Here is a 112,082-nt window from a genome sequence, read left to right as displayed (position 1 = left end):
TTCCGTGCCCGGCGCCTGCGGGGTCGAGCGCCTGCAGATCCGCCTGCCAGGGCTCGGGCATCAGCGGGTCGAGGAGGGCGATCGCGCCGGACAGCAGCTGCGGCTCGCCCATGTCGCGCAGCATGGCCACGGCGTCGAGGATGGCGCGGGCGACATCGGCTTCGCCGCGCGCCTGGCGGATGGCCTCCACGGCGGCGACCAGCCGGGAATCGCTGTGCAGCCCCAGCAGGTCGACGGCATGGGTCTTCGCCGAGATGATCGAGCGCGGCGCGACGTCCTTCGGCAGCGGCGAAGCGCGCGAGCTGCCGGAGAGCACCGCGATGTCGTCCGCGTGCGGCGCGGTGGCCGGCGCCACGGTATCGGCGCGTGGCCGCGCCTGGCGGATCAGCGAGGCGCCGCGCAGCAGGTGGCCCAGGCGTTCGCCGATCAGTTCGGCGCGCGGTGGCGGTGCTTCGGGTTCGGGTGCCGGGCGGGCGCGGGCGAGGTAGTCCTGGTCGACGAGGCCCTGCACGATGGGCAGGATGTCGGTGCCGAGCACTGCGGCGATGTCGGCCAGGCTGCGGCGGCCGTCGGCGAGGATCAGGATGCGTCGCTCGGCCGCACCCAGGCCCGAGGCCCGCGTGCTGGCCAGCACCCCGCGTGCCTTCTCCGTCTTCTCCAGCCGGACGTCTTCCGGTTGCATCTGCTCGATCCGCATGGCTGCCGCCAGTCCATTGTGGCCAAGTCGCGGCGCACGCTCTGCGCCAACGGTCACGTCCGGCACGCGGATGCGGCCGGTCCATCGCCGTCATCGCGTCGGTCGCGCTGGCGGGGGCGGGATGGTAGCGCAAGGCGCGCGCCAGCGCCTGCCTGGCCGGGTGGCCAGGCGGCAGCGGGCCATGGCGATCAGGCAGCAGCCGAGGCCGTCGAGGCGGGATTGTGGACCGCCAGCACGGGCTTTCCGGTCAGCTCGGACTGCAGCGCGCGCAACGCCGGCAGCCACGGCTCGGGCAGCACTTCGTCGAGCCGGGCGAGGATGCGCGTCGCCATGCTGGCGGAGACCAGCGGCATCAGGTGGCGCACGCCGTCCAGCAGCGCGACCACGGTGGCGGTCTCGTCCTGTGCGCACTGGATCTCGGTGCGGCATTCGGCGATGCGCAGGTCGCGCTGCATCTGCAGCAGGTCCATCACATACATCTTCGACGCCGCCAGCGAACGGCGCGTGGTGGCGGAGGCTGCGGGTGCCGTTGCGGATGCCGTTGCAGTCGTCGACGGCTCTGCCGGCAGGGCCGCTGCGGGTGTCGCCATGGCGGGCTGCGCCGGCGTTGCGACGGCCTCGTCGCTCGCTGGACGCAGGCGCGACGCGGCTTCGCGCAGGCGCTGCCCAAGTCCACTTGCGCCGCTTGCACCGCCTGCGCCGCGCGCGCCCTGTGCATCGGCGGTGGCGAGATAGCCGGCGCGCATCAGCGCATCGATGTCGCCGAGGATGTCGTTGCCGAGCATCGCCATCAGATCGTTGATGCTGCGCCTGCCGTCGGTGAGGATCAGGATGCGGCGATGGTGCAGCGAGAGGTCGCCGGATCGGGTGTCGGACAGCGCGGCGCGCGCCCGTTCTGTCTTGTGCAGGAGCATGGTCGTGGCCGATGGGGAAGGCCGATGGGGGAGGCCGGTGCGCGCAATCTAGCGGCGCGCGATGAAATCGCCGTGACATTCGCCTGCGTACGCGCGCGGGCGACAGCGCCTCCCGCCTGTCATAGAATCGGGCTTGATCTGCACGACGGAGACACGCGATGGGCATGGCGATCGGCTGGTGCGTGCTGGCCCTGCTGCTGCTGGCGCTGGGCGGCGATTCGGTGCTGAAGGGCGCCTCCGGGCTGTCGCGGCGCTTCGGTCTGTCGCCGTTCGCGACCGGCCTGCTGCTGGTGGGCTTCGGCACCTCGATTCCGGAACTCGCGGTCAACCTGCGCGCGTTCGTCGTCGGCAGCCAGAGCCTCGCGCTCGGCAACGCCATCGGCAGCAACATCGTGAATTTCGGGCTCACCCTCGGCGTGGCCGCGATCGCCGCGCCGTTGCTGGTGCGCTGGCGCGCGCTCGCGCCGCTGCTGCTGTGCCTGGTCGCGGCCACCATCGCGCTCGCCGCGTTCGGTTACGACGGCGTGCTGACCCGTGGCGAGGGCCTGCTGTTCGTGGCCGCGTTCGTCGCGGTACTGGCCTGGGCCTGGATGCGCGGACGTCGCGAACCCGCGGAGCTGCACACGGAAATCCCCGACTACCTGCGTACCGGCGACGACCTGGGCCTCAACCTGCTGCGTTTCGCGCTCGGCGGCACCTTGTTGTTCTTCGGCGCGAAGTGGCTGGTCGCGCATGCGCCGATCGTCGGTGCGGGGCTGGGCTTCACGCCGCTGCTCACCGGCCTCATCGTGATCGCCATCGCCACTGCGCTGCCCGAAGCGGTCGCTGCGGTGGTCGCGGCGCGACGCGGCCAGGGCGACATCGTGGTCGGCCACGTGATCGGTTCCAGCCTGTTCAACCTGCTGATCGTGGTCGGCGGCATGGCCGCGCTGCGACCGCTGCCGATTCCCGCGTCCTTCATCGGCTTCGAGCTGCCGGCGGCGCTGGCGGTGTCGCTGCTGCTGTATCCGATGCTGCGCAAGGACCTGCAGATCAGTCGTGCCGAAGGCTGGGTGCTGACCCTGGCGTTCGTGCTCTGGGTCGTGTTCGAAATCGTGTTGACGCGCTGACGCGCGGGAGGTTCATCGCATCATGTCCAACAGCGGGAAAGAGTCCGTCATCATCCGCGTCTTGCCCGGGCGCGCTGCGCGCGCGTTGCAGGATTTCTTCCAGATGGAGGCCGCGGGCGGCATCCTGCTGATCATCGCGGCGGTGCTGGCGATGGTGCTGGCCAATTCGCCGCTGTCGAGCTGGTACGACGCCTTCCGCGACCTGCCCGTGCAGGTGCGCGTCGGCGAACTGAACCTGGCCAAGCCGCTGCTGCTGTGGATCAACGACGGCCTGATGGCGATCTTCTTCCTGCTGGTGGCGCTGGAGATCAAGCGCGAGGTGCTGAGCGGACAATTGTCGAGTCGCGCGCAGCTGATCCAGCCGCTGGTCTGCGCTGCGGCCGGCGTGATCGTGCCGGGCGCGATCTACGCCTGGGTGAACATGGGCGACGCCGAGTCCATGCGCGGCTGGGCGATCCCGACTGCCACCGACATCGCTTTCGCGCTGGGTGTGCTGTCGCTGCTCGGCTCCCGCGTGCCGCTGGCGATGAAGCTGCTGCTGTCGACGATCGCGGTGATCGACGACCTGATCGCGATCATCATCATCGCGGTGTTCTACACCAGCGAACTGTCGACGAGCGCGCTGACCGGCGCTTTCGTCGTGCTGGGCGTGATGATCGCGATGAACCGCATGCGCGTCCGCGCGCTGACGCCCTACCTCGTGCTGGGCGCGGTGATGTGGGTGTTCGTGCTGAAGTCGGGCGTGCACGCCACGCTGGCTGGCGTCGCCACCGGCCTGCTGATCCCGCACGTCGACAAGGAGAATCAGGTCGACGACGAAGTCGAATACTCGCCGCTGGAGTGGCTGGAGCACGCCCTGCACAAGTGGGTCGCCTACGCGATCCTGCCGCTTTTCGCCTTCGTCAACGCAGGGCTGGCGCTGGGCGGCATGTCGGCATCCGACCTGCTGGCGCCGGTGCCGCTGGGCATCGCCCTGGGCCTGGTGCTGGGCAAGCCGATCGGCATCGTCGGCGCGGCCGTGCTCGCCCATGTCACCGGCATCGCGCGCTTCGGCGAAGGCATGAATTTCAAGGCCGTGCTCGGCCTCGGCATGCTCTGCGGTATCGGCTTCACGATGAGCCTGTTCATCGCGTCGCTGGCGTTCAAGGCGCATCCGGAGATGGCCGAAGCCAGCGTGCTCGGCGTGCTCTGCGCGTCGGTGGTGTCGGCCGTGCTCGGTTACCTGTGGCTGCGTGCCACCTTGCCCGCGAAGCGCGACGGCGAGGCGTCCGCCCAGGCATGACGCAGACGGCTGCGCGCGACGTCGCATGAAGACCGCGCTGGTGTTCGGCGCGAGCGGGCAGATCGGCATGCCGCTGCTCGATCGCCTGCGCGATGACGGCTGGCGCGTGCATGCCGTCTCGCGCGATCCGCGCGCGGAGCAACCGGGGCTCATCTGGTGGCCGGGCGAACTGCCGGACTTCGGCTTGCCTGCGCAGCAGGCGGACGTGATCTTCAGCTGCGGCCCGCTGGATCTGTTCGCGCAGTGGTACGCGCGCAGCGGCATCGATGCGTCGCGCGTGATCGCCTTCGGCTCCACCAGCATCGAGGTCAAGCGCGGATCGGCCGATGCCGAGGAGCGCGATCTCGTCGCCCGCCTGCGCGAGGCCGAGCGCACGCTGTTCGAATCCGCCGCCGCACGCGGCGCCGCCGTCACCGTGCTGCGTCCCACCCTCGTCTACGGCAGCGCGCGCGACCGCAACCTCAGCCGGATCGCGCAGGTCGCGCAGCGCTTCGGTCGCATCGTGCTGCCGCGCGACGCGACCGGCCTGCGCCAGCCGGTGCATGCGCACGACCTCGCCGACGCCGCGTTCCGCTGCATCGACACCGAGGCGACCTTCGGCCGCACCTACGCGCTGCCCGGCGGCGAGACGCTGTCCTATCGCGACATGGTCGCGCGCGTGCTCGGCGCGCTGCAGCCGTCCCCGCGCCTGCACGAAGTGCCATCGCCGGTCTTCAACCTCGTGCTCGCGCTGGCCCATGCGGCGGGCTTCGCGCTGGATTTCAACGAAGCTGCCGTCGCGCGCATGCGCAGCGACCTGGTGTTCGATCCCGGCGACGCGCAGCGCGATTTCGGCTACGCGCCGCGCAACTTCCATCCGGTCGCCTCGATGTTCCCCTCGCCGGAGTGATGCGCAGCCGATTCAGGCCTTGCCGAGCGCCTTGGCCTTCGCGCGCAGCGCGATGGCGAGCACGCCGCCGAGCACCATCGCACCGCCGATCCACAGGTTCGCGCCGGGGCGATCGCCCCAGACGAGGATGCCCAGCGCCACCGCGAACACCGGGGTGAGCAGCAGGTAGGGCATCACCTGCGCCACCGGATGGCGCTGGACGAGCTTGAAGAACAGCGTGTGCCCGATCAGCGAGGCGAACACGGCCGAATACAGCGCCGAGCCCCAGCTCGACCAGTGCGCGTCGCGCAGCGCGGCGAAGCCGCCCGGTTCGATCGCCGCGCTGATCGCCAGCAGCGGCACGATGCCGATCACCGCTGTCCAGCCCTGCAGGCTGACGCCGTCGATGCCGCTGAGCCCGCGCATCAGCACCGTGCCCAGCGCGATCAGGAAGGCCGAGAACAGCATCATCGCCAGCGAGGCCGGGTGGTCCAGCACCAGCGGATCGAAGCCAAGCACCAGCACGCCGGCGAAGCTCAGCGCGATCGCCGAGCCGGTGCGCCAGGCGAAGCGCTCGCCGAGGATCGCCCAGGCCAGCAGCACCGACATCGGGATGTAGCTCTGCATCACGATGGCCGGCGAGGACAGGTCGCCCGCCATGCGCAGCGCCCACAGACTGGTGCCGAAATGCAGCGCGCCGTTGAGCAGCGCGACCGCGATCAGTCGCGGCCACTGCGCGCGCGGCGGCGGTTTGAGGAAGGAGACCAGCAACAGCGCGAGCATCGTCATGCGCAGCGCGCTGAACAGGAACGGCGGGATTTCCTGCAATGCGTGCGCCGAGGTCAGGAAGTTGCCCGCCCAGACGATGCAGACGACGAGCGCGAGCATGAAGTCGCGCCCGCCGAAACGCGATTCGCTCATCGGCTGCCGCCGGACGGCTTGCGCGACCGCATCAGAATTTCAGGCCGAATGCGCGGAAGCTCTTGCCGAGAATCCAGGCCGGGCCGATCAGCAGATACACGAGGTCGGTGAGGAAGCTCGGCTTCTTGCCTTCGATCTTGTGGCCGATGAACTGCGCGATCCAGGCCAGCACGAACACCGCGATCGCGACCTTCAGCAGCATCGCGCCGCCGATCTCGCCGTACAGCCAGCGGTTGAACCACGCCATCGCGATGAATACCGCCAGCATGCCGAAGCCCAGTGGACGCGATGCGCGGTAGTAGAAGCTCCATGCCGCGAACATTGCCAGCGCGCACCAGAAGCCCGCCTGGAACCACGTGCCAGGCACCGGGATGCACCACAGCAGCGCGGTCACCGTCCACAGGATCAGCGGCACCGCGACGTAGTGGATCTTCTGGTTCACCGGATTCTGGTGGTCCGCGGAATAGCTCGCGAACCAGCGGTCGATGGGGCGGGTGAAGGCTTGCGGATCGGCGGTGGTGTTCATGCGGGTCTCTTCGTCGATGACCGGGATGCTGCGGAGGAGTCGAGCGCTGCCTCGATCTTACTCCGGCCAGCGCTCCGGGCGCGGCTGCCGGGGTAGCGGGTCGCCCCAACCGTGATGAAGTGGGAGGTGGATGAGGATCCTGCCGGGGACATCACCGAGGATTTCTGGCCCGGCTATATCGAGACAGGACTTCATCTTTCGGAGGTGGTGTCTTGCATCCGGCCGTGCTCTGCGAGCAAGCACAGCGCTTCGCTCCTCATGTCTTCATCGGATCGGTTGCCGGCGTACTCGTTGATATGGATGTCTTCATTGAGGCACATGAAGTCGATATAGGCTGCGTCATCCAGCGAGTCATCGTTGCAGAGTGTCATTGCAGTACGGATGGCGGATGGTGTCGAAATCCGGCTGGCCGCCAATTCCAGGGCAATATGACCAAGAAGCAGCCGCGTGGCGGCGAGCAGGTGCCCGCGTTCGCCTGCGATGCTCAGCGCGTTGTAGAGCGCGTTCCTGTTCGCAGCAGTCGCAATCTCGATGATCTGAATGGGGGGTGTGTCACGTTCGCGGATGATCTCGTAGGCCCACTCCTTGACGAAGTGCTCGTCGAAGAGGCCGAGTCTGAAGCCGAGGTCGTGATAGGTCGCTGCCGTCGCATCATCGATTCCGACGGGGAGTGGTGCTGCAGGAGCTGTCTTCGCGGCCTGCATGCGGGGCCGGGCGGACAGTCTGCTGATCGTGAAGGCGACGGCTTGCCCGATACCGCTGCCCGTCGCTTCGAAGTCGTCATCTTCGATCCTGATCTGCCGGCAATCGACCGTGACAGGCGAGAGCGAGCAGATGATGCCGAAGGCGCGATAGGACCAGCCTTCGATTCGTTCGAGACCGCGCTTCCGATCGGGATTGCCGTCCAGGATCTCATTGTTGGATTCGTGCTCGTCCAGCATCGGGATGAACTCGATGTCCAGCACGTCACCGCATTCGGCTGGACTGAATTCGTCCATGACATGCAGCACGGTGCCGTTGATTTCGATTCTGGCTTCGAGATATTCGCCCTCGGTCGAGATCAGCCGTGCGCGCATTGAGGTGACTCAATCCATCGAATCAATCAACGGAAATCCCCGCCAGCCGCTGCAATGCCTCGGCGTACTTGGCGCGGGTGCGTTCGATCACGTCGGCGGGCAGGGCGGGGCCGGGGGCGGTCTTGTTCCAGTCCAGCGTTTCCAGGTAGTCGCGGACGAACTGCTTGTCGTAGCTCGGCGGGCTGATGCCGATTTCATACTCGTCGGCGGGCCAGTAGCGCGACGAATCCGGGGTCAGCATCTCGTCCATCACGTACAGGCGGCCGTCGGCGTCGGTGCCGAACTCGAACTTGGTGTCTGCCAGCAGGATGCCGCGTTCGGCGGCGTAGTCGGCGGCGTAGCGATAGATGCGCAGCGTCGCGTCGCGGACCTGCTCGGCGAGGTCGGCGCCGACGGTCTTCACCATCGTGTCGAAATCGATGTTCTCGTCGTGGTCGCCCACGGCGGCCTTGGTCGAGGGCGTGAAGATCGGTTCGGCCAGCTGTTCGGCCTGGCGCAGGCCGTCGGGCAGGGTGATGCCGCTGACCCGGCCGGTGCGCTGGTAGTCCTTCCAGCCGCTGCCGATCAGGTAGCCACGGGCGATGGCCTCCACCGGCACCGGCTTGAGCTTCTTCGTCACCACCGCGCGCTTCGCGTAAAGCGCGGCGTCGACGCCGGCCGGCAGGACCCGGGCGACATCGATCCCGGTCAGGTGGTTGCGCAGGATGTGCGCGGTCTTGTCGAACCAGAAGTTGCTGATCTGGCAAAGCATTTCGCCCTTGCCCGGGATCGGGTCGGGCAGCACCACGTCGAAGGCGCTCAGGCGGTCGGTGGCGACCATCAGCATCAGCGGGCCGTGTTCGCGCGCCTCGGCCGGGAGCAGCTCGGGCGGGAGGTCGAAGACGTCGCGGACCTTGCCGCGATGGCGCAGGGTGAGGCCGGGCAGGTCGGATTGGAGCAGGGTCGTCGCCACGCGCAGTCCTGGGGGAAGCGTTCGGGCCGCCTAGTGTAAGCCCCCCGGTGCGCCGATGAAGGGGCCTGTGTTGTCCGGAGCGGTAAACTGCCGCCCATGACACGTGGATATGGACATTTCATCGGCTTCCTCGGCGACTGGGTGCGCTTCGCACGGCGCGACGACCTTGCCTACCGCACGCTCGGCCTGTCCGAGGCGGCCGAGGACATCGAGATCGAGCAGGCCTACGTTCGCCTGATGGCCCAGTACCAGCCCGAACGGCTCGCCGGCCTCGCCGGGTCGATCCGGCGGCGGGCCCAGCGCAAGGCCGTCCAGATCGACACCGCCTATGCCCGGATCCGCGCCATGCGCAAGCGGGCTGCATCGGCGGTGTCGTCGCAGTCCGCCGTGGCGAGGTCGGACGACCGGGCCCTGCCTGTGGCGCTGGTCTGGCTGGCATTGGCGCTGATCGCCGTGGTGATCCTCGCGTGGTTCGGCCCGATGCGCGACCTGTGGACACCGGCGCAGGCGCCATTGCCTGCTCCGCAGCCGAACGCGCAAACCGCCGCGTTGCCGGGCACGCCGGCTTCCCCGGCCATCGCCGCGCCGCCTGCGCCCGCCACCGCGCCACCGGCGGCGGTGGCCGAGGCGCCGGTGCGGGTCGAGCAGATGCTGGTCCTGATGCCGAGCGAGCCGCCACCTGCGCAGGCCGTGTCCCCGGCGCCCCAGCCGGCACCGGCCCTGACCGGCGAGGCCGCGCTGGTCGAAGCCCTCCGCGTCGGCCAACTGCGTCCCGCCTCCGGCAGCGACATCTCGCGCTGGGCCATGCGCTGGTCCGAGGTCAACGGTCGTGGCCTGCCAGCAAGCTTCCGGGAGCGCACCGGGTTCATGTCGTCGTACGTGATCCAGAAGGACTTCACGATCCCCGACGGCCTCAACGGCGCGCATGCGGTGATCTTCCTGCTCGACACCCACGTGCCCCATCCGCGCGGCAGTCCCGGCCATTCGGTGATCCTGGACATGTCCACGGGCGCCTGCATGGGCGTGACCTGCCGGATGTTCCTGGACTGAGCCGACCGGGCATCCGGCCCCGCGCTACACTCCCGCCATGAACAAGCGCTGGTACGGAAAAGTCTTCGGTTTCATCGCGGGTTGGCTGCTCACCCGGCATCCCGCCGGCGCCGTGCTCGGCCTGCTGCTCGGCCACGCCTTCGACGCCGACTGGTTCCGCAGCAAGCGCGAAACCCCCTACCGGGTGCTCGGCCTCGCCGAGGACGCCACCGACGCCGAGGTCGACCAGGCCTACCGCCGCCTGATCAGCCAGTACCACCCCGACAAACTCTCCGGCGTCGCCGAGGAACTCCGCCGCCAGGCCGAAGACAAGGCCAGCGAGATCAACGCCGCCTACGACCGGATCAAGACGCTGCGCAAGCGGGGTTGAGCCGCATCCCGCCCTTGTAGAGCGGAGCGAAGCTCCGCTGCACCGCGTCCGCAGCCCATATTCCCCGCGCCGCGTTGCCGTCTCCGATGCGCGTCGTCCGCTGCATGGAGACGGAGTGCGCAGGGCCTCCTCGCGTCCGTTTTCGACCGCCCCCGGCTTCGGCATACTGAGCCGACACAGGGGAGGTGTGGCTTGGTGAAGCGAGCATTGCGGATCTTGCACGTGTCAGACCTGCACATGGGGCAGGAGCGGGGCGCCAGTCGCTGGCGCATGCGTGATGTGCTCGGCGATGCCTGGCGCGAGAATCTCGACGACATCGCCCGGGATGGCCCGGTCGACCTGGTCTGCTTCACCGGCGATCTCGCCTTTTCTGGCCAGTCGGGGCAATACCTCGAAGCCGGGCAGGCCATCGAGCACATCCTTCAACGTCTCGGCCTCGACAAGTCGCGCTTCTTCTGCGTGCCGGGCAATCACGACATCGACCGCAATGCTGAAGCGGATGCGTGGCGCCAACTGCGCGATGCGAACGATGTCCGCCCCGAGGATTTCGATCCATGGATCGCAGGAGGGCGGGCGCCACGCGGTTGCGACGACCGTTGGCGCGACGCGGTGCTCGCACGACGCAGCGCTTACGACGACTGGTTGACGGCATTCGGACTGGATCGTCTGCATCCCCGTCATCATCGGCACGGCCGTCTCGGCTATCGCGTGACCTTCCGTCCGGGTGAGATCGGCAATCACGCCCCGCTGCATATCGTCGGCTTCGACAGTGCATGGTTATCCGGGGCTGGCGACGAGCGCGAGCAGGACAACGCCAATCTCCGCCTCACGCGCGAACAGGTCGGCTGTCTTCTGAGCGATGACAACGGCGATCCGCTGCAAGGGCATGCCATCGGCCTGGTGCATCACCCGTTTTCCTGCCTGATCGAAAGCGAAAGTCAGGCCCTGCCGCCCCTGATGAGCCGGCTCGGCCTCGGCTTGCTGATGCACGGGCATCTGCACGATCTGCGTATGTCGCGCTGGTCCGATCCCGACCACGGTCTGCACGTTTCCAGCGCGGGCAGTCAGTACCAGCGCAACGATGTCCCCAACACGATCCATCTGCTCGATGTGGAACTGCCCGCGCAGGCGCCACTGCGGCCGGTCAAGCTCTGGGTGCGTACCTGGGACGGTGATGGCGGCCATTGGTACAACGACAACAAGCGCTATCGGAAGATGGTGGATGGTCGCTTGCACCTGATGGCCAGCACGTCTGCCCCCTACACCCCCACCCCCGGCAAATTCATCGGCCGCACCACCGAACTCGATGCTCTCTGCGCCGCGATGCTGCCCGCCGCGCAGGGCGCGAGTGCGGTGCCCACGCTGATCTGCTGTGCCATCGACGGCATGCCCGGCGTGGGCAAGACCCGGCTAGCGGAGGAGTTCATTGCCGAGCATTGGCTGAAGGCGTATCCGCCGCCGTTGGACACGCCGGTCGGCGACTGCGTGCTGCGTCTGGTGCTGGCCGCAGGTGAAGACGCCGCGCAGGCGCGTAGCGCCGATACGCTGCTGCGCGATCTCGGCGACCGCCTGCGCCTGCAGGGCAGCCTCGACGACATCAAACGCGACCTGCCCGCCGCCCTGCGCCACGGGCCCGGCGGCCATCCGCGCCTGGTGCTGATCGAAAACGTCGACAGCGAAGCCCAGGCCGATCAGGTCGTCGCCCTGGTCCATCGCCTGCCCGACTGCCCGGTGCTGGTCACCGCACGCGTGCGCAAGTTTGGCGGGCTGGCCTGGAAGCGGGTCGAGGTGGAGCCGATGCGGCTGCAGGACGCCATCGACCTGCTGCGCAACGAGGCCGCAGCTGCGGGCGACGATGCCTGCATCCCCACCATCGCCCAGGCGCAGCGGCTCGCCGAAACCCTGGGCCGCCTGCCGCTGGCCCTGCATATCGCCGCCAGCCATCTGGGGCTGGGCAAGACGCCGGACGAATTCCTGGCCGAGCTGCGCGGCACCGGCCTGGACCTGGCCCCCGCGCAGCAGGGCGATCACGGCCTGCAGGTGGATCGTGCCCGCGCCATCCTGCGCAGCTCTTTCGATCTGTCCTGGCGAACCTGGTGCCAGGGCGCAGGTGCGCAGCCCGAATGGCAGCAGGCCCTGATCGCCCTGGCCCACGGCCCGGCCGCCGACGTGGGCGAATCGCTCGGCGCCGCCATCACCGCGTTGCCGCCAACTGCGTATGGCCCCTGTGTCATCGCCGCTGGCCGGCTCAGCCTCCTTGAATGGGAGTGGGCAGGCGCAGCCGAGTCGCGCGAACGCCGGGTGCGCCTGCATGCCCTGATCGCCGAATTCCTGCGCAGGATGCCGGTGCCGGAGGCCGCGACGGTGATGGCGCGGATCGGCGACTGGTTTGCGCCGCGGGTCTCCGATCATGATCCTGAAACGATGGGTAGTGCGCGCCGTGAGGTGCAGTTGGAGCCCGCAGGGCTGCTGCATTGGCTCGCGGTGACCCGCCTCGACGAGAAGACGCTCAGCATCGTCGCCGCCGTCAAATTTGCGATTGCGAACGGCCCGTACGGTGCGTGGCTGGCCTGCTTCAAAGCAGCCATCCCGCACGCGGGTGAGACTCAGCGTGGCCTGGATCTGGCCTGGGCCATTTCGATGCTCGCGCACCAATCTGGTGACCCGGAGCTGGCCATCAACAGCGCTCGGGCCAACGCCGATCTCGCCAAACGGCTTGGAGACGATTATGAGTACGCCGCCGCCCAAGGCCAAATGGCGAACATCCTGCAGGCACGCGGCGAACTGGAAGAGGCCTTGCGCATCCGTCGAGATGAACAGATGCCGGTGTACGAGCGTCTGGGCAATGCGCGCGCGCGCGCGATAACCCAGGGCCAGATCGCAGACATCCTGCAGGCACGTGGGGAGTTGGAGGAAGCCTTGCGTATCCGTCGTGAAGAAGTGATGCCGGTGTATGAACGCTTGGGCGAGTTGCGTGAACGTGCGATCGCGCAGGGCAAGATTGCGGACATCCTGCAGGCGCGCGGTGAACTGGAGGAGGCCTTGCGCATCCATCGCGAAGAAGCGCTGCCGGTGTTCGAGCGCCAAGGCGATACGCGTTCGTGCGCCATCACGCAGGGGCAGATCGCTGACATCCTCCAGGCACGCGGTGAGCTCGCGGAGGCCTTGCTGATCCGTCGCGAGGAACTGCTGCCTGTATTCGAGCGCTTGGGCGATGTACGTTCGCGTGCGATCACGCAGGGCAAGATCGCGGACATTCTTGACGAATACGGGGATCGAGAAGAAGCCATACGGATCTATCGGGAGGAAGTGCTGCCCGCGTATGAACGCCTCGGCGTTGTCCACATGCTGCTGGTGGATCGCACTAATCTTGCGATCAAGCTGCTCAAGCGAGGCCAAGCTGAGGATGGCCCCGAAATCCTCACGCTGCTGCACCAAGCCCTGCACGATGCCGAACGCCTGCGTCTGCCCGAGGCTGCGACGATCCGTGGCTACATCGCTAAGATCTTCGGCCCTGATGCTTCATCCCCGTCCGATTGAAGCTGGGTCCCAGCCTGCGCCGGGACGACGGGTTGTTGAGGTCGCCGGACGGTGGTGGCTGCGGGGCGAGTGGCGTGGGTCCGAGGCGCGGATGCTCTGCGTGGGTGGGCTTGGCCGGCCTGCGGGTGTTGAGCATCAAGCCCGAGTGTTGGGCGTGATGAGTCTTTCCTTTTTTAGAATCAATGGATTGCGTTGTTTTTGAAATAGCATGTTTCATGCTCTGGCGGAGGCAGGGTTAAAACAAGAGCTCGGGCCTAAAGGCCCTCCTACAGGGGGGGCGGGCAGAGCGTCAGGCCGGCGGGCGGGCGATAATGACTGCCTCGGGGCGACGCTCTTCGGCCCCTCCGCGTTGTCTTCCTGCCCCTTTCGTCCTCTTGCGGTCCGCCTCCATGCAACCCACCGTCATCGCCCCGTCCATCCTCTCCGCCAATTTCGCCAAGCTCGGGGAGGAGGTCGACAACGTCCTCGCCGCGGGGGCGGACTGGGTGCATTTCGACGTGATGGACAACCATTACGTGCCCAACCTCACCATCGGTCCGCTGGTCTGCGAGGCGCTGCGCAAGCATGGCGTGACCGCGCCGATCGACGTGCATCTGATGGTGGAGCCGGTGGACCGCATCGTCCCGGACTTCGCCAAGGCCGGTGCTTCGCTGATCAGCTTCCATCCCGAGGCCAGCCGCCACGTGCATCGCACGATCCAGCTGATCAAGGCCAGCGGCTGCCAGGCCGGCCTGGTGCTGAATCCGGCGACGCCGGTGGAGGTACTGGACTACGTGCTCGAAGAACTCGACCTGGTGCTGCTGATGTCGGTGAACCCCGGCTTCGGCGGGCAGGGCTTCATTCCCTCCGCGCTGGACAAGCTGCGCGTGGTGCGCCAGCGCATCGACGCGGTGACCGCGCGCACCGGCAAGGCGATCCGCCTGGAAATCGATGGCGGCGTGAAGGTCGACAACATCGCGGAGATCGCGAAGGCTGGCGCGGACACCTTCGTCGCCGGCTCGGCGATCTTCGGCCAGCCGGACTACCCGGCCATCGTCTCGGCGATGAAGGCGGCCGTGGCGGCGGTGCGCTGAGCATGCATCTCGGCCTCGTCCTCAACGGCAAGGCCGTCGCGGACGAGGCGCTGCGCCAGGCCGTCACGGACCTGCGCGCCGAAGGCATCGCGGTGGACGTGCGCGTGACCTGGGAAGCCGGGGATGCCGCGCGCTGCGTCGACGAACTGATCGCGCTCGGTGCGACCACGCTGGTCGCGGCCGGCGGCGACGGCACGCTGGGCGAAGTGGCGTCCGCGCTGGCGGCCCTGTCGCACGGGGCGGATGCGCTGCCTTCCCTGGCCGTCGTGCCGCTGGGGACCGCCAACGATTTCGCTGCCGCCGCCGGCGTGCCCGAGGACGTCGGTGCGGCCCTGGCCCTGTGCCGGGGCAGGCCGGTCGCGATCGACCTGCTGCGCATCGAGGCCGATGGCGAGACGCATCACTGCATCAACCTCGCCAGCGGCGGCTTCGGCACGTCGATCACCCGCGACACCGGGGAAGGCCTCAAGAAGACGTTCGGTGGCCTCGCCTACGTGCTGCAGGGCCTGACCAGCCTCGGCCGGATCGAACCGCTGCGCGCACGTTTCGAGGGGCTTGGCCTTGCCGGCGCGGCCTTCGACTGGGAAGGCGACTTCATCGCGCTGGGCATCGGCAACGGCCGGCAGGCCGGCGGCGGACAGCCGCTGTGTCCCGACGCCCGCATCGACGACGGTCTGCTCGACCTGACCCTCGTGCCGCCGCTGGAGGGCGAAGTCGCGGCCACGCTGGGCACGCTGATCGCCGAGGGCCGGGAAGCCGCGCTCGACCAGACCTCGGTGCGCGCGCGGCTGACGCGTTTGCGGATCGTGGCGGAACAGCCGCTGGTGCTGAATCTCGACGGCGAACCGTTGGAAGCGACGCGGTTCGGGATCGTGTGCGAGCCGGAACGGCTGCGCATGCATTTGCCGGCGGGGTGTCCGCTGCTTTCAGGAGCGTGATGCGGTAATTGAAGTTGTGCTGGTGCTCAGCCCCCTTTGCAAAGGGGGCGGCGGTCGCGCAGCGTCCGCGGGGGATTTGCGGGCCGATTGCTGTCGACCACGCATTCGCTGTGATTCTTGCGTTCGACAAATCCCCCCGCCACGCGCTGCGTGTCGGCCCCTTTTGCAAAGGGGGCATCGTGCCGGGGCGCCTGCATGGCCGCGCGTCGCGACTTGCGTCGCTCCCACACGAATGGGCATGTCGACATCATGACGATCGGTCATATCCACCGAACCGGTGCCTGCGCGCCGGCAAGAGAAAGGGCGACGCCTTTCGGCGCCGCCCCGGTGAGGTTGGAAGCAATCCCGCTTCCGTCAGTCGTCCCTGCGATGGACTCCCATGATCCGGGCGAACCGTGACAGCCTGATGACCACGGCGGCGCACGGGTGCGATGCGCGGCGCGAGCCGCTAGCATGGGCGGCCATGAACGACACCCCCTCCCCCTGCCTGGCGGCCACGAAGGCCCACTGGAACGCGAACCGGCGATGGCGGCGCCCCGCCTGATCCATCGTCTCCGCTTTCCGCCCCGATCGTTCCCAAGGACTTCCGCGTGATTTCGTTCGAACAATTCCAGCAGCATGCCGCCGACGGCCATACCCTCATCCCCGTCGTGCGCGAGGTGCTGTCCGACCTCGATACGCCGCTGTCGGTCTATCTCAAGCTCGCCGACGGCCACAACACCTATCTCTTCGAATCGGTCGAGGGCGGCGAACGCTTCGGTCGCTACTCGATCATCGGCCTGCCCGCGCACCGGGTGTACGCCTTCGCCGGGCACACGCTGTTCGTCAGCGAACTGGGCGAACTGGTCGACAGCCGCGTGGTCGACGACCCGCTGGAAGAAGTCGAACGCCTGCGCAGCGCGCAGAAGATCCCGCGCCTGCCGGGCCTGCCGGGGTTCACCGGCGGCCTGGTCGGCTGGTTCGGTTTCGAGTGCATCGAATACATCGAACCGCGCCTGCGCGGCGGCGGCAAGCCCGACGAACTGGGCACGCCGGACATCCTGCTGATGGACAGCCGCGACGTGGCGGTGTTCGACAACCTCAAGGGTCGCCTGTACCTGATCGTGCACGCCGACCCGCGCGAACCGCAGGCCTGGGCGCGCGCGAACCGCCGTCTCGACGAACTCACCCATCGCCTGCGCCAGGGCGGCCCGGGCTATCCGGAGCCGCGCCACAGCATGCGCTTGAACGAAGGCGATTTCGTTTCCGGCTTCACCCGCCAGGGCTTCATCGCGGCGGTGGAGAAGTCGAAGGAATACATCCGCTCCGGCGACATCTTCCAGGTCGTGCTGAGCCAGCGCCTCACCGTGCCGTTCAATGCGCGTCCGGTCGATGTGTACCGCGCGCTGCGTGCGCTCAATCCGTCGCCGTACATGTATTTCCTCGATGTCGGCGGCACGCAGGTGGTCGGTTCGTCGCCGGAGATCCTGGTCCGTCTCGAAGAGGGCAGCGTCACCGTGCGTCCGATCGCCGGCACGCGCCCGCGCGGGAAGACGCACGAGGAGGATGTCGCGCTGGAAGCCGAACTGCTGGCCGATCCGAAGGAACGCGCCGAGCACGTGATGCTGATCGACCTCGGTCGCAACGACGTGGGCCGCGTCAGCGAACCGGGCACCGTCGAAGTGGGCGACCGCTTCGTGATCGAACGCTACAGCCACGTCATGCACATCGTCAGCGAAGTGACGGGCAAGCTGAAGGATGGCCTGAGCTATGCCGACGTGCTGCGCGCGACCTTCCCGGCCGGCACGGTCAGCGGTGCGCCGAAGATTCGCGCGCTGGAAGTGATCCGCGAGCTGGAACCGATCAAGCGCAATGTCTACGCCGGCAGCATCGGCTACATCAGCTGGCACGGCGACGCCGACACCGCCATCGCGATCCGCACTGCGGTCATCCAGGACGGCAAGCTGCACGTGCAGGCCGGTGCCGGCATCGTCTACGACTCCGATCCGCAGAAGGAATGGGAAGAGACGATGAACAAGGGGCGCGCGCTGTTCCGCGCGGTGGAGCAGGCGGCGCAGGGCTTGTAAACGTCCGGCTTCCGAAGAAAGCAAACGCCCCGCATCGCTGCGGGGCGTTTGCTTTGGTGCGGATGACGCAAGGGCTTACATGCCGACCGCGCGCTGCTGCTGCGGCTGTTCCTGGCGGGGTGCCGCGCCTTGCTGGAGCTGGCCAAGGTCGCTCAGCGACTTGTCGGCGGGGGCATCCTTGGCCTGCGCCTGGTCGACCGTCGAGCGCCTGGCGTGATCCTGTGCCGGATCGCCCTGGTAGGCGATCAGGTTGCCGTTGCTGCCGCGCACCACGCCGCTGATCTCGGTGATGCCGTCCTTCTGCGCCTGCAGCGCCATCGCGGCGGCGACGTTGCGCAGTTCGGTGCCCTGCGGCGCGCCATCGAGCTTCTGCAGGGCGGTGGCGGCCTGGGTGTAGAGCGCGGGTTCCGCGCCGCCGACGCCCTGTTCGATGGGCTTCTTCGGTGCGGTGATGTCGGTGTAGGTCAGGGTGCTGGTGAGGACCGACTTGCTCAGGCCGAGCTTGCCCAGGTCCACCTGCACCTCGGCGCCGGTGTAGGCCTTGTCGGCCTTCTTGTGCTGCGCGGTGTAGTGGTCCTCGTAGGCCTTCACATTGGCCAGCGCGCCGTCGCCGTAGTAGTTCGGGTAGTTCTGGTTGCCGTTGGTGCCCAGCGAGCCCTTGCTCAGCGGCTTGTCGAAGTAGTAGCCGCCCATCGCCTTCACGTTGGCCGCGTCCAGCGGGAGCTGCATGTCCTTGTCGACCGTGAGTCCGGCTTTCATCGCGTAGGTGAATTTCGGCGCAGTGCCGGTGCGATCTATGAAGTCCTGCATGCGACCGGGATTGGCGTCGTACATCTCCTGCAGCGTCGGTGCCGAACCCTTGTCCTTGGCGAGCTTGGACGACAGCGCGTTCCAGCCGCTGAGATGCGCCTGCGCTTCGTTCTCGCGGTAATGCTGGATGTAGCCTTCGACCGCTGCGGTGTGGTCGTGCTTGCCGCCCTTGACCTTGGCGACGTCGTCGAGCGACTTCGTGAACGTGGCGAGCGCGACCTTCTCCGCCGGATTGTTCAGGCCGTGCCGCGTCTCGTGGCCGAGCACGAACACCACTTCGTTCGCGGCGGCCTTGTCGGTAGCGGCCTTGTTCAACTTGGAGACCGGGATCTCCATGGTCGTGCCGGAGTACTGGCCACCGGCATTCGTGCCCGGAGGCAGGCCCTTGAATTCGGTCAGCTCACCCTTGGAGACCGCGTCCTCGAGCTGCTGCTTGAGGACCGGCGAGGAGGCGATCAGCTCGCGCAGGACCTTGCCGGGATCATCGGTGCTGGTCTTGTTGGCTTTCTGGAAGGTGTCGACCAGCGCTTCGAGCTGCTCGGCCGGCGTCTTTTTCTGCATGTGTTCGGGAGCGACGGACATGGTCGGCACCTCAGGCGTTGATGACGATCATGGACACGCAGGCGTGCTCCGCTTTCGCGTCGCTCTCGCCGCGCACGTGCACCTGCAGCGACACGTCGCCGCGCTGGTACTCCCAGAATTCCACCTGGCCGTAGCGGCCGCGGTTGGGGGCGCCGGTGTAGCCGGCGGACGCCAGCGCCTGTTCGCAGTCCGCGAGGCCCAGCGGCGCGATCGGCGCCATGTCGGCGTTCGCGCCCGCGCTGAGGTCGTCGAGCGAAAACACCAGGCGATGCGGCCGGCTGCCGTCCAGCTCGGTCAGCGAGACCAGGTTGTAGGCCCAGTCCTGCGACAGCTGTCCGCCGAAGCCGTACTGCTGCGGGTTGGCGTCGTTGAATTCGACCTTCATGCCGGTGACTCGCTCGATATGTGCGGCGTCGACCTGCTCGGGGCCGTGGATGCTGTCGATCAGCTGGAGGACGCGGCGGCCGATCTCGGCGGCGGTCGCGGGGGCGTGGGATGGCGTGTTCATGGCGTTTCCGTGCGGGTGGGGCGGGGTTCCCTGCCGGCGGTGGCGGTCGAACGCATCGGGCATTCGAGGTCCATTCGCATGCAGTCGGGGGATGAACGGCGGGCAGAGGGTCTGGCCGTACCGTGGTGAAGCGAACGCGAGCCGTGGCCGCGAGCGGCCAGCCGGCGGCCGGCGCTCAGAACAGCAGGTTGGCCACCAGCACGACGATGCCGGTGTAGATCAGGCTCAGCGGGCCCCCGACCTTCCACAGTTCCTTCGCGCTGTAGCCGGCGGGACCGGTGATCATCGACATCACCGGGTTGGAGGCGGTCATGAAGTTGTTCGAGGCCGACAGCGCGACGATCAGCGCGAACGCGGTCGGGTCGCTGCCGGCAGCCAAGGCCAGGTTGATCGCGATCGGCACCATCACGATCGTCGCGCCGACATGGCTGATCACCAGCGAGAAGGCCGTGGTGAGCAGGCCGACCGCGATCTCCAGCAGCCAGGTCGGCGTGCCTTCGGGCAGGCGGTCGAGGGTGTGCGCGGCCACCCAGGCGGCGGCACCGCTGGAATCCATCGCCCAGCCCAGCGGGATGAGGCAGGCCATCAGGAACACGGTCTTCCAGTTGATGGCGGCATAGGCCTCGTCCATCTTCAGCACGCCGGTGATCAGCATGCCGGCGACGCCGGTCATCAGCGCCACCGAGGCCGGGATGCGCGAGGACAGCGCGATCAGCATGGTGATCGCGAAGATGGTCATCGCGATCTTGAACTTGTGCGGGCGCTGTTCGGCCTTCGGGAAATCGGTCACCGGCACGAAATCGCGGTTGCCGGACGCCTGCGCGAGGTCGGTCCAGATGCTGTGCAGCACCAGCAGGTCGCCGGCACGCAGCGGCACTTCGCGGACTTCCTCGCGCAGCACCTGCTTGTCGCGGTTGATCGCGAGCAGGCGCAGGTTGTACTGCTTGCGCAGTTTCAGTTGCGTCGCGGTCTTGCCGATCCAGGTCGAGGTCGGCGGGATCACCGCCTCGGAAATGCCCGCGCGCGCCGGGTTGAACAGGTCGGCGAACTCGCGCAGCCGCGCGCTCATGCGCAGGAAGCGGTTCTGCGCGAAGTCGGCGATCTCCTGGCGCGGGCCCATGACGCCGAGCACGCTGCCCACCCAGATGCGCGCGTCGCCCGGCGGGGTCAGGCGCGATTCGTTGCCGGTCTTCAGCGCCAGGGTCAGCGGCGCGTCGTGCAGCGCCTCGGCCTCGCGCATCGACATGCCCACCAGCGGGCTGTCGGCGGTGACCGTCAGCTCGTACACGTCGCCTTCGATGCCGTAGGCGCTGGCGAAATAGCTCTGCGTGCGCGCCGGGGTGACGACGGTGTCGGCATCGTTCTCGTGCAGGCGCTGGCCACCGTAGAAATGGAAGTACGCCAGTCCCGCGAGCAGCAGCGCGAGGCCGATCGGCAGCGGCGCGAACATCGGCAGCGGCTTGAGCGTGGTCAGGCCCGAGGGCAGGTTGGCGTTGGCCGAGACCAGCAGGTCGTTGAGCAGGATCAGCGGCGAGTTGCCGACCATGGTCAGGCCGCCGCCCATCACGATCGCGACTGCGATCGGCAGCAGCAGCCGCGACAGCGGCATGCCGGTGCGCGATGACAGGCGCGAGGCCACCGGCAGGTACAGCGCCATCACCGACGGGTTCTGCATCACCGCCGAGTTCAGGCCGGAGATCGCCGAGGTGTAGAGGATCAGCCGCTTCTCGACGCCATCGGCGCGGCGCAGCAGCCACACCGCGAGACGGTTCAGCGCGCCGGTGCGGTCCAGGCCGGCGCCGAGGATCATGGTCGCGATCACGCTGATGACCGCGTTGCCCGAGAAGCCGTTGAACAGGTCTTCCGGCGCCACCAGCCCGGTCAGGCCCAGCAGCACCAGGACCACCAGCGCGACCACGTCGGCGCGCAGGCGCTCGAACAGGAACAGCACCATCGTCAGCACCGTCAGCCCGAGGACGAGCTGCATGTCGCTGGTGAGGGTGAGCTGGTTCTCCATGTGCGGCGATCAGGTTCCGGTCGGCGATGGCGTGGCGGTCGTTTCGTCGGCCGACGGGCGTCGGCGCAAGCGGCCCAGCAGCCAGGCGCAGGCCGCGCCGGCGACGAATCCGGCCAGGGCATGGGCCCAGACCTCGCTGTCGAATTGCTCGGCGTTGCGCACCAGCGCCATCCAGGCGACCGACAGGACGGCGCCCAGTCCGCCGATGCCCAGCCACGCGGCGGGGCTGCGCAGGCGGTGTCGCAGCCAGCCGGCGCAGGCGCCGGTCAGCGCGGCCGGAATCAGGCCCAGCGGGTAGGCGAACAGCAGCGAGATGAAGAACAGCACGACCAGCCCGCCGGCGATCTCGAGGGGCGGCTTGTCCATGCCGCCCTGGGTGGCCACGAGCGTCGTCAGCGTGACCGCCGCGCCGATGACCGGGCCCACGGCCGCGAAGACGAATGCACCCAGTGCGATGTCCAGCGCCCTGCGTCTGCCTGTCGCGGGAGGATTCAAGGTCGGCTCCTGGCGCTCATCGGTGGGGCGGGTCGCAGTGCGGGCGCGGCAGGGGCGCGAGGCGTGGCCGTGCGGACACGCGGTTCGCTGCCGTCTGCCTGGCGGCGGTCGCGATCACCCCGCGGCCTCCGTGTCGTCGGTCTTCACGTACAGCAGGTCCCACACGCCATGGCCGAGCTTCTGGCCGCGGGTCTCGAAATGCGTCTGCGGCCGCCACTCGGGTCGCGGCACCGCGCCGCGCGGGCCGGCGACGTTGCGCAGGCCGGGCGTCGCGTCGAGTACGTCCCACATGTGCTCCGCGTAGGCTTCCCAGTCGGTTGCCAGGTGCAGGCGGCCGCCGACGCGCAGCTTGCGCGCCAGCAGCGCGGCGAACTCGGGCTGTACGAGGCGGCGCTTGTTGTGGCGCTTCTTGTGCCACGGGTCGGGGAAATAGATGCGGATCTCGTCGAGCCTGCCGTCGGCGACTTCGCGCTCAAGCACTTCGACGGCATCGTGGCGATAGACGCGGACGTGGTCGCTGCCGTCGTCGCGCAAGGCGTTCAGCAGGCGGCCGACGCCCGGCGCATGCACTTCCAGACCGACGTAGTTGCGCGTCGGATCCTGCTTCGCGGCGAAGCGCAGCGCCTCGCCGTTGCCGAAGCCGATCTCGAACACCAGCGGCGCGGCGCGACCGAAGGCCGCATCGTAGTCGCGCACCGTGCCGGCGTAGTCCAGGCCGAAGCGCGGCCACAGTTCGTCGAACGCCCGCTGCTGCGCGGGGCTAAAGCGCCCCTGGCGCAGCACGAAACTGCGGATCTTGCGCTGGCCGGGTTCGACGGTGAACGGCTGGTCGTGGGCGTGATCGTTCGACATCGTGGTCAGCCGCCGCTCTTGCGGGGTTTCCGCGCCGTCTTTGCGGTCTTTTCGGCCAGCGCCAGCAGGCCGAGCAGGGCCTCGTTCACGGCATCGGCATCCGGAAAGGCCTTCGCGACGCGGTCATCGAGCAGCACGAGATTCGACCCCTTCTTGTAGCGAGGCAGATACTTGCCGCGCACGCTCTTGCCAAGGTCCTCGCGTCGGTATTCGGCTCGCATGCTGTCATTCATCCGATCAACCCATCCACCGGCGACGAGGCCGAGGCGAAGCGCTTGCGCGGGATGCGACCGGCGAGGAAGGCGTGGCGGCCGGCCTCGATCGCGAGCTTCATCGCCAGGGCCATGCGCACCGGGTCCTTCGCGCCGGCAATCGCGGTGTTCATCAGCACGCCGTCGCAGCCCAGCTCCATCGCGATGGCCGCATCTGACGCGGTGCCGACGCCGGCGTCGACCAGGATCGGCACCTTCGCGTTCTCGATGATTTCCATCAGGTTGTAGCGGTTCTGGATGCCCAGTCCCGAGCCGATCGGCGCGGCCAGCGGCATCACCGCGCAGCAGCCGATCTCCTCCAGTCGCTTGGCCAGGATCGGGTCGTCGCTGGTGTAGACCATCACGTCGAAGCCGTCGGCGACCAGCTGCTCGGCAGCCTTCAGCGTCTGCACCACGTCCGGGAACAGCGTGCGCTGGTCGCCCAGCACTTCGAGCTTGGTCAGGTTGTGGCCGTCGAGCAGTTCGCGGGCGAGCCGGCAGGTGCGCACGGCGTCCTCGGCGGTGTAGCAGCCGGCGGTGTTCGGCAGGATGGTGTAGCGGTCCGGCGGCAGCACGTCGAGCAGGTTCGGCTCGCCCGGGTTCTGGCCGATGTTCGTGCGGCGGATGGCGACGGTGACGATCTCGGCGCCGGCGGCCTCGGTGGCGCGGCGGGTCTCGTCGAGGTCCCGGAACTTGCCGGTGCCGGTGAGCAGGCGCGAGTGGTAGGTCTTGCCGGCGATGACGAAGCTGTCGTCGGCCGGCATCGGTGCGGAAGAGGAGGGCGAGGTCATCGCCGGATTATCGCCCAATTCACCGCCCGATTCCGCGCGCGGACGCCGCCCGGTGCAGGGCCGCATCCGCACGGGGCGGGTTCACGCGCGCTGGCTGGCCGTACCCGGGCGTGTCGTGTTGGCGTGCGCGGCGGATTCGAGCCACGCGATCAGGCGGTCGCCGTGCACCATGTCCTGGGCGATCGACACATACGTGCGCCGCGCGCGGCCGCCGGTGTCCTGCCATTCGATCCAGTGCGACAGCCCCATCGCCGGGATCAGCAACTGCATCGGGATCGAGGCACGGGCCGTGCCGGTGATGGCTGCACGCGGGATGCGTGCCTGTCCGAACAGGCCGTCGATCTGCAGGGCTTCGGCATCGACCCGGGCGCGGAAGCGTGCGGCGCGCAGCGCGCCGACGATCAGGCGGAGGTTGAGCAGCAGCAGTCCGATCGTCGCCGCCGGCGCCCACGTCGCGAACAGGCCGACGCCGGCCAGCCCGGCGACCAGCAAGGCGGCACTCAATCCGAATAGCACCGCCAGCCCCCACGACAGCGTGATGCTGGTGGGCGCGAAATGCACCAGGAAGCTGCCGGGCCTGGGGACATCCTTCGCCGACGGTTCTGCGCGCTTGAAGACATAGGCCACCAGATAGCCCATCGGGACGCCGAAAAACCCCGCATGCGCCGCGAATGCGCCCGCGAGCGGCAACCACTCCGCCGCAGCCAGCCCGGTGCGCAGCAGCGAGAGCAGCAGCATCAGCGTGGCGTAGCCCAGCCCCATGCCCAGCATCATGCGGTGGAAGATCGCCAGCCGGCCGGCGCGCTGTTCGCGGGCGATCGCCTCGATCGGCCCCAGTCCTGCGATGGCTTCGTCCACGGCGGTCGCCTCGTCGCGACCGGCATCACGGGCATGGTCGCGGGCTTCCAGCAGGAAATCGCGCGCCTCCATCACCGTCTGCCGACGCACCGCAGCGGCCCCGACCAATGCGGCATCCAGGGCGACGAGGTGGGCATCGATGCGGGCATCGCCCGTGGCGAGATCGGTCGGAAAGCCGGGCGTCGGGAAGCGGAACGAGAGCGTCATGGTCTTGCGCCTTTGTCAGTCGAGGATGGTCCGGTGAAGCAGCGCCGCGACCCGCCGCCATTCGGCGACGCGGCGGGCGAGGAAGGCCTTGCCGTCGGGCGTGAGGCGGTAGTACTTGCGCGGGCTGCCGCGCTCGCCCGGTTCGTGATGCGAGGCGAGCAGGCCGTTGCGCTCCAGCCGGTGCAGCAACGGATAGAGCGTGGCTTCCTTGACCATGCCCGAGTCCGTGCCGAGCACGTGGTCGAGCCGTTCGCGGATGCCGAACCCGTAGTTCGGGCCGTCCTGCAGCACGTGCATCACCAGGGTGTCCAGCAGGCCCTTGAGGATCTGTTCGTCAGTCGTGTCGTTAGCCATATGCCGATTACTTTATGACGAAAGGTAAATGTCGTCAAGCAAGCTCTCGGCCTGATGCCGTGCCGGAACCGCATGGGTATGGCCCTTGTAGAGCGGAGCGCAGCTCCGCTTCATCACTCTGGAGGCGGCATAGGGTGCGCCTCGGCGCACCGGCTTTTCAGCGGTAATGCCATTCGAGTGGCGCGCCGGGGCCGCGGCGCCGTCTAGGGTGTTCGCCGTGCAGCAGCGCTGCGCTCCGCTCTGCAAGAGCGGGTCAGTCGATGCCATGCATGGCGCGACGGTATGGGCTTCGGATCGTCCGGCCCGGCCAGTCCGGCCCCGCGCAGCGCGCGGTGCGTTCGTCGAAGGCGCGAGGCAGTGCCTCGCAAGCGCCTTCGTCTCACCCATGGCCGGGCGTTCGGTCTCGCAGCCGATGGCGATAGGCCATCGTCGTGCTTCTGCAGTTGTCGGTGCCATCCATGGCGCAGGGCATCAGGCTCCGGATGGCCCGTGGCGCGCTCCCGGCGCGCCCGTTCGGTTCGCCTCGAGATGCCGTGGGGCATCTCGAAAGCGGCTTACCTCACCCACCTCCCAGCGCGTGGACGATCTCGACCACGTCGCCGTCGGCGAGCTGGTGGCCGGCGTGGCGCCCGCGCGGGATGATCTCGCCGTTCACCTCCACGGCGACCCGGCGTTCGGCCAGGCCCTGGGCGGCGAGCAGTTCGGTGACGGTGCAGGATGCGGGCAGGGCGAGCGGTTCGCCGTTCAGTCGGATGTTCATGGCAGCATTGTCGCGCGCGGGCGCGGCGGCTGCCCAGCGATCCCGGGCATCATGGCCTTCCTGCACTTGAGTCGCCGATGCCTTTCTGAAACGATTCCGTCACCATCCGGGGCCGTATTGGCCCTCATTCCAACTAGAACGACCCATACCGGGAGAGGGATTCATGTCCAACCAACGCGCGGCCAAGCGGCCCATCCGCAGCCTGCTCGCCACTGCCGTGCTCGCCGCCACCGCGGCTGCGGCCACGCCGGCTTTCGCCGCCGGCCCGTACACGCAGACCGTGTTCTTCGGCGACAGCCTGACCGACGCCGGCTTCTTCCGTCCGCTGCTGCCGTTGAGCGTGCGCCCGGTGACCGGCCAGTTCACCACCAATCCCGGCCAGGTCTGGGCGCAGTACCTCGCCGAGTTCTACGGCACCCGCGCCGATGCCAACGGCAACGGCCAGACCGGCACCAACTACGCCGCCGGTGGCGCCCGCGTCGGTGTGAACAGCACCGGTGCTCTCGGCCCGATCCCCTCGCTCGCCACCCAGGTCAACAACTACCTCACCGCCAACGGCGGCCGCGCCGACAGCCGCGCGCTGTACACCGTCTGGGGCGGCGCGAACGACCTGTTCGCCGTCACCAACGGCGGCGCCGATCCGAATGTCGTCATCCCGGCGGCCGTGACTGCGCAGATCGGCCTGGTCGGCCAGCTGCAGAACGCCGGCGCGCGCTACATCCTCGTGCCGACCATCCCTGACCTCGGTGCCTCCCCGGCCTTCCGCGCTCTCGGCCCGGCGGCCCAGGCCTCCGGCACCGCGCTGACCACCACCTATAACAACGCCCTGTTCGGCGGCCTGTCCAGCGCCGGCCTGCGCGTGATCCCGATCGACACCTTCAACCTGCTGCGCGAGATCATCGCCTCGCCGGCGGCCTACGGCTTCGCCAACGTCACCGGCACCGCCTGCCAGCCGCAGATCACCGCCAACTCGCTGACCTGCAACCCGACCAGCTACGTCAGCCCGGACGCGGCCAGCTCCTACCTGTTCGCCGATGGCGTGCATCCGACCAGCCGCACCCATGAAATCCTTGCGCAGTACGTGGTCTCGGTGCTGGAAGCCCCGCGCCAGATCGCCGTGCTGCCGCACGCCGAAGCCGTGGTCGGCCGCGCCCGTGCAGAACGCGTCGCCGGCCACCTCGCCGGCAAGCCCGAAGGCGACGGCATGCGCTGGTGGCTCGACACCCGTGGCGACTTCCAGCGCTACAAGGGCGGCGATGCAGACGAAGGCCTGCTGTACGACGGCGTCGGCCCGGCCCTCACCGGCGGCGTCGACTGGACGAGCGGCAACTTCGTCTACGGCGCCTTCGCCGGCGTCGGCCGCAACGCCCAGACCTGGGGCCAGCGCCGCGGCGACTTCGACCACATCGACGCTACCCTCGGCGGCTTCGCCGGCTGGTACGGCGAGCGCGCCTGGGTCAACGCCCAGCTGAGCTACACCCACATCAGCTACGACGTCGACCGCGAAGTCTGGCTCGGCCCGTCCAAGCGCAGCCACACCGGCTCGCCGGACGGCAGCAACATCACCTTCGGCGTGCAGGCCGGCTTCCAGTTCAAGGGCGAAGCCCTGACCCACGGCCCGGTCATCGGCGTGCTGGCCCAGCAGATCGATGTCGACGGCTACGCCGAGAACGACGCCGCGCTGTCCACCTCGCTCGCCTACCCGGACCAGGAATACGACTCGCTGCTGGTCAGCGCCGGCTGGCAGGCCACGTACCGCATCAACGATCACCTGAAGCCGTACGCCCGCCTGACCTGGGACCACGAGACCGAAGAGCAGCCGAAGGAAGCCTTCGCCCGCGCCCAGTCCATCGCCGGCTCGCTGCCCTACGCCGTCCCGGGCCTGGAGTTCGACGACAGCTACGCGACCCTGCAGCTCGGCGCCCGCACCGAACTGTTCGGCCTGGACGCCGACATCGGCATGACCGCCACCACCTCGCAGGGCCGCGGCAACGACGCCACCCTGTACGCCACCTTCGGCAAGAAGTTCTGACCGACGCCCGCGCCGCCCTTCGCGCGCCACACGGTTTGCGAAGGGCGCCGCAGCGGCTAAACTGCACGCCATCGCGGGTGTAGTTCAATGGTAGAACTGCAGCTTCCCAAGCTGCTAACGTGGGTTCGATTCCCATCACCCGCTCCAGATGCACACGACAACGGCGCCCTCTTCGGAGGGCGCCGTTGTCGTGTGTGATGCAGGGATGCAGGTCTCCTCCGCATCAGTGCAAGCGCGCGCCCGGCATCCAGCGGGCATGGGCGCATGGGCACGAAAGGCGCGCGTCCGCTCCCGTCCCCTTGGTCCGGATGTCATCCCGTGGTGCGGAATGTGATGCGGTCGGCGTCGCGCCACCCGTGCCTTTCGTGGCCCTCGGGAGTCGTGCGCAGGAACCGATGTTGCCCGGCAGTGCTGCCACTGCGCAGGAACTGTCATCATTCCCGCAGCAAGCTGCGGCCGTCGCCGCAGCGGATCCCGTGCATGAAATTCGCCATCCTCTCCCGCAACGCCAAGCTGTACTCGACCTGTCGACTGGTGGAGGCCGCGCGCGACCGTGGGCACAGCGCGCGCGTGCTCGATCCGCTGCGCTGCTACATGCGCATCGCGTCGGACGGGTTCGACATGCACTACAAGGGGCGGTCGATCTCGGGCTACGACGCGGTGCTGCCGCGCATCGGGGCCTCGATCACGCGTTACGGCACGGCGGTGCTGCACCAGTTCGAGCTGATGGGCAGCTACACGCCGAACCGGGCCGATGCGATCGCCCGGGCGCGCGACAAGCTGCGCGCGCACCAGTTGCTGGCGGCGCAGGGCATCGGCATGCCGGCGACCGTGTTCGGCGACAACCCCGACGACACCATCGACCTGCTGTCGATGCTGGGGCCGCCGCCGCACGTGGTGAAGCTCAACGAGAGTTCGCAGGGCGCGGGGGTGATCCTGACCGAGAAGCCGTCGGCCTCGCGCAGCGTGGTCGAGACCCTGCGCGGGCTGTACGCCAACTTCCTGGTGCAGGAGTTCATCGCCGAGGCCGAGGGCGCGGACCTGCGCTGCTTCGTGGTCGGCGACGAAGTGGTCGCGGGCATGCGCCGGCAGGCGCCGAAGGGCGATTTCCGTTCGAACCTGCATCGGGGCGGCACCGCCGAACCGGTCGAGCCCAGCGAGGACGAATGCCGGGTGGCGATCCGCGCCGCGAAGGTGCTCGGACTCGGCGTGGCCGGCGTGGACCTGATCCGCGCCCACCGGGGACCGCTGGTGCTGGAGGTCAACGCCTCGCCCGGGCTCGAGGGGATCGAGGCGGCCACTGGGGTCGACATTGCCGGCAAGATCGTCGAATTGCTTGTGAACGGCGCCAAATAGTCGGGAAAAGCCCAGGTGCCCGCCCGGTGATGAGCGACGCTGTCGCTGGCGTCCGGTCGCCTGTCACGGGGCTTTAACAGGGCTTTAATCGAACCGGGCGTAGCGTGTGCGGGCCGATGTCTGTCCATCCCGCCATCCTCGTCAGGTGCCAGATGCAGAACCGGTAATCGGGGTAACAACCGAATGTTCGGCCCGGCGGTGCACATCGCCGGGCCGCTTTTTTCCTGTGCCGCCCGCGAGGTTTCGATGCATCGCGGGCGGCGCGAACGCTGTGCCAGAATGCGGTCAGGGTCGTCGCCGCGCCGCTCGATGTCGCGCGGCCACATCCCGTCGCCATGGAACCGATCGCGATGCGGCCGGTCTGAGCACAACTCCGGAGGATTCCAACGCCCATGCGCATTCTCGTGATCGAAGACAACCAGGACATCGCCGCCAACCTCGGTGACTACCTGGAGGACCGTGGCCACACCATCGATTTCGCCGCGGACGGCATCACCGGCCTCCACCTCGCGGTGGTCCACGACTTCGACGCGATCGTGCTGGACCTGAACCTGCCGGGCATGGATGGCCTGGAGGTCTGCCGCAAGCTGCGCGGCGAGGCCCGCAAGCAGACCCCGGTGCTGATGCTCACCGCACGCGACAGCCTGGACAACAAGATCGCCGGTTTCGATTCCGGCGCCGACGACTACCTCATCAAGCCCTTCGCGCTGCAGGAGGTGGAAGTCCGCCTCAACGCGCTGGCGCGGCGCGGCAAGGGCACGCAGTCGCGGGAGCTGAGCGTCGGCGACCTCGAATACAACCTCGACACCCTCGAAGTGCGCCGCCAGGGCAAGCTGCTGCAGCTCAACCCGACCGCGCTGAAGATCCTGCAGGCGCTGATGGAAGCCTCGCCGGCGGTGGTCACCCGGCAGGAGCTGGAAACGCGCGTGTGGGGCGAGGAGCTGCCGGATTCCGACAGCCTGCGCGTGCACATCCACGGCCTGCGCGCCGTGGTCGACAAGCCGTTCGGCGCGCCGCTGATCCAGACCCGCCACGGCATCGGCTACCGCATCGCCGTTCCCGATGCCGGCAGCTGATCGACCCGCGCCGCGTCGCGCGCGCCCCACCTACCGCCGGCGGCTGCGCAGCCGCATCATCCTGTCCTTCCTGCTGCTGGGGTTCGGGCTCACCAGCCTGTTCGCCTTCGCCACGCAATGGACCCGCAACCGGGTCGAGAACGCGCTGGTCGAAGATGTGATGAACCAGAACATCAACGAATTCGCGCGGCGTTATTACGCCGACCCGGATCGCAGCCCGGACGTGCCCGTCGAGCAGATCCGCGCCTACGCGTTCAGCGCGGACAAGTTCGACCGCGTGCGTCAGGAGTATCCGGAGTGGTCGGTGCTGGGCGATGGCATCCACCGCCTCAGCGGACAGAATTCCGACGGCAGCCCGTTCTCGTACAAGCTCGCGGTGCGCAAGACGCCGGACGCGTGGTTCTTCCTCGCCTACGACATGACCCGCGCCAGCCGCGGCGAGGCGCAGTTCAATCGCGCGATCTTCGGTTCCGTGATCCTGTTCACCGCGTTCTCGCTGCTGGTCGGCTGGTGGGCCGCATCGCGGGTCATGAGCCCGGTCACCGAACTGGCGCGTCGCCTGCGCCGCTCCGGGCGCAGCAGCGAGCCCGAGGCCTTGGCGTCGCACTTCGCCGAGGACGAAGTCGGCGAGCTGGCGAAGGCGCTGGACGACTACGCCGAGCGCCTGACCGACGTGGTCAAGCGCGACCGCGAATTCAACGCCGATGTCAGCCATGAACTGCGCACGCCGCTGGCGGTGATCCGCGGCGCGGCGGAACTGCTGCTCGCCAAGTCGGATCTCGACGACAAGACGCGCACGCGCCTGCAGCGCATCCAGCGCGCCGAGCAGCAGTGCACCGACCTGATCGGCGCGCTGCTGCTGCTGTCGCGCAACGAACGCGGCCATGGTGCGGCGGATGTCGGCAAGCTTGCCGAACAGCTGCTCGATGCGCATCGCGGTCAGCTGATGGGCAAGCCGCTGGTGTTGCGCGTGGACGACACGCAGGGCCCGGTGATCGTCGATGCCCCCGACGCTGCGGTGACGGTGGCGCTGAGCAACCTGATCGGCAACGCGGTGAAATACACGCTGCAGGGCGACGTGGTCGTGCGCCTGCGTGCACGCGCCGTCGACGTGATCGACAGTGGCCCAGGACTCAGCGCCGAGGACGCCGCGCGCCTGTTCGAACGCGGCTATCGCGGCAGCCATGCCGAGCACACCCAGGGCGGCGGCATCGGCCTGTCGATCGTGCGTCGCCTCTGCGCGCTCTACGGCTGGCGCGTGCGCGTGGTGCCCGGCGAGGAGAGGGGCGTGGTGGCGACGCTGGAATTCGGTGGCTGATATCGGTCGGGCGGTATCAAACAATGTGCCGGCCGACTTGTACCCCAAGCCCGGAAACGCTCAGAAGGGCTTGAGTTCCATTGTCAGCTCGGCGAGAGGCACGCCCGCCGGATGGGCGATATCCACTCCACCGAAACCACCGCGCACGAGGATCACATCGCGAAGATAGTCGAGGAAATCCATATCCCGACCTTCATGCATCAAGCGAAAGTCGAATGTGCCTTGTGGCAGCGCGACCGAGTACGGCATGCCGCCGCTGACGTTATCCTTGTGCAGGTCGTCTGGTGACAGTGCGAAATGGAAACATCCATCGTCTTCGCGTTCGGCGTACTCCGCCTCTTCGAGCAGCGCCTCGACCGGATAGACGACCAGCGGGTCCAGCATGCCCGGGAAGTCGGGGTGTTTGCCGGTGAATGCGACGTCACCCACGGTGCGCCAGAAACATTCCAGCGTGATCGGCAGCGGGCCGAATCGTGCCGCAAGACGATCGATCATGCCGGCATTCTGTGAATCGAACGGAGTGATGGGCGGTTGAGGACCACCATCGTCTTCGTCATCGCAATAGACGGAAAAGAGATAGCCCCGACGGCTCAGGCGATCGGCGATCAGGCGGCAGTTGTGCGCGACACGCGACATGGCTGCCTCTGCGATACCCCATGCTTCCGCGCGCAAGACTTCGGAGCATGGGGCGAGTCGAGACAACTCGCGCGTGACCTGCACATGTTCACCGGCGAGGTAGCGCGCGAGATAGTTCGTCATGGGCGATGTCTTACACCCGCTCCAGCCACCCGTACTTGTCCGGGGTCTTGCCGTTGAACAGTCCGAAGAACAGGTCCTGCAGGCGGCGGGTGACGGGGCCGGGCTTGCCGGTGCCGACCTGGCGGGCGTCGACCGAGCGGATCGGGGTCAGTTCGGCGGCGGTGCCGCACATGAACAGCTCGTCGCAGAGGTAGAGGTATTCGCGCGGCAGGTCGCGTTCGATCACCTCGATGCCGTTGTCGCGGGCGAGGGTGATGATCGTGTTGCGGGTCAGGCCGTTGAGCAGCGCGGCGCTGACCGGGGTGGTGTGCAGCGCGCCGTCGAAGACGAGGAACAGGTTCTCGCCCGCGCCTTCGCTGAGCAGGCCGGTCGAGGCGAGGGCGATGCCTTCGCCGAAGCCGAGGCGACGCGCTTCGCGCGCGACCAGCTGGCCGGAGAGGTAGTTGCCGCCGGCCTTGGCGCCGGCCGGGATGGTGTTCGGGGCGAAGCGCTGCCAGCTGGAGACGCAGGCGTCGATGCCGGCTTCCAGCACTTCGGCGCCGAGGTACTGGCCCATCTTCCAGGTCGCGACGGCGACGTCGGTCGGTGTGTCGGCGGAGAGGCCGAAGCCGCCGAGGCCGCGATAGGCGACCGGGCGCAGGTAGTCGGTGGTGAAGTCGTTGGCCTTGATGACCTCGCGGCAGGCGGCGTTGAGCTCGTCCAGGCCGTAGGGCATGGCCATGTCGTAGATCTTCGCCGAGGCGAACAGGCGCTTGTTGTGGTCGTTGAGGCGGAAGATCACCGGGCCGTCGGGGGTGTCGTAGCAGCGGATGCCTTCGAACACCGACGAGCCGTAGTGCAGCGCGTGCGACATGACGTGGGTGGTGGCTTCGGCCCAGGGCTTGATCTTGCCGTTGTGCCAGATCCATTGGGGGTATTGCTGCGCCATGTCGGTGTCCGCGGGTCGAGGGAAAGCGCAATTTTAGGCCAATGGCCGCCCGGCACACAGTGCGCCGCCGGTCCGGATCACGGAAACGGGGCCTTGCGGCCCCGTTTCGTATACCGCGGATGCTGCGTCCGGGATCAGCGGAACGCGGCGACCGTGGCCACGCGCTCGTTGAGCTGGCGCGTGTTGTTGCTGGTGGCGGCGGTGCCCATGGCCTGGCCGTTGTAGGTCTTCGCCGGGTTGGACCAGTAGTTGATGCGCGGGCAGCCACCGGCGTTGGTGCAGTTGTAGGCCATGATCGTGCGCCAGGCATTCGTCGGCGAACGGTAGCCGTGCGCATAGGCGACCGGCGTCGTCGACGGATCGGTGGCGGGATCGTGGCGCGCGCCGAAGTTGTGGCCGATCTCGTGCGCGAACGAGTAATAGCCGGTCATGCACGAGGCCGCGGTCACGCTGAATGCGGTCGCCGCGGTCGAGTTGAGGTAGCCGAGGCCGCAGTACTGGGTGTTGGTGGTGATCAGCACGGCTACGTCGGCGGCGATGTTGTTGCGCGTGGTGTGGTAGCTGTCGAGATAGCCGTCGGTCGTGCCGCGGAAGCGGCTGAGGTCGGTGTCGAACGTGGAGTTGACGTAGTTCGCGGTGTACACGCCGGCGAGCTGGAAGCTCATGTTCGCGCCGCTGTTGGCGAAGCTCTGGTTGCTTTCGGAAATCGCCAGGTTGGCCTTGGTCGTGGTGTTGCCCACGGCGGTCGCGGCGGCGGTGCTGAAGACGACCATCACGCGCACGGTGACCGGCGCGAGGGCGGTGGCGCGCGTCGTCGCGGCCTTCACCTGCGGATGTTCGGCGAGCGATGCGCGCCACATGTCGGTGTAGGCGGCAGGATGGTCGGCCGGCATGCGCGATTCGTCGATGCGCGCGATCACGTGGCCGCCGCCCTTCGCCAGCGGCTGCAGCGTGTAGAGCTGGCCGTTGGCGCGGATGGTGCCGGACATCTGGTTGCCTTGGCGCACGATCATCACCGAATTGTTCGGGTCGTCGGCGATTTCGCCGGTGGCCTTGTAGCGCAGCGTGTCGACGAGGCCGAAGCGCTTGCCCAGCGTGCCGTACCACACCTGCGTGCCGTCCGGATTGCGGCGGCTGTACTGCCTGAACGCCGTGCCCAGGTCGCCCAGGCCCAGCGGCAGTACGTCGGTCTGGTCGCCGATCAGGCTGGCGTCGGCCTGCACCACGCGCAGCGAGGTGGTGGCGCGATTGCTCGACAGCGCGCGGTAACCGGCGTCGCCGGCGACGTTCGCCGACCTGGCCGAGAGCGTCGTCGAGGAAAACAGCGGATTGCGCGCGGCCTGCGTGGCGGCGGCGCCCAGGCCGAGCGCGACGATGCCTGCGATGCCGACGAAGAGGATGGAACGTTTCATGCGTTGCGTCTCCCTGCAACCAGGAACTGCGGCGTCCGAGCCGTGATGCGATGGGCAGTTCCAGGTGCTCGATCCGTGATGAGGATGGCCCGTACGCCTTGCCCGTGACGATCCTGCGCGCGCAGGCGCAGGCCCGCAAGCACCGTTCGTCAGGTGGTGCGCCGTGTCCTGTGTCGTGCTTTTTCAGCGTATCCGCGCGAGAAAAAACGTCGCCGCAACGCGAAGACGGGGCCATGAGGCCCCGTCTTCGTGATCGATGCACTCGCGCGTCGGCGAGGCATCGTGCCGTCTCAGCGGAATGCGGCGATGGTCGCGGCCGTGGTGTTGAGCACGCGCTGGTTGTGCGCACGCGTGGTGCTGCCCATGGCCTGGCCGCCGTAGGTCTTGGCGGGGTTGGACCAGTAGTTGATGCGCGGGCAGCTCGACGTGCAGTTGTAGGCCATGATCGTGCGCCAGGCATTCGTCGGCGAACGGTAGCCGTGACCATAGGCGTACGGCGTCAGCGAGCCGTCGGTGGCGATGTCGTGGCGTGCGGACTGCAGGTGGCCGATTTCGTGGCCGAACGAGTAGTAGCCCGTGGCGCAGCTCCAGTGCACCGCCGCGAACGCGGTCGATGCCGACGAACCGATACCCGAGGCCAGGCCGCAGGACGAGCTGTTGTTGATGACCAGCACGCCGACGTCGGCAGCGGTGCTGTTGCGGGTGGTGTGGATCGAATCCATGTAGCCGTCGGTCGTGCCGCGGAAGCGCGACAGGTCGGTGCTGAAGCTGCCGGATTCGGTGTACGTCACGCGCACCGAGGAGGCCAGCTGGACGCTGATGTCGACGCCGCTGTTCGCATAACCCTGGTTGGTCTCGGCGATGGCGAGATTGATCAGGCCGGTGATGTCGCCGCTGGCGGTGGCGGCCGATGGCGTGTAGGCAACGAGCACGCGGATCGTGCTGGCGGCGATGCTGGCGCGGCCGTTGGTCTTCAGCGCATTGCCCATCTCGATGCGCGGCAGGCCGGCATACGCGGCCGGGTGGTCGGCCGGCATCTTCGCCTCGTTGACGCGCACGATGGCATGGCCGCCGGAACGCAGCGGGCGCAGGCTGTAGAGCTGGCCCTTCGAGCGGATCGTGCCGGTCAGCTTGTCGCCGTTGCGCACGATCATCACCGAATTGTTCGGGTCATCGGCGATTTCGCCGGTGGCCTTGTGGCGCAGCGCGTCGGCCAGGCCGAAGCCCTTGCCCAGCGTGCCGTACCACACCTCGGTGCCGTCGGGATTGCGCTTGCTGTACTGGCGATACGCGGTGCCCATGTCGCCCAGGCCGAGCGGCAGGCGCTCGGCGTTCGCGTTGATCATGCCGGCATCGGCGCGCACGATCTGCAGCGATTCGGTGGCGCGGTTGTCGGACAGCGCGCGGTAGCTGACATCGCCGGTGATGCCGGCGGCGGCCTTCGATGCGGTGAACAGCGGGGTGCGTGCGGCCTGGGTCGCGGTTGCGGCAAGGCCAAGCAGCGCCACCGCGCCGAGCGCGGTGAACAGAATGGAACGCTTCATCGGTCGATCTCTCCCTGATCTCCGGCACCGCGGCGCCCAGGCCGAAGGGTGCGATACCGAAGCGAATGGTGGTGTTGTGGAATGCCGGCCCGGACCCCTTGCCCGGCGGCATGGTTTTCACGCCCGTGAGGCCGGTGCAAGCTGCAGCGCAGCATCGCGGCCGGCGCCGCGATCACTGTCTCAGAACGTGATCCACCAGCAGTCGAAATGGCGCTGGAGCCGCAGGTCGGTGCGCGACGGCGTCGCGCTGTTGCGCAGGGTCTGCTGCAGGCGCAGGCCGTAGGGCGCGCGACGCACGGGGCCTGGCGGCGGGGGCGCATCGGTGCCGACGGTCTCGGCGGCCGTGGCGGGCGTCGCAGGCGCTGCGGGCAGCGCTGCGTTCGATTCGGGCGATGGCGCCGCGATGGGTGGGACGTCCTCCACCGGCGCACTGGCGCGCAGCGGTGCGATGTCGACCAGCGGTCGGTCGACGATGGCCTGCAGGCGGTCGTAGACCTTGGCGCCGCTGGCATCGTCGTGGCCGACCCAGTGATAGACCGCGCCGAGACGGTTCGCGTCGCGGTTGTCGATCGCGGCCGAGATCTCGTGGACCAGGTCCTGGAGCGTGCGCGCGCAGGCCATGCGCCGCGTGGACAGGGTGGCGCCGGTCGGCGAGCGCAGGCTGCGCGATTGCGCGCCGATCTCGTCGCAGCGCCGGTCGGTATAGACGGTGTCGCCGTTGGGCGCCACGCAGCGGTTGAGCTTGGGTGTCTGTGCGTTCGTGGACGGAACAGGCAGGAGGGACGCGGCGGACAGCAGGCACGCGGCGAAGGACAGGCGAAGGACGGCAGGCATGTCCGGCACGTTAATCGCTCGTCGATGAACGCTGCCGCGTCAGCCGGGCGCGAGCAGCGTGAACGGCCACCACGGCAGGTTGCGCAGCAACATGTAGCCAGGCAGCAGCACCAGCCAGAACTTCGGCTCGCCCATCAGCCGCATCAGCGGCGCGAGCGCGCGCGGGCGCCAGCCCCAGTACCAGGCCAGCATCGCCGGCGACAGCAGCAGCAACAGCACCATCAGCGGGTTCATCGAGAACGCGCGCGGCAGGTCGAAGTGGGCCAGCGCGTGCAGGGCGCGGGTCATCCCGCAGCCGATGCACCAGCCGCCGGTCAGCGCGTGGAACGGGCATTGCGGGAACAGGCCGCTGTTGGCGACCGGGTCGAAGACGCGCAGCAGCAGCACGCCGGCGACGCCCGCGACCGCGAGCGCCGTCGCCTGCGCGACGACCACCTTCGTCGAGGGCGTCGTGGCGTGTGCCTGCATCGATCAGCCGCCCTGGTTGCGCTGGGCTTCCTGGATGCCCTGTTCGATCGCTTCGCGGAAGCCGTCCATGCCGAGCGTGGAAATGTTGAAGATCGCGTAGCCGATGCCGATGATCGCGCAGGCGGTGGTGATCCAGCACAGGATCTTGGCCGTGTTCGAGGCCTGGCGTGCGCCATCGAGGTCGCCCGCGTTCAACTTCGAGTTCACCTTGGCGGCGAACACGATCGCGGCGATGCCGGTGAACAGGCCCGGGATGCCGCAGCACAGGCAGAAGCTGAAGATCGTGGACACGATGGCCCATGCGAGGTGGTTCGGGATCTTGCCGGGCGCGCTATACGCGTTCATGCGGACTCTCCGTGATGAGGATGGTGGGCGCCCGGAGGCGGATGTTCAGCCTGCATTGTGCCGAATCCGCGGCGCAGCGCAAACGCTTGCGTACGGATCGGCCATCGATGGTGGCGCGGGACGGGCGCTCAGGCCGCGTCGCCGCGCAGCGCGCGGACGCGGGCTTCGAGCGCGGCGGCGCTGGCCTCGCGCCCGGGCACGGGTTCGCCGGCGACCACCTGGATGTGCGCGCGGAAGCGGCGCGGCACGCGCATGCGGGCGAGGCGTCCGTCGCGCTTGCTCCACATGCTCGTCCACATGTTGCGCAGTGCCATCGGCACCACCGGCACCGGGCGGCGTTCGAGGATCTTTTCCACGCCGCCCTTGAACGGGGCGATCTGGCCGTCCTTGGTCAGCGCGCCTTCGGGGAAGATGCAGACGATCTCGCCTTCGGCCAGCGCGGCGTCGACCGCATCGAAGGCCTTGCGCATGATTTCCGGGTCTTCCTTCGCTCCGGCGATCGGGATGGCCTTGCCGGTGCGGAAGATCCAGCGCATCACCGGGATGTTGAAGATCCTGTAGTACATGACGAAGCGCACCGGACGCGGAATGCTCGCCGAGAGGATCAGCGCGTCCATGTAGGTGACGTGGTTGCACACGATCAGCGCCGGGCCTTCGTCGGGCACGTGCTTCTCGATGCCGTGCAGCTCCAGCCGGTACAGCGCCCGCACCAGCACCCAGCTGAGGAAGCGCATCAGGAATTCCGGCACGATCGTGAAGATCCAGATCGCGACCAGGGTGTTGGCGATCGCCAGGCACAGGAACAGCTGCGGGATGCTCAAGCCGGGCATCGGCACCACGGTGTCGCCGACCTTGAACGATTCCATCTGCAGGGCGATGCCGGCGATCGCGGCGAGCACGATGAACATCGCGTTCTGGATGTTCACCGCCGAGATGACGCGCGAGATCTCCTGCTTCGGCGTGCGACTCTGGATCAGCGCGAACAGCGGCACGATGAAGATGCCGGCGAACAGGCCGATGCCGGTGAAGTCGATCATGATCCGCAGGCTGCCCGGCGCGCGCACGAATTCCGCGAGCGTCAGTCCGGTGGCGACGGCCGCGTCGGGCCGCGCGAAGTACAGGTCGAGCAGGAACGCGCTCATGCCGAACGCGCCCAGCGGGACCAGGCCGATCTCGACCGTGCGCGCCGACAGCTTCTCGCACAGCAGCGAGCCGATGCCGGTGCCGATCGAGAACAGCGCCAGCGGCAGCAGGTACAGCGATGCCGTGCCGCCGAGGTTGACCTGTGCGTAGGTCAGCATCTGCGCGGTCAGCATGGTCCCGAAGAACCAGAACCAGGACACGCCGAGCATCGAGTTGCGCACCGCCGGCTGCTTCTTCGCCAGCGCCATCACCCGGCGCGATTCGGGGATCGGATTGATGTTGACCTTGAGGTCGGGCATGCCCGCGTCCACCGGCGGGATCATCCGGCTGACGAGGTTGCCGGCGATCGCGAGCAGCACGATTGCGGTTGCGGCGGTTTCCGGGCCGTGGCTGCCGGCCAGTTCGAAGATCAGGCCGCCTGCGAACATGCCGATGAGGATCGAGATCGAGGTGCCCATCTCGACCAGGCCATTGCCGCCGGTCAGCTCCTCGGGCTTGAGCACCGAGGGCAGGATCGAATATTTCACCGGCCCGAACAGCGCCGACTGCAGTCCGGTGCCGAACAGCGCGACGAGGAGCAGCGGCATGTTCTGCAGCAGGAAGCCCACCGCCGCCACCGACATGATCACGATCTCCATCGTGGTGGTGATGCGGATCAGCCGCGACTTCTCCAGCTTCTCGGCGATCTGCCCGGCGGTGGCGGAGAACAGGAAGAACGGCAGGATGAACAGCGCCGGCGCGAGGTTGGTGTACAGCGACTGCTGGCTGGCCGACAGCCCGATCGACGCGAGCAGGCCGATGATGGCCTGGCGGTAGACGTTGTCGTTGAAGGCGCCCAGCGACTGGACCACGAAGAACGGCAGGAACCGGCGTTGCCGCAGCAGTTCGAACTGGTTGTACGCCATGCGCGCCCCGGGGCTTTTCGTCGACCGCCGCAGCCTAGCAGACGCCGATGCGGGCTGTCAGAGCGGTGCCGTCATGGGCGCAGGCTCAACCTGCAGGTGCCGGCGATACCGGGCCGCTTGCCGGGGGCGGTGCGACGCTCGGCACGCTCAGGCTGCGGGTATCGGCCAGCGCTTCGAGCAGCGCGCTCAACGGCACGCCGTGGCGCTTGCACGACCAGAACAGCGGTGTCTGCAGCTTGACCCGGCGCCACAGCCGATGGTCGCGCTGCTGGGCAGGCAGGGTGTTGGTGCGGCGTCGCCACAGCCGCAGTGCGCGCTCGCCGCCGTCGTCCTGCCCCGTACCGCCGGGCCGGTCCGCCATGAATTCGATGAGGAAGACATGCGTCGCGGTCCGGGCCAACGCATCGACGCGCCCACGCCCGTCCATGCCCAGCGCGAGCAGGGTGTCGCGATGGCGGCAGGCTTGGCGTCGCGGATCGAGCAGGCAGTGGCTGTCGATGCGCGGGTCGAGTTCCGCCGCTTCGATGAAGCCGCGTCGCAGGCCGTTGTCGTCCTCGTTCCATCCAGCGCGCGTGTGGATCGATTTGTGCACCGGCAGCGAGCGGCTGGCGCGCAGCAGGCGACGCGGCAAGGCCGTCAGGCGCTCGGGCGTCTGCAGCGCCGCGATGTCCGCGCACATCGGTGGCAGGATGATTTCGAAGCGGGCGGCATCCGGTCGCAGCGTTGTCGCAACGACATCGCCGATCGGCGGCACGGCCTCGGGCGGGCGCGGATCCAGCGCCGCCAGGCCGAGATGGCGCCACGGTGCATACAGGTGCAGCGCGTCGCGATGTTCGACCACCGTGAGCACGTCCAGCAGGGTGTCCGGCGGTTGGCCGAAGGCCGCGCGTTCGCGATTGCCCGCACGCAGCCGCGCCAGCTCCGGTTCCGGCCACAGCGCCGGCATGCCCAGGGCCTGCGCGGGTGCGCGTTCCCCGGCGCCGGGCACCCGGCTGCGCAGGATCACCAGCACGCAGACGCGTGGATCGGGTGGCGGGCAGGACGTCGAGGCCGACAGGAAGCCCATGTCGATGCGCGTGCGATCCGGCCCTGCGCCGGCATCCACGCCCATGCCTCGCAGGCGTGACCGGGCTGCGCGCAGCAGGTCCGGGCTATCGCAGAGCACGCGCATGCGTGGTGTCCGGTCGGGATCGATCGATGCGAAGCCGGCGGTCCGCTGCGAGAGCGCGCGCAGGCCCAGGCGCAGCTGTGCGCTGTGATCGCGACGCAGCATCGGACGCGCGCCGCGCCGCCCGACGGGGTCCGGCGCTGCTGCATGGCGCAGCGGCAGGTGCGATGCGGCGCAGGCGAGCACCGGCAGTTTCGCGACGCCGTAGCGGATCGCGCGCGCATGGCCGAAGTCGGCGATGCAGGCGCCGTGGCGTGCGTCCTCGGCATCGGAGTGCGCCTGCGCGTTGTCCAGCCAGGCCACGCGCAGGCTCGGCGGTGCCTGCAGCGGCACCGCGCCGGTGCCGGTGAACACGGGCGCGGGCAGCCCGCAGGCCAGGCGCGGGCCGCGCCCGGCGACCAGCCTCGCGGTGGCCCCCGTCGCGTCTTCGGCCAGCACGCGCAGGGCGTCGCCTGCGCAGGCCTGCATCAACAGCCAGAACCGGAACGGCGCGCGCAACGCCGGAGGCAGGAACAGGCGCATCCGCCGCAGCACGCTCGTGTCGCCGACCGTGCGCAGCCCGGCCACGGCGACCGGGCCGAGCAGGGCGTCTTCCCAGTGCTGGCGGTGCGCCGCCGGCACCAGCACCGAGAACCGGTCGCTGAAGCGCGGGTCCTCACGACCGGCGGCGCGTGCAGCCATGTGGTTCGCCCACTGCCAGACCAGCAGGGCCTGCAGCACCCAGCGCTGGCCGCAGGCCGGCGCGCTGCGCAGGCTCAGGCGCATGTCGCGCGGCGTCGCGGGCGCTGCGGCGGGCGATGCCATGGGCGCCGGGTCGGCCATGCCCGCCAGCTGCGACAGGCGCTGCGGATCGCACTCCCCGAACACCTCGTGCGCGAGCACGACATGCAGGATCGCTTCGCGCTGCCCGGGGTGGAAGTTGTCCTCGCGCGTGCGCGAGATCGCGCTGGCGAACCACCAGCGCAACAGGGCGGCGGTGGTCGGCGTCAGGCGGTCGGCCAGGGTGGTGCCTGCGCGGGCCTGGCGATGCCCGTGCGGCTGTTCGAGTTCGGCCAGCAGGGCCTTCGCGCGATAGCCGAGCACGGCCTGCAGCTGCGATGCGTGCGAGTCGCCCAGGGGCGAACAGCGCGTCGGCGCGGCTTGCGTGCCACCCCGTGTCGCATCCCGCATCGCCGGCGACGGGGTGCCCGATCCGCCGCGCCCGTTGTCGGCCCGTCCCGTCCTGCCCATGCGCCCGCGTCCATGCCCGCCTGCCATCGCTTGCTCTCCATGCTCGATGTGGGCCTGCACCGTAACAAAAAGTTTGATACTGTACAAATCATAAATTTCCAATGCCGGCGTGCACCGGCCTAACGTCAGGTGATGAGGAATGAACAAGTCGCGTTCAGCGAACGGCTGCGCGCTGCCCTGCAACGGGCGGGCCTCGGGGAGAGTCCCGTCGAACTGGTGCGACTGCTGGCCCGATTCGGCGGGGAGCCGGTCTCGCAGCAAGCCGTCTCCGGCTGGCTGAAGGGGCGCGCGATGCCAAGGCAGGCCAATCTGAGGGCGCTGGCGAAGATGCTGTCGATGGAGCCGCAGCAGCTCCAGTACGGCGACGACGCCAGGCGCGTGCGTGAGGGCAAGGGCGAATGGCGGCTGGATCCGCGCGATCAGCTGGCGATCGAGGCGTTCCTGCAGTTGCCGACCGCGCAGCGCAAGCTGCTGCGGCACCTGATCGACGAATTCGTGAAATCGGCGGCGAACGGGCGCAAGCCATGAGTGCAGGGCAGCGGTGATCGCGACTGCACGGCGGAGTATGGTCGTCTGCGCGTGTCCTGCGGTGTCGTCGCCGTGATCTGGACATGCATCACGACTGCGACCCTGATCCATCTGACAGGTTGTGAAACCTGCGTGAATGCGTGGCAGCAGTCTGTTGTCTCGAAACATGGATTGTCTGTGATCGACAACAGCGATTTTCACATCGGGCGTGGCGCCGGCCTAACGTCGCGCCATGAAAACCGAACAAGACGCTTTCAGCGAACGACTGCGCGCAGGCCTGCGCCAGGCCGGCATGAGCGAAAGTCCCGCCGAACTGGTCCGGCTGCTCGCCCGCTTCGGCGGCGAGCCCGTGTCCCAGCAGGCGGTGTCCGGCTGGCTCAACGGCCGCGCGATGCCGCGCCAGGCCAACCTGCGCGCCCTGGCGCGCATGCTGTCGATCGAACCGCAGCAGCTGCAGTTCGGCGACGACAAGCGGGTCCGCGAGGCCCGCGGCGAGTGGAAGGTCAATCCGCACGACCAGCTCGCCATCGAAGCCTTCCTCAAGCTGCCCGCCGCGCAGCGCAAGCTCGTGCGCAACCTGATCGAGGAACTCGCCCGGCACGTCGCGCCCGGCAAAGCGGCGAAGAAGCCGCGCTGAGGCGTTTCGAGCCGTCCGCAAACGAAAAGGCCGGCTGCGATGCCGGCCTTTTCGTTTCATGTTCACGGTGGCGCGATGCGCGTCAGCCGCGCTCGCGTTCGATCGCGCGCCAGCCGATGTCGCTGCGGTGGAATTCGCCGTCCCAGTGGATGTTCGACAGCGCGGCATACGCCGAGCGCTGCGCACCTTCGACCGAGATGCCGAGCGCGCAGACGCAGAGCACGCGACCGCCACTGGTCACGACGTTGCCGTCGGCGTCCAGCGTGGTGCCGGCATGGAAGACCTTGGCGCCGACCGGCACCGGCACGTGCAGGCCGTGGATCGTGTCGCCGGTCTTCGGCGTTTCGGGGTAGTTCGCCGCCGCCATCACCACGCCGAGCGACGGTTTCGGATTCCAGCGCGCCTCGGCTTCGTGCAGGCGGCCGTCGATCGCCGCGTCGACCAGGTCGAGCAGGTCCGAGTCGAGGCGCAGCATCACCGGCTGGGTTTCTGGGTCGCCGAAGCGCACGTTGAATTCGATCACCTTCGGCGCGCCGCTGGCGTCGATCATCAGGCCGGCGTAGAGGAAGCCGGTGAACGGCACGCCGTCGGCGGCCATGCCGCGCACGGTCGGCTCGACGACTTCGCGCATCACCCGTGCGTGCACCTCGGGCGTGACCACCGGCGCTGGCGAGTAGGCACCCATGCCGCCGGTGTTCGGACCGGTGTCGCCGTCGCCGACGCGCTTATGGTCCTGCGAGGTCGCCATCGGCAGCGCGGTGACGCCATCGACCATCGAGATGAAGCTGGCCTCCTCGCCGTCGAGGAACTCCTCGATCACCACGCGCGAGCCGGCGCTGCCGAAGGCGTTGCCGCTGAGCATGTCGCGCACCGCGTTCTCGGCATCTTCCAGCGTCATCGCCACGATCACTCCCTTGCCGGCGGCCAGGCCGTCGGCCTTGACCACGATCGGCGCACCTTTGTCGCGGATGTAGGCCAGTGCGGCATCGACATCCGTATGCACTGCGTAGTACGCGGTCGGAATGCCGTGGCGGGCGAGGAAGTCCTTCGCGAACGCCTTGCTGCCTTCCAACTGCGCGGCGGCGGCGGTCGGCCCGAAGATGCGCAGGCCTTCGGCGCGGAAGCGGTCGACCACGCCCGCCACCAGCGGCGCTTCCGGGCCGACCACGGTCGTGGCCACGCCCTCGGCGCGCACCAGCGCGACCAGACCGTCGAGGTCGGTCGCCTTCACGTCGACATTGCGGCACTTGGCTTCGGTCGCGGTGCCGGCATTGCCCGGCGCGACGAGGACTTCGCTGACGCGCTTCGATTGCGCGAGCTTCCAGGCGAGGGCATGTTCGCGGCCGCCGGAGCCGATGACGAGGAGTTTCATGGCGAGGATCGCATCCGATGGAGTAGGGGGGGGAGGCGCGGGATCAGCCGGCCGACGCGCAGCTCTGCGCGATGCTGGTGAAGCCCTGCTGGAGGTTGGCGAAGGTGCTTTCCACCGTCGCGTCGTCCATCTCGTCGGTCTTGCGCTGCACGCAGTCGCAACGCGCGCGGGCGACCGACGGATCGCCGCCGATCTGCTTCACCGCAGCCATGCACAGTTCGCCGATGTGCGACTTCACCGCGATCGCCGAGCAGGGCGACATGAGGGTTTCGAGTTCGGCTGGCGACTTGGTCTGGTCGAACGCGAGCACCTTTTCCGGTGGCAACGCGCGCAGGCGGGTGGCGATGCAGCTGCAGGTGTCGCTGCTGAGGTTGGTGGTGAATGCGTCGCCGAGCGAGGAGAAGGTGGGGTCGGCGCTGAAGGTGGTCTTCAGCAGGGCCGGGCATTCGACCCTGAACTTGCTGATGATCACGGAGGCCTTGGTCTCATCGGAGGAGCAGGCCGAGAGCGAGAGAGCGAGAACGGCGAGCGCGAGCGAAAGCATGCGGGCCCAGGTGCGGGTCGATTGCATGGGAAAGGTGTCCTGTGGCGTGTGGATGAAAGGCTTTGTGAAGCTTGCGTCGGGCATCCGTGCCGGGAGCATGCGGGGCGTCGTCATGGCGCACCGCAGGCGGTTTCGCCCAGCGCGTCGTCGGGCAGCCGGTAGCGGCCGTCGATGCGCGGGATCGGAATGTGCAGGGTACTGCCGGTGTCGCCTTCGCGCACCACGTGCAGCCCCAGGGGATGGAAACCGTCGGCGTCCACGCCGCCGCCTGCCTGCAAGGTGCAGGTGCGCGACACGCAGTCGCCGGGCACGTCGGCATCGCAGCCGCCGACGTTGCTCCACAGCGAAGCGACGTCGAGCAGTTCGACGAAGCTGTCGCCCTGCGCCGCGTACAGCATCATGCGTGCGGTCGTGATCCGGCCGGCCTCGCCGCCGGGCGAGTGCACCAGGAAGGCGCGTCGCGCGGGGCCGATGTCGATGATCTCGACCTTGCCGGGTTCGCCGCGCGCACCGCTGTCGATGCCGTCGAGGTAGGCCACGCCGCGCGCACCGGTGTCGCTGGTGTCGGGGGCGATGCGCCACAGGCTGACCGAGCCTGGATCTTCGGCCTCGGCGCCGGCGTAGCGCGTGCACAGCGCGACCTCGCGGATGCCCGGCGATGGACCGGTGTCGGCGCAGATGCGCTGCTGCACGGGAATGACGGTCTGCGTTTCCGCCGGTATGCCGGCGGTGATCTTCCACCAGTCGTCGAGGCGGATGTCGCGCGGCTCCTCGCCCAGTGCATCGGCGAGGAAGGCGATCAGGTTGGTGTCTTCGACCGCCGTGGGGATTGGCGCGGGCGGCGCCGCGAGCACGGTGCGCGGTGGCGATGGCGCGGCGGGAGGCGTCGGGGATTCGCTGCATGCGCAGAGGCTGAGCAGAGCGGCGAGCAACAGTCCGGCAGGGAGCGTGGTGGCCTGGGGCATGCGGCGGGAATCGTGCTCAGTTCAATGACAGGGCGGCGAGAAGCGTGCCGAGCGTGGTGCTGATGAATCCGAGCCAGAGCTTCAGGCGCTCGTTGCGCTCGGTGGTTTCGGAGCGGAAGCCTCTGAGGTTGGTCTTGATGAGCTTGCGGTTCGTGGTCATGTCGTGTTTCCGGCGGGGCCGGTGACCCACGATATGCAGCGAACGTCCGGACGCAAGCAAGTCATGATGTAAATGGCGCGTTGACGTCATCACCTGCTGGCCGATCCGCTCCCTCCCCCGCGAGCGGGGGAGGGCTGGGGTGGGGGCGTCGAGCCTTTCAGCGTGAGCCCCCATTCCGACCTTCCCCCGCGCGCGGGGGAAGGAGAACAGCATCAGTGACGGAAATGCCGCACGCCGGTGAACACCATGGCCAGGCCGTGTTCGTTCGCGGCGTCGATCACTTCCTGGTCACGCATCGAACCGCCGGGCTGGATGACGGCCTTGATCCCGGCTTCGGCGGCGGCGTCGATGCCGTCGCGGAATGGGAAGAAGGCGTCGCTGGCCATCACCGAGCCGGGGACGACCAGGCCGGCGTCGGCGGCCTTGATGCCGGCGATGCGCGCGGAGTACACGCGGCTCATCTGGCCGGCGCCGACGCCGATCGTGCACAGGTCCTTCGCATAAACAATTGCGTTGGACTTCACGAACTTGGCCACGCGCCAGGCGAACAGCAGGTCGGCGAGCTGCGCGGCGGTCGGCGCGAGGTTCGTCACGACCTTGAGTTCGTCGGCGGTGACTTCGCGGATGTCGGCGGTCTGCATCAGCAGGCCCGAGCCGACGCGCTTCACGTCCATGTTGTTGCGGCCGTCGCCGTGCGGAATGCGCAGCACGCGGACGTTCGCCTTCTTCTTCGCGTAGGCCAGGGCCTCGTCGTCGTAGTCCGGCGCGATCAGCACTTCGACGAACTGGCGGTCGAGGATGGTCTTCGCGGTGGCGCCGTCGAGGCGAGTGTTGAAGGCGATGATGCCGCCGAAGGCCGAGGTCGGGTCGGTGGAGTAGGCGCGCTCGTAGGTATCGGCGCAGCCGGTGCCCTGGGCCACGCCACAGGGGTTGGCGTGCTTGACGATCACGCAGGCCGGCGCGTCGAACTGGCGGACGCATTCCCATGCGGCGTCGGCGTCGGCGAGGTTGTTGTAGCTCAGCTCCTTGCCCTGCAGCTGGGTGAAGGTCGCCAGCGTGCCCGGCACCGGCCACAGGTCGCGGTAGAACGCGCCCTGCTGGTGCGGGTTCTCGCCGTAGCGCAGGTCCATCACCTTCACGAAATTGCTGTTGTTCTGCGCCGGGAACAGCGCGCGGCTGCCGTCGTCGAGCAGCGCGGACAGGTGGTTGCTGATGAAGGCGTCGTACTGCGCGACGTTGTTGAAGGCGGCGACCGCCAGCGCGAAGCGGGTCTTGCCGCTGACCGCGCCGTCGTTGGCGTCGAGTTCGGCGAGCAGCGCGGGATACTGCGCCGGATCGGTGGCGACGGTCACGCGCGCGAAGTTCTTCGCGGCGGAGCGCAGCATCGCCGGGCCGCCGATGTCGATGTTCTCGATCACGTCCTCGAAGCTGCTGTCGGGATTGCTGGAGACCGCGGCGAACGGATACAGGTTCAGCACCAGCAGGTCGATCGCGCCGATGCCGTGTTCGGCCATCACCGCGTCGTCGATGCCGGCGCGGCCGAGCAGGCCGCCGTGCACCATCGGATGCAGGGTCTTCACCCGGCCGTCCATCATTTCCGGGAAGCCGGTGACGTCGCTGACGTCGCGCACCGGCAGGCCGGCGTCGCGGATCGCTTTCGCGGTGCCGCCGGTGGAGAGCAGTTCGACGTTGCGGGCGGCGAGGGCGCGGGCGAGTTCGAGCAGGCCGGTCTTGTCGGACACGGACAGCAGCGCGCGGCGGATCGTCACCGGGGCGCTGGGCAGGTGGCTGGTCATGGGGAGGCGGGGCGTGCGGAGGCGGGGAAACCGCGATTATAGCCGCCCGGGTCGGGCGGGCCGGTCCCGCGATACAGCACGCTGGCGTATGTGCGGACCGTCGATCCGTGGCGGCGTCGCGCCGCCAGGCGGGCCGTCAGGTGGACAGGCCGTAGTCCTTGAGCTTCTTGCGCAGGGTGGCGCGATGGATGCCCAGCATGGTCGCGGCGCGGCTCTGGTTGCCGTCGCAGTGCTTCAGCACTTCGGCGAACAGCGGAATTTCCAGTTCGCGCAGCGCGACTTCGTAGAGGTTGTTCGCATCGGAGCCGTTGAGGTCGCCGAGGTAGCGCCGCACCGAATTCGCGACATGCTCGCGCAGCGGCGTGCGCGGGGCGGAACGGGCGGCGGAGTCGTGGCGTTCGACGTTCAAGGACGGGCTCTCGGGGGAGGTGGGACGACGGATCCATCCGTGGCCGCGCATGGCGGGGGAGCGAGTCTAGCGTGGGCGGGGTCCGGCTGCCACGGCATGGCGTTGCGGAAGCGCGTGTCGCGGCGCGCGGCCCGATGAGCGGCGTTGTCCCGGGCGGGACAATGCACCGATCACGGGCTCAGGTTCAGTTCCTCGACACGCAAGGCCGTGTCCGGATGAGACGCTCGCGGGAAAGTGAACCTGACGCCCTTTCCGCCCCGTATGTGGGCGTCAGCGGAACCTGAAGTCGTAGGCGACGATCTGCGGCGCCGGTTCGAGGATGTCCATCGCCACGGTCGCGCTCTCGCCGCTGGCCAGTTCCGCCTGGCCCGGCGTGCCGCCGAGGTATTCCTGCGCTTCGAAGCGACGCTGGCCGGCGGGGCGGCCGTTGATGTCGGAGAGCGTCAGCTGCAGCCCGGGCCACGGTTGCGGCCAGCGCGCATCGTTGCGGAACGTCGCGGACACGCGCAGTACGCCGGGCAGGCTCGGATGCTGGCGCACGTCGCGCTGCAGCAGCGTGAACGCGGCGGGTTCGCGCCATGGCGGCAACTCGCAGCGCAGCACGCTGCAGAGCGTGGCCAGCATCGGGCGCCACTGCGCGTTCGCTGCCAGACGTGCGCGATCGGCGAGCAGCAGCTGCAGCACCAGCAGCACCGCCAGCGCGATGACCGCGACGATCAGCCAGCGTTCGCGCGCGGGGCGCGCGCTGCCGTCGGCGTTGCGCGCGAAGCTGGGCAGGCGGCGTGTCGTTGCAGTGGCCGGCGCAATGGGCACGGCTGCGGGCGGGACGCGGGTGTCGGCTGGCGGAGAGGTCGCGCCGGTCGTATCGGCGACAGCGGTCTCTTCGTCGTCGGATGGCTGTGTCTGCCGGGCGGCGTCGATCCGCACCGATTCGAGGATGGACGCGACATCCGTCGCTTCGACCGCCGGTGACTCGACGCGCGGCGTTTCGATGGCGGCCGCCGCGCGGGCGGCGGCATGGGCTTCCGCCTCGGCGGCCGCTTCGGCGATGGCGCGCGGATCCAGCAGCGTGCCCAGGTCGAGCGGCGCGACCTCGGCTACGTCGTCCGCAGTCTCCGGGTCGCGACGCAGCAGGCTGTCGCAATGCGGACAGTGCGTGGGCGGCAGGTCGGTGACCGGGTCGGTCGAGACCAGCGCCTTGCAGTAGGGGCAGTTGATGAACATGGTCCTATTCCATCAGGTTCGACGGTGCTTATCTGCGAACGCCGTCGATCCTCACCCAATCGTCCTCGCGCGCCACGCGCAGGTCGTCGAACCAGGCGCCATAGCGGACCAGCAGGTCGTCCTCCTGGCCGACGAGGATGCCCGACAGCGCGATGCGCCCGCCGGGGGCGACGCGCGCGGCGAGCAGGTCGGCCAGCGCGTCCAGCGCCGAGGCCAGAATGTTCGCGACCACCACCGGATAGCGCGTCGCCGGCTCGTCCTGCGGCAGGAAGACCTGAAGATGATCACCCACGCCGTTGCGTTCGGCGTTGTCGCGGGTGGCGACGATGGCCTGCGGGTCGTTGTCGACGCCGATGGCCTGGGCGGCGCCGAGCTTCAGCGCGGCCAGTGCGAGGATGCCGCTGCCGCAGCCGAAGTCCAGCACCTGCCGGCCCTGCAGCTCGCCCTGCGCGGCGAGGCCGTCGAGCCACTGCAGGCACAGCGAGGTGGTCGGATGCGTGCCGGAGCCGAAGGCCAGGCCGGGATCGAGGCGCACGACGGCGGCATCGGCCGCGTCCGCGCCTTCGGGCAGCGCCTGGTTCCAGGGCACGATCCAGGTGCGCGCGCCGAAGCGCAGCGGCACGTACTGGTCCATCCAGGCGCGTTCCCAGTCCTGGTCCTCGACCTTGCGGAAGCCGGCGCCGGACCAGTCCAGGTCGGGATCGAAGGCTTCCAGCGCGGCGAGCAGCAGCAGCGGGTCGGCTTCGGCGTCGAACAGGGCCGACAGCGCCACTTCGCCCCAGATCGGCATCTCGCCGACGCCCGGTTCGAGGATCGCCCGTTCGTTCGGGGTTTCGGCATCGGCGTCCAGCAGGGTCACCGCCAGCGCGCCGACATCCTCCAGCGCGTTCTCGTAGCGCGGTTGTTCGGCTTCGCTGCAGCGCAGGGAGAGTTCGAGGTAGGGCATGGTGGGCGGGCCGGGCCTGGGTGCTGGGCGCAACAGATTACCCTGCGCACCTGCCCGGAGCGCCGGCAGGCGGCGGAACCGGACCTCGGTCGCGTACCCGCCGCCGGGTGCGGTGTACGATCCCGCCGGCCCCCCTGCAACGTCTGTCCGCTCCCGGAGTTTCCATGCGACCCCTGCGCACCCTCGTCCTCGTCTCCCTCGCGCTGGCCTGCGGCCTGCAGGCCGATGCCGCCCGTCGCACCGCGCCCGGGATCGATGTCCTCGCCGCCGACCAGCCGCAGTTGATGATCGGCCGTCTGGAACTGGAGTGGGGCGACCTGCGCCCCGGTGCCCCGGCGGACGGTCGGCCGACCATGCAGTTCAGGGCCGCGCTGGTCGACGATGCCGGCGTGCGTCGTGCCCTCGACACCACCGAAGCCCTGCGCGCCGCCGAAGACCTGTACGCCCTCTACGGTCGCCGTGTCGCGGTGTCGACCGTGCCGGTGGCCGCCAAGGCCGGCGGCGCGCCGTCGCGGCGGATCGAGGCCATCGTGCCGGTTGGCGACCTGCTGTCGTCCGATCTGCGCAGCGGCCGCATCGCGAAGGCGCTGGCCGGCGGCGAGAAGATCGCCGGCGTCACCACCTGGGTGACGCTGATGTGCAAGTTCAGCGACATCGCCACCGAGCAGAAGAACCAGGCCTTCTTCCAGGGCCAGTACGGTACCGCGATCGGCCAGCTCGACCACTACTGGCAGGAAGTGTCCTACGGCCAGATCAACCTCGCCGGCAGCCAGGCCTACGGCTGGCGCTCGCTGCCGCAGCCGCGCAGCTACTACGTGACCAAGGACGCCAACGGCAAGGACAAGGCCGACCTGGGCAAGCTCTACACCGACTGCACCGCCGTCTTCGACCCCGACGTGAACTTCGCCGTGAACGGTGGCGTGCAGGGCATCAACATGATGTTCAACGGCGACCTCGACGGTTTCGCCTGGGGCGGCGGCCGCTGCTCGACGCTGGACGGTATCAACAAGTGCTGGAGCACCACGTGGAATCCGCCGTGGTCGTTCAACAACCTCGCGCCGCTGTCGCACGAGATGGGCCACGCCTACGGCCTGCCGCATGCGAACAACTCCGACGCCGACAGCGACCCCTACGACAATCCGTGGGACGTGATGAGCGACGCCTGGAACAACGGTGTGTCCAACGGCACCTACGGCACGCTGCCGAAGCACATCAACATCTACTCGCGCAATCGCCTGGGCTGGGTGCCCGCCGCACGCAAGCTGGCGATCAACGCCGGCGGCACCACCACGACCGTGACCGTCGACCGCGCCAGCCTCGCCGGTTCGTCCAACATCCAGATGGTGACGCTGAACTACCCCGGCCAGACCACCCGCTACTTCACCGTCGAAGTGCGCAAGCGCACCGGCAACTACGAAGCCAACCTCGCCGGCAACGCGGTGATCATCCACGAGGTGCAGACCGGTCGCAGCGAGCCGGCCTGGAGCATGGACGCGGACAAGCCGGCGGCCAACCGTGCCAACAACGAAGGCAGCATGTTCAAGGTCGGCGAGCGCTGGGTCTCGGCGGATCGCCAGTTCTGCGTCGCGGTGAAGTCCGAGACGACCAACGGCTTCGTGCTCGACATCGGCGGCCGCTGCCAGATCACCGGCCGTCCCGGGGGCGTGCAGCAGACCGCGAGCGCGATCGGCGCGGCGGCGCCGGCGGGCCCGTCGCCCCGGCGTACGGCGCCGCATGCGATTGCCAAGCCCGGCGCCCGCCGATAAATTGGCCGGCCCACCTGCGCGAGACCGCTGTCGTGATCCTGATGCTCGATAACTACGACAGCTTCACTTACAACCTCGTGCAATACCTGCAGGCGCTGGGCGCGGACGTGAAGGTGGTCCGCAACGACGAGCTGACGGTGGCCGAGATCAAGGCCCTGGACCCGTCCGGCATCGTGATCTCGCCCGGCCCCTGCACCCCGAACGAAGCCGGGGTGTCGGTGGACGTGATCCGCCAGCTCGGCGACCGCATCCCCATCCTCGGCGTCTGCCTCGGCCACCAGAGCATCGGCCAGGCCTACGGCGGCGACGTGGTCCGCGCCGGACGCATCATGCACGGCAAGACCTCGCACATCCGCCACGAGGGCAAGGGCGTGTTCGCCGGCCTGCCCGACCGCTACGAAGCCACCCGCTACCACTCCCTGGTCGTCGACCGGCATACCCTGCCGGATCACCTCGAAGTGACGGCCTGGACCGAGAACGACGACGGCTCGGTCGAGGAGATCATGGGTCTTCGCCACCGCGAACACCCGGTGGAAGGCGTGCAGTTCCACCCCGAGTCGATCCTCACCGAGCACGGCCACGCGCTGCTCAAGAATTTCCTCGACCGCGCGGCCTGAGCGCCGCGCCCGCCGGCAGGCCCGGGCGCAGGTTGTCCGGCGCGCCGGCAGCCGCCATCATGGACGCCCGCCATCGGCGGCCCGCAGAACGGACGATCACACGCATGCCCATCACTCCCCAGGAAGCCCTGCAGCGCACGATCGAGCACCGCGAGATCTTCCATGACGAAATGGTCGATCTGATGCGCCAGATCATGCGCGGCGAAGTGTCGCCTGCGATGACCTCGGCCATCCTGACCGGCCTGCGCGTCAAGAAGGAAACCGTCGGCGAAATTGCGGCAGCCGCGTCGGTGCTGCGCGAGTTCTCCAACAAGGTCGATGTACGCGAACGCGAGCACATGGTCGACATCGTCGGCACCGGCGGCGACGGTGCGCACACCTTCAACATCTCGACCGCCAGCATGTTCGTGGTCGCCGCCGCAGGCGCGAAGGTCGCCAAGCACGGCAACCGCAGCGTGTCGTCGAAGTCCGGCAGCGCCGACGTGCTCGAAGCGCTGGGCGCGAAGATCGAGCTGCAGCCGGCGCAGGTGGCGCAGTGCATCGCACAGACCGGGATCGGCTTCATGTTCGCGCCGATGCACCATCCGGCGATGAAGGTGGTCGCGCCGGTGCGCCGCGAGATGGGCGTGCGCACCATCTTCAACATCCTCGGCCCGCTGACCAATCCGGCGGGCGCGCCGAACATCCTGATGGGCGTGTTCCATCCCGACCTGGTCGGCATCCAGGCGCGCGTGCTGCAGGAACTGGGCGCCGAGCGCGCGCTGGTGGTCTGGGGCCGCGACGGCATGGACGAACTCTCGCTCGGCGCCGCCTCGCTGGTCGGCGAGCTGCGCGACGGCAAGGTCCGCGAATACGAAGTGCATCCCGAGGATTTCGGCATCGGCATGGCCGCGAGCCGCAACCTGCGCGTGAACGACGCGATCGAATCCAGGGCGATGCTGATCGAAGCCTTGAACAACAAGCCGGGGCTTCCGCGCGACATCGTCTGCCTCAATGCAGGCGCGGCGCTGTTCGTCGCGGGCGTGGCCGACAGCATCGCCCACGGCATCGAGGCCGCGCGTGCGGCGATCGCCAGCGGCGATGCCCGCGCCAAGCTCGAACACTTCATCGACACCACGCAGAAGCTGGCCGCGTCGTGAGCCTGACGTCATGAGCCTGCTTCCATGAGCGCCGAAGGTTTCGCCCGCACGCCCGAGCCGCCGTACTACGCGGTGATCTTCACCTCGCAGCGCAGCGGCGCCGACCCCGAAGGCTACGCCGAAGCCGCCGAGGCCATGGTCGCGCTCGCCGCGCAGCAGCCGGGCCATCTCGGCGTCGAATCGGTGCGCGGCGCCGACGGCGTCGGCATCACCGTCAGCTACTGGCGCAGCGAGAACGACATCCTGGCCTGGAAGCACCACGTCGAACACGCCGCGATCCGTGCGCGTGGCCGACGCGACTGGTACACCCGCTACATCACGCGCGTCGCCAAAGTCGAACGCGCCTACGACTGGTTACTGAAATCGCCATGAGCACAGCGACATCCCATTCCGCCCGCGCCGACATCCTGCAGCGCATTGTCGACCGCAAGCACGAGGAGATCGCCGAGCGCGTCGCACGCGTCTCGCTGGCCGAGCTGCGCGAGCGCGCCGCCGCCGCATCGCCGGTGCGCGGCTTCATCGCCGCATTGCAGGCGAAGCGCGCCGCCGGCCTGCCGGGCGTGATCTCCGAAGTGAAGAAGGCCAGCCCTTCGAAGGGCGTGATCCGCGCCGATTTCGATCCGGCCGCGATCGCGCGCAGTTACGAGGCCGCAGGCGCGGCCTGCCTGTCGGTACTGACCGACGTCGATTTCTTCCAGGGTGCCGACGCCTACCTGCAGGACGCGCGCGACGCCTGCGCGCTGCCCGTGCTGCGCAAGGATTTCACCGTCGACGCCTACCAGGTCGTCGAAGCGCGCGCGCTCGGCGCCGACTGCATCCTGCTGATCGTGTCCGCGCTGGACGACGACCAGCTCCTTTCGTTGTACCGCGAAGCGATGGCGCTCGGCCTGGACGTGCTGGTCGAAGTGCACGACGGCGACGAACTGCAGCGTGCGCTGCGCCTGCCGGCCATCGACGGACGCGAGGCGCTGATCGGCGTCAACAACCGCAACCTGCGTACCTTCGAGGTGTCGCTCGACACCACGCTGGCGCTGAAGGATGCGATGCCTTCCGGTCGACCGCTGGTCACCGAGAGCGGCATCGCCACCCGCGACGACGTGCAGCGCATGCGCGATGCCGGCATCGACCTGTTCCTGGTCGGCGAATCCTTCATGCGCGATCCCGATCCGGGCGCGGCCCTGCAGCGGCTGTTCTTCCCGTCATGAGCCAGGCGCAGTACCCGACGCCCGCGGCCGACGCGCCGCTGGTGGTGTTCGATTTCGACCACACCCTGTACGACGGCGATTCCGGCAGCCACCTGTTCAAGTGGCTGATCGAACGCGCCTGGTGGCGCCGCGCGCTGGCTTTGCTGATCGCGCCGGTGTTCGGCCCGATGATCGCCTTCCTGCCCACGCGGCGCCGCGGCATCTCCGGTTTCGTCTGGGTCGGCACGCTGGGCATGCGCAAGGTCGCCGAGTTCGATGCGATGACCGCGCGCTACGTCGCGGCGCATGCGGATGCGATCAAGCCCCGCCTGCTGCCGGTGGCCCTCGACGTGCTGCGCAGGCACCGCGAAGCCGGCGACCGGGTGATCGTCGCCACCGGCGCGCCGCCCGAACTGGCCCGCGCCATCCTCGCCTTCGCCGGGCATGGCGACCTGCCGGTGATCGGCACCCAGGTCGGGCCGAAGTACGGTTCGATCGTCGCCGTGCGTCACTGCCACTACCGCATGAAGATGCGGATGATCGCCGACGCCGGCTTCGGCGGCCCGGTCGAAGCCGCCTACACCGACAGCAGCGCCGACTTGCCGCTGCTCCACGCCGCGCGCAGGCCCGTCGTCGTGAACCCCAAGCCCTCGCGCGTCGAGATGTTCCGCCGCGTGCTCCCCGCCGGCACCCCGATCCTCAACTGGGGATGTCCGGGGCGGGATGGTGACGCGCTCTAGGCAGTCCTGCTATCAGATGCATCGATCAACAGGCACGGCGACGAGCGCGTCAGCCCGCGTCGCCGCCGTCCTTGCCCGGTCATCCCGGGCGTTTGTCGCAGTGCCGATCGATTACAGGCTCGACACCTTCACGCGGAAGCCTTCCGTGGTGGCAGAGACGACTTCGACCCTGAAACGGCTGCCGAGGGGTTCGGGCGTCGTCCAGATTTCGCCGACCTTGAACATGCTGCCCTCGTTGTTGGAGACCGTGGCGGGCGGGCTGCTGGCGTCGACGCTCCACGCGGGCTGGCTGCGAGCGGTGTCCACTGAATGGATGATCACGGCGTCGCCGGCCAGGTTGGCTTCGTACGTGCCGGTCCGCTTGCGGGTTTCGATCGTGTAGTAGCGCGTGGTGCTGCCCGGGACCACCAGCTTGATCATCTGCGCGTACGCCGAACCCGCCAGGCTGGCGCGCTCGAGCGTGTAGGTGGTCGCGGCGCTGCCATGGGTGACCGTGCGCAGGCGCGCAGCATCGACCCAGCCCAGACGATCGCGCGAGTAGATGTTGATGTGCTTGGGCAGGCTGCCGTAGGTGGCATTGCTGACCGCGTTGTTCCACGCGTCGCTCATCACGTCCCACGGATTGTCGTAGGTGTCGGCGTCGCCATCGGAATTGTTGGCGTGCGGCAGGCCGTAGGCGTGGCCCATTTCGTGCGAGAGCGGCGCGAGGTTGTTGAACGACCAAGGCGGGTTCCACGTCGTGCTCCAGCACTTGTTGATGCCGTCCAGCGTGGCGCAGCGGCCACCACCCCATGCGTAGCCGTCCAGGTCGCCGTTGAACATCATGTTGATGCCCTGCAGCCCGCCGTTCGCGGCGAAGTTGACGCTGGCGTTGGCGGCATTGGTGCAGTCGGTGAACAGCTTGCCCAGATCGGCCTTCGGCTTGCCGTCCGTGCCCGTGGTCACGTAGTAGGCGCGGTTCTGCGGCAGGGTGAACCAGCCGTACGCTGCGCTTCCGGTGAGGTTGATCTTGTTGTAGGACACCTCGCGCCAGTAGTGGTCGAGCTGGCCGGCGGTGTTGCCGTACTGTCCCTGGAAGAACGACCTGGCCTTCTGTTCGGTGGTGATGTCCTTGAACTTGCACATCAGGGTCGCCCAGACCGTCGTGCCGGTGATCGCCCGGGTGGAGACGCTGGTCGGCGATGCCAGGCCGGCGCGCGCGTCGCGGAGGCTGGCGGTCAAACCGTCGATCGGCACGATGGCGTCGGGCTGCGCGCGCGAGGGCATGGTGCCGGCACGCTTCTGCAGGCCGAAGCTGACGGCCACGCGGCGGCCGTAGAGTCCATACAGGTCGCCCGCCGCCCTGGCCGCCGCTGCGGTGTCCAGTGGGGTGCGGCGACCGGCATCATCGACCAGGTTCACTTCCAGGATGTGCGGCGCCCGGCTGCCGGGCCTGGCATCGCCCCAGACCATTTCGAGGCGGCCCTGGAGGGGCGCGCCGGCGGATCCGGTTTTGCCGCTGCGTTGCGGCGGACCGCCGAAGGCATCGATCGAGACGGCTGCGAGAAGCAGTGCGGCCGATGGAACGGTCAAAGCGAGAATGCGTGACATGGGCGTCTTCCTTGTTCGTATTGGATGGAAATGCGCTTCCGTTGGCGTTTCCATGCCCTGTCCAGGGCACGCGCACCGGGGCGCGGCACAAGCATTCCATCACGCCTGAATCGCGGTCATGCGGAATCGATCATGTCCGGATCACGAAATGATCAAGCGCCCGCCTGTCATGTCGATCATGCGGATGCGTTCACGTTCCGAGTGGGTCGTCGTGAACCTCCGGGCGCTCGCGTGCCCGGATGTTGCGCCGCGAACTCCCAGCCGGCACGTCGATCCTCGGCAGGCGCGGGCTGGGACGACGTTCCGCAAGACGGGGCCATGAAGCGGGGAAGGGCGCTTTCGCGCGTCGTGCTGGACCTGTCGTGCACGAGGTAGTCGCGTCCTGACGGAACCATGATGCGATCGTGACGGTTCTGGCATGCGTCATCCGTGCGAAGCCTCCAACGTCCATGCAGCCCGGTCCTGCCGACACATGCAGCGCCGGGTGAAGTGAAGACCGGGGTGATTCGGCATGCGCTCCACGAGAGTGCCGATTTCGAACAGGCCTCACTCGACCAGGCACGGTCCAGCCCGGGCACATGCAAGGTGCCGCACGGCGGACGCACGTTCACATCCTCTTCTGGAGAGTTTCATGAATCGCAAGATGCTCCATGCCAGTCTGCTCGCCGTACTCGCGGCCCAGGCCGGCGTCGTCCATGCCGCGCAGACCGTCGACCTCGCACGTCAGGCTTCGGCCAAGTCCAAGGCCGGATCGGTCAATGCCTATCAGCTCACCGGCACCCGATCCAGCGACCTGCAGATGGCGTATGCGCAGATGGTCGGCGACGGTGCCCTGGCCCGTTTCGAGCAGTACCATCTGGGCGTTCCGGTGTTCGGTGGTTCTTTCGTTGCCGAAATCGAGAACGGCGCTCATGACGGCCGCATCAAGCGCGCCAGCGGCAGTTTCGTGAAGGGCCTGGAATTCGATGTGGCGAGCATCATGCCTGCGGTCGACATGACCGGCGCGCTGGACGCCGCACGACGCAAGCTGAAACTGTCCGGCATCGGCCTGGCGCCGGATGCCAGGAACACCGCGCATCTGTACATCTGGCGCGATGCGGCCGGCAAGGGGCGTCTGGTCTACGTCGTGTCGCTCGATGTCCCGGCGACCCTGCACAGGCGTGCCTCGCGTCCGACGCTCGTCGTCGACGCCAATACCTCGGCGATCCTCGATCGCTGGGAATCCTTCGATGCGAATGACGGCATGGGCCCCGGTGGCTATCTTCGCCCGGTCGCCCAGCGACTGGCCACACGCGGCTGGGATCGCAGGAAGATCGCCATGCTGTTCTCGCATGCGCGCAACCTGTACCAGGTGGAGAACAGCAGCATGGCGGCCACGACCTGTGGCGCAGCGGAGGCGGCGGCCGACCTCGGTTTCCCGGTGGGCGATGTGCGCTCCGCGTTCGCGGTTGCTGGTCGCTGCCTCAGCAACGCCCGCAAGTTCACCCTGTCAATGAACGATGACGGCGTGGCGCCGACGACGAGTGCCGATCCCGTGGTCCGCAACGTTTCCGCCAGGGTCGTCACCAATTCGACGTTGACGACCAAGACCGCCGCCTGGCGCAAGTTCGCGCTGAGCGATTTCACGGCGCTGAAGCCGTGGGACACCTCGGGAGAGAACCTCGCCGCAGCCAAGGCGGCCCTCGGTATCCCGAGCACCAGCACCACGCGTGCCGACGTGGTGTACATCAACAACATGAACATCAGCTCGGGCAATGGCTTCCAGACGTCCTCGGTCGACTATTGCAGTCGCAGCGGCGCCTGCGTCGATATTCGCACCAATGCCTTCGGTACGCGTGCGCAGAACGACACCTACACCGCATGGAGCCAGGTCGTCGGCCTCAACAAGGTCCGCATCCCCACCACGTCGCAGTCGGCCGCGATGACCCTGCCTTCGGGAACGCAGTGGAGCATCACCACCACCAAGGCCTCGTCCTGGGCCTATACGGTGTCCAGCGAGGTCACCATCGGCGCGCAGTTCACGATCTCCGACTCGTTCGGCTGGAACTACGCGGTCACCTTCGGCGCCTCGGCGACCAAGAGTGGCGAGAAATCGACGTCCTTCACCACCAATTTCAATCACGGCTCCTACCGCATTCCGGCCGGTTGCTACGCTGAGCTGACACCAGTGGAGCGCTGGAAGCAGCGCTACGATACCTGGACAGTGAAGCCGCAGGTTCAGGGCACGATGCGGGTGCGCACCTATCCCAACTGGAACGGCCAGGAGTACACCAACTATGCCGCGACCAGTCACTTCAAGGATCTGGCCAGCAAATCGGCGTACGTCCTCACGCTGAACGACCGCACTTCGATCATCAACGGTGTGCAGGTCGTCGGCAAGCGGTTCAGCGACAACAGTGCCTGCACCCTGACGCCGCTCTGACGCAGTACATCGCTCGAAGGTGGATCACCGACCGCGCCGGGTTCCGGCGCGGTCTTTTTACTGCCGATTCCTGCAGCTGCGATCTGCGCAGACGAGGTCAGGTTCACTTCAAGTGCGGCGGATCCGTCACCATTCGATCCATGGGTCGGGAGAAGGCCGCCGTGCTTTTCCTGGTCGCATCGGCGTAGCGTCGCGCGACATCGCCGGGCAGCGCGCGCTCGCCTGCCAGTGCCCGTACCTGCGTATACGCAGCCCGTATCCGCGCTGGATCGCCGCCTGCGATCGCCACCTGCAGACTCATCACGCTGCTGCGGTAGTCGCGGTCGATACGGTTCGGCTGATGCGCGCGCAGATCCTCCAGCACAATCCGGGCGCCATCCGCATCGTCCCGCTGCAGCAACAGCTCGACCAGCGCTTCCGCCGCCAGCGTCATCCGATAGGTCTGGCCCATGCGCCGGGTTTCCTGCAGGGCCCACCTGAAGTCCGCTTCGGCGGCTTGGGCGTCGCCCTGCATCCACAGCCATCGGCCGCGCGCGATGCGGCCGGTCGCGGTCCTCGCGTTCTGGATCATCGCCTTCTGCTGTACGGGCAGATCCCGAACCGGCTTGCCTTGCGTCGCCAGGTCCCGCGCAGCGAGGGCCCAGAGCAGCAGCGGGCCTTCGGCGTCCTCCAGCATCGGATTGAAATCGTAGGTGTACGGTTTCGTGTCGAAGCTCTGTTCCAGCCGAGCCATCGCGCGTGCGGGGGCGCCCGATGCGAGGTGGTGCATCGCCTCGATCGAGGCGCTGATGGCGTCATCGCCGCCTTCCAGCTGCGCGGCTTCTTCCAGTTGCGCGGCGGCCTCGTGCAGGCGTCCGGTTTCGCTCAGGATGAACGCGCGCAGCACGAGGGCGCGCTGGCGGCGATCCGACCCGGGCGTCTGTCGCAGCAGGCGCAAGGCTTCGTCGTTGGCGGACAGCGCTTGCTCCCAGCGAAGCAGTTCGACCTGGATGCGCGAGATCGTGTTGAGCGTGTAGATCTGGTTGACCGGATCCTTCGATCGTCTGTTCGACGCCAGCAGGGCCTGCAACTCTTCCAGCGCTTCGCGCATGCGTCCGGCACGCATCCAGGCGCGCGCCAGGTTGCCGTGCACCTGCGCGGCGCCGTCGAGGTCGCCGATCGCGATGCGGATGTCCTTGGCCCTGACGAAATCGCGCATGGCCTCGTCCGATCGTCCCTCGCGCATCAATCCCACGCCGCGACCGAAGACTGCGTCGCTGACATCCTCGGCGGGGGCAGCTTCGCCCATGGACGCCAGCAGCGCCAGGGCTTCGCTCGATGCGGCCGTGATCGACGCAGGGGTGCCTTCGCCCTTGGCGAAGATCATGCTCTTCATCGTCAGGACCCTGGCACGCCACAGCGGATCCCCGGCGGCGTCCGCGCGTGCCTGCTGTCGTTCGAGCTTCTGCAGGGCGAGTTCCGTCCTGCCCCGCAACATGTCGAGCCGCACTTCCAGCAGCTTGGCCTGCGGGCCGTCCGCGATCTCCGGCGGCAACCGTGCCAGGCCTTCGCGGACATCCTCGTATCGACCGGCATCCAGTGCAGCTTCCAGCGTGGCGACGGCATCCCCTGCAGGCGTTGCAGTGGCCGATGTCATCGACTGCGCAGGCGCGCCGCGCATCGTGCCGTACATGGCCGCTCCGGAAAGACCGACCGCCGAGACGGCGATCCAGCCGAGCCAGTGCGGTGCGCGCTTCCTGCCGCCATGGATCGGCAGGGTGTCGGCGACCAAGGCGCCTGCGGGCGATGCGTCCTGCGGAGGGGCAGCGGGGGAGGCGGATTCGGATGCCGGAGGTTCCGATGTCCGGGGTCCCGACGCTTCTGCCTCCGTCGTCGAGCGCGCCAGGCCCTCGCCGACCCCTGATGCCATGGACCTCTGCGCGAGCTTCGAGGTCGCTCCGTTTGCCGGCTCGGGCGACTGCGCTGAAGGGGCGTCACCCTCGCTGATCGCGCCGACCCAGCGATAGCCCAGACCGGGCGCCGTGCGGATCAGCCGCTGGGTGTGACCGTCGTCGCCGATCGCGCGCCGTGCAGAAAGGATGACCTGGGACAGCTGGTGGTTGGTGACGTTGTCGTGTCCCCACAGCGTGCGGATCAATTCGTCGTAGCCGACGACGCGATGGCGATTCTCGATCAGATGATGGATGCAGGCGAGCGTCTTGCGGGTCACATCCACCTGGCGCCCGTCATGGACAAGAAGCATCGCTTCGCGGTCCAGACTGAAGTCGTCCCATCGATATCGCATGATCGTATCGTCTTCCGTGAGAATGCCTGCCGGCAGGGGGCACACAAGGCTGCGGCGATCCGTCCCGCAACCCCTGACTCCTCGATCCTAGTCTGCCATGGGCGATTGCGGGATGGCACCGGTCCGCCCGGGTGTGGAGGGGGCAAAAACGGCACAAACCAAGCCGAAAGCGGAATATCGACCGGCGTTCGTGATCGTCTCGTGATGGCTTCGTGATGCGCCGTGATCCATTTGATGCCGGCGCTGGCCAATCTCGCGCCCTGGTTGGCTGCGCGTTGCGAAAGCCGCCTGCCAGCCATCGGCACAGGCCGGGAAAGGCCAGGGAAACAGAGCGTGCCCTCGATCACGGATCCGGCGACGTATCCCGGGTTCGAGACCGGCTGTCCGTCCGCGCATACGAACCCACACAAGGAAGACCCACATGAACGCACCAACCATTGCTCCGGCGACCCGTCTGGCGACGGCCCTGGCCCTGGCACTGCTTGCGCCTGCTGCCCTGGCCCAGACGCTGCCCGCAGCCGGCACCACCAACTCCGGCACCTACACGCTGCCAAACTCGCGCACGACCGCAGGCGAGTACCCCTGGGTGATCAGGATCCTGTCCTACCATCCCGGCGCGGTGGTTCCGCGGCGCATGTATTCGACCTCCTGCACGACCGGCGGGGTCAGGAAGTTCTACGCCTCGCTGACCAGCATGAGTACGGCCGGCGCCCACGAGGGCATGCTGATTTCCGGTGATGTGAGCAGCACCGGCGCGGTGAGCAACTTCACCTCCCGGGCTTTCCCCGCCTGCAAGGACATGGCCGGCATCGTGGCCGATGCAAGCTGCTCGACGGTCGCGGCGCTGTGCCGCCGATCGTCCGGCTCGACCGGCCCGACCAAGGACCTAGTCGCGGCACTGCAGAATACGGCCGAGGGGAACAGCTGGAGGGACTGGCTCACCGCGGAATCGTACGACGATCAGATGTGGCTGTACGAGTGGAAGGGGAGCCCTGCCGCGCCCACGAACGCCCTCACGGGCTACAACAGCTACGTGGTCAGCAAGGCCATCAACCAGGCGGGTCGACAGGGAAGCTGGGAATACGGCCATCACAATCTGGTGATGTCGAGCAGCCACTACGGTGTGGCTCTGAAATCGACGAGCGGAAAGGATTCGGGCGGCACGCAGCACCAGGCCGACAGCATGATCGCAGTCACCCGGGTCGCCACGGCGTCCAACACCACCATCGACATCACCCGCGGCTGGAAATGGGCCTGCGCCAGCGGCCACACGCTGGCCAATCGGCCTGTTCTGAGCACCACCGGCAAATTCGGCGCGTTCTGCACCACGGACTGGAACAACGCCGCCGGCGACTACAGCAAGGGCGGGATCTACATGCGTGTCGAAGGGACGAACGCGAGCCTGACCCACAGCATCTACATGTCGACGAGCAGCTCACTGCGCTTCAACGGCGGCAGCACCTCCATCCTGCCGACCGCCAACGGCGAGTTCATCGGCGTGCTCGTGGGCTCGCCCACCCCGTCCATCGCCGAGCGCTCGCGCATCGGGCTGGTCCGCTTCAACAGCGTCGGCGTTCGGCTGTCCGCGCCGCTGTGGATCAAGAGCAGTGCCACGCACTTCCTGTCCTACCCGCAGCTGGTTTCGCTCGGCAACGACAGCACCGGCACGCCGCGCTACCTGCTCGGCTGGGCGCAGATGATGGCTTCGGGGACCAATGTGACCACGTCCTTCGACAGTCCCAGCCCGGACCAGACCCAGCGCCTGGCCACGAAGTATTTCGTGCAGGAGATCGATGCCAACGGCAATGCGAAGTCCCAGGTCAGGGAGCTGACGCATGGCTGGGGCGAGCAGGACCAGATGGTCTCGCTGGGTGCCGGGCGTGCGGGCTGGGTCTATCGTCCCGACGGCCGCATCAAGCTGTCCGCTGATGGCACCACGGTCACCAGCATGCCCTCGCCTAACTCCACGGGGGTGATCTTCATGACCTATACCTCGACTTCGATGTAAGCACGCCCTGAAGACCGCCGCAGGGGCGCTGTCGCGTGTCGCGACGTCGTCCCTGCGGCCATGCGTGACTACAGTGGCGCGATCGCGTCACTGCCGGGCAGGCTCCGATAACGTCGCGATGCATGGATCGGCGCATGGACACCGCTGCACTATCCCGTCGCAGCGAGCGTGCGATCACCCGCCCGACAAGGCGATCACCTCGCGGATGAACGGCCCCTTCGCTTCGGTATAGGCGGACTTGTCGTGCGCGTGGCGCTGCGCGAGCTCGAATTTCAGCGCCTGGTAGCGGTCGCGCAGTGCGTCGTCGCTGCGCAACGCATCGCGAAACGCGAGGTGCTCGCGCCAGAGCGCGCTGCCGCATTCCACCGCATGCACGTGCACGCGCAGGCCGCCGGGCGGGGTCAGGGTGAAGTAGCGCCGCATGGGCAGTGCGGTTTCGTGTTCCGGTCGATAGGTGAAACCGGCGGCGACGAGGGCAGGGATGCGCGACTCGATGTCGGACAGCGACGCCGCGCCGACCAGGATGTCGATCACCGGTTTCGCAGCGAGCCCGGGCACCGAGGTGCTGCCGATGTGTTCGATATCGACCGCTACTGGTGCGAATGCGTCGCGCAGCACGTCGCGATGGGCCAGGAACAGGCGCGGCCATTCGGCGGAAGACGGGGCGATGGTGAGCGACATGTGGGAGCCCGGACGTGGATTCGGCGCTAAGGTTCGGTTCGCATATTCAGCGCGAACGTTCAGCGCGATTGTGACGCCGCGAGCAGGCGCTGGCGATCCCGCTCCGCATCGACGGTCAGCGGGCTGCTGCAGCGGCTGGCATCGGGAATCGCGGCGATCGAGCGTTCGTAGGCGGCCAATGCCTCCTGCGTGCGCCCGGACTGCGCGAGGCTGAGACCGTAACCGGCTTCGATCGCGTGCATGTTCGAGCGGAAGCGATCGCTGGAGGCCAGCGCCGTCTCGCGCACGCTGCGGTAATGGGCCAGCGCTTCCTCGGCGTTGCTGCGGCGCAGCTGCCATTCGCCGAGGGCGCGATCGATCCACATCTGCGAGCCGACATCGTCGACGGATTGCCGGGTCGATTCCATGCGCTCGAAGTAGGGGCGTGCTTCCTCGCTGCGTCCGCTGCGCAGCAGCGCGACCGCGTACTGCGCAGTCGCGCCCCGGGTCCAGGCGTGGTCCGGACCGATCGTCCGACGCCTCGCCTCCACCGCTTCGGCCAACCATGCTGCCGCAGCGGTGTTGTCGTTCGCGCACAGGTACATCGACCCGAGCAGGTTGACGTAGGTCGCGGTCGTGCCGTGGTCCGGTCCGAGCAGGCGATGCAGGTTCACCACCTCCCGGTGCAGCAGGGTCGTGGCCTCGCGGTGTCGTCCCAGCCCGCTGAGGGCCGTGGCGATGCGGATTCGCGCCAGCGATGCGGCCCCGCTCTCAATGCCGTTGAGCTTGGCGGCATAGGCTTCCGAGCGACGCGCGCTGCGCACGGCTTCGTCGAAGCGCGCCATCTGGCTCTGGCAGAGGCTCAGGCCGTTGTAGGCATCGCCCAGCTCGTTCTCGGGAATGTCGCGCGTGCGCCTCAGGATCCGTTCGTAGGTGCGCGCGCAGAGGTCCGCGCGACCGAGCAGTTGCTGGTTCCATGCGAGCGAACTGCGGATGCGCCAGGCCAGAACGTCCGGCGCGTCGTCGTCGGGATCGAACGGAAAATCGCGGATCAGCGCATCCAGTCGTTGCTGCGCCGCCCTGGGCTCGCCGGAATGGATGTCGATCATGGCGTCCAGCAGTCGCGCCTCGCCGAGCGACGACGCATCCGCACCGTCGGCCTGCGCGAGCAGTCGCGTGGCGCGTTCGGCCGCGCGGCGCGCCGACGCATACTGCCCGCGGCTGTTCAGGGTGTGGCCGATGGCGACCATGATCTTTCCGGCGATCGCCGGATGGTCGGGAAAGCGTTTGCCGGCCTTTTCCAGGCCCGCTTCCAGGATGTCGGAGACCGGTGCGTCGCTGGCGTTGCCGATGAAGGGGTCGCCCGCGCCGAGCAGGTCTTCGTTGAGGAAGCGATTCACCGCGAGCGTTTCGTCGCGCGCTTCGCGCAGCCGAGTCCGCTCGACGGCGGCGTAGTAGAGGAAGCCGCCGACCAGCGCGACCACGCCCAGCGTGACCAGCGCCGCGCTCAGGCTGCCGATGGGATGGCGTTGCACCAGCCGTGTCCATCGATAGAGCGGGCCGCCCTGGCGCGCCTGCACAGGCCTGCGCGCGAGATATCGCTCGAGGTCGTATTTCAGCGCGGTCGCAGTGATGTAGCGTTGCGCGGGAGCGTCGGCCGTGGCCTTGTCGATGATCGCCTGCAGGTCGCGCGAAGGCGGTTGCGCGGTGCCGGCGGCGAGCACCGCCTGCAGCAGTCGGCCGAGCTGCCACACATCCGACGCGGTGCCGACCGCACCCAGCGCGCGCTGCTCCGGGCTGGCGTATTCGGGCGTGAACGCGGTGGCCTGATCGCTTTCCTGGGCCAGCCCGGCGATGCCGAAGTCCAGCAGCTTCGCCTGGCCGCCGGCATCGATCATCACGTTGCCGGGCTTGATGTCGCGATGGATCAGCAGCCGGCCATGCGCGAATTCCACGGCTTGCAGCACCGGCAGCATCAGTGCGACGCGCTGCCGTTCGTCGAGGCGATGCGTCTCGGCATGGCGATCGATCGGCAGACCTTCGATGTACTCCATCGCGAACCACAGGTGGCCTTCGTCGGTGCGGCCGCCGTCGATCAGGCGTGCGATGTTGGGGTGCGACAGCTCGGCGAGGAACTGGCGCTCGCGGCGGAACAGCGCGGCGCTTTCCGGCGACAGCCTGGCGTCCTGAAGCCATTTCAGCGCGACGTTCTGCTCGAATTCACCGTCCGCGCGCTCGGCCAGATAGACCACGCCCATCCCGCCGCGTCCCAGTTCGCGGACGATGCGGAACGCGCCGACGCGCGTGCCCGCCTGCAAGCCGTCGGCGTCGAAGTGCGTGCGCAGCATGTCCTTGAACAGGGCGCCGCGGAACAGGCCGCGTGGTTCGAGCAATCGGTCGCGCAAGGACATCGCGGGTGCTCAGGCGGCGTCGTCGAGCAGCATCCGCAGATGCGTCCTGGCCTCCTGCCAGAGTCGTTGCGAGGTGCGCAGGGAGACGCCCATCGCAGTGGCGGTCTCCTCTTCGCTCAGGCCCGCGAACAGGCGGCACTCCACCACCTGCACCAGACGCTTGTCGGTGTCCGCCAGGCGCTTGAGCGCGGTGTCGATCTCCAGCAGTTCCTCGGCTTCGGCGCGCGCGCTGGCGGAAAGATCCAGATCGGCCTTGCCCAGCGTCGTGTGCGTCTGGCCGCCGCCACGCTTCTGCGCGACGCGGTCGCGGGCGTGGTTGATGACCAGCTGGCGCATCGCCACGGCCGCCAGGGACAGGAAATGCGCGCGGTTGGCGACGGCATCCGCCCCGGAGCGGCACATACGCAGATAGCAGTCATGGACCAGCGCGGTCACATCCTGCCCGCCGTCGATCGACGACGCGCTGCGCGCCAGACGCTTGAGGTCGGCGTACAGCAGTTGCACCACGCGGTCCCACGCCAATGGATCGCCTTCCCGGGCCTGTCCCAGCAATACCGTGATTTCGCTCATGGCGATCGCGCCTTGTTCCGATGGTTCGCACGCACGTGGTCGACGGGGCGCATGGCGCGTCCTGTCCGTCGCGAGACCACCGCGTCAGGCAGACCTCGCGCATAGGATGCTGCAATGGTGCGATGCGTCATGGCCGCGTCCCCGCTTCCGGTGGATTCCCCGCATCGCGAAGCATGAATTGTGCCGCCATTACAGGGAACGGGCTCTGGTTCATGGGATCGGTCAGGTTCACTTCGCCGGCGTGAAGTGGACCTGAGCCCGTGCTTGCGTTCGCGCGACCTCGTCCGCGTCCACCGTCACGATCCGCGCCGGGCTGGGCATCCCCTGCACGACAGGCGATAATGCGCGGATGGACACCTGACCCCGTGCGCCGTCGTGGCTTCGCCTCGAAGGGTGCGCCCCACGCCACCGGACGCACCGCATGGCCGAGACCATCCGCCACGACAAGACTGCGCGCCAGCTGCGTCTGCTCTCCGACGCGCTCGACAGCGGCCGCCTGGGTCCCGTGCGCCGGCTGGTCAACACCCTGTCGCCGGCCGAGATCGGCAACCTCCTCGAATCCCTTCCCCCGGCCAAGCGCAGCGTGGTCTGGGGCTTGGTCGATCCCGAGGACGATGGCGAGGTGCTGGTCCACGTCGGCGAGGACGTGCGCGAGAGCCTGATCGCGGACATGGACCCGGACGAACTGGTCGCGGCGGTCGAGGACCTCGACATCGACGATCTCGCGGACCTGGTCGAGGACCTGCCCGATACGGTGATCGACGAGATCCTCAAGTCGATGGACCGCGAGAACCGCGAGCGCCTGGAGCAGGTGCTGTCCTACGACGAGGACACCGCCGGTCGCCTGATGAACCCGGACGTGGTCACCGTGCGCGCCGACACCACGGTCGACGTGGTGCTGCGCTACCTGCGCCTGCGCGGCGAACTGCCCGAGCACACCGACCACCTGTACGTCGTCAGCCGCCGCCACCAGTACCTCGGCCGGATCGCGCTGCAGTCGCTGCTGACCCGCGATGCGAGCACGCCGATCAACCAGCTCGTCGACGACGAGCAGCCGGCGATCGGCGTGGAGGAGAGCGCCGACGAGGTCGCGCGCATGTTCTCCGACCACGACTGGATCAGCGCCCCGGTGGTCGACGACAACAACGTGCTGCTCGGCCGCATCACCATCGACGACGTGGTCGACATCATCCGCTACCAGGCCGAGCACCAGGCGCTCGGCGCCGCGGGCCTGGACGAGGAAGAAGACCTGTTCAGCCCGGTGCCGCGCGCGTTCCGCCGCCGCCTGCTGTGGCTGTCGATCAACCTCGGCACCGCCTTCCTTGCGTCCAGCGTGGTCGGTCGCTTCGAGGGCACCATCGAGAAGATCGTCGCGCTGGCCGTGCTGATGCCGATCGTCGCCGGCATGGGCGGCAACGCCGGCACCCAGGTGCTCGCGCTGATGGTGCGCGGCCTCGCCCTGGGCCAGGTCGGCGCGTCGAACGTGCGCACGCTGCTGTGGAAGGAGCTCCGCGTGGCGCTGATGAACGGCCTCAGCCTCGGCCTGCTGCTCGCGGTGGTGGTCTTCGTCTGGTTCCGCGATCCGATGCTGTCGCTGGTGATCGGCTCGGCCCTGACCATCAACCTCTGTTTCGCCGCCACAGCCGGCGTGCTGGTGCCGCTGGGCCTCAAGCGCATGGGCTTCGATCCCGCGCTGGCCGGTGGCGTGATCCTGACCACGGTCACCGACGTGATGGGCTTCCTCGCCTTCCTCGGCCTGGCGACGCTGATCCTGTTGCGCTGATCTGTCGCGTTGACCTGCAGCGCTAGGGCGTCGCCCTGCCGCGCCTGCGGGTTTCCATCAGGCGTGCGCCGGACAGGATCATCGTCACCATCGTGGCGAGCTGGTCGATCAGTTCGGCGTCGCGTTCGTGCGGGGAGTCCAGTGCGCTCGCGCCCATCGCGAACACCAGGCGGGTGATCGCCCGGGCGACCAGTGCGGGCTCGTGCAGCAACACGCCGTCCTTCGCCGCCAATCGCACCAGATCGTGGCGCAGCTCGTCCTCGAACGTCGTCAGCTCGCGATCCACGGCGTGCTTGAACGCGTCCGAGCCCACCGTGCCTTCGCGCAGCAGCACGTGCAGCAGGCGGTCGTCGGCGCGCATCTGCTCGAAGAAGGTCTGCACCGAGCCACGGACGATGCCGCGATTGCTCTGGTCGGCGCGATGGCGGGCGGCGCCGACGATCCGGCGCAGGGACTGGCCGGCCAGCGCGATCAGCGCCACCGCCAGTTCGTCCATGTCGCGGAACTGCCGATAGAAGCTGTTCGGGGCGATCCCGGCCTCGCGGGCGACCTCGCGCAGGCTCAGCGTGGACACCGAGCGGTGCGGGCCGATCAGGCGCAGGGCCGCCGCGAGCAGGTCGTCGCGGGAGATGGCGGCCTTGCGGGCATGGGCGGCCTCGGTGTCGGGGGGCAGGGCATCGGTCACGGGGCGGCTCCAGGCGAGCCGGCATCATAGCCCCGGAAATGTATATACAACTGTATAGACATCTGTATTCGCATGCGTATAGTGGCGGCATGCCCCCCTCTTCCGCCTCCATGCTCGGCCGCGCCTGGACCGCCCTGGTCCCGGACCACGTCTTCGATTTCTGGGCCGAGCGCGTGTCGCCGACCTGGTCGCGCCGCCGCCCGCTGGCCCGCATCGTCGGCCGCGAAGACACCGCTGCCGACACCGTGACCCTGGTCCTGGCCGGCAACCGCCACGTCCGCAGGCCCGCGCCGGGTCAGCACGTCATGGTCGGTGCCGAGGTCGACGGCCGCCGGGTCGCGCGCAGCTACAGCCCGAGCCTGCTGCCTGGCGGGCGCCTCGCGATCACCGTGAAGGCCGTGCCCGGCGGGCGCCTCAGCGAGCACCTTGTCCACCACGCCCGTGTCGGCGACGTGCTGACCATCGGCGAGCCTTTCGGCTCGCTCACGCTGCCCGACGACGCGGCCCCGGTGCTGCTGCTCGCCGGCGGCAGCGGGATCACGCCGCTGATCGCTCTGCTGCGCGATCAGGCCTTGCGTGATCGGGGCGCACGCGGTTCGACCCGTCCGATCACGCTGGCGTACTGGGTGCGCACCCCGGGCGAGGCCTGTTTCGTCGAGGAACTGCGCGCGCTGGCCGACGCGCATCCCGCGCTGCGCGTGCACATCGCCACGACGCGCGCGACCGACCCGCGCTTCGCGCACGGGCGGCTCGATGCGGACACGCTCGCCACGCTGGCGGGCGAGGGCGCTGCGCCGCATGTCCTCGCCTGCGGCAGCGCCGGTTTCGTCGCCCATGCGCGCGCGCTGGCCGAGCCCCGGGCCGCATCGTTCCAGGCCGAAGCCTTCAGCCCGCCCGACGCGCTGCCGGGCGAGACCGGCGAGGCCGAAGTCCGCCTCGCGCGCAGCGGCACGACCCTGCGCGTGCCGCGCAACCAGCCGTTGCTCGTCGCGCTGGAAGCCGCCGGCCTGCGCCCCGCGCATGGCTGCCGCATGGGCATCTGCAACACCTGCGCCTGCGGCAAGTCCGCCGGCACCACCCGCGACGTGCTTACCGGCGCGCGCGATCCCGAACCCGCCACCGCTCTCCGCCTGTGCATCAGCGCTGCGGCGGGCGACCTCGTCCTGGACCTCTGAACGCATGGCCACGCCCCGCAACCGCCCCCTCGGTGCCGACGAACTGGAGCGCTTCGGCGCCGAACTCGATGCGCTGCGCGAACGCGTCACGGCCACGATCGGCCAGGCCGACGCCGACTACATCCGCCGCATCCACGCCTCGGTGCGCTGGACCGGGATCGCCGGTCGCGTCCTGATCGGCGCCGGTGCCATCACTGGTGGCCTGCTCGGCGCGGTGCTGCATCCGGTCGCGCTGACGGTCCTCGTGCTCGGCACGCTGCTGCTCGCGCTGTCGAAGATCCTCGAAAACATGGAGCTGGGCCACAACGTCATCCATGGCCAGTACGACTGGATGCAGGATCCGCGCTTCGACGGTCGCAGCTACGAATGGGACATCGCCGGCACTGCCGACAACTGGCGGAAGACGCACAACTGGCGCCACCACACCTGGACCAACGTGCGCGGCATGGATGACGACATCGGCTACGGCCTGCTGCGCATCTTCCCCGAGCAGCGCTGGAAGCCCTTCTACCTCGCCCAGCCGGTGGTCGCGGTGGTGTTCGCGCTCCTGTTCGAGTGGGGCATCGCCATCCAGGACCTGCGCCTCGGGCGCTGGTTCGCCGGCAAGGTGACGTTCGCGCAGCTGCGCGCGCAGGCCCGCCCGGTCGGCCGCAAGGTGGGGCGCCAGGTGCTGCGCGACTACATCGTCTTCCCGCTGCTCGCAGGGCCGTGGTGGCTCACCGTGCTGGTGGCCAACGCCATCGCCAACGTGATCCGCAACGTCTGGACCTACGTGATCATCTTCTGCGGCCATTTCACCGCCGACGCCGAAACCTTCTCGAAGGAATCGGCCATCGGCGAATCGCGCGGCCACTGGTACCTGCGCCAGCTGCGCGGCTCGTCGAACATCTCCGGCGGGCGCTGGATGGACCTGATGTCGGGCAACCTCAGCCACCAGATCGAGCACCACTTCTATCCCGACCTGCCGGCCAACCGCTACGCCGCGATCGCGGTCGAGGTGCGCGAGATCTGCGCGCGCTACGGCCAGCACTACGACACCGGTTCGCTGCCGAAGCAGTTCGGCCAGGTGATGTGGCGGATCCTGCGCCACGCCTTCCCCAGCCGGCCGCGCCTGCGGCGCGACGCTGCGCTGGCGACCGCCACGGGCTGATCCCCGTTGCGGCCCACGGGCCGGGCTGGCAGCATCGGGCCTTCGCGAAAATGCGGGGGAGGGGGCGCGATGTCGAACGCACGCAGGTGGGTGCGGTGGATCCAGTACGGCGCGCTCGCGATCGTCGTGGGCGCCATCGCGGCCGACTTCCTGTTCCAGGATCGCTATCCCGAAGCCTTCGCGTGGGTCGAGCGCGGTTTCATGATGCTCGTGGCGGTCCCGGTCGGGTTCATGGTCCTCGGCCTCGGCTGGCAGGCCCTGTCCGACCTCACGCGCAGCCCGACCGAGGGCGTGACCGGCCCGGTGGAGGTGTCCCTGCACGCGCCGCGCGTCGGCCAGTGGGTGGTCGTGCTGATCCTGATCCTCGGGGGCGCCGCCTGCGTCTGGTTCTATCTCACCTGGCCCGAGCGCGATCCCGACTTCACGCCGGTCGCCGCGTGGGCGCTGCATCTCCAGATCATGGTCGGCCTGTTCGTGCTGATCTGGGCCGTGCTGCTGCTGGGCTTCCTGTCGATGGCGATCCGCAAGGCGCCGTGGTTCGTGCTCACGCCGCGCGGCTTCCTTTACGCGCCGGGCGGCGTGTCCCCGGGCTTCGTGCGCTGGGAGGACGTGACTGGCCTGCGCGAGACCGAGATCGTCTCGGGCCGTGGCCGGCAGAGCCCGCAGCTCGAACGCGTCCTCGCGATCGGCCTGCGCGATCCGTCGAAATACAGCGCGCGCTACAACCCGATGCTGGGCCTGCTGGTGCGGCTCGGCGGCCAGCTCTACGCCGCCCAGACCGAAGGCCCGGCGGACATCCTGATCAACCCCGCTGACTTCGGCGCGCGCTACGACGAGATCCGCGCGCGCATGGAAGCGCTGCACGCCGAGGCGAGGCGCTGAGCCTGCCGCACCCGGTCGACCTCAACCCAGCAGCGCTTCCAGCACTGCCATGCGTGCGGCGACGCCGTTGTTCACCTGCTTGAGGATCAGCGACTGCGAGCCGTCGGCGACGGCGTCGTCGATCTCCACGCCGCGGTTCATCGGGCCGGGATGCATCACCACGGCATCGGCCGTCGCGCGCTTGAGGCGCTGCACGCTCAGGCCGTAGTCGCGGTGGTAGTCCTCCAGCGAGGACACCAGCCCCTGCTCCATGCGTTCGCGCTGCAGGCGCAGCATCATCACCACGTCGGCGCCGTCCAGCGCTTCGTCGAAATCGTGGGTGACGTGGCAGCCGTCGAGCGTGCCGTCGTCGGGCAGCAGCGAGGCGGGGCCGCAGGCGCGGATGTGCGTGGCGCCGAGCACGCGCAGCGCATGCAGGTCCGACCGCGCGACGCGCGAATGCTTGATGTCGCCGATGATCGCGATCTTCAGCGTCGAGAAATCCGCGCCCTTGGCCTGGCGCAGGGTCAGCATGTCGAGCAGGCCCTGCGTGGGATGCGCGCTGCGCCCGTCGCCGGCATTGAGCAGGGCGGTGCCGGGATTCGCGGCGGCGGCGAGTTCGGCGACGGCGCCATCGTCCTTGTGGCGGATCACGAAGCCGCGCACGCCCATCGCTTCGATGTTCTTCAGCGTGTCCAGCGCGGTCTCGCCCTTGGTCGTCGACGAAGTCGATGCATCGAAGGCCAGCACGTCGGCGCCGAGCCGCTGCGCCGCGCGCTGGAAGCTCAGGCGCGTGCGCGTCGACGGTTCGAAGAACAGGGTGCAGATCGCGGTGCCGGCGAGCACGTGGCGAGCATCGTGACCCTCGGCGAAGTGCTGCGCGCGGTCGAGCAGCGCAGTGAGCGTGTCGCGCGGCATGTCCTGCAGGGTGAGCAGGTGGCGGAGGCGGCCCTGGGCGTCGTATTGCGAAGTGGTGGGCATGGCGGTGTCGGCCTTGGGCTAATCGGAAGTCGGTTCGTCGAGGATCACCGCGTCCTGCGGCATCGCCATCCAGCGGTCGAGGATGATCGCGGCGGCCATCGCGTCGAGCAGGTCGGCGTCGCGGCGGCGGCGCTGGCCGTCGGCGCGGCCAGCGGCGAAACGGCGCGCGGCCTCCTGCGAGGAATTGCGCTCGTCCATCATCGCCACCGGCAGCTTGAAGCGTTCCCGCAGGGCATGGGCGAAGGCGCGGGCGCGCTCGCGGATCGGCTGGTCGCCGCCGTCGAGCGTCATCGGGTCACCGACGATGAAGCCCGTCGGTCGCCATTCGCGCTGCAGCTTGTCGATGCGCGCCCAGTCGATGACGCCATCGTGCACGTCGATCACCGCCAGCGGTCGCGCGCTCAGTCCGAAGCCGCTGCCCACGGCCACGCCGATGCGGCGCGCGCCGACGTCGAAGGCGAGCACCGGACTGTCGGCGGGGATGCTCATGCGCGCACCTTCGTGTCGCCGAAGATATACGGCAGTAGTGCGGCGATGTTGCGCGCGTCGTCGATGCCACGGTGGTGCGTACCGGAGAACGGCAATCCCGCGAGCGCGACGGCCTGGGCCAGGCCGTATTTCTTCTTCAATCCCTGCCGCTCGGTGAACAGCCGCTTCACATTGACGTGCGGCGCCGAGATCGGATTCGGAATGCGGTGGAAATCACTGTCCTGCTGCAACTGGACGTGGTCGTAATCGCCCCAGGAGCAGAACGCGAAGTCGGAATAGCGATACAGCCACGTCTTGAAGGCCGCGACGCATTCCGGGAAGGTCGGCGCGGCGTCGACATCCTGCTGGCGTATCGAGGTCAGCTGCGTGCAGAACGGCGTCAACTGCGGATGCCGCACCGGTCTGATGAAACTCTGGAATTCGTCGACGACGCGGAAGTCCGCATCCGTCATCACCACGCCGAATTCGATGATCTCCATCGCATGGCGCGGGACCGTGCCGCGGTCGCAGCAGGTCGCTTCGAAATCGATGACCAGGTAATGCGCGAATGTCGGTTCGGACATCGGCTCAGGCATGCCCGCTGTAGTCGGTCACGCGGGCGAGATCCACGCCGATCCGGCCGGCGGCGGCCTGCCAGCGGGCTTCCAGCGGCAGGCTGAACAGCAGTTCGGCATCGCTCTCGGCGGTGAGCCAGGTGTTCTCGGACAGCTCCTGTTCGAGCTGGCCTGCGCCCCAGCCGGCGCAGCCGAGCATCACCGTCGAGCGCGGCGGGCCGTCGCCATGGGCGATGGCTTCGAGGATGTCGCGCGAGGTGGTGACGTACAGGCCGTCGACGACTTTCAGCGTCGAGTCCCAGGTGCGCGCGCCGTCGTGCAGGACGAAGCCGCGCTCGGGATGGACCGGGCCGCCGGCCAGCACCTGGCGTTCGCGCAGGCGGAGGTCGTCGGTGGCGATGCCCATCTGCTCGAAGACTTCGCCCAGCGTGTACTCGGACGGGCGGTTGATGAGCAGGCCCATGGCGCCGTCGGCGTCGTGCTGGCACACCAGCGCCACGCCACGCGAGAAATTGGGGTCCGCCAGCGAGGGCAGGGCGATCAGCAACTGATTGGCGAGGGGGATCGGATCCGGGAGCATGCGGCCATTGTAAGGCCATGCGTCGGCGGGCCCCACCCCGCTTCCGGTGCGGAAGCGGGGGATTCATGCAGGCTCGGCTCAGGCCGCGAACGGCACGCCGGTCTTCTCGCGCAGCTCGGCTTCGGTCACGTCCGGGGCCAGCTCGACGAGCTTGAGGCCGTCGGGTGTGACGTCCATGACCGCCAGTTCGGTGATGATGCGGTCGACCACGCCCACGCCGGTCAGCGGCAGGGTGCATTCGGGCAGGATCTTGTGCTCGCCGTTCTTCGCGGTGTGCTCCATCAGCACCACCACGCGCTGCACGCCGGCCACCAGGTCCATCGCGCCGCCCATGCCCTTGACCATCTTGCCGGGCACCATCCAGTTGGCCAGGTCGCCCTTGTGGGTGACCTGCATGGCGCCGAGGATGGCCAGGTCGATGTGCCCGCCGCGGATCATCGCGAACGAATCGTGGCTGCCGAAATAGCTGGCGCCGGCGCGTGCGGTGACGGTCTGCTTGCCGGCGTTGATCAGGTCGGCGTCGACCTCGTCCTCGGTCGGGAACGGGCCGATGCCGAGCAGGCCGTTCTCGCTCTGCAGCCACACGTCCATGCCGTCGGGGATGAAGTTGGCGACGAGCGTCGGCAGGCCGATGCCGAGGTTCACGTAGGCGCCGTCGCGCAGTTCCTGTGCGGCGCGCTGCGCCATCTGGTCGCGGGTCCAGGCCATCACTTGTCTCCTGCGCGCACGGTGCGCTGCTCGATGCGCTTCTCGGGGGTCGGGTTGACGACGATGCGGTCGACGTAGATGCCCGGCAGGTGGATGTGGTCGGGATCGAGCGCGCCGACCTCGACCAGTTCCTCGACCTCGGCGACGCAGACCTTGCCGGCCATCGCGCAGGCCGGGTTGAAGTTGCGCGCGGTCTTGCGGAACACCAGGTTGCCGGCGGCGTCGGCCTTCCACGCCTTGACCAGCGACACGTCGGCCTTCAGCGCGGTTTCCATGACGTAGTGCTTGCCGTCGAATTCGCGGGTTTCCTTGCCTTCGGCGACCACCGTGCCGTAGCCGGTGGCGGTGAAGAAGGCGGGGATGCCCGCGCCGCCGGCGCGCAGGCGCTCGGCCAGCGTGCCCTGCGGATTGAATTCCAGTTCGAGTTCGCCGGAGAGGAACTGGCGCTCGAATTCCTTGTTCTCGCCCACGTAGGACGAAATCATCTTCCGGATCTGCCGCGTCGCGAGCAGCATGCCGAGGCCGAAGCCGTCGACGCCCGCGTTGTTGGAGATCGCGGTCAGGCCCTTCACGCCGGAATCGCGCAGGGCTTCGATCAGGGCTTCGGGGATGCCGCAGAGGCCGAAACCGCCGACCGCGAGGGTCTGGTCGTCGGCGACGAGGCCGCGCAGCGCTTCGGCTGCATTGGGGAACACCTTGGAAGAGGCTGTGCTGTTGCTCATTCCGACACCGTGCGGCGCATGGGGGCTGGCTCCTGTCGGGACCGGGGGGGTCCGTGAAAGCCGCGATTCTACCGGCTGCCGGTGACCGGGACACACCGTACTTTGGGGCATGTCGTTGCGCCCTGTGGCGCGTCGTGCGCAGGCCCTAGACTGGTGGTCTTCCCGTCGTCCGGTCCCGCCATGCCGCGCATCGCCTTCGTCACCGCCATCGCCACGCTGCACCGCGACGAGGACATGCCGCCGCTGCTGGAGGCCTGCGCGCGGGCCGGCCTCGATGCCGACGTCCTGGCCTGGGACGACTCCACGGTGTCCTGGTCGCGCCATGACCTCGCCGTGCTGCGCTCGCCCTGGGACTACCACGCGCGGCTGCCCGAATTCCTGGCCTGGTGCGCGCGCGCCGATGCCGCCACCCGCCTGCTCAACCCGCTCGACGTGGTCCGCTGGAACACCGACAAGCACTACCTCGCCGATCTGGCCGATGCCGGGGTGCCGGTGGTGCCGACGCGCTTCGTCGAACCCGACGCCGAGCCGCTGCCGGCGCTGGACGCCGCCTTGGCGGCTTTCGCCGATGCCGCCGAGCTGGTGGTCAAGCCGACCGTCAGCGCCGGCTCGGCCGACACCCAGCGCTACCGTCGCGACGAAGCCCTGGTCGCCGCCAACCACGTCGGTCGGCTGCTCGCCGCCGGGCGCGCGGCCATGCTGCAGCCCTATCTCGACGCTGTCGACAGCCGCGGCGAGACCGCGCTGCTCTATTTCGATGGCGCGTTCAGCCACGCGATCCGCAAGGCCGCCCTGCTGCGGCCCGGGCAGGACGGCGCGGACCATGCCGACCTCCCCGATGCCATCGCCCCGCGCACCCCCGATCCCGACGAACTGGCCACCGGCGAGGCCGTGCTCGCTGCGCTGCGCGCCCGCACCGGCGCCGACCCGCTCTATGCCCGGGTCGACCTGATCCGCGATGCCGATGGCCGGCCGACCCTGCTGGAGCTGGAACTGACCGAGCCCTCGCTGTTCTTCGCCGAATCGCCGGGTGCGGCCGATCGCTTCGTCGACGCGCTGCGGCGACGGATCGCGACCTGAGTCGCGCGTCCGGCCACGCATCCCCGGACCTCGCAACCGGCGGATCGCGCATTCCGTATACCGCCGCAGGAACCGAGCAACCACTCGGGCGAAGACCGATAAGGTCTGGCCGATCAGGTAAAATTCCGGGTCTTCGCCCGGCGCGGCCCGTCCGTCGTCCGGCCCCGGTTTTCCCTCACCAGTTTCCGCACCCAGGACCCCCCGAACGATGAAGATCCTCGTCGGCTACAAGCGCGTGGTGGACTACAACGTCCGCATCCAGGTCAAGCCGGACGGCTCCGGCGTGATCACTGACGGCGTCAAGCTGTCGCCCAATCCCTTCGACGACATCGCGCTGGAAGAAGCCCTGCGCCTGCGCGACAAGGGCATCGCCACCGAGGTCGTGGTCGCCACGATCGCCCCGGCCGACGCCCAGCCGCACCTGCGCAACGGCCTGGCGATGGGCGCCAACCGCGCCATCCACGTCGTCAACGACCAGCCGATGGAATCGCTGACCGCCGCGCGCGCGCTGCTCAAGCTGGTCGAACGCGAACAGCCCGACCTGGTCATCCTCGGCAAGCAGGCGATCGACGACGACGCCAACCAGACCGGCCAGATGCTGGCCACGCTGTGGGGCCGCCCGCAGGCGACCTTCGCCGGCAAGCTCGACATCGCAGACGGCAAGGCCACCGTGGTCCGCGAGGTCGACGCCGGCCTCGAAACCCTCGACGTGGACCTGCCGGCGGTCGTCACCACCGACCTGCGCCTGAACGAGCCGCGCTTCATCAAGCTGCCGGACATCATGAAGGCCAAGAGCAAGCCGCTCGAGACCATCGCGTTCGCCGACCTCGGCGTCGAATCGGGCGACACCAACAAGACCACCCACTACGCCCCGCCGGCCAAGCGCAGCAAGGGCGTGATGGTGAAGGACGCGGCCGAACTGGTCGCCGCACTCAAGGCGAAGGGGCTCCTGTAATGACCACGGTTCTCATCGTTGCCGAACACCACGACGGCAAGCTCAATGCGTCCACCGCCAAGTGCGTCACCGCGGCGAAGGCGCTGAATCCCGCGTCCATCGACGTGCTGGTGCTCGCCGCCGATCCGGCCGGCGTCGCTGCCGAAGCCGCGCAGATCGCCGGCGTGACCAGGGTGCTCGTGGTCGCCAACGCCGCCAATGCCAACGCCATCGCCCAGGTGCAGGCGCCGCAGGTCGCGAAGGCCGCCGCCGGCTACAGCCACGTCTTCGGTCCCAGCACCACCTTCGGCAAGGACCTGATGCCTTGCGTCGCCGCGCTGCTCGGCGTGTCGCAGGTCTCCGACATCATGGCCGTCGAAGGCAGCCACACCTTCAAGCGCCCGATCTACGCCGGCAACGCGATCATCACCGTCGAAGCCGCCGCCGACCGCGTCGTGGTCGCCACCGTGCGCACCGCCTCGTGGGCGGAAGCCGCGCGCGGCGGCAGCGCCGCCGTCGAAGCGCTGGGCGTCGATGTCGCGCTGCCGACCCACACCCGCTACGTCGGCCTCGCCGCCGGCAAGTCGGACCGCCCGGACCTGCAGAGCGCCGGTCGCGTGGTCTCCGGTGGCCGTGGCGTCGGTTCCGCCGAGAACTTCAAGATCGTGTACGACCTCGCCGACAAGCTCGGCGCTGCGGTCGGTGCGTCGCGCGCGGCGGTCGACGCCGGCTACGTGCCGAACGAACTGCAGGTCGGCCAGACCGGCAAGATCATCGCCCCGGAGCTGTACGTCGCGGTCGGCATCAGCGGCGCGATCCAGCACCTGACCGGCATCAAGGACGCCGGCACGATCGTGGCGATCAACAAGGACGCCGATGCGCCGATCTTCGAGATCGCCGACATCGGCCTGGTCGGCGACCTGTTCAAGGTGCTGCCGGAGCTGCAGGCGGCGCTCTAAGCGCGGTCCTCCGCATCGAATACGCAAAGAGCCGGGGAAACCCGGCTCTTTGCGTTTCGGGCCGCATCGTCGATCGCGGCGTGGCGCGTCCAGCCGGGCCGGCGGGTCGCGGCGCGACGGCCGCGTGCGCTATCGTGTCGCACCCCTTGGCAGTCCGGCGACATGGCGCAGCAGTTCGCACAGCACGACTTCGTGACCCGCGTCGATTTCGTGGTCGAACTGGCCAGCCGCCTGCACGCCTATGGCACCACGGCGCATCGCCTGGAAGGCGCGGTGACGGCGGTCGCGGCGAAGCTGGGCCTGGAATGCGGGGCCTGGTCGAACCCCACCGGCATGATCCTGTCCTTCGGCCAGAGCGGCCGCGCCCCGCACGACACCGTGCGCGTGGTGCGCCTGTCGCCGGGTGAGACCGACCTGTACAAGCTGTGCGAGGCCGATCGCATCGCCGACGATGTCGTGACCGGCCAGATGGACCTGGAGGAGGGGCATCGCGCGCTGCAGGCCCTGGACCGGCCGGGTAGCTGGCGGGGCAGGGCCATGGCGATCTTCGCCTTCGGCCTCACCGCTGCGGCGGTGGCCGGCCTCTGGCGCCTGCCCTGGCTGGATATCGCGACGGCCGGCCTCACCGGCGTGCTGCTCGGTCTGCTTGACCTCGCCACGCAGAACCGGCCGCGCCTGAAGGAAGCCAGCGATGCGCTGGCGGCGATGTTCGCAGGTGGCATCGCGGTGCTGGTCGCGAGTTTCATCGGCCCGTTGAACCTCAACACGGTCATCATTTCCTCGCTGATCGTTCTCATGCCCGGCATGGCGCTGACCAATGCGGTGAACGAGCTGACCAACCAGAACCTGGTCTCCGGCACGGCGCGCTTCGCCGGTGCGATGAGCACCATCCTCAAGCTGGCGATCGGCATGATGGTGGCGCTGACCGCCGCCGAGATGATCGGCCTGCAGCCGCAGATCCGTCCGCTGCGACCGCAGCCCGACTGGGTCGAATGGATCGCGCTGCTGCTCGGCGCTTTTGCCTTCGCGGTGCTGTTCCGCAGCAATCGCCGGCATTACCCGCTAGTGATGCTGTCTGCAGCGAGCGGCTACCTGATCTCGAAATTCGTCGGTGGCGCCTGGGGCAGCACGGCTGGCGTGTTCGTCGCCGCGCTGGTCATGACCGCAGCCGGCAATGCGTATGCGCGCTGGTTCAACCTGCCCGGGGCGCTGGTGCGCCTGCCCGGAATCGTCATGCTGGTGCCCGGCAGCGCCAGCCTGCGCGGCCTGCTCGCGGTGGTGCAGGAGCAGAGCATGGGCGCGGGCCAGGCTGCCGCGCTGGCGGCATTGAATATCCTGCTCGCCCTGGTCGCAGGCCTGCTGTTCGGGAATATCCTGATCCCGACACGGCGCAATCTCTGATCCGACGGAACCACGCCCGCAACGAAAAACGCCGGCGCGATGGCCGGCGTTTCCAACGCGTCGAAGCGAGGCGATCTCACTTCTTGATCAGGAAATCCTCGGGCTTCTTGCCCTTCTTGACCTGCTCGGCGAGCCAGCGCGGCTGCTTGCCGCGACCGCTCCAGGTCTCCTTCGGATTGGCCGGGTTGCGGTACTTCGGCGCGACCTTGCGCGTCGTGGTGCCGGCCTGTTTCGCTGCCTTTTTCCCCGCCGGCGCCTTGCCGCCGAACAACTCGGCGATCGTATAGCCCTCTGCTTTCGCGAGCGAAGTCAGTTTCTTGCGGACCACGGCGATCGGTTTCCGCTTGTTCAGCGCGGACTGCTGCTTCTTGGCTTGCGTGATCAACGCCTTCAGGTCCTTCTCGGTCAGATCTTTCAAATCGAATGCCATAAACACTCCGAAAATCAGGGGAAGCCGCGCATCCACGCGGCGCACGGATGATAATCAAAAAAAGCCGGCGCAGGGTTTTTTCCGGGTCGCGGCGGATTATCCGCCGCGACCCCACCATTTTCCGGCCGACGCCGGCGGGCGCCGCGGGATTTTCCCTCAGCGGCGCGACAGCCGCTCGAACAGCGCGGCGCGGTCGAGCTGCTCCGCTTCGCTGGCGACGCGCGCGCGATATTCGAAGGTGCCCGCGGCGAGGCCGCGTTCGGACACCACCACACGGTGCGGGATGCCGATCAGCTCGATGTCGGCGAACATCGCGCCCGGGCGCAGGCCGCGATCGTCGAGCAGCGCGTCGAGGCCGGCAGCGTTCAGGTCGTCGTACAGCGCCTGCGCCGCAGCGGCGACGTTGGCATCGTTCTTCGGGTTGATCAAGCACACGGCGACCTGCCACGGCGCCATCGCGTCCGGCCAGACGATGCCGTTGTCGTCGTGGTTCTGTTCGATCGCGGCGGCGACGATGCGGCTGACGCCGATGCCATAGCAGCCCATCGCCGGCGTGACGGCCTTGCCGTTCGCGTCCAGCACGGTGCACTTCATCGCTTCGGAATACTTGCGACCCAGCGCGAAGACATGGCCGACCTCGATGCCGCGCGCGATGCCCAGCGTGCCGTTGCCGCAGGGCGAGGGATCGCCTGCGACGACGTTGCGGATGTCCGCGATTTCATCGGGCACGGGCAGGTCGCGGCCCCAGTTCACGCCGGCGAGGTGGAAGCCCGCTTCGTTCGCGCCGACCACGAAATCGTGCATCGCCGCGACGCTGCGGTCTGCGACGATTCGGATCGCCTTCGCCGGCTTCACGGGGCCGAGGAAGCCCGGCTCGCTGCCGAGATGTTCGAGGATTTCCGCTTCGGTGGCCATGCGGTAATCCGCCAGGCCGGGCACCTTCGACAGCTTGATCTCGTTGACCATGTGGTCGCCGCGCACCAGCGCGAGCACGAACTGCGGCTGGCCTTCGGCATCGGTGCCCATCAGCGCGACCGACTTCACCGTGCGCGTCAGCGCGATGCCGAGCAGCGCGGCGACGTCCTCGCAGGTCTTCTGCGTCGGCGTATCGACCTTGCGCATCGTTTCGGTGGCGTCGGCGCGTTCGCCCGGCGACACGGCTTCCGCGAGTTCGACGTTGGCCGCGTATTCCGACGTATCGGAATACGCGATGGCGTCCTCGCCCGAATCGGCGATGACGTGGAATTCGTGCGACGCGCTGCCGCCGATCGCGCCGGTGTCGGCGAACACCGCACGGAACTTCAGGCCCAGGCGGGTGAAGATGCGCGCGTAGGTGTCGTACATGTTTCGGTATTCGGCATCGAGCGAGGCATCGTCGATATGGAACGAATACGCGTCCTTCATCAGGAATTCGCGCGCGCGCATCACGCCGAAGCGCGGACGGATCTCGTCGCGGAACTTCCACTGGATGTTGTAGAAGTTCACCGGCAGCTGCTTGTAGCTGCTGATTTCCTGGCGGGCGAAATCGGTGACCACTTCCTCGGCGGTGGGGCCGTAGCAGTATTCGGCCTCCTTGCGGTCCTTGATCTTCAGCAGCTGCCCGCCGAATTTCTGCCAGCGGCCGGTCTCTTCCCACAGCTCGCGCGGCTGGATCGTCGGCATCAGCAGTTCGACCGCGCCGGCGCGGTTCATTTCCTCGCGGACGACGGTCTCCACCTTGCGCAGCACGCGCAGGCCCAGCGGGCTCCAGGTGTACAGGCCGGCGGCGAGCTTGCGCAGCATGCCGGCGCGGAGCATCAGCTGATGGCTGACGACCTCGGCATCTGCGGGCGTTTCCTTTTCGGTGCGGAGATGGAACTGCGAGAGGCGCATGGGGATTTGTGGGGAGCGGACACGAAGCCCCCATTGTGCCCGATGTCGGCCGACCCGGGGTCCGCAGGCCCGTCCGGGCGCGCGCCGGCCCCGTGGCGCGGGCTCAGAAGGCGTTGGTGTTCGGCGGCGGCGCGGGCTCGGACTTGCCGCCCTTCTGGCCGCTGGCCGGGGCGCTGCAGTTGGCGCGCAGCACGATCTGGTTGATGTCGAGCTGGCGCTTGCGCTCGGCCTCGTTGATGTCGCGGTCGGGCTTGCCGTCGTTGTCGCTGTCGACCTTGAGGGCCACGCCGCTGTTGATCAGGTCGATGTTGCTGCGCGCGCGGGCGCACTGCGTCGATTCGGCGGGCTTGTCGCCCGGCTGGGGGCCGCTGGTGGCGGTCGGCTGGCGGTCGACGATGGTCCGCGACTCGAACTTGCCGGCCGGCGGCGGGTTCTGGGAGTAGTGGGTGACGCCGTTGGCGTCCTTCCACTTGTACACCTGCTGCCAGGCGCTCGCCGGTGCAGCCAGGGCCAGGGCGAGTGCCGAGGCGGCGAGGGCGGGGATGATGGCGCGGTTCATGGCGATACCTGCAGGCGACCGGTGGGGGCCCGGGGATTGCATCACTCCGCCGGGGGCGGGTGCAAGCATCGAGCGTGTCCCCCGTCACTTTTCGCGCCGAACCGTGCCAGGAGAGCGGCTGGGCCCGGTTGCTGGCGTGACGTGGCTCACGCAATGCCATGGCCGCCCGCCGCCGGATACACTGCGGCCATGGAACCCGAACACGCGCCCTTGCCGCCCCGCCGTCCGCGCGGCATCTACCTGCTGCCGAACCTGTTCACCACGGCGGCGCTCTTCTCCGGCTTCTTCGCGATCATCGCCGCCTCGCAGGGGCGCTACGAGCCGGCCTGCATCGCGATCTTCATCGCGGCCGTGCTCGACGGACTGGACGGCCGCGTCGCGCGGATGACCAACACGCAGAGCGAATTCGGGGTGCAGTACGACTCGCTGTCCGACCTCATCAGCTTCGGCATGGCGCCGTCGCTGGTGATGTACCACTGGGCGTTGGAGGCGATGCGCCTGGACAGCCCGACCCTGGGCAAGATCGGCTGGCTGGGCGCCTTCCTCTACGCCGCCTGCGCCGCGCTGCGCCTGGCGCGCTTCAACAGCCAGGTCGGCACCGTCGACAAACGCTGGTTCATCGGCCTGCCCAGCCCGGCTGCGGCCGGCCTGATGGCGAGCTTCGTCTGGGTGATGCACGACCTGGGCTGGGCGGGCGAGGACGTGCGGTATGCCGCGCTGGCCGTGACCGTCGCGGCCGGCCTGCTGATGGTCAGCCGCTTCCGCTACCCCAGCTTCAAGGGGGGCAAGCCCGGTCCGCAGGGCGAGCGGGTGCCGTTCCTGGCCCTGCTGGTGCTGCTCGCGGTCATCATCGGCCTGGTGATCGACGCCCCGAAGGTGCTGCTCGCCGCCACGGCCGGCTTCGCGATCTTCGGGCCGCTGCTCGCTCGCCGCCAGGCCCGGCGCCCGGTGGCGGCCGAATGAGCGCGGCGCCGCAATGGGATCCGGTGCAGCGCGAGGTGCTCGCGGCGCTGGGGCATTCGCTCGACCGGCTGGCGATCGCGCTGCCCGGGACCGCGCATGCGATTCCGTTCGAATGGCCGGACGACCCGCTGGTGGAGGCGCTGCTGCGCGCGGCCGCGCGCCATCGCGATGATCCCGACGCGCTGCGCGACGCACCGACCTGGCCGTCGCCGCAGGCGCTGCGCGCCGACCCGCGCGCCAAGCGCGCGCTGTGGCCGCGTCTGCGCGGATTGAGGCGTCGCGGGACATGAGCGCGGCGCCGCTGCCGCCGGACGACTTCGCGGACGCGCTCGCGCCACTCCAGCTGCGCGCGATGCGCGAAGACGATGTCGACGCGGTGATGGCCATCGAGGTCCGCGCCTATCCGTTCCCGTGGACCGCCGGCATCTTCCGCGACTGCCTGCGCGCGGCGTATCCGTCCTGGCTGCTGGTTCGCGGCGAGGTCATCATCGGCTACGGCATCATCAGCATCGCCGCAGGCGAGGGGCATATCCTCAACATCTGCATCGACCCGCTGGAACACGGGCGCGGCCACGGCCGGCGCCTGCTGCGCAGCCTGGTGCAGGTCGCGCGCATGCATCGCGCCGAGCGCATTTTCCTGGAAGTGCGGCCGTCGAATCCGCGCGCGATCGGGCTGTATTTCGCCGAGGGCTTCAACGAGATCGGCCGCCGCCCGCGCTACTACCCTGCGAACATGGGCCGCGAGGACGCGATCGTGATGGCGATGGAGCTGCTGCCCGACGCGTGATCGCGCCGCTGCTGTTGTAGAGCGGACCTTGGTCCGCTCATGCCCTTCGACACGTGCGAGCGGACCAGGGTTCGCTGATTGCCAGCGAAAAGCCGAGCGAGCCAAAGTCCGCTGATGGCCAGTGAAAAGCGGAGCGGACCAAGGTCCGCTCTACAGGTGCATCGCTCAGCCCAGGCGCGCGCGCTGTGCCTGCAGGGCGTCGAGCTTAGTGGTCCACTCGGCGAGACGGACGCGTTCCTGCTCGACCACCGCCGGGGGCACGTTGCCGCCGAATTTCGCGAGCTTGGCTTCGCTCTTGTCCTTCTCGCCCGCGACCTTCGCGATCTCCTTGTCGAGGCGCGCGCGTTCGGCGTCGAGGTCGACCAGGCCTTCCAGCGGCACGAACAGCTGCAGGTCGCCGACCACGGCGGGCGCGGCCGGCGGCGGTTCATCGCCGATGGTCTCGATGCGTTCGAGCTTCAGCAGGAACGTGAGCTGCGCCGAGAACTTCGCGATGCGCGCTGCATCGTCGGCACTGCCGCCGCGGAACAGCAGCGACACCTGCTTCGACGGCGAGATGCCGAGCACGCTGCGGATGCTGCGCACGGCGGAGACCACGGCCTTGAACCATTCGATGTCGGCTTCGGCGGACGCGTAACCCTCGGCGCCGAAGTCTTCGGCCTGCGGATAGCGACGCACGCAGATGCTGGTGTCGGCGATGCCCAGCTTCGGCGCGACGTGGCGCCACAGTTCCTCGGTCACGAACGGGGTCAACGGATGCAGCAGGCGCAGCAGCGATTCCAGCACGTGCAGCAGGGTGTGGCGGGTGCTGTTCGCGGCCTCGGCATCGCTGCCGGCGAGCGCCGGCTTGGCCAGTTCCACGAACCAGTCGCAGAACTCGTTCCACGCAAATTCGTACAGCGCCTGCGACAGCAGGTCGAAGCGATAGCTCGCGAAATGCTCGCCGGCTTCGGCGCTGACCTTGGCCAGGCGCGAGAGGATCCAGCGCTCGGCGTCGGTCTTCGGCTGCGGCGCGCCGGTGGTGGCGAAGCCTTCGGTGTTCATCAGCGCGAAGCGAGTCGCGTTCCACAGCTTGTTGCAGAAGTTCTTATAGCCCTCGCAGCGGGCCATGTCGAACTTGATGTCGCGGCCCGGACCGGCGAGCGCGGCCATGGTGAAGCGCAGCGCGTCGGCGCCGTGCGGGGCGATGCCGCCGCCGAATTCCTTGCGGGTGGCTTTCTCGATGCCGGCGGCCATCTTCGGATTCATCAGGCCGGTGGTGCGCTTCGCAACCAGCTCTTCCTCGCTGATGCCGTCGATGATGTCGAGCGGGTCTAGGATGTTGCCCTTCGACTTCGACATCTTGTTGCCGTCCTTGTCGCGGACGAGGCCGGTGATGTACACGTCGCGGAACGGCACGCGCTCGGCATCCGGCGTGCCTTCGGCCATGAAGTGGTCGGTCATCACGATCATGCGCGCGACCCAGAAGAAGATGATGTCGAAGCCGGTCACCAGCACCGACGAGGGCACGCACTGGTCGAAGCCGCGTTCCTGCATGAGCTCCGCGTTCGGCCAGCCCATCGTGCTGATCGGCCACAGGCCGGAGGAGAACCAGGTTTCGAGGACGTCGTTGTCCTGGCGCAGCGGGATGTCACCGACCTTCGCGCGCACTTCGGCCTCGTTGCGGCCCACGTGCACGTTGCCGGCCTCGTCGTACCACGCCGGTATGCGATGACCCCACCACAGCTGGCGGCTGATGCACCAGTCCTGGATGTTCTCCATCCAGTGGCGATAGGTGTTGATCCAGTTCGGCGGCACGAATTTCACCGAACCGTTCTCGACCAGCTCCATGCCGCGACGCGCGAACTGGTCCATCGCCACGAACCACTGGTCGGTCAGATAGGGCTCGATCACCTGGCCGGTACGGTCGCCACGCGGCACCTGCAGCTTGTGTGGCTTGGTTTCGATGAGACGACCGGCGGCTTCGAGCTGCGACACGATCACCTTGCGCGCCTCGAAGCGATCCAGACCGCGATACTGTTCCGGCGCGTTGTCGTTCACCGTCGCATCGTCGGTGAAGATGTTGATCATCGGCAGGTTGTGGCGATGCCCCACCGCGTTGTCGTTGAAATCGTGCGCGGGCGTCACCTTCACCACGCCGGTGCCGAAGGCGCGGTCGACGTAGTCGTCGGCGATGATCGGCAACTCGCGGTCGCACAGCGGCAGGATCACGGTCTTGCCGATCAGGTGCGTGTAGCGCGGGTCTTCGGGATGCACCATCACCGCGGTGTCGCCGAGCATGGTCTCGGGGCGGGTGGTGGCGACAATCAGGTAGTCGCGGGTCTCGCGCAGGGTTTCGTTGCCGTCGGCATCGTGCTCGACGTGCTCGTAGGTCTCGCCGTTCGCCAGTGGGTAGGCGATCGACCACAGGAAGCCGTTCTCTTCCTCGCTGACCACTTCGAGGTCGGAGATCGCGGTCTTCAGAACGGGATCCCAGTTGACCAGCTTCTGGCCGCGATAGATCAGACCCTGCTCGTACAGCTTCACGAAGGCTTCGATCACCGCGTCGGAGGCCATCGGGTCCATGGTGAACACGCTGCGCGTCCAGTCGCCGGAGGTGCCGAGGCGACGCATCTGGCGCTCGATCGTGCCGCCGGACTGCTGCTTCCACTCCCACACGCGGTCGATGAACTTCTCACGGCCCAGCGAATCGCGGGTCTCGCCCTGGCCGGCGATCTGCAGGTTGCGCGACACCACCATCTCGGTCGCGATGCCGGCGTGGTCGGTGCCCATCTGCCACAGCGTGCGATGGCCGCGCATGCGGTGGTAGCGGATCAGCGCGTCCTGCAGCGTGTGCTGGAACGCGTGGCCCATGTGCAGCGTGCCGGTGACGTTCGGCGGCGGCAGCAGGATCGTGTATGCGGGACCGTCGCCCTGCGGCGCGAAGACGCCGCTCGCTTCCCACTCGGCGTAAAGGCGGGATTCGAAATCTTTGGGTTCGTAGCCGGAGGCGAGGGTGGTCATGGTTCGGGACTCTGTGTGCTTTGGATTGTCATCCAGAGCGGAGCGAGGGACCTGCTTCAGCGCTTTTCGTTGCAGAAAAGCAGGTCCCTCGCTGCGCTCGGGATGACAGTGAATTGAGGGTGGGGCAATTACATGTCGTATTTCTTCAGTTCCAGCCCGCGCGCCTGGTACTGCTTCCAGCGCTCGCGCAGCGGGCCGCGCGCGGATTCGTCGGCGGGCACCACTTCCAGCACGCGTTCGAAGCCGCCGTCCACCGGCGCATCGCGCAGGTTGATCACCAGCGCGCGCAGCGGCACGTCGGCGTCGGGCGCGGCGATCAGCACCGGCGTCAGTTCGTCCTCGTCGTCGGTGCCGGCGATCTGGTGCGGGATGTAGGCGTTCTCGTCGAACGACCACAGCAGGTCGTCCAGCGCCTCGGCCTGCGCGGCGTCGCGCGCCAGCACCAGGGTCCACAGATTCGCGTCGTAGGCCTTGCGCGCGAGTTCGCACACCAGGCGCAGCGGCTCCTCGCGGAACCGCGGCTTCTGGATCAGGTAGAAATCGGCACGGGCGCTCATGACGGGGATTCCGCACCTGAAATCATCAACTGGGGATCGAATTCATCATCGGTGCCCGGCCAGAGGAAGCGAGCGCCCTGGCACATCTCGAACTCTATGGCGGCAAGCGCCAGTCCCTTTGCGAGATCGAGCGCTTGCCAGCCATCGATGCCATGGATCTGGTGCTGTCCTTTGAAGCGTTTCGAGATGTTGCCCTCGCAGTCAAGCGCGCACATCCAGTGGTCGGCCTCGATGCGCACCGGGGCATGCAGTCGAAATGTTGCGCTTCCCCTTGTCAGAGAGGCATCGATTACGTCGAGGTGACGCTCAGCAAACGCCATCGCTCAGTTCGCCCGGTCCAGCAGCCACTGCGTCAGCAGGCCGACCGGCCGGCCGGTGGCCATGCCCATCTTGCCTTCGTCGTTGGCGACGCCGGCGATGTCCAGGTGCGCCCAGCGCTGGCCCTCGGCGAAGCGCGCGAGGAAGCAGCCTGCGGTGATCGCACCCGCGTTGCGGCCGCCGATGTTGTAGACGTCGGCGAAGTTGGAGTTGAGCTGGGTCTGGTATTCGTCCCACAGCGGCAGGCGCCAGGCGCGGTCGAACACATGTTCGCCGGCCTGGGTCAGTTCGGCGGCCAGGTCGTCGTGCTTGCTCATCAGGCCGGCGGCGTACTTGCCGAGGGCGATGATGCAGGCGCCGGTGAGCGTGGCCACGTCGACCAGGGCCTGCGGCTCGAAGCGTTCGGCATAGGTCAGCGCGTCGCACAGGATCAGGCGGCCCTCGGCGTCGGTGTTGCCGACCTCGATCGTCTTGCCGGACATGCTGGTCAGCACGTCGGACGGGCGATAGCTGTCGGCGTCGGGCATGTTCTCGACGGCCGGGACGATGGTGACCAGGTTGATCGGCAGGCCCATCTTCACCGCAGCGACGAAGGTGCCGATCACCGTGGCGGCGCCGCACATGTCGTACTTCATCTCCTCGATGCCGCCCTGGGTCTTGAGGTTGATGCCGCCGGTGTCGAAGGTGATGCCCTTGCCGACCAGCACGAAGGGTTTGGCGTCGCCGCCATTGCTCCACTTCAGCACGATGAGCTTCGGCGGATTGGCCGAGCCGCGCGCCACGGCCAGCAGCGAGCCCATGCCCAGCGCTTCCATCTGCGCGCGGTTCAGCACCTCGCACGCGGCCTTGTCGTGCTGCGCAGCGAAGGCGGTGGCCTGGTCGGCCAGGTAGGTCGGGTTGCAGATGTTCGGCGGCAGGTTGCCCAGCTCGCGGGTGACCTCGACGCCACTGGCAATGGCGGCGCCCTGCGCCAGCGCGGTGGCGTCGCTGCCGGCGACCGACACCGCGACCAGCGCGCTCTTGCCCTTGTCCTTGTTCTTCTCGCCCAGCGTGGCGTGGTAGCGGTACAGCGCATGGCCGAAGGCGATGACGGCCTGACGGATGTTCCAGGCAGCGTCGCGGCCGTTCACGGCGACTTCGCTGATCGTGAACGTGGCGTTGGTCGCGGCGCCGTCCTTCAGTGCGCGGGCGGCGTCGCTGGCCGCCTTGATGTACTGCGGCACGCCGAACTTGGCGGCATCGCCCAGGCCGACCACCAGCACGCGCGGCGCGGCGATGCCGGGCAGGTCGTGGAGCAGGGCGGTCTTGCCGGTCTTGCCGGACACGTCGCCCCGGGCGATGAGGGCGGCGATGCGGCCGCCGCTGGCGGCGTCGAGGGCCTGGCCGGTGGCGGTCAGGGTCTTGTCGGCGAATGCGCCGACCACGATGCAGTCGCTGGCGAGGGCGGCGGCCTCGGCGGCCGGGGCGGTGTGGAGGGCGAAATCGAGGGCCATCGGTCGGGTTCCGTACGGGCGGGAGGAGGGGCGTGGCGCGGGGCGGCGGTGCGGGCCGTCGGCGACGGGTGCCTGAACCGGCTCGGGCGACGGCGTTCAGGTCCGGCGCCTTTCCGATCACGGCATTCCGTACAATCCTCCGACGCCCTGCGGGCCCGGAAGACGGTGCCGGACGGCACTGTCAGCGCCGGGCCCGGCGCCGGGCAGGCGCCGCGAACACGCAGAACCTTGAAGTTTAAAGCAAAGCCCGGGTGGGATGCCCGGCCCCGGACCCCGCCCCGCCTGATGCTCAAGCTCGATCGTTACCTCATCCGCGAATTCGCGCAGAGCACCTTCGCCGTCCTGGTGGTGGTCCTGATCGTACTGGTGGGCGGGGCGTTCGCCGATGTCCTGCAGGACGTGGCCCGGGGCAAGGTGCCGGCGGCGATGCTGCTGGCCCAGCTGGGCCTGGTCTTCCTGAAGTGGCTGCCGATGATCCTGCCGCTGGCGGTGATGCTGGGGTTGATGCTGGCCGTGGGCCGCCTCTACCGCGATGCCGAGATGCCGGTGCTGGTGTCGATCGGCGTCGGACCGGGCCGGATGCTCCGCCCATTGGCCTGGATGGCCCTGCCGGTGGTGGCCGCCGTGGCGCTGTGCTCGCTGTGGCTGGGCCCCTGGGCCGACCGGACCTCGGCGCGGATGATCGAGAGCGCCAGCCGCAACCTGCTGATCGCCGGCATGGAGCCCGGCCGCTTCACCGAGCTGCCCGGCGGCAGTGGCGTGATCTACGTCGGCGGCATGTCCGACAGCAACCGCCAGCTGCAGAAGGTCTTCGTCTACCGGCAGAAGGACGACCGCTTCCACGTCACCACCTCGCAGACCGGCGTGCTCTCGGTCCACAACGAGCGCGACCGCTACCTGATGCTCGAACAGGGTTTCGAGGTCGAAGGCCCGATGGGCGACGGCCGCGATTTCCGCCTGATGCGCTACGCCGGCAACGAGGTGCGCCTGCCCGACAGCATCGCCCCGAAGCGCAAGAGCGATGCGGTCGAGCTGCAGCCGACCCTGTCGCTGTTCGGCGATCCTCGCCTGGAGGCGATCGCCCAGCTCCACGGCCGCCTGGCGCCGCCGCTGCTGACCCTGGCCTTCGCGCTGATGGCCGTGCCGCTGGCGCGCAGCGCGCCGCGCCAGGCGCGCTACGGCAACCTCGCGGTCGGCTTCCTGATCTACCTGTTCGGTCTGCTGCTGATGATGCTCGGCACCGAATGGATCGAAGCCGGCAAGCTGCCGGCCCAGCTCGGCCTGTGGTGGCTGCTGCTGCCGCTGCTCGCTCTGGCGGTCTGGATGTACGCGCATGACGGCGCGATCCGCCGGCCGCGCGCGACCCGCCGCGAGGCGCGCGCATGAAGCCGTTCCCGAAGCTGCACGATCTCTACATCGGCGGCGTCGTGCTGCGCTCGGTGCTGCTCGCCTGGGGCGTGCTGGTCGGGCTGGATTCGCTGATCGGCGGCCTGATGACCGAAATCAGCGACGTCGGCACCGGCAACTACGACATGACGGCCGCGCTCACCAACGTCGTGCTGAGCCTGCCGCGCCGCGCCTACATGCTGTTCCCGTATGCCGCGGTGATCGGCGCGGTGATCGGCCTGGGCCAGCTCTCGGCCAGTTCGGAGCTGACCGTGCTGCGCGCGCTGGGCCTGTCGCGCCGGCGCATCAGCCTGTCGGTGATCCTGTCGCTGACCGTGCTCACCGCGCTGATGGTGGTCAATGCAGAAACCGTGGCGCCATGGGCGCAGCGCCGCGCCGATACGCTCAAGGCATCGGCCAAATCCAAGGATGTGATCATCGCCCAGTATTCCGGCCTGTGGGCGCGCGAGGGCGACGTCTTCCTCAATGCGCAGACCGGCCTGGAACGCAACGAGAACGGCCGCCAGTGGCTGCAGCTCAACGACGTGCGCCTGTTCGAACTCGCCGGCGATGGTCGCCTGGCCTCGATCACCCGCGTCGGCGTCGCCGAACACCATGCTGGCGAATGGATCCTGCGCGACGTGGTGCGCACGCGCTTCGATGCGAAATCGGCCGTGCGCACGACTGCGAAGGAAGAGCGCTGGGCCTCGAAGCTCGACGCCGCCGCGCTGGCCGCGAACACGCGCAACATCTGGCGTCCGCGCTACATGACCGCCGCCGCGCTGAAGGACGGCATCGAGTACCGCATCCGCAACGATCTCGATCCCAGCGAATTCCAGGAGCACTACTGGGGACGCTGGTTCTATCCGGTGAACGTGCTGGTGCTCTGCCTGCTGGCGATCCCGTTCGCCTTCGGCTCGCTGCGCAGCGGCGGCCTCGGCAAACGGCTGTTCATGGGCATCGTCTTCTCGCTGGGTTTCTGGCTGGTGCAGACCCAGTTCGTGCGCCTCGCCGGCGTGTTCAAGTTCGACTACCGCATCGCCTACCTGATCCCGGCGCTGGCGATGGTCGGTTTCTCGCTGTGGCTGTTCAAGCGGCGATCCGGTTGATCGTCGCGTTGCCCCTCGTGCGCTCCGCGCGCAGCGCGTGAACGCTCGTTGACCGCAGGCCACCCCTGGCGTGCGTCCTGCGGAACTCGCCGCAAACGTGTCCGGTCTGCCTCGCGATCATGCGCTCGAGGGAGGCGGAGAGACCGGCGTGAGTCAGGCCACATGGATGCAATGGGCACAGGCACCGGCTGCCTTCCGTTGCGTGAATCGCACCCCGGAAGCAGGCGCTCTGCGCGAGGGGCCGTCGTATCCCGCACTCGCGGCGACCTGCGCGATCCAGGCGCTGTTGCTGTACGGACTGGGTCGGATTCCCGAGTCGCGGATGGCGCGCGCTGATCGCGCTGATGACGCGCTCGAAGTGGTCTGGATCGAACGCCCCGAAGCTGCGACCGCCGATGCGATGCGCATTCCGCCGGAAGCGCATGCGGCTCGGCGACGATCGGCGCGACCGCAGCGCGAGCGATCTGGAGCCGCGATCGTGTCGTCCATGCCTTCGCCATTGGATGCTGCTGCAGCGTCTGCTCCTTCGTCGCAGGCGCCGGTGGTGGCGGATGACGCATGGCGACCCATGCCGGGAGCGGGGCGATCCAGTGCATCGGACATCGATCCCTCTGCTTTCCGCCGCGATCCGCTCGCGCGCCGCGACACGAGTTTCGACCCCAAACCGGCTGCGCTGGAGGAGGCGATCCAGGACCGCTCGTTCGGTGGCTGGATGCAGGCTGCGACGCGGAAGCGGATGTGCGGCGATCTCCGCGCCGCCCTGCGCCGGTCGCCGGAGAGCACTGCTTCGATCATCGAAAGCATGCGCAGGCGCGGCTGCCGGGTGTGATCGATCACTCCGCCAGGCGCGCGCGGACGAAGTCGGCATAGGACTCGCCCAGCGGCAGGACCTCGTGGGTGCGCAGGCGACGGCGCTGCGTGGTCGTGGCCTCGCCGGTACGCGGGTTGCGGCCGGCCTTTTCGTACGTTTCCCAATGCACGCCCATGCCACGCTTCTGCCAGGCGGGCAGGTCGTTGAAATTGATGTCGTGGCGGAACAGCAGTTCGTTCTTCTCGGCGATGCTCAGGCCCGACAGTCGTGCGGTCGCGCTGCGCGCGCTTTCGCCCTGGCCGCGCAGCAGCCAGTAGCAGTGGGCATTGAGCGCATTGCGATGCGCATCCTCGTGCCGCCAGCGGAAGTAGTCGACTACCAGCGCGTCCGATGGCAATTGGCTGATGCGCGCATCGAATCCGGCGTGGCGCTGCATCGCGAGGCTGAAGCAGGCGCTGGCTTCGCCCGCCAGCACGGACAGGAGCTTGCGCACCTTGCGATCGAAGGTGCCGTCGTCCGCGCGCAGCAGCAGCGAGATCTCGTCGCTCTGCACGTAGCCGTACGACACCCCGAAGCCGCAGTCCATCAGGTGCCGGGTCGTCGCCAGCATGGCATCACGGAAACGGATGTCGAACGGCGCTTCGAGGCCCCATTCGATCTTGGTCAGTCGGGTGAAGTTCCGCCCGTCCAGGCGGATGACGATGCGGATGCCCGGCAGCACATGCTGGTCGTGCAGGGTTTCGTGGATCCGCAACTTGCGGTCGAGGTCGTCGAAATTCATGGCGGCGTTTCCGTCACGTCGAAGTGGCCATCGGCATGCACGATCACCTTGAACAGGCGGTCGAAGCCTTCGGCATGCGTCGGGTGCTCGAGGCGATGCAGGGTGGTGCGGATCGCGGCGTCGGGCACGCGCGATGCGCCCTCGCGGGCAGCATTGCGTGCGATGAGGTCGTCGTAGGGCGCCTCGAACACGTAGGCATGGCATGCGAAGCCGGCGGCTCGCGCTTTCGCAAGGTAGCGCGAGCGATCGGCGACGGTCGGGTTGGTGTTGTCGACGACGAAGCGCTGCTTGAAGGCCAGGCAGGCGTCGACGAGGCCTGCTTCCCGGTGTCGCGTCCGCAGCATGTCGAGGTTGATGCGGACATGGGTGTCGCGGAAGCGCGTGTGAAACAAGGTGGATTTGCCGACGCCCTGCGCGCCGACGAACAGGATCATCTCCACGGCGAGGCCATGCGCATCAGCGCTTTTCCACCCGCACGATCCGCGTCCCGCTGGCGCGGTCGTGCCAGGTGAGGCGGTCGCGGTCGATCCAGGCCCACCAGAAGCCGAGACCGCCGAGCAGCAGCGAGGGAATGCCGACGAGGAAGCGACGGATCAGCTGCGTGCGGGTCGGTGCGGCGCCGTCGACGCCGACGACGCGCAGGCGCCAGGGGCGCATGCCCAGCGTCTGCCCGCCGCGCGCCCAGCTGGCGACGGCGTAGGCGCCGGTGGCGAGCAGGCAGCACAGCCAGAGCAGCACGCCGAGAGGGCTGGCGGTTTCGAGGATCTCGCGTTCGCTGTGGCCGGCGAAGTAGTAGCCGGCATTGAACAGCGCCGAGATCAGCATCCACACCGCGACCACCGGCCACAGGTCGTAGAACAGGGCGAGCAGGCGCAGCAGGAGGTAGGGCTTCGCTGCCTGCGATGGCGAAGCGGGTGTCGGGGCGGGGTCGGTCATCGGGACAGGATAACCGGCGGCCGTGGCGCTCGCGGTACGCTGTCGGGATGAGCACGTCTTCGACCGCGACCACGCCCGCCGAGCGCCGCATGCGCGCGCAGGCCCTGCCTCCGCTGCGCGACGCCGATGCCGCCGCGATCGGCGATTTCATCGAGGCGATCTGGGCCGAGGCGGGGCTGGCGAAGCAGACGCAGGCCAGCTATCGCCGTGATCTGGAGGGGTTCGCGCGCTGGCGCGACGGGGCGGGCGGCGGCCTGGCCGCCGCGGATCGCGCGGCGCTGTTCGATTATTTCGCCTGGCGCACGCGGCAGGGCTACTCGCCGCGCAGCAATGCCCGGCTGCTGTCGACGCTGCGCGCGTTCTTCGCCCTGCGCCTGCGGCGCGGACAGCGTGCGGACGACCCCACGGCGCTGCTCGATCCGCCGAAGCTGCCGCGCTCGCTGCCCAAGGCGCTGGGCGAGCGCGAGATCGAGGCCCTGCTGGCGGCGCCGGACGAGTCCACGCCCCTCGGCCTGCGCGACCGCGCGATGCTGGAGCTGATGTATGCCGCCGGCCTGCGCGTGAGCGAGCTGGTCGGCCTGCCGGCGACGGCGGTGAACCTGCGCCAGGGCGTGCTGCGGGTGACCGGCAAGGGCGGCAAGGATCGGCTTGTGCCGCTGGGCGAGGAGGCGCAGCACTGGCTGCAGCGCTACCTGGCGGAGTCGCGGCCGGTGCTGGCCGGGCGCCGGGCCCCGGCCGCGCTGTTCCTCGACGCCGGCGCGGAACCGCCCAGCCGCCAGGCGTTCTGGTCGCTGGTGAAGCGGCACGCGGCGGCGGCGGGTATCGATCCGGCGCGGATCAGTCCGCACGGCCTGCGCCACAGCTTCGCCACCCACCTGCTGAACCACGGTGCGGACCTGCGCGCGCTGCAGATGCTGCTGGGCCATGCCAGCCTGTCGACCACCCAGATCTACACCCTGGTCGCCCGCGAACAGCTCAAGCGCCTGCATGCGCAGCACCATCCCCGGGGCTGAGTCGGCCAGCGGCGAGCCTCCCGGAACGGCTTGCCGGACGCCGCCGCAGGCCTGCGCATCCGGCAATTCCCGTCACGCCCGCCGACGTCCCGGCCCCCGGGGGCCGTGCGACAATCGATGAACTTTCCCGGACCAGGACGGTCCCCTCATGTCCAGACACTCTTTTCAGACGATGGAACCCGCTCGCATGAAATATCCGGTCTTCGCGCTGCTGTGCGCCCTCAGCCTGTCCGCCTGCGCCCAGACCGCCCCGGCCGGTGCCGACAAGGCCGGCGCATCCGCTGCCGCTACGAAGCCCGAGGGCGACGTCGAGAAGCGGATCCGTGCGGCGCTCGCCAGCATCGCGCCGAAGGCCGAACTCGATCGCATCGCCCCGGCGCCGATCCCGGGCTTCATGGAAGTGATCACCGAAGGCCAGACGGTCTACGTCAGCAACGATGGCCGCTACATGATCGATGGCTATCTGTTCGACATCGCGAAGAAGGAAAACCTCAGCGAGCTCGGCCTGAGCGTGGTCCGCCGCGCGGAACTGGCCAAGATCCCGGCCTCCGACCGCATCGTCTTCGCTCCGGTCGGCCCCGCCAGGCACCGCGTCGCGATCTTCACCGACATCGAATGCGGCTTCTGCCGCAAGCTGCACGAGGACATCGCCGAGTACAACAAGCGCGGCATCGCCATCGAATACCTCGCATTCCCGCGCTCCGGCCTGCGGAGTCCGGACGGTCTCGCGATGCAGTCCGTGTGGTGCGCCAGCGACCGCCGCCAGGCGCTCACCGACGCCAAGGCCGGTCGCCCGGTGCCGCCGATGGCCTGCAAGAACCCGGTCGCCGACCAGTACGAGTCCGGCCGCCGCATGGGCCTGACTGGTACGCCGATGATCATCAACGAAGACGGCTTGATGCTCCCGGGCTACCTGCCGCCGGACAAGATGCTGGAATCGCTGGACAAGCTGGCCGCCCAGGGCAAGGGCGCCCAGGCCACGGCCGGCGGTGCCGCTGCCGGCGCTCCCTGAGTCCCGCCTCCTTCCCCCGCAAGGCGGGGGAAGGCCGGGATGAGTGCGTTCTTGCTCCGGGCGATTGGCGTGTCGCCCCGACCTCTGTCCTCCCCGCCTTCCGGGGAGGGCGTCGAAGCGCAAGGCCAGGCCGGGTGCATCCCGGCCGTCCCGGGGTGACCGCATCCGGTACAATCTGCGGCCCGCGCACAACACCACACCGGACATGATCGTCCTCGAGGGCCTGCCGGCCCTATCGCCGTTCCGCCGCGACCGTCTCGAAACCCGTCTCCAGGCCCTCGTTCCCGGTCTCCGCATCGTCGGTGCCTGGTTCACCTACTGGGTCGAGCCCGAACCGGGCCACACGCCCGACGCCGACACCCTGCAGCGCATCCTCGAAGCGCACGGCCATCGCGAGCCCCTCGCCGATGGCGCCGTCTCGCGCTTCGTCGCGCCGCGCCTGGGCACGATCTCGCCCTGGGCGAGCAAGGCCGGCGAGCTGCTGCGCGGCGCCGGGCAGCCGGTCCGCCGCGTCGAGCGCGGGACCCGGATCGATGTCGCCGGGTGGCCGTCCGACCCCGTCGCGCAGGCCCCGGTCGCCAAGGTGCTGCACGACCCGATGACCCAGTCGCTGCTGGCCGACGCGAACGACGCCTCGGCGCTGTTCGCGGTGCCGGCGCGCGGCGATCTGGAAGTCATCCCGCTGGCGCAGCTCGAAGCCGCCAACGCGCGCCTGGGCTTGGCCCTGGCCGACGACGAGATCGACTACCTGCGCGCCCGCTACACCGAGCTGGGCCGCGATCCGCACGACGTCGAGCTGATGATGTTCGCGCAGGCCAACTCCGAGCACTGCCGGCACAAGATCTTCAATGCCAGCTGGACGATCGACGGGCGCGAGCAACCGCTGTCGTTGTTCAGGATGATCAAGCACACCCACCAGCAGACGCCCGACCACACGCTGTCGGCGTACAGCGACAACGCGGCGGTGGTCGAGGGCTATCCGGCGAAGCGCTTCCGTCCCGACCCGGTGACGGCCGAGTACCGCGCCGAAGCCGAGACGCCCAGCGCGTTCTGCATCAAGGTCGAGACCCACAACCATCCCACCGCGATCTCGCCTTTCCCCGGCGCGTCCACCGGCAACGGCGGCGAGATCCGCGACGAAGGCGCGACCGGTCGCGGCGGCAAGCCCAAGGCCGGGCTCTGCGGCTTCAGCGTCTCGCACCTGCGCATCCCGACGCTGCCGCAGCCGTGGGAAGCCGAGCGCGCGCTCAATCCGCGCATGGCGCCGGCGCTGGAGATCATGCTCGACGGCCCGATCGGCGCGGCAGCCTTCAACAACGAATTCGGCCGCCCGAACCTCACCGGCTACTTCCGCAGCTTCGAGCTGCGCGATGGCGACGGCCTGGTCCGCGCCTACGACAAGCCGATCATGCTCGCCGGCGGCCTCGGCGCGATCGATCGCCCGATGGTGGCGAAGAAGACGCTGTCGGCCGGCGACGCGGTGATCGTGCTCGGCGGCCCGGCGATGCTGATCGGCCTCGGCGGCGGCGCCGCCAGCTCGGTGGCCTCGGGCGAGAGCGCCGAAGACCTCGATTTCGCCAGCGTCCAGCGCGACAACCCGGAAATGGAGCGTCGCTGCCAGGAAGTGATCGACCGCTGCGTCGCGCTCGGCGAGCGCAATCCGATCCTGTGGTTCCACGATGTCGGCGCGGGTGGCCTGTCGAACGCGATTCCCGAACTGCTGCACGACAGCGGCGTCGGTGGCGTGATCGACCTGGGCAAGGTGCCGACCGACGATCCGTCGCTGTCGCCGATGCAGCTGTGGTGCAACGAATCGCAGGAGCGCTACGTGCTCGGCGTGCCGCAGGATCGCCTGGCCGAATTCGCCGAACTGTGCGCGCGCGAGCGCTGCCCGTTCGCGGCGGTCGGCGTGGCGACGGCGGAAGAACGCCTGGTGGTCGGCTACGGCGCGACCGTGGACGCGCGGCCGCATCCGCCGGAAGGCGACGCGCGCGCAGCGGGCGTCGCTGGGGGCATGGCCATTGATCTGCCGATGGACGTGCTGTTCGGCAAGCCGCCGAAGATGCACCGAGACACTCGTCGCCCTGCGCCGATGGACTGGCGCGCTCTCGATGGCCGCGCCATCGACCTGCACGAGGCCGGCCTGCGCGTGCTCGCGCATCCGACGGTCGCGGCGAAGAACTTCCTCATCACCATCGGCGACCGCTCCGTCGGCGGCCTGACCGCGCGCGACCAGCTGGTCGGTCCGTGGCAGATGCCGGTCGCCGACTGCGCGATCACGCTCGCCGGATTCGACACCAATGCCGGTGAGGCGATGGCGGTCGGCGAACGCACGCCGCTGGCGCTGATCGATGCCGCCGCCGCCGCGCGCATGGCCGTGGGCGAAGCGATCACCAACCTGATCGCCGCGCCGGTGCCGTCGCTGGCGCAGGTCAAGCTGTCCGCGAACTGGATGGCCGCCGCCGGGCATCCCGGCGAGGACGCGCGCCTGTTCGACGCGGTCAAGGCGGTCGGCATGGCGCTGTGCCCGTCGCTCGACCTCAGCATCCCGGTGGGCAAGGATTCGCTGTCGATGCAGGCGCAGTGGCAGCAGGATGGCGAGGCGCACAAGTCGGTGTCGCCGGTGTCGCTGATCGTCAGCGCGTTCGCGCCGGTCGAGGACGCGCGCACGCAGCTCACGCCGCTGCTGTCGCGCGATGCCGACACCGAGCTGTGGCTGATCGGCCTGGGCGCCGGCAAGCAGCGCCTCGGCGGTTCGATCCTGTCGCAGGTCTACGACGGCTTCGGCGGTCGCCACGGCGACGATTCCGTGCCGGACCTCGACGATCCCGAGCGCCTGCGCGGCCTGTACGAACTCATGCGCGACGCGCGCGAGCGCAACCTGGTGCGCGCCTATCACGACCGTTCCGATGGCGGCGCGTTCGCGGCGCTGGCCGAAATGGCTTTCTGCTCGCACCTCGGCCTCGACATCACCCTCGATGACTGGGGCGACGATGCCCTGCGCACGCTCTTCTGCGAGGAACTGGGCGCGATCGTGCAGATCGCGATCGAGGATCGCGCCGAATTCGCCGACCTCGTCGCCCAGCACGGCCTGATCGAATGCGCGCAGCGCATCGCACGGCCGACCACTGCCGGCGCGGTGCGCGTGCACCAGGATGGCGAAGTCGTCGCCGAGTGGCGTTGGGAAGCATTGTTCGATGCGTGGTGGTCGGTCAGCCACGCCATGCAGCGCCTGCGCGACAACCCCGAGTCCGCCGACGAGGAGCGCGCCGCCGTGCGCCGCTTCGATGCGCCGGGCCTGCAGCCGAAGCTCAGCTTCGACGCCGCCGAGGATATCGCCGCGCCGTACATCGCGACCGGCAAGCGTCCGCGCGTCGCGATCCTGCGCGAGCAGGGCGTCAACGGCCAGATCGAGATGGCCGCCGCGTTCGATCGTGCCGGCTTCGCGGCGGTCGACGTGCACATGAGCGATCTGATCGCCGGCCGCGTCGCGCTGGACGGCTTCAGCGGCTTCGCCGCCTGCGGCGGCTTCAGCTACGGCGACGTGCTCGGCGCCGGTCGCGGCTGGGCCACCTCGATCCTCGAACGCGCCGCGCTGCGCGATGCCTTCGCGGCGTTCTTCGCACGCCCGGACACCTTCTCGCTCGGCGTGTGCAACGGCTGCCAGATGCTGTCGCAGCTCAAGGGGATCATTCCCGGTGCCGAACACTGGCCGCGCTTCCTGCGCAACCGCAGCGAGCAGTTCGAAGCCCGCTTCGGGATGCTCGAAGTCGCCGCCTCGCCGTCGCTGTTCTTCCAGGGCATGGCCGGTTCGCGCATCCCGGTGGCGATCGCCCACGGCGAAGGCCGCGCGACCTTCGACGACGACCTCGATCGCAACAGCGTGACGATGGCGCTGCGCTACGTCGCCAGCGACGGCGGTCCGGCGAGCAGCTATCCCGCCAACCCGAACGGTTCGGAGCACGCCATCGCCGGCGTCACCAGCCGCGACGGTCGCGCCACGATCCTCATGCCGCATCCGGAGCGCACGCCGCGCACGGTCAACATGAGCTGGGCCCCGTCCGACTGGCCGGAAGCCTCGCCGTGGCTGCGGATGTTCCGCAACGTGCGCATGGCGATGGGGTGAGCGGCGGCTTGACGGGTGCAATGTAGAGCGGATCGAAGATCCGCTGCTGCGCATCCGCAAGCCCGGATCCGTCCAGAGCCTGTGGCTGCGAGGCCACGGGCGACGGAAAGGAAGCAGCGGAGCTGCGCTCTGCTCTACAGGTGGCTGGCGCCACGCTGCACGCAGACCATCAGGTGTCGTGACCGACCTGTCCCTGGTCGAAGCCGCGTGTCTTGCGTATCGCCAGCTGGTTGCTGGTGCCGAGCAGCTCGTACTGGCCGGCCAGCGTGGCGAGCAGGCCGTCGACGCCGAGCTTCGGGGTTTCCGTCGCGACCGACTCGATCTGCTTCAGCAGCGCTTCGTGACGCCAGTGGCTGCCGCGCAGCTTTGCCCAGAGGCGGACGAGGCGATTGGGCTTCTTCAGCTTGTACTTCGGCGGCACCCACAGGTAATCGTCGAAGATCATCACGCCGCCGACCTTGAGCAGCGGCCAGCTCATCACGCCATCGGCCAGCGCGCCGAAGGCGGAGTGCCAGCCGTCGATGTAGACGATGTCGTATTCGCCCTCGACCCGGCGCAGGCCGTCGAAGCTGTAGCCGGGGAACTCGCGGATCCTGTCCGCGTGCGCTGCCGTGTTGGCGCGGAAGCGGGCGTGGTAATCACCATAGACCGGGTCGGCCGCGAACAGGTCCAGGCAATCGATCCGGCTGTCCTCGGCGGTGAGGATGTGTTCGCACAGCCACAGCGTCGACCGGCCTTCGAAGCTGCCGATCTCCAGCGCGCGCAGGCCCGGCCGGCCGCGGAAATCGCCGAGCCAGCGCTCCCAGTGCGGGATGTTGTACTCGAACCAGTTCTCGGAGAACTGCGGTGCGGGCGTGCCGGCATCTTCGGTCATGGAGGGCGCAGCTTCCTGTCGAAAGCGCGATTCTAGGGCGCCGGACGCCCCAAAGCGCGAACCGTGTTCGCGCTCTGGCCGATCAGCCCGTCGCCTGGGCCAGCCAGCGCTGGATCGAGGCGCTGTCGCGGGCGCGCAGCAGCGACGCACTGCGGGCGCGCAGCCAGGCGAGATCGAAGCTGCGGATCGCGCGGCGCAGTTCCAGCAGCGTGCCCGGATGCAGGCTGAATTCCTCCAGGCCCAGGGCCAGCAGCACCGGGGCGAAGAGCGGGTCGCCGGCCATCTCGCCGCACACCGCCACCGGCTTGTCGTGCGTGCGCGCGGCGCGGATCACGCCGTGGATCAGGCGCAGCACCGCAGGATGCAGCGGTGAATACAGTTCGCCCAGGGCGTCGTTGTTGCGGTCGGCGGCGAGCAGGTACTGCACCAGGTCGTTGGTGCCGATCGACAGGAAGTCGACGTCGCCGATGAAGGTCTGCAGCGCGATCGCGGCCGAGGGCACTTCGATCATCGCGCCGACCGGCAGGCTCTCGGCGATGGCGAAGCCCTCGGTGCGGAGCTCGCGCTGCACGTCCTTGATCCGCGCACGCACCGCGATCACTTCCTCGCGGCCGCTGACCATCGGGATCAGCACGCGCACGGGGCCGTAGGCGCTGGCACGGAGGATGGCGCGCAACTGCGTGCGGAACAGCGCGTCGCGGGCCAGCGACAGGCGCACGCCGCGCAGGCCCATCGCCGGGTTCGGTTCGCCGGGCAGCGCCAGCGCGGTGCCGTCGGCCTTGTCCGCGCCGATGTCGAGCGTGCGGATGGTCACCGTGCGCCCGGTCATGCCCAGCACCAGATCGCGGTAGGCGCGGAACTGTTCGTCTTCGTCGGGCAGGGTCATGCGCGCATCGGCGGGGCGCTGCATGAACAGGAATTCGGTGCGGTACAGGCCGACGCCGGCCGCGCCGAGCGCATGCGCTTCGGCCACGTCCTCGCGCGATTCGGCGTTCGCCCACAGCCTGATGTCGACGCCGTCGAGAGTGCGCGTGGGTTCCCGGCGCAGGCGGTGCAGCTGTTTGCGCTCGCGGGCGTGCTCCTGCACCCGCGCGCGATGCGCGCGCAGGTCGTCGGCATCGGGTTCGAGGATCACCAGGCCGCTGCCGCCATCGACCGCGAGCACGTCGCCGTCGTTGACCTTCTGCAGCGCCTGCGCCGCGCCGATCACCAGCGGCACGTGCAGGCTGCGGGCGAGGATCGCGGTGTGCGACAGCGGGCTGCCGGCGGCGGTGACCACGGCCATCACGCCCTGGCTGTGCAGCTGCACCAGCTCGGATGGCGAGACGTTGTCGGTGACCAGGATGTCGCCGGCGATGCCCTGCAGGTCGGCGTCGCGCTTGTGCAGGGCGGCGTGGATGCGGCCGACGATCTGGTCGATGTCGTCGATGCGCGTGCGCAGGTAGGCATCGTCCATGCCGGCGAACACGGCGGCGATGCGGTCGCGCTGCAGGCGCAGCGCATAGTCGGCGGTGTAGCGGCCGGTCCGGATCAGGTCGTCGAGGCCGGCGATCAGCTCGGGATCGTCCAGCAGCAGCGCGTGCAGGTCGAGGAACTCGCCGACTTCGTGCGCCATCGCGCCGTGCAGTCGGTCGTGCAGGGCGCGCATCTCGCCGCGCACCACGTCGATGGCGGCATGCAGGCGTTCGATTTCGTCGTCGACGAGTTCGGCATCGAGTCGCTCCTCGGCCACGTCGAGCACGTGCGGCAGGCGGACGCGTGCGCGTCCCAGTGCGCTGCCGCGCGATGCCCCATGGCCGGAGAGGATTCGTCGCATCAGCTGTCCTCGTCGAAGCGGCGTTCGAACAGCGAGACGATGGCGTCCATCGCCGCGGCTTCGTCCTCGCCGTCGGTGCGGACCACGACCGTGCTGCCGTGGCCTGCCGCGAGCAGCATCACGCCCATGATGCTCTTGGCGTTCACTTCGCGGCCCTTGGCCGAGACGGTGGCGGCGCAGCGGAACCCGGAGACGGTCTGGACCAGTTTTGCGGTGGCGCGTGCGTGCAGGCCGAGGCGGTTCTGGATGGGCAGTTCGCGTTCGATCATGGCGAAGGTCCGGTGCGGGTGCGGCGAGTGGTGAGGTGGGTGGGGAGGTGGTGTGTCATGGTCAGGCGTCGTCCATGCGCACGCCGTTGCGCGCGCCTGCGGCGGCGACCGCAGGCAGTTCGTCGAGCGGCAGGTCGGCGTAGTTCATCACCCGCAGCAGCATCGGCAGGTTGAGCGACGAGACGCGGCGCACCGGCGTACCCAGCCGCGCGACCTGCGCGGCGAGGTTGCTCGGCGAACCGCCGTACAGGTCGGTGAGGACCAGCACGCCTTCGCCGGCGTCGACGCGACGCAGGGCGGCGCTGGCCTGGGGCAGGGCGAGCGAAACGTCGGCGTCGAACGCGAGTTCGAACGCTTCGGTCTTCAGCGGCAGCTGACGCAGGATCCGGGTCGCAACGTCGACCAGGGCACTGCCGATGCCGGGATGGGTGATGAGGAGGATGCCGACGGCCATGCCGTCAACTTAACAGACGGACGTGACAGCCCGGAAGCCCGTCATTCCGACAGGACGGTGTGGAACAGCGCGTTCAACGCAGGCAGCGCCGATGGCCGGCGTTCGACCGATGGCTGCATCGATTCCAGACGCGCCAGTTCCTCGGTCACGAACGCGCCGATGACCGGCACGGCGTCGCCGACCCAGGTCTCCGGTGCCTGGCGCTTGCGCGCGAGCAGGTCGTCGATCGCCGTGCACAGGTCAGCCCGGTCCTCGATCAGGTGCAGCAGCCTGTCGAACTCGATCGGCGCCGGCGTGCCGTAGCGTTCCAGCCAGCGCACCGCCAGCAGCGGACGCAGCGCGTAGAAGTATTTCTTCAGCGAGACCTGCGGTTCGCGCAGATAGGCGCGTTCGGTGTTCTTCGCCATGCTGCGGTAGTGGTACATGCCGCTTTCGACCGAATAGACCTCCGGCAGCAGCTGGCGAGCCGCGTCCGCGAAACCGCCGCGCACGATGTAGCGGATCGGCGACTGCGCCCATTCGACGAAGGCGGGGTTCGACTTCCACAGCAGGCGCAGCGCCTTGCGCACGTCCCAGCCGTTGAGGTCGATGTCGTCGACGATCGGGTATTCGATGACGTCGCGTTTCTCTTCCAGGTCCACGGCCTGGTACCACGCCGGCGGATGCGCGTAGATGAAGCGCACGTCGTAATCGGAGTTCGGCGAGGCGAAGCCCCAGGCACGGCTGCCGGATTCCACCGCGAGCAGGATGCGCACGCCGTGTTCTTCCTCGGCGCGCTGCAGGCGGCGGAGGATGTCCGCGTGGACGTCGGCGGGGATGGCGGGGTGGGGCGGGAGCAGTTCGGTCATGGAAGCGGCGAGGTGCAGATCGAAGTCCGATCCTAGCGCCCCGCAGGCGTCGCGAACACCGTGATCTCTTCACGGTCGTGGTAGAGCTGCTTCGCGCGGATGGTCAGCGGCTTGCCGGCCTGCGCGGCGAAGCGGTCGAGGCAGAGCCGGGTTTCCTGCCAGCGCTTCTTCATCGGCAGCTTGAGGTTGAAGATCGCGTGCCGGCACCAGCCTTCACGGAACCACTCCGCCATGCGGCCGGCGACGCGCGAGGGTTGCTCGACCATGTCGCAGACCATCCAGTCCAGTGGTTTCGTCGGGTGCCAGGCGAAACCGTCGGCGCGCAGGTGCTGCACCAGTCCGGTGTCCATCACGTGCGGGCGCAGCGGACCGTTGTCGATGGCGGTGACCTGCAGCTTGTGCCGGGTCAGCACCCAGGTCCAGCCGCCGGGTGCGGCGCCGAGGTCGGCGGCGCGCATGCCTTCGCGCAGCAGCGTCGCGCGCTCGTCCGCGGTGAGCAGGGTGAGGATGGCTTCCTCCAGCTTCAGCGCCGAGCGCGAGGGCGCGTCCGCGTGCATCTTCAGGCGCGGCACGCCCATCGACCACGGCGCGCTGTCGCGCGGATCGCTGGTCGCGAGGAAGGCGTGGTCTCCATCGACGAAGCAGACGTGCAGGCGCGGCAGGCGATCGTTGTCCTGCGCGCTGAGCAGTCCGGCCTTGCGCAGCGCCGGACGCAGCGCGTTGCCGAAGCTGCGCGCGAGCCCGGCGAGCGGCTTGGCCTCGTCGCTGTCGGGATGCTCGACGACGAGGGTGCCGAATGTGTTCTTTTGTGGGAGCGACGCAAGTCGCGATGTCCCTTCGGAGGATGTTCTGGCGCTCGGATCGCGACTTGCGTCGCTCCCACAGAACATCCCCAGCGCTTCGAGCATCGGCGTGATGCGGTCCTTCGGGTCGAGGCCGCGCAGTTCGGCGATCAGTTGCAGTTTCTGTCGCGCGAAGATCAGGTCGGCGAAGGGCAGTGCTTCAGACAGCGCATCCGCTTCCTCGCAGAGGAACAGCGCATGGCCGCTGTTGCGCTCGGTACGCGCATAGCCGGCGTGCCCGGCCTCGGCGGCGCGTTCGGTGAGTTCGGCGGCGAGTTCGGGCTCGAAACCGGCGCGGCAGTAGCAGAGAAGGCCCTGCATCAATACAGCGAACCGCCGCCGCTGCCGTATGCGCGCAGCACGTCGCAGGCGGCGTCGCGCTCGATGTCGCGGGTCACGGCGATGCCGCGCTTTTCCAGCTCGCCGATCCAGTCGGCGGGCAGCGGGCCTTCGTCGAAGGGCGTCAGCGCCATGACATCCTCGGCGCGGGCGCCGATCAGCAGGCGATCGATGCCGGCCCAGATCGTCGCGCCGTAGCACTGGCAGCAGGGCTGCGAGGACGTGGCCAGGGTGATCGGGCCGACGGCGCGGTCGTCCGCGTCGCGGTTGAGGCGCGCGCGCTGGGTGCGCTGCTGCGCGAGCATGTAGGCCATCATCTCCGCATGCGCGACCGAGCAGCTGTGCGGCAGCACGCGGTTCACGCCGACGGCGACGATGCGGTCGTCCGGGCCGAACACCGCTGCGCCGAAAGGGCCGCCGCTGGCATGTTCGACGTTGCCGCGCGACAGCGCCACGGCCAGCGCGACCTTGTCGGCATCGCTGGCGTAGGCGCGCGAAGTGTCGACGGCGTCGTGGACCCAGGCGGGCAGGGTGAGATGGACCTGCGCGTACAGCATCACATCACCTGCGCGCCGTCGGCGATGTCCTGGCACGTGCCCTGCACGCACTGGCAGCCGCTGATCTCCTTGAAGCCGCAGACCGAGGCCATGCCGTCCTTCGCGCACTGCGCCTGCACGGCGGCGGGATCGGTCTTCGCGTCCTTGTTCACGCACATCGGGAACGCACCGCAGCAGTTGCCGACGTTCTTCACCGCGCAGTCCGCGTCGACCTTGCAGGCGCGGCTCGGACTCTGGAGCGCGCCGGCGATCGGCGATGCCGCAGGCGCGCTGCCCGGTGCCGGTTCGGCCACCACCGGCGGCGTGGCCGGCTCGGGTGTCGCCGGCTGCGCAGGCTGGGCCGGCTGTTCTGGTTGCGCCGCGACTGGCGCCTCGGGTGCGGCAGGCGATTCGGGCGTGGCCGAGGGCGCGGTGCAGCCGATCAGCGACAGCGCGAACACCAGGGTGGCGAGGACGACGGTCGTGCGCATGCGGTGATCTCCTGGACGGGTCTGGCGGAGAGAGGGGGATTCGAACCTGCAGCGGGCCGCGTCAGCCGCCTGCGGCCCAGGTGTCGCGCAGGGTGACGCTGCGGTTGAACACCGGCGCGTCGCTGCGATGGTCGAAGCGGTCGGCGACGAAATAGCCCATGCGCTCGAACTGGAAGCCCTGCTCGGGTGCGGCGCTGGCGGCGGCCGGTTCCACGTAGCCGCGCACGCTGCGCCGCGAGTCCGGGTTCAGGTAGTCGCGATAGGTCTTGCCGTCCTCGTCCGTATCCGGATTGGGGACGGTGAAGAGACGGTCGTAGAGACGCACTTCGGCTTCGACGGCGTGCGCCGCGCTGACCCAGTGGATCGTGCCCTTGATCTTGCGGTCGGCTCCGGGCATGCCGGGACGCGATTCGAGATCGAGCGTGCCGCGCAGTTCGACGATCTCGCCGGCCTCGTTCTTCACCACCTCGTCGCACTTCACGATGCCGGCGCCGCGCAGGCGCACTTCGCCGCCCGGCACGAGGCGCTTCCAGCCCTTCGGCGGCACCTCGGCGAAGTCCTCGCGCTCGATCCACAGCTCGCGTGCGAACGGCACGCTGCGCTGGCCGAAGGACTCGTCCTTCGGATGATTGGAGAAGGTCAGCGTTTCCTCATGGCCTTCGGGCAGGTTGGTCAGCACGAACTTCAGCGGGTCGAGCACGGCCATGCGGCGCGGCGCGCGCGAATCGAGATCCTCGCGCAGGGTGTTCTCCAGCACCGAGAAATCGATCAGCGAGTTCTGCTTCGACAGTCCGAGGCGCGAGACGAACAGCTTCAGCGCTTCGGGCGTGTAGCCGCGGCGACGGATGCCCTGCAGGGTCGGCATGCGCGGGTCGCCCCAGCCGTCGACCAGGCCTTCGTCGACCAGGGTCATCAGCTTGCGCTTGCTCATCACCGTGTAGTTGATGTTGAGGCGCGAGAACTCGATCTGGCGCGGCTTGGCGGCCTCGAACGGCAGGCCTTTCGCGACGAGCGGCGCGATCAGCTCCGGATGGTTCGGCAGGTCGACCTTGTCCACGCACCAGTCGTACAGCGGGCGGTGGTCCTCGAACTCCAGCGTGCACAGCGAATGGGTGATGCCTTCGACCGAATCGCTCAGCGAATGCGCGTAGTCGTACATCGGGTAGATCGGCCAGTCGTTGCCGGTGTTCTGGTGTTCGACGTGCTTGATGCGGTACAGCGCGGGATCGCGCAGGTTGATGTTGCCGCTGGTCATGTCGATCTTCGCGCGCAGGGTGCGCGCGCCGTCCGGGAACTCGCCCGCGCGCATGCGCCGGAACAGGTCGAGGTTCTCTTCGACGCTGCGGTTGCGGTACGGCGATTCGCGGCCGGGTTCGGTCAGGCTGCCGCGATAGGCGCGGACCTCGTCGGCGTCGAGGTCGCAGACGAAGGCATCGCCCTGGCGGATCAGCTTCTCGGCGGCGAGGTAGAACACCTCGAAGTAGTCGGAGGCGTGGCGCAGCTCGGCCCATTCGAAGCCCAGCCAGCGCACGTCGTCCTGGATGGCGCGGACGTATTCGGGGTCTTCCTTCGCCGGGTTGGTGTCGTCGAGGCGCAGGTTGCAGCGGCCGCCGAACTCCTGGGCGATGCCGAAGTCGGTCCAGATCGCGCGGGTGTGGCCGATGTGCAGGTAGCCGTTGGGTTCGGGCGGGAAACGGGTGCGGATGGCGGCGTGCTTGCCGCTGGCCAGGTCGTCTCGGACGATCTGGCGAATGAAGTCCTGCCGGCGCTCGGGGGCGTGGTCGGCGGCGGTGTCCGGGGTGGCGTCCAGGGTCATCGGCGGTGGGGCTGCGAAAACCCGCAGTTTATCAGGCGGGATGGGTTCGCCGGCCCGGGAGCGCGACGGCGCAGTCGATCATCGCGCCACCGGTGGTCAACGGCATCCGGTCTCACTTTGCAATCGGGATTGCGGGCCCGCGCTGCCAGCCGTCGCCGGGCGGTGGTAGGGTGGAACGCTTTGATCGGATCCTGCCGTCACCGGATCCGGGGGGCCGCGACG

At 68.7% G+C, this 112,082-nt stretch carries 102 protein-coding genes, 1 tRNA gene and 2 pseudogenes (1 of these 105 cut by a window edge); 41 read left to right on the top strand and 64 right to left on the bottom strand.

The genetic code is table 11. From position 1 onward, the window contains the following. On the bottom strand, positions 1 to 682 hold the 5' portion of the coding sequence (locus tag ACFQ0E_RS01260; protein WP_386821890.1) for a hypothetical protein. It extends 8 nt beyond the left edge of the window; only the first 682 of its 690 coding nucleotides appear in the window; its start codon is at positions 680 to 682; the stop codon falls past the left edge of the window. A gap of 203 nt (positions 683 to 885) precedes the next feature. After that, on the bottom strand, positions 886 to 1,611 hold the full coding sequence (locus ACFQ0E_RS01255) for a hypothetical protein (protein WP_386821889.1): 726 nt from the start codon (positions 1,609 to 1,611) through the stop codon (positions 886 to 888). 158 nt (positions 1,612 to 1,769) lie between these two features. On the opposite strand from ACFQ0E_RS01255, the gene ACFQ0E_RS01250 reads away from it, so the two are divergent. Genes ACFQ0E_RS01250 through ACFQ0E_RS01240 form a run of 3 tightly spaced genes read left to right on the top strand, consistent with a single transcriptional unit; the run spans position 1,770 to position 4,891 of the window. After that, entirely contained in the window at positions 1,770 to 2,720 is a 951-nt protein-coding gene (locus tag ACFQ0E_RS01250; RefSeq protein WP_386821888.1) for a sodium:calcium antiporter, read from the top strand. A gap of 22 nt (positions 2,721 to 2,742) precedes the next feature. Further along, the gene (gene nhaA, locus ACFQ0E_RS01245) at positions 2,743 to 4,002 is read left to right on the top strand and encodes a Na+/H+ antiporter NhaA (protein ID WP_386821887.1); all 1,260 of its coding nucleotides are present in this window, start codon (positions 2,743 to 2,745) and stop codon (positions 4,000 to 4,002) included. Positions 4,003 to 4,027: 25 nt separating this feature from the next. Further along, positions 4,028 to 4,891 carry an SDR family oxidoreductase gene (locus ACFQ0E_RS01240; protein WP_386821886.1) on the top strand — a complete coding sequence of 288 codons (864 nt, stop codon included), beginning with the start codon at positions 4,028 to 4,030 and terminating at the stop codon, positions 4,889 to 4,891. A 12-nt stretch (positions 4,892 to 4,903) separates the two neighbouring features. Here ACFQ0E_RS01240 and ACFQ0E_RS01235 read toward each other — a convergent pair whose 3' ends face one another. From ACFQ0E_RS01235 to ACFQ0E_RS01220, 4 genes are all read right to left on the bottom strand, one after another. Then, positions 4,904 to 5,791 carry a DMT family transporter gene (locus ACFQ0E_RS01235; protein ID WP_386821885.1) on the bottom strand — a complete coding sequence of 296 codons (888 nt, stop codon included), beginning with the start codon at positions 5,789 to 5,791 and terminating at the stop codon, positions 4,904 to 4,906. A gap of 31 nt (positions 5,792 to 5,822) precedes the next feature. Continuing rightward, on the bottom strand, positions 5,823 to 6,317 hold the full coding sequence (locus tag ACFQ0E_RS01230; RefSeq protein WP_386821884.1) for an Mpo1 family 2-hydroxy fatty acid dioxygenase: 495 nt from the start codon (positions 6,315 to 6,317) through the stop codon (positions 5,823 to 5,825). A 191-nt stretch (positions 6,318 to 6,508) separates the two neighbouring features. Next, positions 6,509 to 7,393, bottom strand: coding sequence for a hypothetical protein (locus ACFQ0E_RS01225; RefSeq protein ID WP_386821883.1), 885 nt, complete (start codon positions 7,391 to 7,393; stop codon positions 6,509 to 6,511). 22 nt (positions 7,394 to 7,415) lie between these two features. Continuing rightward, positions 7,416 to 8,345 carry a phosphoribosylaminoimidazolesuccinocarboxamide synthase gene (locus tag ACFQ0E_RS01220; RefSeq protein WP_386821882.1) on the bottom strand — a complete coding sequence of 310 codons (930 nt, stop codon included), beginning with the start codon at positions 8,343 to 8,345 and terminating at the stop codon, positions 7,416 to 7,418. Positions 8,346 to 8,441: 96 nt separating this feature from the next. Here ACFQ0E_RS01220 and ACFQ0E_RS01215 point away from each other — a divergent pair, with 96 nt between their 5' ends. The 6 genes from ACFQ0E_RS01215 (at position 8,442) to trpE (ending at position 17,382) form a co-directional block, all read left to right on the top strand. Beyond that, positions 8,442 to 9,395 carry a J domain-containing protein gene (locus ACFQ0E_RS01215; RefSeq protein WP_386821881.1) on the top strand — a complete coding sequence of 318 codons (954 nt, stop codon included), beginning with the start codon at positions 8,442 to 8,444 and terminating at the stop codon, positions 9,393 to 9,395. Positions 9,396 to 9,432: 37 nt separating this feature from the next. Beyond that, positions 9,433 to 9,765, top strand: coding sequence for a J domain-containing protein (locus ACFQ0E_RS01210; protein WP_386821880.1), 333 nt, complete (start codon positions 9,433 to 9,435; stop codon positions 9,763 to 9,765). A 195-nt stretch (positions 9,766 to 9,960) separates the two neighbouring features. Then, the gene (locus tag ACFQ0E_RS01205) at positions 9,961 to 13,305 is read left to right on the top strand and encodes a metallophosphoesterase (protein WP_386821879.1); all 3,345 of its coding nucleotides are present in this window, start codon (positions 9,961 to 9,963) and stop codon (positions 13,303 to 13,305) included. A 389-nt stretch (positions 13,306 to 13,694) separates the two neighbouring features. Beyond that, positions 13,695 to 14,378 carry a ribulose-phosphate 3-epimerase gene (gene rpe / locus ACFQ0E_RS01200; RefSeq protein WP_386821878.1) on the top strand — a complete coding sequence of 228 codons (684 nt, stop codon included), beginning with the start codon at positions 13,695 to 13,697 and terminating at the stop codon, positions 14,376 to 14,378. A 2-nt stretch (positions 14,379 to 14,380) separates the two neighbouring features. Next, a complete protein-coding gene (gene yegS, locus ACFQ0E_RS01195) occupies positions 14,381 to 15,316 on the top strand; it encodes a lipid kinase YegS (RefSeq protein WP_386821877.1) in 936 nt (311 codons plus the stop codon). Between the two features lie 590 nt (positions 15,317 to 15,906). Beyond that, the gene (gene trpE / locus ACFQ0E_RS01190; protein ID WP_386821876.1) at positions 15,907 to 17,382 is read left to right on the top strand and encodes an anthranilate synthase component I; all 1,476 of its coding nucleotides are present in this window, start codon (positions 15,907 to 15,909) and stop codon (positions 17,380 to 17,382) included. A 75-nt stretch (positions 17,383 to 17,457) separates the two neighbouring features. On the opposite strand, the gene ACFQ0E_RS01185 is transcribed toward trpE, so the two are convergent. The 10 genes from ACFQ0E_RS01185 to thiS form a co-directional block, all read right to left on the bottom strand. Next, entirely contained in the window at positions 17,458 to 18,774 is a 1,317-nt protein-coding gene (locus ACFQ0E_RS01185) for an XVIPCD domain-containing protein (protein ID WP_386821875.1), read from the bottom strand. Between the two features lie 10 nt (positions 18,775 to 18,784). Next, positions 18,785 to 19,282: a hypothetical protein gene (locus ACFQ0E_RS01180; protein ID WP_386821874.1), complete on the bottom strand. Its 498-nt coding sequence runs from the start codon at positions 19,280 to 19,282 to the stop codon at positions 18,785 to 18,787. 175 nt (positions 19,283 to 19,457) lie between these two features. Further along, positions 19,458 to 21,299: an SLC13 family permease gene (locus ACFQ0E_RS01175; RefSeq protein ID WP_137850280.1), complete on the bottom strand. Its 1,842-nt coding sequence runs from the start codon at positions 21,297 to 21,299 to the stop codon at positions 19,458 to 19,460. A gap of 9 nt (positions 21,300 to 21,308) precedes the next feature. Then, positions 21,309 to 21,794 (bottom strand): DUF5413 family protein, encoded by a 486-nt coding sequence (locus tag ACFQ0E_RS01170; RefSeq protein ID WP_386821873.1) that lies wholly within the window; start codon positions 21,792 to 21,794, stop codon positions 21,309 to 21,311. 114 nt (positions 21,795 to 21,908) lie between these two features. After that, positions 21,909 to 22,646: a tRNA (guanosine(46)-N7)-methyltransferase TrmB gene (trmB, locus tag ACFQ0E_RS01165; protein ID WP_386821872.1), complete on the bottom strand. Its 738-nt coding sequence runs from the start codon at positions 22,644 to 22,646 to the stop codon at positions 21,909 to 21,911. A gap of 5 nt (positions 22,647 to 22,651) precedes the next feature. Next, on the bottom strand, positions 22,652 to 22,867 hold the full coding sequence (locus ACFQ0E_RS01160) for a hypothetical protein (RefSeq protein ID WP_386821871.1): 216 nt from the start codon (positions 22,865 to 22,867) through the stop codon (positions 22,652 to 22,654). 8 nt (positions 22,868 to 22,875) lie between these two features. Continuing rightward, the gene (locus ACFQ0E_RS01155) at positions 22,876 to 23,688 is read right to left on the bottom strand and encodes a thiazole synthase (RefSeq protein ID WP_386821870.1); all 813 of its coding nucleotides are present in this window, start codon (positions 23,686 to 23,688) and stop codon (positions 22,876 to 22,878) included. A gap of 81 nt (positions 23,689 to 23,769) precedes the next feature. Then, positions 23,770 to 24,753, bottom strand: a complete 984-nt coding sequence (locus ACFQ0E_RS01150) for a hypothetical protein (protein WP_386821869.1) — start codon at positions 24,751 to 24,753, stop codon at positions 23,770 to 23,772. 15 nt (positions 24,754 to 24,768) lie between these two features. Then, positions 24,769 to 25,107, bottom strand: a complete 339-nt coding sequence (locus ACFQ0E_RS01145) for a PadR family transcriptional regulator (RefSeq protein ID WP_386821868.1) — start codon at positions 25,105 to 25,107, stop codon at positions 24,769 to 24,771. 559 nt (positions 25,108 to 25,666) lie between these two features. Then, entirely contained in the window at positions 25,667 to 25,867 is a 201-nt protein-coding gene (thiS, locus tag ACFQ0E_RS01140) for a sulfur carrier protein ThiS (protein ID WP_386821867.1), read from the bottom strand. A 163-nt stretch (positions 25,868 to 26,030) separates the two neighbouring features. Between thiS and ACFQ0E_RS01135 the strand changes: the two genes are divergently transcribed. The 5 genes from ACFQ0E_RS01135 (at position 26,031) to ACFQ0E_RS01115 (ending at position 31,649) form a co-directional block, all read left to right on the top strand. Continuing rightward, on the top strand, positions 26,031 to 27,899 hold the full coding sequence (locus tag ACFQ0E_RS01135) for an autotransporter domain-containing protein (protein ID WP_386821866.1): 1,869 nt from the start codon (positions 26,031 to 26,033) through the stop codon (positions 27,897 to 27,899). 73 nt (positions 27,900 to 27,972) lie between these two features. After that, positions 27,973 to 28,046: transfer RNA gene (locus tag ACFQ0E_RS01130), tRNA-Gly, on the top strand. A gap of 333 nt (positions 28,047 to 28,379) precedes the next feature. Then, positions 28,380 to 29,255, top strand: a complete 876-nt coding sequence (gene rimK / locus ACFQ0E_RS01125) for a 30S ribosomal protein S6--L-glutamate ligase (RefSeq protein ID WP_386821865.1) — start codon at positions 28,380 to 28,382, stop codon at positions 29,253 to 29,255. Between the two features lie 392 nt (positions 29,256 to 29,647). Then, positions 29,648 to 30,331 carry a response regulator transcription factor gene (locus ACFQ0E_RS01120; protein ID WP_386821864.1) on the top strand — a complete coding sequence of 228 codons (684 nt, stop codon included), beginning with the start codon at positions 29,648 to 29,650 and terminating at the stop codon, positions 30,329 to 30,331. Continuing rightward, entirely contained in the window at positions 30,318 to 31,649 is a 1,332-nt protein-coding gene (locus ACFQ0E_RS01115; protein WP_386821863.1) for a sensor histidine kinase, read from the top strand. The genes ACFQ0E_RS01120 and ACFQ0E_RS01115 overlap by 14 nt, the downstream gene beginning before the upstream one ends. Before the next feature lie 60 nt (positions 31,650 to 31,709). Here ACFQ0E_RS01115 and ACFQ0E_RS01110 read toward each other — a convergent pair whose 3' ends face one another. From ACFQ0E_RS01110 to ACFQ0E_RS01070, 9 genes are all read right to left on the bottom strand, one after another. Then, on the bottom strand, positions 31,710 to 32,408 hold the full coding sequence (locus tag ACFQ0E_RS01110) for a hypothetical protein (RefSeq protein ID WP_386821862.1): 699 nt from the start codon (positions 32,406 to 32,408) through the stop codon (positions 31,710 to 31,712). A gap of 10 nt (positions 32,409 to 32,418) precedes the next feature. Beyond that, entirely contained in the window at positions 32,419 to 33,336 is a 918-nt protein-coding gene (locus ACFQ0E_RS01105) for a branched-chain amino acid transaminase (protein ID WP_386821861.1), read from the bottom strand. Positions 33,337 to 33,470: 134 nt separating this feature from the next. Beyond that, complete coding sequence (locus tag ACFQ0E_RS01100) at positions 33,471 to 34,748, bottom strand: M12 family metallo-peptidase (RefSeq protein WP_386821860.1); 1,278 nt, start codon at positions 34,746 to 34,748, stop codon at positions 33,471 to 33,473. 290 nt (positions 34,749 to 35,038) lie between these two features. After that, positions 35,039 to 36,292, bottom strand: coding sequence for a M12 family metallo-peptidase (locus ACFQ0E_RS01095; RefSeq protein ID WP_386821859.1), 1,254 nt, complete (start codon positions 36,290 to 36,292; stop codon positions 35,039 to 35,041). Positions 36,293 to 36,472: 180 nt separating this feature from the next. Then, positions 36,473 to 37,126, bottom strand: coding sequence for a hypothetical protein (locus ACFQ0E_RS01090; protein WP_386821858.1), 654 nt, complete (start codon positions 37,124 to 37,126; stop codon positions 36,473 to 36,475). A gap of 39 nt (positions 37,127 to 37,165) precedes the next feature. Beyond that, on the bottom strand, positions 37,166 to 37,594 hold the full coding sequence (locus ACFQ0E_RS01085; RefSeq protein ID WP_386821857.1) for a DUF2752 domain-containing protein: 429 nt from the start codon (positions 37,592 to 37,594) through the stop codon (positions 37,166 to 37,168). Between the two features lie 3 nt (positions 37,595 to 37,597). Beyond that, entirely contained in the window at positions 37,598 to 37,939 is a 342-nt protein-coding gene (locus ACFQ0E_RS01080) for a CD225/dispanin family protein (protein ID WP_386821856.1), read from the bottom strand. 128 nt (positions 37,940 to 38,067) lie between these two features. Next, complete coding sequence (locus ACFQ0E_RS01075; protein WP_386821855.1) at positions 38,068 to 39,987, bottom strand: MFS transporter; 1,920 nt, start codon at positions 39,985 to 39,987, stop codon at positions 38,068 to 38,070. 85 nt (positions 39,988 to 40,072) lie between these two features. Next, complete coding sequence (locus tag ACFQ0E_RS01070; protein ID WP_386821854.1) at positions 40,073 to 42,385, bottom strand: hypothetical protein; 2,313 nt, start codon at positions 42,383 to 42,385, stop codon at positions 40,073 to 40,075. A gap of 132 nt (positions 42,386 to 42,517) precedes the next feature. Here ACFQ0E_RS01070 and ACFQ0E_RS01065 point away from each other — a divergent pair, with 132 nt between their 5' ends. Next, complete coding sequence (locus tag ACFQ0E_RS01065) at positions 42,518 to 42,913, top strand: helix-turn-helix domain-containing protein (RefSeq protein WP_137850262.1); 396 nt, start codon at positions 42,518 to 42,520, stop codon at positions 42,911 to 42,913. Positions 42,914 to 43,145: 232 nt separating this feature from the next. Then, a complete protein-coding gene (locus ACFQ0E_RS01060; RefSeq protein WP_137850261.1) occupies positions 43,146 to 43,550 on the top strand; it encodes a helix-turn-helix domain-containing protein in 405 nt (134 codons plus the stop codon). An 82-nt stretch (positions 43,551 to 43,632) separates the two neighbouring features. Here ACFQ0E_RS01060 and purD read toward each other — a convergent pair whose 3' ends face one another. The 8 genes from purD to prmA form a co-directional block, all read right to left on the bottom strand. Then, the gene (purD, locus tag ACFQ0E_RS01055) at positions 43,633 to 44,922 is read right to left on the bottom strand and encodes a phosphoribosylamine--glycine ligase (RefSeq protein WP_386821853.1); all 1,290 of its coding nucleotides are present in this window, start codon (positions 44,920 to 44,922) and stop codon (positions 43,633 to 43,635) included. Between the two features lie 43 nt (positions 44,923 to 44,965). After that, positions 44,966 to 45,493, bottom strand: coding sequence for a hypothetical protein (locus ACFQ0E_RS01050; protein ID WP_386821852.1), 528 nt, complete (start codon positions 45,491 to 45,493; stop codon positions 44,966 to 44,968). An 83-nt stretch (positions 45,494 to 45,576) separates the two neighbouring features. After that, entirely contained in the window at positions 45,577 to 46,431 is an 855-nt protein-coding gene (locus ACFQ0E_RS01045) for a hypothetical protein (RefSeq protein ID WP_386821851.1), read from the bottom strand. 16 nt (positions 46,432 to 46,447) lie between these two features. After that, positions 46,448 to 46,591, bottom strand: a complete 144-nt coding sequence (locus tag ACFQ0E_RS01040; RefSeq protein ID WP_386821850.1) for a hypothetical protein — start codon at positions 46,589 to 46,591, stop codon at positions 46,448 to 46,450. A 212-nt stretch (positions 46,592 to 46,803) separates the two neighbouring features. Beyond that, on the bottom strand, positions 46,804 to 48,387 hold the full coding sequence (gene purH / locus ACFQ0E_RS01035; RefSeq protein WP_386821849.1) for a bifunctional phosphoribosylaminoimidazolecarboxamide formyltransferase/IMP cyclohydrolase: 1,584 nt from the start codon (positions 48,385 to 48,387) through the stop codon (positions 46,804 to 46,806). A 136-nt stretch (positions 48,388 to 48,523) separates the two neighbouring features. Beyond that, positions 48,524 to 48,796 carry a DNA-binding transcriptional regulator Fis gene (fis, locus tag ACFQ0E_RS01030; RefSeq protein WP_386821848.1) on the bottom strand — a complete coding sequence of 91 codons (273 nt, stop codon included), beginning with the start codon at positions 48,794 to 48,796 and terminating at the stop codon, positions 48,524 to 48,526. 270 nt (positions 48,797 to 49,066) lie between these two features. Continuing rightward, a complete protein-coding gene (locus tag ACFQ0E_RS01025) occupies positions 49,067 to 50,020 on the bottom strand; it encodes a DUF3426 domain-containing protein (RefSeq protein WP_386821847.1) in 954 nt (317 codons plus the stop codon). 28 nt (positions 50,021 to 50,048) lie between these two features. Further along, positions 50,049 to 50,966: a 50S ribosomal protein L11 methyltransferase gene (prmA, locus tag ACFQ0E_RS01020; protein WP_386821846.1), complete on the bottom strand. Its 918-nt coding sequence runs from the start codon at positions 50,964 to 50,966 to the stop codon at positions 50,049 to 50,051. A 164-nt stretch (positions 50,967 to 51,130) separates the two neighbouring features. Here prmA and ACFQ0E_RS01015 point away from each other — a divergent pair, with 164 nt between their 5' ends. The 6 genes from ACFQ0E_RS01015 (at position 51,131) to ACFQ0E_RS00990 (ending at position 56,412) form a co-directional block, all read left to right on the top strand. After that, positions 51,131 to 52,732, top strand: a complete 1,602-nt coding sequence (locus ACFQ0E_RS01015; RefSeq protein WP_386821845.1) for a hypothetical protein — start codon at positions 51,131 to 51,133, stop codon at positions 52,730 to 52,732. 32 nt (positions 52,733 to 52,764) lie between these two features. Continuing rightward, complete coding sequence (locus ACFQ0E_RS01010; protein ID WP_386821844.1) at positions 52,765 to 53,349, top strand: anthranilate synthase component II; 585 nt, start codon at positions 52,765 to 52,767, stop codon at positions 53,347 to 53,349. A 104-nt stretch (positions 53,350 to 53,453) separates the two neighbouring features. Beyond that, positions 53,454 to 54,488 (top strand): anthranilate phosphoribosyltransferase, encoded by a 1,035-nt coding sequence (gene trpD, locus ACFQ0E_RS01005; RefSeq protein WP_386821843.1) that lies wholly within the window; start codon positions 53,454 to 53,456, stop codon positions 54,486 to 54,488. Positions 54,489 to 54,512: 24 nt separating this feature from the next. Next, positions 54,513 to 54,860, top strand: coding sequence for an antibiotic biosynthesis monooxygenase family protein (locus tag ACFQ0E_RS01000; RefSeq protein ID WP_386821842.1), 348 nt, complete (start codon positions 54,513 to 54,515; stop codon positions 54,858 to 54,860). Then, entirely contained in the window at positions 54,857 to 55,693 is an 837-nt protein-coding gene (trpC, locus tag ACFQ0E_RS00995) for an indole-3-glycerol phosphate synthase TrpC (protein WP_386821841.1), read from the top strand. Before ACFQ0E_RS01000 ends, trpC begins: the two co-directional genes overlap by 4 nt. Continuing rightward, a complete protein-coding gene (locus ACFQ0E_RS00990; RefSeq protein WP_386821840.1) occupies positions 55,690 to 56,412 on the top strand; it encodes a haloacid dehalogenase-like hydrolase in 723 nt (240 codons plus the stop codon). The genes trpC and ACFQ0E_RS00990 overlap by 4 nt, the downstream gene beginning before the upstream one ends. Positions 56,413 to 56,523: 111 nt before the next feature. Here ACFQ0E_RS00990 and ACFQ0E_RS00985 read toward each other — a convergent pair whose 3' ends face one another. Further along, positions 56,524 to 58,002: a hypothetical protein gene (locus ACFQ0E_RS00985; protein WP_386821839.1), complete on the bottom strand. Its 1,479-nt coding sequence runs from the start codon at positions 58,000 to 58,002 to the stop codon at positions 56,524 to 56,526. A 631-nt stretch (positions 58,003 to 58,633) separates the two neighbouring features. On the opposite strand from ACFQ0E_RS00985, the gene ACFQ0E_RS00980 reads away from it, so the two are divergent. Further along, a complete protein-coding gene (locus ACFQ0E_RS00980) occupies positions 58,634 to 60,424 on the top strand; it encodes a hypothetical protein (RefSeq protein WP_386821838.1) in 1,791 nt (596 codons plus the stop codon). 103 nt (positions 60,425 to 60,527) lie between these two features. Here the strand turns inward: ACFQ0E_RS00980 and ACFQ0E_RS00975 are convergent, their stop codons facing one another. Beyond that, positions 60,528 to 62,708 (bottom strand): winged helix-turn-helix domain-containing protein, encoded by a 2,181-nt coding sequence (locus tag ACFQ0E_RS00975; RefSeq protein WP_386821837.1) that lies wholly within the window; start codon positions 62,706 to 62,708, stop codon positions 60,528 to 60,530. 421 nt (positions 62,709 to 63,129) lie between these two features. On the opposite strand from ACFQ0E_RS00975, the gene ACFQ0E_RS00970 reads away from it, so the two are divergent. Continuing rightward, positions 63,130 to 64,716: a hypothetical protein gene (locus ACFQ0E_RS00970; RefSeq protein ID WP_386821836.1), complete on the top strand. Its 1,587-nt coding sequence runs from the start codon at positions 63,130 to 63,132 to the stop codon at positions 64,714 to 64,716. Positions 64,717 to 64,890: 174 nt separating this feature from the next. Here the strand turns inward: ACFQ0E_RS00970 and ACFQ0E_RS00965 are convergent, their stop codons facing one another. From ACFQ0E_RS00965 to ACFQ0E_RS00955, 3 genes are read right to left on the bottom strand one after another with little or no spacing between them, the layout of a single operon-like run. Then, complete coding sequence (locus tag ACFQ0E_RS00965) at positions 64,891 to 65,397, bottom strand: GrpB family protein (RefSeq protein WP_386821835.1); 507 nt, start codon at positions 65,395 to 65,397, stop codon at positions 64,891 to 64,893. A 59-nt stretch (positions 65,398 to 65,456) separates the two neighbouring features. Continuing rightward, positions 65,457 to 67,787 (bottom strand): protein kinase domain-containing protein, encoded by a 2,331-nt coding sequence (locus ACFQ0E_RS00960; protein WP_386821834.1) that lies wholly within the window; start codon positions 67,785 to 67,787, stop codon positions 65,457 to 65,459. A gap of 9 nt (positions 67,788 to 67,796) precedes the next feature. Next, positions 67,797 to 68,357, bottom strand: coding sequence for an ECF-type sigma factor (locus ACFQ0E_RS00955; RefSeq protein WP_386821833.1), 561 nt, complete (start codon positions 68,355 to 68,357; stop codon positions 67,797 to 67,799). Positions 68,358 to 68,778: 421 nt separating this feature from the next. On the opposite strand from ACFQ0E_RS00955, the gene mgtE reads away from it, so the two are divergent. Further along, on the top strand, positions 68,779 to 70,140 hold the full coding sequence (gene mgtE / locus ACFQ0E_RS00950; protein ID WP_386821832.1) for a magnesium transporter: 1,362 nt from the start codon (positions 68,779 to 68,781) through the stop codon (positions 70,138 to 70,140). A gap of 22 nt (positions 70,141 to 70,162) precedes the next feature. On the opposite strand, the gene fabR is transcribed toward mgtE, so the two are convergent. Beyond that, complete coding sequence (gene fabR, locus ACFQ0E_RS00945) at positions 70,163 to 70,825, bottom strand: HTH-type transcriptional repressor FabR (RefSeq protein WP_386821831.1); 663 nt, start codon at positions 70,823 to 70,825, stop codon at positions 70,163 to 70,165. A gap of 89 nt (positions 70,826 to 70,914) precedes the next feature. Here fabR and ACFQ0E_RS00940 point away from each other — a divergent pair, with 89 nt between their 5' ends. The 3 genes from ACFQ0E_RS00940 (at position 70,915) to ACFQ0E_RS00930 (ending at position 74,032) form a co-directional block, all read left to right on the top strand. Beyond that, positions 70,915 to 72,000 (top strand): ferredoxin reductase, encoded by a 1,086-nt coding sequence (locus ACFQ0E_RS00940; protein ID WP_386821830.1) that lies wholly within the window; start codon positions 70,915 to 70,917, stop codon positions 71,998 to 72,000. A gap of 4 nt (positions 72,001 to 72,004) precedes the next feature. Next, positions 72,005 to 73,150: a fatty acid desaturase family protein gene (locus ACFQ0E_RS00935; RefSeq protein WP_386821829.1), complete on the top strand. Its 1,146-nt coding sequence runs from the start codon at positions 72,005 to 72,007 to the stop codon at positions 73,148 to 73,150. Positions 73,151 to 73,219: 69 nt separating this feature from the next. Continuing rightward, positions 73,220 to 74,032, top strand: coding sequence for a hypothetical protein (locus tag ACFQ0E_RS00930; RefSeq protein ID WP_386821828.1), 813 nt, complete (start codon positions 73,220 to 73,222; stop codon positions 74,030 to 74,032). A 21-nt stretch (positions 74,033 to 74,053) separates the two neighbouring features. Here ACFQ0E_RS00930 and ACFQ0E_RS00925 read toward each other — a convergent pair whose 3' ends face one another. The 6 genes from ACFQ0E_RS00925 to ACFQ0E_RS00900 form a co-directional block, all read right to left on the bottom strand. After that, entirely contained in the window at positions 74,054 to 74,992 is a 939-nt protein-coding gene (locus ACFQ0E_RS00925) for an aspartate carbamoyltransferase catalytic subunit (RefSeq protein ID WP_386821827.1), read from the bottom strand. Positions 74,993 to 75,010: 18 nt separating this feature from the next. After that, positions 75,011 to 75,481, bottom strand: a complete 471-nt coding sequence (gene ruvX, locus ACFQ0E_RS00920; protein WP_386821826.1) for a Holliday junction resolvase RuvX — start codon at positions 75,479 to 75,481, stop codon at positions 75,011 to 75,013. Next, entirely contained in the window at positions 75,478 to 76,044 is a 567-nt protein-coding gene (locus tag ACFQ0E_RS00915) for an exonuclease domain-containing protein (protein ID WP_386821825.1), read from the bottom strand. Before ACFQ0E_RS00915 ends, ruvX begins: the two co-directional genes overlap by 4 nt. 4 nt (positions 76,045 to 76,048) lie before the next feature. Next, positions 76,049 to 76,615 carry a YqgE/AlgH family protein gene (locus ACFQ0E_RS00910; protein ID WP_386821824.1) on the bottom strand — a complete coding sequence of 189 codons (567 nt, stop codon included), beginning with the start codon at positions 76,613 to 76,615 and terminating at the stop codon, positions 76,049 to 76,051. 78 nt (positions 76,616 to 76,693) lie between these two features. Continuing rightward, positions 76,694 to 77,323 (bottom strand): CoA transferase subunit B, encoded by a 630-nt coding sequence (locus ACFQ0E_RS00905; protein WP_386821823.1) that lies wholly within the window; start codon positions 77,321 to 77,323, stop codon positions 76,694 to 76,696. After that, positions 77,323 to 78,045: a CoA transferase subunit A gene (locus ACFQ0E_RS00900; protein ID WP_386821822.1), complete on the bottom strand. Its 723-nt coding sequence runs from the start codon at positions 78,043 to 78,045 to the stop codon at positions 77,323 to 77,325. Before ACFQ0E_RS00900 ends, ACFQ0E_RS00905 begins: the two co-directional genes overlap by 1 nt. 180 nt (positions 78,046 to 78,225) lie before the next feature. On the opposite strand from ACFQ0E_RS00900, the gene ACFQ0E_RS00895 reads away from it, so the two are divergent. From ACFQ0E_RS00895 to ACFQ0E_RS00880, 4 genes are all read left to right on the top strand, one after another. Further along, complete coding sequence (locus ACFQ0E_RS00895; protein ID WP_386821821.1) at positions 78,226 to 79,125, top strand: ATP-grasp domain-containing protein; 900 nt, start codon at positions 78,226 to 78,228, stop codon at positions 79,123 to 79,125. A gap of 208 nt (positions 79,126 to 79,333) precedes the next feature. Beyond that, on the top strand, positions 79,334 to 80,080 hold the full coding sequence (locus tag ACFQ0E_RS00890) for an electron transfer flavoprotein subunit beta/FixA family protein (RefSeq protein WP_386821820.1): 747 nt from the start codon (positions 79,334 to 79,336) through the stop codon (positions 80,078 to 80,080). Next, positions 80,080 to 81,018 (top strand): electron transfer flavoprotein subunit alpha/FixB family protein, encoded by a 939-nt coding sequence (locus ACFQ0E_RS00885; RefSeq protein WP_386821819.1) that lies wholly within the window; start codon positions 80,080 to 80,082, stop codon positions 81,016 to 81,018. The genes ACFQ0E_RS00890 and ACFQ0E_RS00885 overlap by 1 nt, the downstream gene beginning before the upstream one ends. Before the next feature lie 162 nt (positions 81,019 to 81,180). Continuing rightward, entirely contained in the window at positions 81,181 to 82,419 is a 1,239-nt protein-coding gene (locus ACFQ0E_RS00880; RefSeq protein ID WP_386821818.1) for a threonine/serine exporter family protein, read from the top strand. A gap of 79 nt (positions 82,420 to 82,498) precedes the next feature. Here ACFQ0E_RS00880 and ACFQ0E_RS00875 read toward each other — a convergent pair. The 3 genes and pseudogenes from ACFQ0E_RS00875 to ACFQ0E_RS00865 form a co-directional block, all read right to left on the bottom strand. Further along, positions 82,499 to 82,849, bottom strand: a pseudogene (locus tag ACFQ0E_RS00875) (H-NS histone family protein); the annotation flags it as partial. Between the two features lie 156 nt (positions 82,850 to 83,005). Continuing rightward, positions 83,006 to 84,721, bottom strand: coding sequence for a proline--tRNA ligase (locus ACFQ0E_RS00870; RefSeq protein WP_386821817.1), 1,716 nt, complete (start codon positions 84,719 to 84,721; stop codon positions 83,006 to 83,008). Positions 84,722 to 84,824: 103 nt separating this feature from the next. Beyond that, entirely contained in the window at positions 84,825 to 85,280 is a 456-nt protein-coding gene (locus tag ACFQ0E_RS00865) for a DUF4124 domain-containing protein (RefSeq protein WP_386821816.1), read from the bottom strand. Positions 85,281 to 85,469: 189 nt separating this feature from the next. On the opposite strand from ACFQ0E_RS00865, the gene pssA reads away from it, so the two are divergent. Genes pssA through rimI form a run of 3 tightly spaced genes read left to right on the top strand, consistent with a single transcriptional unit; the run spans position 85,470 to position 87,030 of the window. Next, complete coding sequence (gene pssA, locus ACFQ0E_RS00860) at positions 85,470 to 86,243, top strand: CDP-diacylglycerol--serine O-phosphatidyltransferase (protein WP_386821815.1); 774 nt, start codon at positions 85,470 to 85,472, stop codon at positions 86,241 to 86,243. Beyond that, the gene (locus ACFQ0E_RS00855) at positions 86,240 to 86,533 is read left to right on the top strand and encodes a hypothetical protein (protein ID WP_386821814.1); all 294 of its coding nucleotides are present in this window, start codon (positions 86,240 to 86,242) and stop codon (positions 86,531 to 86,533) included. The genes pssA and ACFQ0E_RS00855 overlap by 4 nt, the downstream gene beginning before the upstream one ends. Next, positions 86,530 to 87,030: a ribosomal protein S18-alanine N-acetyltransferase gene (gene rimI / locus ACFQ0E_RS00850; protein WP_386821813.1), complete on the top strand. Its 501-nt coding sequence runs from the start codon at positions 86,530 to 86,532 to the stop codon at positions 87,028 to 87,030. Before ACFQ0E_RS00855 ends, rimI begins: the two co-directional genes overlap by 4 nt. A gap of 165 nt (positions 87,031 to 87,195) precedes the next feature. Here rimI and ACFQ0E_RS00845 read toward each other — a convergent pair whose 3' ends face one another. From ACFQ0E_RS00845 to ACFQ0E_RS00830, 4 genes are all read right to left on the bottom strand, one after another. Continuing rightward, on the bottom strand, positions 87,196 to 90,033 hold the full coding sequence (locus ACFQ0E_RS00845; protein WP_386821812.1) for a valine--tRNA ligase: 2,838 nt from the start codon (positions 90,031 to 90,033) through the stop codon (positions 87,196 to 87,198). A 128-nt stretch (positions 90,034 to 90,161) separates the two neighbouring features. Then, entirely contained in the window at positions 90,162 to 90,590 is a 429-nt protein-coding gene (locus ACFQ0E_RS00840) for a DNA polymerase III subunit chi (protein ID WP_386821811.1), read from the bottom strand. Beyond that, positions 90,587 to 90,910, bottom strand: coding sequence for a hypothetical protein (locus tag ACFQ0E_RS00835; RefSeq protein WP_386821810.1), 324 nt, complete (start codon positions 90,908 to 90,910; stop codon positions 90,587 to 90,589). Before ACFQ0E_RS00835 ends, ACFQ0E_RS00840 begins: the two co-directional genes overlap by 4 nt. A 3-nt stretch (positions 90,911 to 90,913) precedes the next feature. Next, positions 90,914 to 92,401 (bottom strand): leucyl aminopeptidase, encoded by a 1,488-nt coding sequence (locus ACFQ0E_RS00830; RefSeq protein ID WP_386821809.1) that lies wholly within the window; start codon positions 92,399 to 92,401, stop codon positions 90,914 to 90,916. 285 nt (positions 92,402 to 92,686) lie between these two features. Here ACFQ0E_RS00830 and lptF point away from each other — a divergent pair, with 285 nt between their 5' ends. The 3 genes from lptF (at position 92,687) to ACFQ0E_RS00815 (ending at position 95,725) form a co-directional block, all read left to right on the top strand. Further along, positions 92,687 to 93,787, top strand: coding sequence for an LPS export ABC transporter permease LptF (lptF, locus tag ACFQ0E_RS00825; RefSeq protein ID WP_386821808.1), 1,101 nt, complete (start codon positions 92,687 to 92,689; stop codon positions 93,785 to 93,787). Beyond that, complete coding sequence (gene lptG / locus ACFQ0E_RS00820; RefSeq protein ID WP_386821807.1) at positions 93,784 to 94,896, top strand: LPS export ABC transporter permease LptG; 1,113 nt, start codon at positions 93,784 to 93,786, stop codon at positions 94,894 to 94,896. The genes lptF and lptG overlap by 4 nt, the downstream gene beginning before the upstream one ends. Before the next feature lie 148 nt (positions 94,897 to 95,044). Then, complete coding sequence (locus ACFQ0E_RS00815; protein ID WP_386821806.1) at positions 95,045 to 95,725, top strand: hypothetical protein; 681 nt, start codon at positions 95,045 to 95,047, stop codon at positions 95,723 to 95,725. Positions 95,726 to 95,729: 4 nt separating this feature from the next. Here the strand turns inward: ACFQ0E_RS00815 and ACFQ0E_RS00810 are convergent, their stop codons facing one another. The 3 genes from ACFQ0E_RS00810 to ACFQ0E_RS00800 are packed head-to-tail and all read right to left on the bottom strand — an operon-like array spanning position 95,730 to position 97,424. Beyond that, positions 95,730 to 96,488, bottom strand: coding sequence for a tRNA(His) guanylyltransferase Thg1 family protein (locus ACFQ0E_RS00810; protein WP_386821805.1), 759 nt, complete (start codon positions 96,486 to 96,488; stop codon positions 95,730 to 95,732). Beyond that, the gene (locus tag ACFQ0E_RS00805; RefSeq protein ID WP_386823992.1) at positions 96,485 to 96,922 is read right to left on the bottom strand and encodes an AAA family ATPase; all 438 of its coding nucleotides are present in this window, start codon (positions 96,920 to 96,922) and stop codon (positions 96,485 to 96,487) included. The genes ACFQ0E_RS00810 and ACFQ0E_RS00805 overlap by 4 nt, the downstream gene beginning before the upstream one ends. A 22-nt stretch (positions 96,923 to 96,944) precedes the next feature. Beyond that, positions 96,945 to 97,424, bottom strand: a complete 480-nt coding sequence (locus tag ACFQ0E_RS00800) for an RDD family protein (RefSeq protein WP_386821804.1) — start codon at positions 97,422 to 97,424, stop codon at positions 96,945 to 96,947. 47 nt (positions 97,425 to 97,471) lie between these two features. Here ACFQ0E_RS00800 and xerD point away from each other — a divergent pair, with 47 nt between their 5' ends. The 3 genes from xerD (at position 97,472) to purL (ending at position 103,575) form a co-directional block, all read left to right on the top strand. Then, the gene (xerD, locus tag ACFQ0E_RS00795; protein WP_386821803.1) at positions 97,472 to 98,437 is read left to right on the top strand and encodes a site-specific tyrosine recombinase XerD; all 966 of its coding nucleotides are present in this window, start codon (positions 97,472 to 97,474) and stop codon (positions 98,435 to 98,437) included. A 187-nt stretch (positions 98,438 to 98,624) separates the two neighbouring features. Then, on the top strand, positions 98,625 to 99,449 hold the full coding sequence (locus ACFQ0E_RS00790) for a disulfide isomerase DsbC N-terminal domain-containing protein (RefSeq protein WP_386821802.1): 825 nt from the start codon (positions 98,625 to 98,627) through the stop codon (positions 99,447 to 99,449). A gap of 205 nt (positions 99,450 to 99,654) precedes the next feature. Beyond that, positions 99,655 to 103,575, top strand: coding sequence for a phosphoribosylformylglycinamidine synthase (purL, locus tag ACFQ0E_RS00785; protein WP_386821801.1), 3,921 nt, complete (start codon positions 99,655 to 99,657; stop codon positions 103,573 to 103,575). A gap of 169 nt (positions 103,576 to 103,744) precedes the next feature. Here purL and ACFQ0E_RS00780 read toward each other — a convergent pair whose 3' ends face one another. From ACFQ0E_RS00780 to ACFQ0E_RS00740, 9 genes and pseudogenes are all read right to left on the bottom strand, one after another. After that, complete coding sequence (locus ACFQ0E_RS00780) at positions 103,745 to 104,449, bottom strand: class I SAM-dependent methyltransferase (RefSeq protein ID WP_386821800.1); 705 nt, start codon at positions 104,447 to 104,449, stop codon at positions 103,745 to 103,747. An 82-nt stretch (positions 104,450 to 104,531) separates the two neighbouring features. Further along, positions 104,532 to 106,265, bottom strand: a complete 1,734-nt coding sequence (ptsP, locus tag ACFQ0E_RS00775; RefSeq protein ID WP_386821799.1) for a phosphoenolpyruvate--protein phosphotransferase — start codon at positions 106,263 to 106,265, stop codon at positions 104,532 to 104,534. Further along, positions 106,265 to 106,534: an HPr family phosphocarrier protein gene (locus ACFQ0E_RS00770; protein ID WP_137850206.1), complete on the bottom strand. Its 270-nt coding sequence runs from the start codon at positions 106,532 to 106,534 to the stop codon at positions 106,265 to 106,267. The genes ptsP and ACFQ0E_RS00770 overlap by 1 nt, the downstream gene beginning before the upstream one ends. A 61-nt stretch (positions 106,535 to 106,595) precedes the next feature. Then, positions 106,596 to 106,988: a PTS sugar transporter subunit IIA gene (locus ACFQ0E_RS00765; RefSeq protein WP_386821798.1), complete on the bottom strand. Its 393-nt coding sequence runs from the start codon at positions 106,986 to 106,988 to the stop codon at positions 106,596 to 106,598. A gap of 41 nt (positions 106,989 to 107,029) precedes the next feature. Next, the gene (locus tag ACFQ0E_RS00760) at positions 107,030 to 107,836 is read right to left on the bottom strand and encodes a nucleotidyltransferase domain-containing protein (RefSeq protein WP_386821797.1); all 807 of its coding nucleotides are present in this window, start codon (positions 107,834 to 107,836) and stop codon (positions 107,030 to 107,032) included. 32 nt (positions 107,837 to 107,868) lie between these two features. After that, positions 107,869 to 108,999, bottom strand: a complete 1,131-nt coding sequence (gene rlmM / locus ACFQ0E_RS00755; protein WP_386821796.1) for a 23S rRNA (cytidine(2498)-2'-O)-methyltransferase RlmM — start codon at positions 108,997 to 108,999, stop codon at positions 107,869 to 107,871. Continuing rightward, the gene (locus ACFQ0E_RS00750) at positions 108,999 to 109,574 is read right to left on the bottom strand and encodes a nucleoside deaminase (RefSeq protein WP_386821795.1); all 576 of its coding nucleotides are present in this window, start codon (positions 109,572 to 109,574) and stop codon (positions 108,999 to 109,001) included. The genes rlmM and ACFQ0E_RS00750 overlap by 1 nt, the downstream gene beginning before the upstream one ends. A 32-nt stretch (positions 109,575 to 109,606) precedes the next feature. Further along, positions 109,607 to 109,870, bottom strand: a pseudogene (locus tag ACFQ0E_RS00745) (hypothetical protein); the annotation flags it as partial. 235 nt (positions 109,871 to 110,105) lie between these two features. Then, a complete protein-coding gene (locus ACFQ0E_RS00740) occupies positions 110,106 to 111,860 on the bottom strand; it encodes a glutamine--tRNA ligase/YqeY domain fusion protein (RefSeq protein ID WP_386821794.1) in 1,755 nt (584 codons plus the stop codon). Between the last annotated feature and the right edge of the window lie 222 nt (positions 111,861 to 112,082).

The organism is Lysobacter brunescens, from assembly GCF_042677005.1.
Lineage (GTDB): Bacteria > Pseudomonadota > Gammaproteobacteria > Xanthomonadales > Xanthomonadaceae > Lysobacter_I > Lysobacter_I brunescens.
Note: the sequence above shows the minus strand (reverse complement) of the source record. Positions and strands in the feature narration are given on the sequence as shown.

Coding starts and splice junctions, on each gene's coding strand:
- ACFQ0E_RS00765 (WP_386821798.1), bottom strand. CDS start 106,988: ATGGCCGTCGGCATCCTCCTCATCACCCATCCCGGCATCGGCAGTGCC.
- ACFQ0E_RS00975 (WP_386821837.1), bottom strand. CDS start 62,708: ATGCGATATCGATGGGACGACTTCAGTCTGGACCGCGAAGCGATGCTT.
- ACFQ0E_RS01225 (WP_386821883.1), bottom strand. CDS start 7,393: ATGCGCGCACGGCTGATCTCGACCGAGGGCGAATATCTCGAAGCCAGA.
- ruvX (WP_386821826.1), bottom strand. CDS start 75,481: ATGAGCATCCCCGCCGACAGTCCGGTGCTCGCCTTCGACGTCGGCGCG.
- ACFQ0E_RS01110 (WP_386821862.1), bottom strand. CDS start 32,408: ATGACGAACTATCTCGCGCGCTACCTCGCCGGTGAACATGTGCAGGTC.
- ACFQ0E_RS01075 (WP_386821855.1), bottom strand. CDS start 39,987: ATGGCGTACAACCAGTTCGAACTGCTGCGGCAACGCCGGTTCCTGCCG.
- ACFQ0E_RS00750 (WP_386821795.1), bottom strand. CDS start 109,574: ATGCTGTACGCGCAGGTCCATCTCACCCTGCCCGCCTGGGTCCACGAC.
- ACFQ0E_RS01160 (WP_386821871.1), bottom strand. CDS start 22,867: ATGCGAGCCGAATACCGACGCGAGGACCTTGGCAAGAGCGTGCGCGGC.
- ACFQ0E_RS01215 (WP_386821881.1), top strand. CDS start 8,442: ATGACACGTGGATATGGACATTTCATCGGCTTCCTCGGCGACTGGGTG.
- ACFQ0E_RS01040 (WP_386821850.1), bottom strand. CDS start 46,591: ATGACCACGAACCGCAAGCTCATCAAGACCAACCTCAGAGGCTTCCGC.
- ACFQ0E_RS00870 (WP_386821817.1), bottom strand. CDS start 84,721: ATGCGCCTCTCGCAGTTCCATCTCCGCACCGAAAAGGAAACGCCCGCA.
- trpC (WP_386821841.1), top strand. CDS start 54,857: ATGAGCACAGCGACATCCCATTCCGCCCGCGCCGACATCCTGCAGCGC.
- ACFQ0E_RS01015 (WP_386821845.1), top strand. CDS start 51,131: ATGCGACCCCTGCGCACCCTCGTCCTCGTCTCCCTCGCGCTGGCCTGC.
- ACFQ0E_RS00830 (WP_386821809.1), bottom strand. CDS start 92,401: ATGGCCCTCGATTTCGCCCTCCACACCGCCCCGGCCGCCGAGGCCGCC.
- rimI (WP_386821813.1), top strand. CDS start 86,530: ATGAGCGCGGCGCCGCTGCCGCCGGACGACTTCGCGGACGCGCTCGCG.
- mgtE (WP_386821832.1), top strand. CDS start 68,779: ATGGCCGAGACCATCCGCCACGACAAGACTGCGCGCCAGCTGCGTCTG.
- ACFQ0E_RS00890 (WP_386821820.1), top strand. CDS start 79,334: ATGAAGATCCTCGTCGGCTACAAGCGCGTGGTGGACTACAACGTCCGC.
- rimK (WP_386821865.1), top strand. CDS start 28,380: ATGAAATTCGCCATCCTCTCCCGCAACGCCAAGCTGTACTCGACCTGT.
- ACFQ0E_RS01085 (WP_386821857.1), bottom strand. CDS start 37,594: ATGCAGGCACACGCCACGACGCCCTCGACGAAGGTGGTCGTCGCGCAG.
- ACFQ0E_RS00965 (WP_386821835.1), bottom strand. CDS start 65,397: ATGTCGCTCACCATCGCCCCGTCTTCCGCCGAATGGCCGCGCCTGTTC.
- ACFQ0E_RS01185 (WP_386821875.1), bottom strand. CDS start 18,774: ATGTCCGTCGCTCCCGAACACATGCAGAAAAAGACGCCGGCCGAGCAG.
- thiS (WP_386821867.1), bottom strand. CDS start 25,867: ATGAACATCCGACTGAACGGCGAACCGCTCGCCCTGCCCGCATCCTGC.
- ACFQ0E_RS01230 (WP_386821884.1), bottom strand. CDS start 6,317: ATGAACACCACCGCCGATCCGCAAGCCTTCACCCGCCCCATCGACCGC.
- lptF (WP_386821808.1), top strand. CDS start 92,687: ATGCTCAAGCTCGATCGTTACCTCATCCGCGAATTCGCGCAGAGCACC.
- ACFQ0E_RS00760 (WP_386821797.1), bottom strand. CDS start 107,836: ATGACCGAACTGCTCCCGCCCCACCCCGCCATCCCCGCCGACGTCCAC.
- pssA (WP_386821815.1), top strand. CDS start 85,470: ATGGAACCCGAACACGCGCCCTTGCCGCCCCGCCGTCCGCGCGGCATC.
- ACFQ0E_RS00800 (WP_386821804.1), bottom strand. CDS start 97,424: ATGACCGACCCCGCCCCGACACCCGCTTCGCCATCGCAGGCAGCGAAG.
- ACFQ0E_RS01070 (WP_386821854.1), bottom strand. CDS start 42,385: ATGGGCAGGACGGGACGGGCCGACAACGGGCGCGGCGGATCGGGCACC.
- lptG (WP_386821807.1), top strand. CDS start 93,784: ATGAAGCCGTTCCCGAAGCTGCACGATCTCTACATCGGCGGCGTCGTG.
- ACFQ0E_RS00915 (WP_386821825.1), bottom strand. CDS start 76,044: ATGTCCGAACCGACATTCGCGCATTACCTGGTCATCGATTTCGAAGCG.
- ACFQ0E_RS01235 (WP_386821885.1), bottom strand. CDS start 5,791: ATGAGCGAATCGCGTTTCGGCGGGCGCGACTTCATGCTCGCGCTCGTC.
- ACFQ0E_RS01240 (WP_386821886.1), top strand. CDS start 4,028: ATGAAGACCGCGCTGGTGTTCGGCGCGAGCGGGCAGATCGGCATGCCG.
- ACFQ0E_RS00935 (WP_386821829.1), top strand. CDS start 72,005: ATGGCCACGCCCCGCAACCGCCCCCTCGGTGCCGACGAACTGGAGCGC.
- ACFQ0E_RS01155 (WP_386821870.1), bottom strand. CDS start 23,688: ATGACCTCGCCCTCCTCTTCCGCACCGATGCCGGCCGACGACAGCTTC.
- ACFQ0E_RS00980 (WP_386821838.1), top strand. CDS start 58,634: ATGAATCGCAAGATGCTCCATGCCAGTCTGCTCGCCGTACTCGCGGCC.
- ACFQ0E_RS00845 (WP_386821812.1), bottom strand. CDS start 90,033: ATGACCACCCTCGCCTCCGGCTACGAACCCAAAGATTTCGAATCCCGC.
- ACFQ0E_RS00855 (WP_386821814.1), top strand. CDS start 86,240: ATGAGCGCGGCGCCGCAATGGGATCCGGTGCAGCGCGAGGTGCTCGCG.
- ACFQ0E_RS00960 (WP_386821834.1), bottom strand. CDS start 67,787: ATGTCCTTGCGCGACCGATTGCTCGAACCACGCGGCCTGTTCCGCGGC.
- ACFQ0E_RS01045 (WP_386821851.1), bottom strand. CDS start 46,431: ATGCCCCAGGCCACCACGCTCCCTGCCGGACTGTTGCTCGCCGCTCTG.
- ACFQ0E_RS01060 (WP_137850261.1), top strand. CDS start 43,146: ATGAAAACCGAACAAGACGCTTTCAGCGAACGACTGCGCGCAGGCCTG.
- ACFQ0E_RS01080 (WP_386821856.1), bottom strand. CDS start 37,939: ATGAACGCGTATAGCGCGCCCGGCAAGATCCCGAACCACCTCGCATGG.
- ACFQ0E_RS01255 (WP_386821889.1), bottom strand. CDS start 1,611: ATGCTCCTGCACAAGACAGAACGGGCGCGCGCCGCGCTGTCCGACACC.
- ACFQ0E_RS00780 (WP_386821800.1), bottom strand. CDS start 104,449: ATGACCGAAGATGCCGGCACGCCCGCACCGCAGTTCTCCGAGAACTGG.
- ACFQ0E_RS01135 (WP_386821866.1), top strand. CDS start 26,031: ATGTCCAACCAACGCGCGGCCAAGCGGCCCATCCGCAGCCTGCTCGCC.
- ACFQ0E_RS00990 (WP_386821840.1), top strand. CDS start 55,690: ATGAGCCAGGCGCAGTACCCGACGCCCGCGGCCGACGCGCCGCTGGTG.
- purL (WP_386821801.1), top strand. CDS start 99,655: ATGATCGTCCTCGAGGGCCTGCCGGCCCTATCGCCGTTCCGCCGCGAC.
- trmB (WP_386821872.1), bottom strand. CDS start 22,646: ATGTCGAACGATCACGCCCACGACCAGCCGTTCACCGTCGAACCCGGC.
- nhaA (WP_386821887.1), top strand. CDS start 2,743: ATGTCCAACAGCGGGAAAGAGTCCGTCATCATCCGCGTCTTGCCCGGG.
- ACFQ0E_RS00985 (WP_386821839.1), bottom strand. CDS start 58,002: ATGTCACGCATTCTCGCTTTGACCGTTCCATCGGCCGCACTGCTTCTC.
- ACFQ0E_RS00925 (WP_386821827.1), bottom strand. CDS start 74,992: ATGCCCACCACTTCGCAATACGACGCCCAGGGCCGCCTCCGCCACCTG.
- ACFQ0E_RS01090 (WP_386821858.1), bottom strand. CDS start 37,126: ATGCCTGCCGTCCTTCGCCTGTCCTTCGCCGCGTGCCTGCTGTCCGCC.
- ACFQ0E_RS01105 (WP_386821861.1), bottom strand. CDS start 33,336: ATGGCGCAGCAATACCCCCAATGGATCTGGCACAACGGCAAGATCAAG.
- ACFQ0E_RS01050 (WP_386821852.1), bottom strand. CDS start 45,493: ATGCAATCGACCCGCACCTGGGCCCGCATGCTTTCGCTCGCGCTCGCC.
- ACFQ0E_RS01000 (WP_386821842.1), top strand. CDS start 54,513: ATGAGCGCCGAAGGTTTCGCCCGCACGCCCGAGCCGCCGTACTACGCG.
- ACFQ0E_RS00900 (WP_386821822.1), bottom strand. CDS start 78,045: ATGAGCAACAGCACAGCCTCTTCCAAGGTGTTCCCCAATGCAGCCGAA.
- ACFQ0E_RS00835 (WP_386821810.1), bottom strand. CDS start 90,910: ATGGCGTTTGCTGAGCGTCACCTCGACGTAATCGATGCCTCTCTGACA.
- ACFQ0E_RS01180 (WP_386821874.1), bottom strand. CDS start 19,282: ATGAACACGCCATCCCACGCCCCCGCGACCGCCGCCGAGATCGGCCGC.
- ACFQ0E_RS01250 (WP_386821888.1), top strand. CDS start 1,770: ATGGGCATGGCGATCGGCTGGTGCGTGCTGGCCCTGCTGCTGCTGGCG.
- yegS (WP_386821877.1), top strand. CDS start 14,381: ATGCATCTCGGCCTCGTCCTCAACGGCAAGGCCGTCGCGGACGAGGCG.
- ACFQ0E_RS00810 (WP_386821805.1), bottom strand. CDS start 96,488: ATGAATTTCGACGACCTCGACCGCAAGTTGCGGATCCACGAAACCCTG.
- ACFQ0E_RS01150 (WP_386821869.1), bottom strand. CDS start 24,753: ATGACGCTCTCGTTCCGCTTCCCGACGCCCGGCTTTCCGACCGATCTC.
- ptsP (WP_386821799.1), bottom strand. CDS start 106,265: ATGCGACGAATCCTCTCCGGCCATGGGGCATCGCGCGGCAGCGCACTG.
- prmA (WP_386821846.1), bottom strand. CDS start 50,966: ATGCCCTACCTCGAACTCTCCCTGCGCTGCAGCGAAGCCGAACAACCG.
- ACFQ0E_RS01115 (WP_386821863.1), top strand. CDS start 30,318: ATGCCGGCAGCTGATCGACCCGCGCCGCGTCGCGCGCGCCCCACCTAC.
- ACFQ0E_RS00905 (WP_386821823.1), bottom strand. CDS start 77,323: ATGGCCTGGACCCGCGACCAGATGGCGCAGCGCGCCGCACAGGAACTG.
- ACFQ0E_RS00970 (WP_386821836.1), top strand. CDS start 63,130: ATGAACGCACCAACCATTGCTCCGGCGACCCGTCTGGCGACGGCCCTG.
- ACFQ0E_RS00840 (WP_386821811.1), bottom strand. CDS start 90,590: ATGAGCGCCCGTGCCGATTTCTACCTGATCCAGAAGCCGCGGTTCCGC.
- rlmM (WP_386821796.1), bottom strand. CDS start 108,999: ATGCAGGGCCTTCTCTGCTACTGCCGCGCCGGTTTCGAGCCCGAACTC.
- ACFQ0E_RS01175 (WP_137850280.1), bottom strand. CDS start 21,299: ATGGAGAACCAGCTCACCCTCACCAGCGACATGCAGCTCGTCCTCGGG.
- ACFQ0E_RS01100 (WP_386821860.1), bottom strand. CDS start 34,748: ATGAAACGTTCCATCCTCTTCGTCGGCATCGCAGGCATCGTCGCGCTC.
- ACFQ0E_RS00885 (WP_386821819.1), top strand. CDS start 80,080: ATGACCACGGTTCTCATCGTTGCCGAACACCACGACGGCAAGCTCAAT.
- ACFQ0E_RS01120 (WP_386821864.1), top strand. CDS start 29,648: ATGCGCATTCTCGTGATCGAAGACAACCAGGACATCGCCGCCAACCTC.
- rpe (WP_386821878.1), top strand. CDS start 13,695: ATGCAACCCACCGTCATCGCCCCGTCCATCCTCTCCGCCAATTTCGCC.
- ACFQ0E_RS00790 (WP_386821802.1), top strand. CDS start 98,625: ATGAAATATCCGGTCTTCGCGCTGCTGTGCGCCCTCAGCCTGTCCGCC.
- ACFQ0E_RS01210 (WP_386821880.1), top strand. CDS start 9,433: ATGAACAAGCGCTGGTACGGAAAAGTCTTCGGTTTCATCGCGGGTTGG.
- ACFQ0E_RS00940 (WP_386821830.1), top strand. CDS start 70,915: ATGCCCCCCTCTTCCGCCTCCATGCTCGGCCGCGCCTGGACCGCCCTG.
- purH (WP_386821849.1), bottom strand. CDS start 48,387: ATGACCAGCCACCTGCCCAGCGCCCCGGTGACGATCCGCCGCGCGCTG.
- ACFQ0E_RS00770 (WP_137850206.1), bottom strand. CDS start 106,534: ATGATCGAACGCGAACTGCCCATCCAGAACCGCCTCGGCCTGCACGCA.
- ACFQ0E_RS00930 (WP_386821828.1), top strand. CDS start 73,220: ATGTCGAACGCACGCAGGTGGGTGCGGTGGATCCAGTACGGCGCGCTC.
- ACFQ0E_RS01145 (WP_386821868.1), bottom strand. CDS start 25,107: ATGGCTAACGACACGACTGACGAACAGATCCTCAAGGGCCTGCTGGAC.
- xerD (WP_386821803.1), top strand. CDS start 97,472: ATGAGCACGTCTTCGACCGCGACCACGCCCGCCGAGCGCCGCATGCGC.
- ACFQ0E_RS01095 (WP_386821859.1), bottom strand. CDS start 36,292: ATGAAGCGTTCCATTCTGTTCACCGCGCTCGGCGCGGTGGCGCTGCTT.
- ACFQ0E_RS00740 (WP_386821794.1), bottom strand. CDS start 111,860: ATGACCCTGGACGCCACCCCGGACACCGCCGCCGACCACGCCCCCGAG.
- ACFQ0E_RS01065 (WP_137850262.1), top strand. CDS start 42,518: ATGAGGAATGAACAAGTCGCGTTCAGCGAACGGCTGCGCGCTGCCCTG.
- ACFQ0E_RS00805 (WP_386823992.1), bottom strand. CDS start 96,922: ATGATCCTGTTCGTCGGCGCGCAGGGCGTCGGCAAATCCACCTTGTTT.
- ACFQ0E_RS00895 (WP_386821821.1), top strand. CDS start 78,226: ATGCCGCGCATCGCCTTCGTCACCGCCATCGCCACGCTGCACCGCGAC.
- ACFQ0E_RS00880 (WP_386821818.1), top strand. CDS start 81,181: ATGGCGCAGCAGTTCGCACAGCACGACTTCGTGACCCGCGTCGATTTC.
- purD (WP_386821853.1), bottom strand. CDS start 44,922: ATGAAACTCCTCGTCATCGGCTCCGGCGGCCGCGAACATGCCCTCGCC.
- ACFQ0E_RS00865 (WP_386821816.1), bottom strand. CDS start 85,280: ATGAACCGCGCCATCATCCCCGCCCTCGCCGCCTCGGCACTCGCCCTG.
- ACFQ0E_RS00910 (WP_386821824.1), bottom strand. CDS start 76,615: ATGCTCCCGGATCCGATCCCCCTCGCCAATCAGTTGCTGATCGCCCTG.
- ACFQ0E_RS00955 (WP_386821833.1), bottom strand. CDS start 68,357: ATGAGCGAAATCACGGTATTGCTGGGACAGGCCCGGGAAGGCGATCCA.
- trpD (WP_386821843.1), top strand. CDS start 53,454: ATGCCCATCACTCCCCAGGAAGCCCTGCAGCGCACGATCGAGCACCGC.
- ACFQ0E_RS01025 (WP_386821847.1), bottom strand. CDS start 50,020: ATGTTCATCAACTGCCCCTACTGCAAGGCGCTGGTCTCGACCGACCCG.